This window comes from Clostridium sediminicola, from assembly GCF_050402865.1.
Taxonomy (GTDB): Bacteria; Bacillota; Clostridia; order Clostridiales; family Clostridiaceae; genus Clostridium_AF; species Clostridium_AF sediminicola.
The window spans coordinates 1-115,343 of sequence record NZ_BAABMF010000013.1 but is presented as its reverse complement, the minus strand read 5'-3'; the positions used below and the strand labels follow the sequence as shown (position 1 = coordinate 115,343).

102 protein-coding genes and 1 pseudogene (1 of these 103 running past the window's edge) are annotated in these 115,343 nt (G+C 30.3%); 32 read left to right on the top strand and 71 right to left on the bottom strand.

The genetic code is table 11. The annotated features are described in order from the left end of the window. The 3 genes from ACQ3F0_RS18780 to ACQ3F0_RS18770 all read left to right on the top strand — a co-directional run. A protein-coding gene (locus ACQ3F0_RS18780) for an EAL domain-containing protein (protein ID WP_428867061.1) crosses the window boundary here: on the top strand, positions 1–1,307 show its 3' portion. 778 nt of this gene lie to the left of the window's left edge; only the last 1,307 of its 2,085 coding nucleotides appear in the window; the start codon falls outside the window, past its left edge; it ends in the stop codon at positions 1,305–1,307. A 183-nt stretch (positions 1,308–1,490) separates the two neighbouring features. Beyond that, entirely contained in the window at positions 1,491–1,889 is a 399-nt protein-coding gene (locus tag ACQ3F0_RS18775; protein ID WP_428867060.1) for a hypothetical protein, read from the top strand. Between the two features lie 285 nt (positions 1,890–2,174). Further along, complete coding sequence (locus ACQ3F0_RS18770) at positions 2,175–2,744, top strand: hypothetical protein (RefSeq protein ID WP_428867059.1); 570 nt, start codon at positions 2,175–2,177, stop codon at positions 2,742–2,744. Here ACQ3F0_RS18770 and ACQ3F0_RS18765 read toward each other — a convergent pair. From ACQ3F0_RS18765 to ACQ3F0_RS18755, 3 genes are all read right to left on the bottom strand, one after another. Beyond that, on the bottom strand, positions 2,728–3,099 hold the full coding sequence (locus ACQ3F0_RS18765; RefSeq protein WP_428867116.1) for a beta-galactosidase: 372 nt from the start codon (positions 3,097–3,099) through the stop codon (positions 2,728–2,730). The two genes, ACQ3F0_RS18770 and ACQ3F0_RS18765, sit on opposite strands and share 17 nt — an antisense overlap. Before the next feature lie 228 nt (positions 3,100–3,327). Next, positions 3,328–4,656 (bottom strand): MATE family efflux transporter, encoded by a 1,329-nt coding sequence (locus ACQ3F0_RS18760; RefSeq protein ID WP_428867057.1) that lies wholly within the window; start codon positions 4,654–4,656, stop codon positions 3,328–3,330. An 81-nt stretch (positions 4,657–4,737) separates the two neighbouring features. Continuing rightward, a complete protein-coding gene (locus ACQ3F0_RS18755; RefSeq protein WP_428867055.1) occupies positions 4,738–5,580 on the bottom strand; it encodes an AraC family transcriptional regulator in 843 nt (280 codons plus the stop codon). A 298-nt stretch (positions 5,581–5,878) separates the two neighbouring features. Between ACQ3F0_RS18755 and ACQ3F0_RS18750 the strand changes: the two genes are divergently transcribed. The 3 genes from ACQ3F0_RS18750 (at position 5,879) to ACQ3F0_RS18740 (ending at position 10,238) form a co-directional block, all read left to right on the top strand. Further along, positions 5,879–6,436 (top strand): cupin domain-containing protein, encoded by a 558-nt coding sequence (locus ACQ3F0_RS18750; RefSeq protein WP_428867054.1) that lies wholly within the window; start codon positions 5,879–5,881, stop codon positions 6,434–6,436. Between the two features lie 368 nt (positions 6,437–6,804). After that, the gene (locus ACQ3F0_RS18745; protein WP_428867053.1) at positions 6,805–8,637 is read left to right on the top strand and encodes a sensor histidine kinase; all 1,833 of its coding nucleotides are present in this window, start codon (positions 6,805–6,807) and stop codon (positions 8,635–8,637) included. Further along, positions 8,637–10,238 (top strand): response regulator transcription factor, encoded by a 1,602-nt coding sequence (locus tag ACQ3F0_RS18740; RefSeq protein ID WP_428867052.1) that lies wholly within the window; start codon positions 8,637–8,639, stop codon positions 10,236–10,238. The genes ACQ3F0_RS18745 and ACQ3F0_RS18740 overlap by 1 nt, the downstream gene beginning before the upstream one ends. Before the next feature lie 13 nt (positions 10,239–10,251). Here the strand turns inward: ACQ3F0_RS18740 and ilvD are convergent, their stop codons facing one another. From ilvD to ACQ3F0_RS18705, 7 genes are all read right to left on the bottom strand, one after another. Then, entirely contained in the window at positions 10,252–11,976 is a 1,725-nt protein-coding gene (gene ilvD / locus ACQ3F0_RS18735) for a dihydroxy-acid dehydratase (protein WP_428867050.1), read from the bottom strand. A 36-nt stretch (positions 11,977–12,012) separates the two neighbouring features. Beyond that, positions 12,013–12,939 (bottom strand): phosphoglycerate dehydrogenase, encoded by a 927-nt coding sequence (locus tag ACQ3F0_RS18730; protein WP_428867047.1) that lies wholly within the window; start codon positions 12,937–12,939, stop codon positions 12,013–12,015. Between the two features lie 22 nt (positions 12,940–12,961). Next, positions 12,962–14,221: a TRAP transporter large permease gene (locus tag ACQ3F0_RS18725; RefSeq protein WP_428867045.1), complete on the bottom strand. Its 1,260-nt coding sequence runs from the start codon at positions 14,219–14,221 to the stop codon at positions 12,962–12,964. Next, complete coding sequence (locus tag ACQ3F0_RS18720) at positions 14,221–14,697, bottom strand: TRAP transporter small permease (protein WP_428867044.1); 477 nt, start codon at positions 14,695–14,697, stop codon at positions 14,221–14,223. Before ACQ3F0_RS18720 ends, ACQ3F0_RS18725 begins: the two co-directional genes overlap by 1 nt. Before the next feature lie 48 nt (positions 14,698–14,745). Continuing rightward, on the bottom strand, positions 14,746–15,792 hold the full coding sequence (locus tag ACQ3F0_RS18715) for a TRAP transporter substrate-binding protein (RefSeq protein WP_428867042.1): 1,047 nt from the start codon (positions 15,790–15,792) through the stop codon (positions 14,746–14,748). 496 nt (positions 15,793–16,288) lie between these two features. Further along, complete coding sequence (locus tag ACQ3F0_RS18710; RefSeq protein WP_428867040.1) at positions 16,289–17,275, bottom strand: hypothetical protein; 987 nt, start codon at positions 17,273–17,275, stop codon at positions 16,289–16,291. 14 nt (positions 17,276–17,289) lie between these two features. Further along, entirely contained in the window at positions 17,290–17,904 is a 615-nt protein-coding gene (locus ACQ3F0_RS18705) for a hypothetical protein (RefSeq protein ID WP_428867039.1), read from the bottom strand. Positions 17,905–18,202: 298 nt separating this feature from the next. On the opposite strand from ACQ3F0_RS18705, the gene ACQ3F0_RS18700 reads away from it, so the two are divergent. From ACQ3F0_RS18700 to ACQ3F0_RS18685, 4 genes are all read left to right on the top strand, one after another. Beyond that, positions 18,203–20,404, top strand: a complete 2,202-nt coding sequence (locus tag ACQ3F0_RS18700) for an ATP-binding protein (RefSeq protein ID WP_428867037.1) — start codon at positions 18,203–18,205, stop codon at positions 20,402–20,404. A 1,032-nt stretch (positions 20,405–21,436) separates the two neighbouring features. Continuing rightward, a complete protein-coding gene (locus ACQ3F0_RS18695) occupies positions 21,437–21,961 on the top strand; it encodes an ATP-binding protein (protein ID WP_428867115.1) in 525 nt (174 codons plus the stop codon). Between the two features lie 24 nt (positions 21,962–21,985). Then, positions 21,986–22,699: a LytR/AlgR family response regulator transcription factor gene (locus ACQ3F0_RS18690; protein WP_428867035.1), complete on the top strand. Its 714-nt coding sequence runs from the start codon at positions 21,986–21,988 to the stop codon at positions 22,697–22,699. 171 nt (positions 22,700–22,870) lie between these two features. Next, complete coding sequence (locus ACQ3F0_RS18685) at positions 22,871–23,311, top strand: sigma-70 family RNA polymerase sigma factor (RefSeq protein WP_428867033.1); 441 nt, start codon at positions 22,871–22,873, stop codon at positions 23,309–23,311. Between the two features lie 430 nt (positions 23,312–23,741). Here the strand turns inward: ACQ3F0_RS18685 and cysK are convergent, their stop codons facing one another. The 5 genes from cysK to ACQ3F0_RS18660 all read right to left on the bottom strand — a co-directional run bounded on the left by cysK (position 23,742) and on the right by ACQ3F0_RS18660 (position 28,015). Then, positions 23,742–24,644 carry a cysteine synthase A gene (gene cysK, locus ACQ3F0_RS18680; protein WP_428867032.1) on the bottom strand — a complete coding sequence of 301 codons (903 nt, stop codon included), beginning with the start codon at positions 24,642–24,644 and terminating at the stop codon, positions 23,742–23,744. A gap of 411 nt (positions 24,645–25,055) precedes the next feature. Next, positions 25,056–25,409: a carboxymuconolactone decarboxylase family protein gene (locus ACQ3F0_RS18675; RefSeq protein WP_428867030.1), complete on the bottom strand. Its 354-nt coding sequence runs from the start codon at positions 25,407–25,409 to the stop codon at positions 25,056–25,058. Between the two features lie 608 nt (positions 25,410–26,017). Then, the gene (locus ACQ3F0_RS18670) at positions 26,018–26,311 is read right to left on the bottom strand and encodes a hypothetical protein (RefSeq protein WP_428867028.1); all 294 of its coding nucleotides are present in this window, start codon (positions 26,309–26,311) and stop codon (positions 26,018–26,020) included. 322 nt (positions 26,312–26,633) lie between these two features. Then, on the bottom strand, positions 26,634–27,287 hold the full coding sequence (locus tag ACQ3F0_RS18665; RefSeq protein WP_428867027.1) for a 3-oxoacid CoA-transferase subunit B: 654 nt from the start codon (positions 27,285–27,287) through the stop codon (positions 26,634–26,636). Between the two features lie 11 nt (positions 27,288–27,298). Continuing rightward, positions 27,299–28,015 (bottom strand): CoA transferase subunit A, encoded by a 717-nt coding sequence (locus tag ACQ3F0_RS18660; protein ID WP_428867025.1) that lies wholly within the window; start codon positions 28,013–28,015, stop codon positions 27,299–27,301. A gap of 173 nt (positions 28,016–28,188) precedes the next feature. On the opposite strand from ACQ3F0_RS18660, the gene ACQ3F0_RS18655 reads away from it, so the two are divergent. After that, positions 28,189–28,302 carry a family 1 glycosylhydrolase gene (locus ACQ3F0_RS18655; RefSeq protein WP_428867114.1) on the top strand — a complete coding sequence of 38 codons (114 nt, stop codon included), beginning with the start codon at positions 28,189–28,191 and terminating at the stop codon, positions 28,300–28,302. A 99-nt stretch (positions 28,303–28,401) separates the two neighbouring features. On the opposite strand, the gene ACQ3F0_RS18650 is transcribed toward ACQ3F0_RS18655, so the two are convergent. From ACQ3F0_RS18650 to ACQ3F0_RS18640, 3 genes are all read right to left on the bottom strand, one after another. Then, the gene (locus ACQ3F0_RS18650; RefSeq protein ID WP_428867024.1) at positions 28,402–29,694 is read right to left on the bottom strand and encodes a CehA/McbA family metallohydrolase; all 1,293 of its coding nucleotides are present in this window, start codon (positions 29,692–29,694) and stop codon (positions 28,402–28,404) included. Between the two features lie 250 nt (positions 29,695–29,944). Further along, positions 29,945–30,289 (bottom strand): hypothetical protein, encoded by a 345-nt coding sequence (locus ACQ3F0_RS18645; RefSeq protein WP_428867022.1) that lies wholly within the window; start codon positions 30,287–30,289, stop codon positions 29,945–29,947. A gap of 3 nt (positions 30,290–30,292) precedes the next feature. Beyond that, on the bottom strand, positions 30,293–31,561 hold the full coding sequence (locus ACQ3F0_RS18640; protein WP_428867020.1) for a DUF1576 domain-containing protein: 1,269 nt from the start codon (positions 31,559–31,561) through the stop codon (positions 30,293–30,295). A gap of 421 nt (positions 31,562–31,982) precedes the next feature. On the opposite strand from ACQ3F0_RS18640, the gene ACQ3F0_RS18635 reads away from it, so the two are divergent. Next, positions 31,983–32,846, top strand: coding sequence for a MerR family transcriptional regulator (locus ACQ3F0_RS18635; RefSeq protein WP_428867018.1), 864 nt, complete (start codon positions 31,983–31,985; stop codon positions 32,844–32,846). A 163-nt stretch (positions 32,847–33,009) separates the two neighbouring features. Here the strand turns inward: ACQ3F0_RS18635 and ACQ3F0_RS18630 are convergent, their stop codons facing one another. The 18 genes from ACQ3F0_RS18630 to ACQ3F0_RS18545 all read right to left on the bottom strand — a co-directional run bounded on the left by ACQ3F0_RS18630 (position 33,010) and on the right by ACQ3F0_RS18545 (position 51,156). Then, positions 33,010–33,546: a nitroreductase family protein gene (locus ACQ3F0_RS18630; protein ID WP_428867016.1), complete on the bottom strand. Its 537-nt coding sequence runs from the start codon at positions 33,544–33,546 to the stop codon at positions 33,010–33,012. Positions 33,547–33,560: 14 nt separating this feature from the next. Next, on the bottom strand, positions 33,561–33,938 hold the full coding sequence (locus ACQ3F0_RS18625) for a hotdog fold domain-containing protein (protein ID WP_428867013.1): 378 nt from the start codon (positions 33,936–33,938) through the stop codon (positions 33,561–33,563). Positions 33,939–33,997: 59 nt separating this feature from the next. Further along, the gene (locus ACQ3F0_RS18620) at positions 33,998–34,456 is read right to left on the bottom strand and encodes a beta-alanyl-CoA:ammonia lyase (RefSeq protein WP_428867012.1); all 459 of its coding nucleotides are present in this window, start codon (positions 34,454–34,456) and stop codon (positions 33,998–34,000) included. Positions 34,457–34,654: 198 nt separating this feature from the next. After that, positions 34,655–35,836, bottom strand: coding sequence for a CaiB/BaiF CoA transferase family protein (locus ACQ3F0_RS18615; RefSeq protein WP_428867015.1), 1,182 nt, complete (start codon positions 35,834–35,836; stop codon positions 34,655–34,657). A gap of 29 nt (positions 35,837–35,865) precedes the next feature. After that, entirely contained in the window at positions 35,866–36,243 is a 378-nt protein-coding gene (locus ACQ3F0_RS18610) for a hotdog fold domain-containing protein (protein ID WP_428867013.1), read from the bottom strand. 58 nt (positions 36,244–36,301) lie between these two features. After that, a complete protein-coding gene (locus ACQ3F0_RS18605) occupies positions 36,302–36,760 on the bottom strand; it encodes a beta-alanyl-CoA:ammonia lyase (protein WP_428867012.1) in 459 nt (152 codons plus the stop codon). 40 nt (positions 36,761–36,800) lie between these two features. Then, on the bottom strand, positions 36,801–38,159 hold the full coding sequence (gene brnQ / locus ACQ3F0_RS18600; RefSeq protein WP_428867011.1) for a branched-chain amino acid transport system II carrier protein: 1,359 nt from the start codon (positions 38,157–38,159) through the stop codon (positions 36,801–36,803). Between the two features lie 196 nt (positions 38,160–38,355). Then, positions 38,356–39,462, bottom strand: coding sequence for an acryloyl-CoA reductase electron transfer subunit beta (gene acrA, locus ACQ3F0_RS18595; protein ID WP_428867009.1), 1,107 nt, complete (start codon positions 39,460–39,462; stop codon positions 38,356–38,358). A gap of 21 nt (positions 39,463–39,483) precedes the next feature. After that, positions 39,484–40,287, bottom strand: coding sequence for an acryloyl-CoA reductase electron transfer subunit gamma (gene acrB, locus ACQ3F0_RS18590; protein ID WP_428867008.1), 804 nt, complete (start codon positions 40,285–40,287; stop codon positions 39,484–39,486). Positions 40,288–40,306: 19 nt separating this feature from the next. Then, a complete protein-coding gene (acrC, locus tag ACQ3F0_RS18585; protein WP_428867007.1) occupies positions 40,307–41,452 on the bottom strand; it encodes an acryloyl-CoA reductase in 1,146 nt (381 codons plus the stop codon). Positions 41,453–41,825: 373 nt separating this feature from the next. Next, positions 41,826–42,797, bottom strand: coding sequence for an MBL fold metallo-hydrolase (locus ACQ3F0_RS18580; RefSeq protein WP_428867005.1), 972 nt, complete (start codon positions 42,795–42,797; stop codon positions 41,826–41,828). 152 nt (positions 42,798–42,949) lie between these two features. Further along, on the bottom strand, positions 42,950–44,128 hold the full coding sequence (locus ACQ3F0_RS18575; RefSeq protein WP_428867004.1) for an acetyl-CoA C-acetyltransferase: 1,179 nt from the start codon (positions 44,126–44,128) through the stop codon (positions 42,950–42,952). Between the two features lie 251 nt (positions 44,129–44,379). Further along, a complete protein-coding gene (locus tag ACQ3F0_RS18570; protein WP_428867112.1) occupies positions 44,380–45,228 on the bottom strand; it encodes a 3-hydroxybutyryl-CoA dehydrogenase in 849 nt (282 codons plus the stop codon). Positions 45,229–45,268: 40 nt separating this feature from the next. Next, positions 45,269–46,054, bottom strand: a complete 786-nt coding sequence (locus tag ACQ3F0_RS18565) for a short-chain-enoyl-CoA hydratase (RefSeq protein ID WP_428867003.1) — start codon at positions 46,052–46,054, stop codon at positions 45,269–45,271. Between the two features lie 115 nt (positions 46,055–46,169). Next, positions 46,170–47,468: an acetyl-CoA hydrolase/transferase family protein gene (locus tag ACQ3F0_RS18560; protein ID WP_428867001.1), complete on the bottom strand. Its 1,299-nt coding sequence runs from the start codon at positions 47,466–47,468 to the stop codon at positions 46,170–46,172. A gap of 111 nt (positions 47,469–47,579) precedes the next feature. Next, positions 47,580–48,719 (bottom strand): acyl-CoA dehydrogenase, encoded by a 1,140-nt coding sequence (locus tag ACQ3F0_RS18555; protein ID WP_428866999.1) that lies wholly within the window; start codon positions 48,717–48,719, stop codon positions 47,580–47,582. A 40-nt stretch (positions 48,720–48,759) separates the two neighbouring features. Continuing rightward, on the bottom strand, positions 48,760–50,118 hold the full coding sequence (gene brnQ / locus ACQ3F0_RS18550) for a branched-chain amino acid transport system II carrier protein (RefSeq protein WP_428866998.1): 1,359 nt from the start codon (positions 50,116–50,118) through the stop codon (positions 48,760–48,762). A 402-nt stretch (positions 50,119–50,520) separates the two neighbouring features. Then, on the bottom strand, positions 50,521–51,156 hold the full coding sequence (locus tag ACQ3F0_RS18545; RefSeq protein ID WP_428866997.1) for a hypothetical protein: 636 nt from the start codon (positions 51,154–51,156) through the stop codon (positions 50,521–50,523). Between the two features lie 235 nt (positions 51,157–51,391). Here ACQ3F0_RS18545 and ACQ3F0_RS18540 point away from each other — a divergent pair, with 235 nt between their 5' ends. Continuing rightward, positions 51,392–52,939 (top strand): leucine-rich repeat domain-containing protein, encoded by a 1,548-nt coding sequence (locus ACQ3F0_RS18540; RefSeq protein ID WP_428866996.1) that lies wholly within the window; start codon positions 51,392–51,394, stop codon positions 52,937–52,939. 121 nt (positions 52,940–53,060) lie between these two features. Here ACQ3F0_RS18540 and ACQ3F0_RS18535 read toward each other — a convergent pair whose 3' ends face one another. Next, on the bottom strand, positions 53,061–54,320 hold the full coding sequence (locus ACQ3F0_RS18535) for a 4Fe-4S binding protein (protein WP_428866994.1): 1,260 nt from the start codon (positions 54,318–54,320) through the stop codon (positions 53,061–53,063). Between the two features lie 413 nt (positions 54,321–54,733). Between ACQ3F0_RS18535 and ACQ3F0_RS18530 the strand changes: the two genes are divergently transcribed. After that, positions 54,734–55,591 carry an undecaprenyl-diphosphate phosphatase gene (locus ACQ3F0_RS18530; RefSeq protein ID WP_428866992.1) on the top strand — a complete coding sequence of 286 codons (858 nt, stop codon included), beginning with the start codon at positions 54,734–54,736 and terminating at the stop codon, positions 55,589–55,591. A 166-nt stretch (positions 55,592–55,757) separates the two neighbouring features. Here ACQ3F0_RS18530 and ACQ3F0_RS18525 read toward each other — a convergent pair whose 3' ends face one another. The 4 genes from ACQ3F0_RS18525 to ACQ3F0_RS18510 all read right to left on the bottom strand — a co-directional run bounded on the left by ACQ3F0_RS18525 (position 55,758) and on the right by ACQ3F0_RS18510 (position 59,767). Next, positions 55,758–57,077: a DUF4179 domain-containing protein gene (locus ACQ3F0_RS18525; RefSeq protein WP_428867110.1), complete on the bottom strand. Its 1,320-nt coding sequence runs from the start codon at positions 57,075–57,077 to the stop codon at positions 55,758–55,760. Between the two features lie 75 nt (positions 57,078–57,152). Continuing rightward, positions 57,153–57,623 (bottom strand): sigma-70 family RNA polymerase sigma factor, encoded by a 471-nt coding sequence (locus ACQ3F0_RS18520; protein ID WP_428866990.1) that lies wholly within the window; start codon positions 57,621–57,623, stop codon positions 57,153–57,155. A 148-nt stretch (positions 57,624–57,771) separates the two neighbouring features. Further along, positions 57,772–59,022, bottom strand: a complete 1,251-nt coding sequence (locus tag ACQ3F0_RS18515) for a sensor histidine kinase (RefSeq protein WP_428866988.1) — start codon at positions 59,020–59,022, stop codon at positions 57,772–57,774. A 34-nt stretch (positions 59,023–59,056) separates the two neighbouring features. Next, positions 59,057–59,767 (bottom strand): LytR/AlgR family response regulator transcription factor, encoded by a 711-nt coding sequence (locus tag ACQ3F0_RS18510; RefSeq protein WP_428866986.1) that lies wholly within the window; start codon positions 59,765–59,767, stop codon positions 59,057–59,059. A 165-nt stretch (positions 59,768–59,932) separates the two neighbouring features. Between ACQ3F0_RS18510 and ACQ3F0_RS18505 the strand changes: the two genes are divergently transcribed. From ACQ3F0_RS18505 to prfH, 4 genes are all read left to right on the top strand, one after another. Beyond that, positions 59,933–60,688: an ABC transporter ATP-binding protein gene (locus tag ACQ3F0_RS18505; protein ID WP_428866984.1), complete on the top strand. Its 756-nt coding sequence runs from the start codon at positions 59,933–59,935 to the stop codon at positions 60,686–60,688. Beyond that, positions 60,675–62,771: an FtsX-like permease family protein gene (locus tag ACQ3F0_RS18500; protein ID WP_428866983.1), complete on the top strand. Its 2,097-nt coding sequence runs from the start codon at positions 60,675–60,677 to the stop codon at positions 62,769–62,771. The genes ACQ3F0_RS18505 and ACQ3F0_RS18500 overlap by 14 nt, the downstream gene beginning before the upstream one ends. Before the next feature lie 282 nt (positions 62,772–63,053). After that, a complete protein-coding gene (locus ACQ3F0_RS18495; RefSeq protein WP_428866981.1) occupies positions 63,054–64,151 on the top strand; it encodes an RNA ligase RtcB family protein in 1,098 nt (365 codons plus the stop codon). Positions 64,152–64,154: 3 nt separating this feature from the next. Continuing rightward, positions 64,155–64,787, top strand: coding sequence for a peptide chain release factor H (gene prfH, locus ACQ3F0_RS18490; RefSeq protein ID WP_428866979.1), 633 nt, complete (start codon positions 64,155–64,157; stop codon positions 64,785–64,787). Positions 64,788–64,895: 108 nt separating this feature from the next. On the opposite strand, the gene ACQ3F0_RS18485 is transcribed toward prfH, so the two are convergent. The 4 genes from ACQ3F0_RS18485 to ACQ3F0_RS18470 form a co-directional block, all read right to left on the bottom strand. Continuing rightward, a complete protein-coding gene (locus ACQ3F0_RS18485; protein WP_428866977.1) occupies positions 64,896–65,579 on the bottom strand; it encodes a YczE/YyaS/YitT family protein in 684 nt (227 codons plus the stop codon). A gap of 182 nt (positions 65,580–65,761) precedes the next feature. Continuing rightward, positions 65,762–66,691: a DMT family transporter gene (locus tag ACQ3F0_RS18480; protein ID WP_428867108.1), complete on the bottom strand. Its 930-nt coding sequence runs from the start codon at positions 66,689–66,691 to the stop codon at positions 65,762–65,764. A 57-nt stretch (positions 66,692–66,748) separates the two neighbouring features. Beyond that, a complete protein-coding gene (locus ACQ3F0_RS18475) occupies positions 66,749–67,684 on the bottom strand; it encodes a DMT family transporter (protein ID WP_428866976.1) in 936 nt (311 codons plus the stop codon). 202 nt (positions 67,685–67,886) lie between these two features. Beyond that, entirely contained in the window at positions 67,887–68,705 is an 819-nt protein-coding gene (locus ACQ3F0_RS18470) for a YitT family protein (RefSeq protein WP_428866974.1), read from the bottom strand. A 511-nt stretch (positions 68,706–69,216) separates the two neighbouring features. On the opposite strand from ACQ3F0_RS18470, the gene ACQ3F0_RS18465 reads away from it, so the two are divergent. Then, complete coding sequence (locus tag ACQ3F0_RS18465; RefSeq protein ID WP_428866972.1) at positions 69,217–74,559, top strand: ATP-binding protein; 5,343 nt, start codon at positions 69,217–69,219, stop codon at positions 74,557–74,559. A 178-nt stretch (positions 74,560–74,737) separates the two neighbouring features. On the opposite strand, the gene ACQ3F0_RS18460 is transcribed toward ACQ3F0_RS18465, so the two are convergent. Together ACQ3F0_RS18460 and ACQ3F0_RS18455 are read right to left on the bottom strand one after the other, a co-directional pair. After that, positions 74,738–76,801, bottom strand: a complete 2,064-nt coding sequence (locus ACQ3F0_RS18460) for a methyl-accepting chemotaxis protein (protein ID WP_428866970.1) — start codon at positions 76,799–76,801, stop codon at positions 74,738–74,740. Positions 76,802–76,933: 132 nt separating this feature from the next. Beyond that, a complete protein-coding gene (locus tag ACQ3F0_RS18455; RefSeq protein ID WP_428866968.1) occupies positions 76,934–77,434 on the bottom strand; it encodes a chemotaxis protein CheW in 501 nt (166 codons plus the stop codon). 420 nt (positions 77,435–77,854) lie between these two features. Here ACQ3F0_RS18455 and ACQ3F0_RS18450 point away from each other — a divergent pair, with 420 nt between their 5' ends. Next, entirely contained in the window at positions 77,855–78,031 is a 177-nt protein-coding gene (locus ACQ3F0_RS18450) for an ATP-binding protein (protein ID WP_428867105.1), read from the top strand. Between the two features lie 296 nt (positions 78,032–78,327). Here the strand turns inward: ACQ3F0_RS18450 and ACQ3F0_RS18445 are convergent, their stop codons facing one another. From ACQ3F0_RS18445 to ACQ3F0_RS18415, 7 genes are all read right to left on the bottom strand, one after another. Continuing rightward, the gene (locus ACQ3F0_RS18445; RefSeq protein WP_428866967.1) at positions 78,328–79,221 is read right to left on the bottom strand and encodes a hydroxymethylglutaryl-CoA lyase; all 894 of its coding nucleotides are present in this window, start codon (positions 79,219–79,221) and stop codon (positions 78,328–78,330) included. A gap of 11 nt (positions 79,222–79,232) precedes the next feature. Continuing rightward, positions 79,233–80,429 carry a CaiB/BaiF CoA transferase family protein gene (locus tag ACQ3F0_RS18440; RefSeq protein ID WP_428866965.1) on the bottom strand — a complete coding sequence of 399 codons (1,197 nt, stop codon included), beginning with the start codon at positions 80,427–80,429 and terminating at the stop codon, positions 79,233–79,235. A 112-nt stretch (positions 80,430–80,541) separates the two neighbouring features. Further along, positions 80,542–81,819: a TRAP transporter large permease gene (locus ACQ3F0_RS18435; protein ID WP_428866963.1), complete on the bottom strand. Its 1,278-nt coding sequence runs from the start codon at positions 81,817–81,819 to the stop codon at positions 80,542–80,544. Then, positions 81,819–82,331 carry a TRAP transporter small permease gene (locus ACQ3F0_RS18430; RefSeq protein ID WP_428866961.1) on the bottom strand — a complete coding sequence of 171 codons (513 nt, stop codon included), beginning with the start codon at positions 82,329–82,331 and terminating at the stop codon, positions 81,819–81,821. The genes ACQ3F0_RS18435 and ACQ3F0_RS18430 overlap by 1 nt, the downstream gene beginning before the upstream one ends. A gap of 87 nt (positions 82,332–82,418) precedes the next feature. Continuing rightward, positions 82,419–83,438 carry a TRAP transporter substrate-binding protein gene (locus ACQ3F0_RS18425; protein WP_428866959.1) on the bottom strand — a complete coding sequence of 340 codons (1,020 nt, stop codon included), beginning with the start codon at positions 83,436–83,438 and terminating at the stop codon, positions 82,419–82,421. A 146-nt stretch (positions 83,439–83,584) separates the two neighbouring features. After that, positions 83,585–85,504, bottom strand: a complete 1,920-nt coding sequence (locus ACQ3F0_RS18420; RefSeq protein WP_428866957.1) for a sigma 54-interacting transcriptional regulator — start codon at positions 85,502–85,504, stop codon at positions 83,585–83,587. Positions 85,505–86,040: 536 nt separating this feature from the next. After that, a complete protein-coding gene (locus ACQ3F0_RS18415; protein ID WP_428866956.1) occupies positions 86,041–87,333 on the bottom strand; it encodes an MFS transporter in 1,293 nt (430 codons plus the stop codon). Positions 87,334–87,653: 320 nt separating this feature from the next. On the opposite strand from ACQ3F0_RS18415, the gene ACQ3F0_RS18410 reads away from it, so the two are divergent. From ACQ3F0_RS18410 to ACQ3F0_RS18375, 8 genes are all read left to right on the top strand, one after another. Next, a complete protein-coding gene (locus ACQ3F0_RS18410) occupies positions 87,654–88,340 on the top strand; it encodes a response regulator transcription factor (protein WP_428866955.1) in 687 nt (228 codons plus the stop codon). Next, positions 88,333–89,697: a sensor histidine kinase gene (locus ACQ3F0_RS18405; RefSeq protein WP_428866953.1), complete on the top strand. Its 1,365-nt coding sequence runs from the start codon at positions 88,333–88,335 to the stop codon at positions 89,695–89,697. The genes ACQ3F0_RS18410 and ACQ3F0_RS18405 overlap by 8 nt, the downstream gene beginning before the upstream one ends. 104 nt (positions 89,698–89,801) lie before the next feature. Beyond that, positions 89,802–90,965 carry a DUF5050 domain-containing protein gene (locus ACQ3F0_RS18400; RefSeq protein ID WP_428866952.1) on the top strand — a complete coding sequence of 388 codons (1,164 nt, stop codon included), beginning with the start codon at positions 89,802–89,804 and terminating at the stop codon, positions 90,963–90,965. Positions 90,966–91,111: 146 nt separating this feature from the next. Then, positions 91,112–91,690, top strand: a complete 579-nt coding sequence (locus ACQ3F0_RS18395; RefSeq protein WP_428866950.1) for a hypothetical protein — start codon at positions 91,112–91,114, stop codon at positions 91,688–91,690. 65 nt (positions 91,691–91,755) lie between these two features. Next, complete coding sequence (locus ACQ3F0_RS18390; RefSeq protein ID WP_428866949.1) at positions 91,756–92,448, top strand: response regulator transcription factor; 693 nt, start codon at positions 91,756–91,758, stop codon at positions 92,446–92,448. Continuing rightward, positions 92,426–94,414: a sensor histidine kinase gene (locus ACQ3F0_RS18385; RefSeq protein WP_428866947.1), complete on the top strand. Its 1,989-nt coding sequence runs from the start codon at positions 92,426–92,428 to the stop codon at positions 94,412–94,414. Before ACQ3F0_RS18390 ends, ACQ3F0_RS18385 begins: the two co-directional genes overlap by 23 nt. A gap of 134 nt (positions 94,415–94,548) precedes the next feature. Next, positions 94,549–95,013, top strand: a complete 465-nt coding sequence (locus tag ACQ3F0_RS18380) for a GreA/GreB family elongation factor (protein WP_428866946.1) — start codon at positions 94,549–94,551, stop codon at positions 95,011–95,013. Positions 95,014–95,097: 84 nt separating this feature from the next. Further along, the gene (locus ACQ3F0_RS18375; protein WP_428866945.1) at positions 95,098–95,490 is read left to right on the top strand and encodes a hypothetical protein; all 393 of its coding nucleotides are present in this window, start codon (positions 95,098–95,100) and stop codon (positions 95,488–95,490) included. A 63-nt stretch (positions 95,491–95,553) separates the two neighbouring features. On the opposite strand, the gene citG is transcribed toward ACQ3F0_RS18375, so the two are convergent. From citG to ACQ3F0_RS18340, 7 genes are all read right to left on the bottom strand, one after another. Beyond that, positions 95,554–96,438: a triphosphoribosyl-dephospho-CoA synthase CitG gene (gene citG, locus ACQ3F0_RS18370; protein ID WP_428866943.1), complete on the bottom strand. Its 885-nt coding sequence runs from the start codon at positions 96,436–96,438 to the stop codon at positions 95,554–95,556. Then, positions 96,422–96,949, bottom strand: a complete 528-nt coding sequence (gene citX / locus ACQ3F0_RS18365) for a citrate lyase holo-[acyl-carrier protein] synthase (RefSeq protein ID WP_428866941.1) — start codon at positions 96,947–96,949, stop codon at positions 96,422–96,424. The genes citG and citX overlap by 17 nt, the downstream gene beginning before the upstream one ends. Before the next feature lie 16 nt (positions 96,950–96,965). Continuing rightward, entirely contained in the window at positions 96,966–97,991 is a 1,026-nt protein-coding gene (gene citC / locus ACQ3F0_RS18360) for a [citrate (pro-3S)-lyase] ligase (RefSeq protein ID WP_428866939.1), read from the bottom strand. A 23-nt stretch (positions 97,992–98,014) separates the two neighbouring features. Then, positions 98,015–99,556, bottom strand: a complete 1,542-nt coding sequence (citF, locus tag ACQ3F0_RS18355; protein WP_428866937.1) for a citrate lyase subunit alpha — start codon at positions 99,554–99,556, stop codon at positions 98,015–98,017. A 15-nt stretch (positions 99,557–99,571) separates the two neighbouring features. Further along, on the bottom strand, positions 99,572–100,447 hold the full coding sequence (locus tag ACQ3F0_RS18350) for an HpcH/HpaI aldolase/citrate lyase family protein (protein WP_428866936.1): 876 nt from the start codon (positions 100,445–100,447) through the stop codon (positions 99,572–99,574). A 144-nt stretch (positions 100,448–100,591) separates the two neighbouring features. Beyond that, positions 100,592–100,855, bottom strand: a complete 264-nt coding sequence (gene citD / locus ACQ3F0_RS18345) for a citrate lyase acyl carrier protein (protein WP_428866935.1) — start codon at positions 100,853–100,855, stop codon at positions 100,592–100,594. Positions 100,856–100,953: 98 nt separating this feature from the next. Next, entirely contained in the window at positions 100,954–102,240 is a 1,287-nt protein-coding gene (locus ACQ3F0_RS18340) for a 2-hydroxycarboxylate transporter family protein (protein WP_428866933.1), read from the bottom strand. Between the two features lie 267 nt (positions 102,241–102,507). On the opposite strand from ACQ3F0_RS18340, the gene dcuS reads away from it, so the two are divergent. The 3 genes from dcuS to ACQ3F0_RS18325 all read left to right on the top strand — a co-directional run bounded on the left by dcuS (position 102,508) and on the right by ACQ3F0_RS18325 (position 105,156). Then, complete coding sequence (gene dcuS / locus ACQ3F0_RS18335) at positions 102,508–104,121, top strand: DcuS/MalK family sensor histidine kinase (RefSeq protein ID WP_428866931.1); 1,614 nt, start codon at positions 102,508–102,510, stop codon at positions 104,119–104,121. Beyond that, positions 104,114–104,794, top strand: a complete 681-nt coding sequence (locus ACQ3F0_RS18330; RefSeq protein ID WP_428866930.1) for a response regulator — start codon at positions 104,114–104,116, stop codon at positions 104,792–104,794. The genes dcuS and ACQ3F0_RS18330 overlap by 8 nt, the downstream gene beginning before the upstream one ends. Before the next feature lie 185 nt (positions 104,795–104,979). Next, on the top strand, positions 104,980–105,156 hold the full coding sequence (locus ACQ3F0_RS18325) for a glutaredoxin family protein (RefSeq protein ID WP_428866928.1): 177 nt from the start codon (positions 104,980–104,982) through the stop codon (positions 105,154–105,156). Between the two features lie 80 nt (positions 105,157–105,236). On the opposite strand, the gene ACQ3F0_RS18320 is transcribed toward ACQ3F0_RS18325, so the two are convergent. The 10 genes and pseudogenes from ACQ3F0_RS18320 to ACQ3F0_RS18275 form a co-directional block, all read right to left on the bottom strand. Next, positions 105,237–105,368: a hypothetical protein gene (locus ACQ3F0_RS18320; RefSeq protein ID WP_428866926.1), complete on the bottom strand. Its 132-nt coding sequence runs from the start codon at positions 105,366–105,368 to the stop codon at positions 105,237–105,239. A gap of 201 nt (positions 105,369–105,569) precedes the next feature. Further along, positions 105,570–106,316: an alpha/beta fold hydrolase gene (locus ACQ3F0_RS18315; RefSeq protein WP_428866924.1), complete on the bottom strand. Its 747-nt coding sequence runs from the start codon at positions 106,314–106,316 to the stop codon at positions 105,570–105,572. Positions 106,317–106,787: 471 nt separating this feature from the next. Next, positions 106,788–106,931, bottom strand: coding sequence for a hypothetical protein (locus ACQ3F0_RS18310; RefSeq protein ID WP_428866923.1), 144 nt, complete (start codon positions 106,929–106,931; stop codon positions 106,788–106,790). A gap of 306 nt (positions 106,932–107,237) precedes the next feature. Further along, the gene (locus tag ACQ3F0_RS18305) at positions 107,238–107,615 is read right to left on the bottom strand and encodes a hypothetical protein (protein WP_428866922.1); all 378 of its coding nucleotides are present in this window, start codon (positions 107,613–107,615) and stop codon (positions 107,238–107,240) included. A gap of 23 nt (positions 107,616–107,638) precedes the next feature. Continuing rightward, positions 107,639–107,842, bottom strand: coding sequence for a hypothetical protein (locus ACQ3F0_RS18300; RefSeq protein ID WP_428866920.1), 204 nt, complete (start codon positions 107,840–107,842; stop codon positions 107,639–107,641). 247 nt (positions 107,843–108,089) lie between these two features. Then, positions 108,090–108,263: pseudogene (locus ACQ3F0_RS18295) on the bottom strand (ATP-binding cassette domain-containing protein); the annotation flags it as partial. Between the two features lie 720 nt (positions 108,264–108,983). After that, positions 108,984–109,844: a carbohydrate ABC transporter permease gene (locus ACQ3F0_RS18290; protein ID WP_428866918.1), complete on the bottom strand. Its 861-nt coding sequence runs from the start codon at positions 109,842–109,844 to the stop codon at positions 108,984–108,986. 2 nt (positions 109,845–109,846) lie between these two features. Next, positions 109,847–110,770 (bottom strand): carbohydrate ABC transporter permease, encoded by a 924-nt coding sequence (locus ACQ3F0_RS18285; RefSeq protein WP_428866916.1) that lies wholly within the window; start codon positions 110,768–110,770, stop codon positions 109,847–109,849. A gap of 61 nt (positions 110,771–110,831) precedes the next feature. Continuing rightward, positions 110,832–112,211 (bottom strand): carbohydrate ABC transporter substrate-binding protein, encoded by a 1,380-nt coding sequence (locus ACQ3F0_RS18280; RefSeq protein WP_428866914.1) that lies wholly within the window; start codon positions 112,209–112,211, stop codon positions 110,832–110,834. Positions 112,212–112,224: 13 nt separating this feature from the next. Continuing rightward, positions 112,225–113,250 carry a LacI family DNA-binding transcriptional regulator gene (locus ACQ3F0_RS18275; RefSeq protein ID WP_428866912.1) on the bottom strand — a complete coding sequence of 342 codons (1,026 nt, stop codon included), beginning with the start codon at positions 113,248–113,250 and terminating at the stop codon, positions 112,225–112,227. Positions 113,251–113,549: 299 nt separating this feature from the next. On the opposite strand from ACQ3F0_RS18275, the gene ACQ3F0_RS18270 reads away from it, so the two are divergent. Further along, positions 113,550–115,343 (top strand): GH36-type glycosyl hydrolase domain-containing protein (locus ACQ3F0_RS18270; RefSeq protein WP_428866911.1); only part of this gene is annotated, 1,794 nt, incomplete at its 3' end.

Here is a 115,343-nt window from a genome sequence, read left to right as displayed (position 1 = left end):
GATACCAAGCATTTTATGATTCCTTGACTGATCTCCCTAACCGCCTTTTGTTAAAAGAACGTATGGAACTTGAAATTGCTCATGCTAAAAATACTGAACAAAAAATGGCCGTAATGTATCTAGATTTGGATAGATTTAAGCTTATTAATGATACTCTTGGACATGATATAGGCGATAAATTATTAAAAGAAATTGCAAATAGATTAAAAAATTGTGTACATTCAGATGATACAGTTACTCGACTAGGAGGTGATGAATTTGTAATTTTAATTTCAAGAATAATCCGTGAAGAAGATGTAGCTAAAATCGCTAATAAAATTCTTGAAGCTATTAGAGAAACGATAGTGATTAATAATCATGAACTTTATCTTACTAGTAGTATTGGTATTACAATTTATCCTGATGGTGGTAATGATTACGAATCATTAGTAACAAATGCTGACGTAGCTATGTATAGAGCTAAAGAAAAGGGTAAAAATAATTTTCAGTTTTATACACCTGCTTTGAATGACAAAGCACTTGAACGTTTAGCACTAGAAAACAGTTTGCGTCGTGCTGTAGAATATGAAGAATTTATAGTTTATTATCAACCGAAAGTAAATACTGAAAACGAAAATATTATTGGTATGGAAGCATTGATACGCTGGCAACATCCTAATTGGGGAATGGTCCCTCCACAAAAATTTATTCCTTTAGCAGAAGAATCTGGTTTAATTGTCCCGATTGGCGAATGGGTTTTGCGTACTGCTTGTGTTCAAAATAAAGCTTGGCAAAACGCTGGATTTCCACCTCTAACTGTAGCAGTTAATCTTTCAATACGACAATTTGAGTTGCAAGATTTAACAAAAATGATTTCTAATGTATTAGAAGAAACAGGCTTAGAGCCAAAATACTTAGAATTAGAAATTACAGAAAGTATAGCAATGAAAAATGTTGAATATACACTAAAGGTGATTAATGAATTAAGAGAATTAGGAGTTAAATTTGCAATAGATGATTTTGGTACTGGATATTCTTCTTTAAGTAGACTAAACAGTTTTTCCGTAAACACATTAAAAATTGATAGGTCTTTTGTATGTAAAATTGATGGAGAAAAAAATAATTCTATATTAGCTTCAACAGTCCTTGCTTTAGGTAAGAGCCTTGAATTAGGAATCGTTGCTGAAGGTGTAGAAACAGAAGAACAAGTTAAATTTTTTAAGAAGAATAAATGTGACGAAATGCAAGGTTATTATTTTGGAAAACCTATGTCGAGTCAAGATTTTGAAAAACTTTATTGTGAAAATTTACAACAAAAAGTCAATTGATTAATGACAAAATGTTTCTAAAATACCCTTTTGTTATTAAGAAAATCTTCAAATTTTTTAATCTTCTCAACATTATAAGTTTCTTTATTAATAAGCTCTATTTTAGAAAGTGTTAACCAAAGCAATTATTTTTGTATATTATATTTAAGTAAAGAAAAGTAATTCTAATACTTGGAGGAATTTATGTTCAATATGCCTAGTTTTGGTTGCTTGTATAACCAAGAACTTGAAGATGAAGAAGAAATATTAGAGGAAATGTATCCTAACATATATAGAAGGATCTATCCATGGATACATTATTATTGTTGTGATATGGAAGTTAAAATGGGAGAAGATTATATACCAAACAAAGAACAATGTGAAAAAATAGTAGAGAATATTTATGACAAAATAAAAGACAACATTGATGATATGTACGTTGGTAATTATGATGAAGAAAAAGATAATGAATATGAAAGAAAAAGTCATAAGGGGAGAAAACGTCCCTATAGTAATCTAATAAAAATATTACTTATACGTGATTTAATCGATAGAAGAAAGCGTAGGAGAAGACGCCGACGTAAAAGGAGAAGAAGATATTAAACTCTACAATAAATACCTGAATTCATGAGCTATTTCACGATTTCAGGTATTCTTAGTCAATTACTTCTGTATTCCCTAATTTACCTATCTAAATCATGTCTACCATGATAAACACTTTTTTCTTGGTCCATCCACTTCACAATGAAAAATCAGTTTTAAGTTAATTATGATTTTATTTGATAATATTTTCTAAAAAATATATAATATAGGAAGGTGCTTTAGATTTATAAATTCGTATTTATAAAAAGAAGTAGGGCAATTTTATTCTAGGAGAAGTGATTTAAAATGAAGACAAAATATTTATTTATTGTATTAATTTCCGTTTTACTTTGCATTACTGGCTGTAATAAGTCAAGTTCAAATATTAAAAATTATCTTCAAACTGGCACCAAAATCGATTCAAATGCAAAAGAGGTTATGCCCAATCTTGACGATTTACCTGAATTTCAAAATATATCTTACAAATATACTCATAAATCAATGTTTATATTTGAATCTGATTCAGTTGCTCTCATTGTGAACTATGATGATGAAACATTTAAGAGTGAAAAAGATAAATTAGCAGATAACTATATTTTTTTAGATGAAAAAGTCAATTTTGATCATAATGAGAATAATTATATTATCCCGGAATATGAATTTTCAATAAATAGTTATACTTTTAAGGTTGTGGCTGGAGATGAAAAATCTAACACACAGCTTCCTAAATCCTTTGGTATGGTTGGAACATCTGAAGATAAAAAAAGTATAGCATATTTGTATTTTTATGATGCGGATTTAGATTGTATCGGAGAAAAAGATGATAAAAACCCGATGGCTGATTTTGTTAATTATTATTTTAAATACGACTTTTAGCCTCTTTATCGGTTCTACTTCCTCCTTTCTGAAAAGCCAATTTTGGCTTTTCAGAAATATCTGCCGTTGCGATTCGCAACTTTTGAAGATCTTCGCTTATAGCTGATATTTCTTTGAACACACGTGTATTAAGATTGGCATAATGATAAACTACTGAACCATGTGAAATATCTGAAGCTATTCCTTTGAGTCCCTCAATTTCTTTTTTCATAAAATCTATTATTTGATAAGTAATAAACCTCTTCCAATGGGTATTAAGCCCGTGAACATATTTTTCACCTATTGGTGAAGGCGTTTCAATCTCATTCCAACTTGTGTAACAGCATCTTTCATTGTGTCTATGGCTTCGAAAAATTCTCAGTATAATTAACTCCAGGCATATCTAATGAAGCTTCATTAGATAGAGAATAAATTGCTTGCCCCCCAAAGAATTCAAGCCCTTCTGAAAATTCTGGTGAATCAAATGCTGATATATATGAAGGATATAAAATCGCATTTTCATAACTCTCCAGTTACCATTTGATCACCTTCTAAGCTAATAAAAAGCCAGTATCTATTCCATAAATACTGACTTTAATATTTATTAAATTTTTATACAATTGGGTAACAGTGTAGTTCTTAAAAAATATAATGCAATGAAAAATGTACCTATCTCTGTTACAGGTGCTATTAGCCATATACCTGTGTTTCCAAATAATGCTGGTAATAAAAATATATTTAACATAAGAAGCACCAAACCTTTTAAGCTTGATATAATGGCAGATTGCTTTGCATAACCAATAGAAGTAAAGTAACCTGATGTGATATCATTGTAGCCAGCAATAATAAAAGAAAAACTAAATATCTTTAAGCCATATGCTACCAAAGTAATTAATTTAGTATCGTTTGTAAATATACTCCCATAATGTGTGCTTCCAATATTCAGAACTACATAAAATGCTACTCCTAAAAATAGAACAATCCTGCTTGTATACTTACGCAATTTAACTCCAATATCATGTTTGTTTGCTCCAAAACTATAGCTTATAATTGGACTTATTCCTTGACAAAAACCTACAACAATCATGTTATAAATATAACGAGAATACCCTATAATTGTCATACCTGCAACACCAATAAGCCCCATTCTTTTCATAATAACTACATTTATAAAAAACAATGTTATTGAAGCTGATAGTTGCCCAATAAACTCTGAACTACCATTTGTTAATGTCTGTTTCAAATCTGCTTTAATGAACTCAAATTTTTTGAAAAGAAACAAAGTTTTAGAATTTATAAAGTATTTTACCATTATTAATGTTCCAACAATAACTGCAATCCCTGAAGCATATGCTGCACCCTTTATGCCTTGCTGCAAAACCATTATAAATACATAGTCTAACAAGATATTAAGTACAGTTGTTATAATAGTATTAATCATAAAAAGATTTGGTTTTCCTTCACAACGTATAAACATTCCAAAAATAATATTGAGCATCATAAAGGGATATACCCACAACATTATACTGTAATATGATTTCATTGTATCTATGGTATTACTATTTAAACCAACATGGTAAATAATTGGTTTTATAATTAGAGCAAAAAATATAGATAAAAATATAAAAGTAATTATTCCTGTTACTAATGTTTGATTAAAACCATTAATACTTTTATCAATACTCTTCTCTCCCAAGCGTCGTCCAGCTAGAGACACGCCACCCACTCCAATCATAATTCCCACTGCTAAAAAAACAAAAAGCATTGGCAACCCTAGATTAATAGCTGCTAAAGCATCTTTACCAATTACCTTTGATACAAAATATCCATCTATTATTGTCACGAAAGATGATAGTATCATAGCAATAATAGATGGTATAGAATACCTCAAAATATTTTGTAACGGTTGCTTTTCAATTAATTCTAAATTCATAAAAAAACTCCTCTACTCTAATAATTTCACTTCTCTATGAGTATATAGGAGTATTCAAATTTAAACTTCTGAATTTGTGCTCTATTTTATGGATATATATATATCTATTGAAAAATAGTTATTTTCAATATCTACAACGTTATACTTAATAAACATTTTTCGTGTTTCCAATTCTGTTTTATGAGGTGATTTAATCAACCATACTCCAAACAACCCCTGAAAAGCTTCAAATATTTTTGTATTAGGCCCCTCAAAGTTATAAACCATATAACGTCCTCCCTTAATTATCATGGTGGTACAATTTGGTTCAATATGCTTAGATGTAGTCATACAAATATCTGTAATACATCGATCTGGATCAGTTAGTATAGGGTCATCATAGGATATTTCTATAAGCCAACTCTTTTCATCAAAATACATAGAATAATTTTCACAAAATTCTTCCCAATAGTTTCTAAGATTATGGTAATTGCCTATAAATCTGTGATAAATTACTTCCATATCTTGTAGCTCTACTAATTTCATTTTATCGTTATAATAGTCATAGTCTTTATCCGTAAGGTCTGCAAAAAAACCTCTATTATTTTCTATTATCTTATTATCAGTAAAATACTTCTTTAAAACAGAAGGTGACTTTTTATAATGTTTTTTAAAAGCTGTACTATAATTAGATGAACTGTATCCATAGGTTGAACTGATTTCAGTTATAGATTTATCCCGCTCTCTTAGTATCTGAAAAGCACTTCTTTCAATCCTAAGTCTCTTAATAAATGCATAAACACTTTCTCCTACCTCTGATTTAAATAGTCTATTAAAGTAATATTTTGAAAAATGACAGTACTCAGCAATCTTTTCTACGGTCAATTCTTCTTCTAAATGTTCCTTTATATAATCAATAGCTTCAATAGTTATTTTTTTGTACAAAGCAATACACTCCCCTACAGTAAATAAAGCTATTACTAGCCACTTCATAATACATTATTAGAGAAATTTGTTCAATATATATTACTTTTTCTTTTTTTAGATAAATATAAAATCTTAATAATAATTTACATTAACAGTTAATCACAATATAGTTAAAGTCACTACATTCTGCGGTCTAGTCACTACTTTTAAATAAATAAAATGACTTCAGTCACTGAAAAGTAACTTACTGTCAAATCACACTCTCTTAACATAATGCATATTGTAATTTTATAAGACTATGAAAGGAATGAACAATATGCATAAATGCAGCAAGCCATATCCATGTCCTTATTTTTTTAACATACAAATGTATAACATGTACAATATGATGTGTTTCCAAAACTTTTTAAATCAAACTGCTCTTTTAACAGATGAAATAAATGATGATGATTTAATAGAATTAAAGGATTATGGACCTGAACCTTATGTAGTTAATATTGATGAGGCTACTAAGCAAAATAATAATTTTCGTACAGCTTTATGGACAGGTGACAATTTGCAAGTTACCTTGATGAGTATCCCTGTTGGAGAAGACATAGGTTTAGAGACTCATCCGAAAGTTGATCAATTCATACGTATTGAAGAAGGTAATGGACTTGTTAAAATAGGGGATCGTAAAAATAAGTTGGATTTCCAAGAAAAAATCTATGATGACTATGCAATCATGATACCTGCTGGTAAATGGCATAATATAATTAATACAGGTGATAAACCACTTAAATTGTACTCTATATATGCACCACCTGAGCATCCTCGTGGCACGGTTCATGAAACTAAAGAAATTGCAGAAGCAGCTGAAGAAAAATACAAATAGTAATATTGGAATCTAAATAAGCACTCTCAGCTACCCCTATATTGAAAAACGCCTTCGTATCTACCAAAGTTATGAAGGCATTTTTCGTGGAAAATTTACTGACAAGCTTGCTCATAACTTTATACTTTCTCCATAATTGTGGGATTTATATTTAGTAAATAGTGACCCATTAAATATTTTTCTAGAGATAATAATGATAAATTTAAAATATGTAACCTCCTGTAAGATATTTTACTTTTCTATAAATCTCTTTACTATTTTGAATAATTTTATTATTCAATAAACTTTATTTAAAAATCATAGTATAATTGTATTAAAGAGTCAACTAACAATTCAAACTTTATCCCTAAGAGAAATGAGGCTTTATAATGTTTAATAAAAATACTCTTCGCAATACTATAAAAAATATAAAATCTTTTTTAATTAATACCCGCTTGCTTATAAAAAATTCTTTTAGATATAAAATCATTCTCTTAGTCACATTAACTGTTATGCTGCCTTTATCACTTTTTGGCGGTTATCTCAATTATTTTGTTTATAATAATTTACTAACACAAAACTTAAGTAAAGAAATAGAGGCACCTCTTCAGCAAATTACAGATGGGGTAGTTTCAAAATATAGAATAATAGATAATTCATTTAATCTTTTTTTATCTAATCAAAAGATACGCTCAAACCTTTTAAAACTTAACAGAGAAGAGCAAATTGACTCCCTAAAATCAATAACTAGATTAGAAATTGAGTCTCAATTAAAGTATAATGTTATTCATGATTATGGTTGGAACAGTGGATTATTAAAATCTGTTTTTGTATTTGAAAAAGAAGATAACTTTTTTTATCTTCATCATGATTATCTTCCAGGTGAAGATTTTATAGCTGATCATATCAATTTCTATAATAATTTAGAAGATGAAATAACTAAAGAAACAATAATATTTCCTTCACAAAAATATAATACGATTTATTTTGTAAAAGACATTAAGCCCCTGCTCTCAAAAGAAACCATAGGTAAGCTTGTTCTTAGCATAAATGAAGATGAATTGAATAATAAATTTATAACTTCATTTAAAGAGAAAAAATATATAGCTTTGATAATAGATAAAAACAAAAATATCATTTATCATACAGATAGAAGTAAAATTGGATCACAATTCAAAGCGAATAACTCCTTTTATAAAGCAGTTAATTCAAACAGAGAATTTAAATACAATAATAAAACCTACTTTGTAGGCAGCCAAAATATTGACGATCTTGGATTAACTTCGGTTATAATGGTTCCAAAAAATAAAATTACCTCCATCGGTATTATAACTAAGTATACCTTTATAATATTTGCAACAATTCTCTTAGCTTTATCAATAAGTTTTTATGCTGCAGCCACCATAACCAAGCCCTTCAATGATTTAATTGAGCATATAAAAAAAGTTAAGAGTGAAAATTTCAAATCTAAAATGCCAAAGTATAAATACACAGAATTAAATCAAGTTAGTTTAACCTTTAATAACATGCTTGATGAGATAGAAAATTTATTCAATGAAGTCTATAAAAAACAACTCCTTTTAAAGGAATCAGAATTAAAGGCACTGCAAGCTCAAATTAATCCACATTTTATTTTTAACGTGTTAGAGACTATAAGTTGGGAAGCTAAAATGTCTGGAAATGAAAACATTACCATCATGGTGCACTCCTTAGGAGAATTATTAAGATCAAATTTTACTTTTAGTAATCGAGAAAAAATCAAAATAAAAGAAGAATTAAAATATGTGAATTTTTATCTGGATTTGCAGAATATTCGATTCGGAGATAAAATACATATCCATATTGATATTGAAAAAGATGATTTACTAGATTTATTTATACCAAAACTTTCTCTCCAAACTATAGTAGAGAATGCAGTAGTTCATGGACTAGAAAATAAGATTGGCAATGGTGATTTGAATATAAAAGTTTATTCAGAAAAGGATTTTATATACTTAATAGTTATTGATAACGGCATTGGTTTCGATGCTAAGGAATTAACCAAACATTTAATAAATAACTCTGATAATAATGAAAATGGTCGTAAACATATAGGACTTACAAATATAAATCAACGAATAAAATTGCTTTACGGAGAAGTTTATGGCATATCTGTAGAAAGTAAGATTAATGAAGGTACAACAGCAACCATAAAAATTCCAATTGATAAGGGGGATTATTAATGTATTCTATTATGATAGTTGATGATGAGCCAATAATTAGAAAAGGGATTGCAAATTTCATACAATGGGATTCAATAAATTGCAAAGTAACCTGTGAAGCTACAAATGGTTTAGAAGCAAAGGAACTAATAGAAACTAATAAACCTGATATTATAATTTCAGATATCAAGATGCCTGGAATGGATGGTATAGAATTATCAAAGTATATTCATGAAAATTTTCCTCATATTAAGGTTATTCTCCTAACAGGTTATTCAGATTTTGAATACGCCCAATCTGCCATAAGATACAATGTTGTAGACTTTGTTTTGAAACCATCTTCCAATAATAAGATTACTCAAGCTATTGAAACTGCTATAAAAATTATCTCTGAGGAGCGATTAAAATCCCAAAAATTAGAATCCATGAAAGACAAGCTTAATCAGAATTTTAGCCTTCTACAAGAGAAGTTTTTATATGATTTTATAAATGGAATTATTCAAAATCAAACTACTATCCAAAATACAATAATAGATTTAGACATAAGCTTAAAAACTTATCATGTTTTATACTTTAAATTCACAACAAATACATACAATGAACTTATTGATATTAAAGAAAATAAGAAGAATATACTTGGAGAAATCAAAAAATTTATATCCATTATATTTAAAGATTTTACTCATTATAATATTACAGTTGATTGCAACTCCATCTGTACCATAATTAATGTAGAAAAAAATATTGATGAAGATTCTACCACATTTGTTTTAAATAAAAGCAAGGAGTTACTTGATTTTTTCAGTAATTTTATGAACATATCTATTTCTCTAGGTATAAGCAATCTACACCAGAACTTAGAGCAAGTTCATTCAGCCTACAAGGAAGCAAAGGAATCTTTGTCTTTAAGATTTTATGAGGATGATAATATCTTTACCTATTCTGAGTATGCTCAAACTACATCTAATTTAGATAAAGCATTAGAGCATACTTATGTAGATAAAATTATTGATTCAATAAAATCTGGCAACTCGGATATCGCTCTCTCTACTATGTATAAATTTATTTATGAATTAAAATCATCTAAGCAACCAATAGAGTACATTAAAAATGTAGGTATTTTGATCTCCTCCCTTTCTTTTAAGCTTTTGATTAATCACTATATTAATCTATCTGAAATAGTAGAAAACTCTAGCAAAACTTATACAAACATACTAGATTGTGATTCAATAAGTGATTTAACTAATATTCTGGAGAAGGTAATCTTATCTTCTATAGATAGATTGTCTTATCTGAATTCACAGGATAATTATATAATAAAAAAAGTAACCCATTATATTGAATTGAATTATGAGCATCAAATAAAATTGAATGACCTAGCAGCATTGGCTCACGTAAACAGCAGCTATCTTAGTCGTTTAATAAAACAAGAGACTGGCTTTACCTTAACTGAAATAATTGCAAAAACACGAATAGAAAAAGCAAAAGATCTTCTATCCTTCAGTAATATGAAAACTTATGAAATCGCTATCAAAGTAGGCATTGAGGACCCAGCATATTTTTCGCAAGTGTTTAAAAAATACACTGGCTTGAGTCCTTCAGAATTCAAGAAAAATAGATAAACTACCCAGTAGTTTATTTAACAGATAAGTATCCACCTTTCATGGGTGATACTGCTAGACGAGAATAGATTTTTAGTATTCCGCTTTTTTCTTTTAGATGCGGTTTAACATAATTGTTTCTTCTAGTTTCTAAAATCTTATCCATTTCCTCGTCTGTTTTTCTTAGGCCTTTTATTCCAACAATATTCAAGGTTCTATTTGGGATATCTATTTGGATTAGATCATCATCTTCTACAAGTGCAATATTTCCACCTTCTGCAGCCTCAGGAGATACATGGCCTATGGCAGGCCCTCTTGTGGCTCCAGAGAATCTTCCATCTGTAATAAGAGCTACTGAATTTGCAATCTTCGGGTTAGATGCTATAGCTTCAGTAGTATAGAACATTTCAGGCATACCTGACCCTTTAGGTCCCTCATATCTTATAAATACAATATCACCTGGCTCAATTCTTTCTTCAATTATTGCATTATAAGCTTCCTCTTCACTATTAAAAGGTCTTGCTCTTCCTACAACTTGAAGCATATCTTTATCAATAGCAGAGTGTTTTACGACAGCTCCCTCTGTTGCCAGATTCCCTTTAAGAATAGCAACTGCTCCTTGTGGTTGAATAGGATCTTTGTAACTTTTTATTACCTGAATTCTCTCTACTCCTTTTTCTTTCAAGTAGTTATAACACTTTTCGTAATATCCACTTTCTTTTAGCTCTAGTAGGTTTTCTCCTAAAGTTTTACCTGTTACTGTTAGTACATCTAGGTGTAAGTGCTCTTTTATTTCCTCCATTACCGCTGGAGTTCCACCTGCATACCAATAGTATTCTGCAGGATAAAAACCACTTGGACGAATATTGCAAAGATATGGAATCTTTCTATGAATTTCATCAAATAATTCCGCTGGAAGCTCTAAACCTAATTCATGAGCAATAGCAGGCAAATGTAATAAGGAATTGGTAGAGCCAGCAATGGCTGCATGCACCTTAACAGCATTTTCAAAAGCCTTCATTGTCATTATCTTCTTTGGAGTTATATCTTTATGGATAAGGTCTAAAATTTGTATGCCTGCCTCAGTTGATATTTTCTGAATTCCACCTATTGCAGCTGGAATAATCGCAGACCCTGGCAAGGCCATTCCTAAAGCTTCAGCCATTATTTGCATAGTTGCAGCAGTGCCCATAAATTGACACGCTCCACAACCTGTGCAAGCATTTTGTTTATAATAAGTAAACTCTTCTTTATCTATTTCTTTTCTTAAAAATTTAGCTTGATAAGTACCAATTTGCTCTAGTGTAAGATTGTTTTTCCCTACCATCATAACTCCACCTGGCACAAAGATTGAAGGTAGATTATTTCTTGCCATTGCCATAAGATGAGCTGGAACAGACTTATCACAAGAAGATAGAAAAACTGCTCCGTCAAAAGGAGTTGACTGCATCTGCACCTCGATCATGCTGGCAATCATTTCTCTGGATAATAATGAATAATTCATTCCATCATGACCTTGTGCAATACCATCACACATATCCGTTACAGTATACTGAGCTGCTCTACCCCCCTTTTCATTAATCCCTTTTCTTACACACTCTACGTATTCTCCTAAATGAACACTACCTGGATGACTTTCACCTACAGAGCTTTGAATCATAACTTGAGGTCTGTCTAATTCTTCAATTGTCCAACCTGCCCCAATTTTTAAGGAGTCAATTTCTGCAGCGACACCTCTCATTTCTTGGCTTCTTAACATATATACCAACTCCTATCTCATTCTAAAACATATCCTTTATCTAAAGTGCTCAACTATATTTTTTGCTGCTAATATATCCATATTTATAAATACTTCTTCAGTAAATGTTCCTACATGAGGTGTAAGTATTACATTGTCATATTCTTTTAAAGGTGAACCAGTTTTCGGTTCTACATCATACACATCTATTGCTGCAAATGATACCATGCCTTCTTCTAAAGCTTTGCATAGATCAGCTTCATTTATAACAGGTCCTCTTGCTGTATTTATAAGAATAGGCTTCTTTTTCATGGCTTTCATTGCTTCATAGTTAATCATTCCTCTTGTTGATTCCAATAATGGTACATGTATGCTAATTGCATCCGACTCAGCCATCAATTCTTCAAAACTAACAAATTCTACGCCTAATTCTTCTTCAGCTTTTTCATTTCTTCTTGCATCAGTGTAAATTATTTTCATATCAAAAGATTTTGCTTTCCTTGCAACTTCTCTTCCAATATTGCCCATTCCCATTATTCCAAGTACTTTTCCTTCTAGGCTATTCCCTAAAAGTTTATTCCAATTACCCATTTTCATTTCTTTATTTAATTCACTTATTTTTCTATTTATATGCAATATGTATGAAATAACAAGCTCAGCTACAGGCTTTTCAACAACACCTAGTGTCCTTGCCACCACAATTTCTTTTTCCTTTGCATATTCTACATCCACAGAATCTGTACCCACACCTCTTCTAGCAATAATCTTCAGGTTTGGTGCACTATCAATCACTTTTTTAGTTATTCCTTCTAAATCACATATTATTCCATCAGCTTCGCCTATTATTGAAATAACTTCCTCTTCGTTCAAAAACTTTTTATATGGATTTCCTATCACTTCAAAACCAGCCTCTAAGAGGATTTTTTCTCCCTCATCTGAAAACTTTCCAAAAAACTCTGATGTAATTACTATTTTTTTTGTCATAACATAATCTCCTTTTTCATTCTTAAATAAGAACTATTTGTGGGAATAGAATTATTAAAACTAATACCACCAAAATTATACTTATATACGGTAGAACTGCTTTAAAGGATTTTTCTACTCCTAATTCTCCGATTGAAGCTGCTATCAATAGACATAAACCATATGGTGGTGTAACTAGTCCCACTGATAAAGTGATTACTATTATAATTCCTAAGTGAACGTTAGAAATTCCTAATAACATGGCTGCTGGTAAAATTATTGGTACGAATAATATCATTGCAGGTATTGCATCCATAAATGTTCCTACGAATAAGAAGAATAATACAACTATTGCTAAGAAGCTTATTGGAGATGAAACAGTATTCATAAAGAATCCTTGCACATAAGACCCAACTTTATAATATCCTAATAATTCTCCAAGAGCGCTAGCAGTTGCTAAAGCAAATAAAGACAAAGAGCTTAATTTTAATGTTTCTTCTAATATTTTAGGAATACTTTTCAACTTTATGGTTTTGTAATAGAACATTCCTACTAGAAATGCATATACTGATGAGAATGCAGCAGCTTCAGTAGCTGTATACCATCCAGTTACTACCCCACCTATTATAATTATTGGAGTTAATAAAGCAGGGATTGATTCTTTAATCAATTTGATTTTAGTTTTTGTATCTGTTTTCTCGTATCTCGGAAAGTCTTTTTTCTTAGCCATTACACCTACTACAAACATCATTCCTAGTCCGATTAAGATTCCTGGAATCATTCCACCTAAAAATAATTTACCTATTGATGCGTTTGTAAGTCCACCGTAAATAACCATAACTATACTTGGAGGAATTATTCCACCAATAGTTGATGATGCCGCAGTTACTCCAACGGCAGTTTCCTTATCATATCCACTTTCAATCATACTTGGTATCAAAATCTTACCTACACCTGCTGTATCAGCAGTTGATGAACCTGAAACTCCCGCAAATATCATTGAAACTAATATATTAGAATGAGCTAATCCACCTTTAACATGTCCTACTAAAGCATTAGATAAGTCAATTAATTTCTTTGTAATATTTCCTTCATTCATTAGATTTGCAGTTAGAATAAATAACGGAACTGCTAATAATACAAAGGAATTCAAACCATAAAACATCTTCATTGGCACCACAAGATTTGGTATATTTGCAATGTTACTAATACCAATTAAAGACACAATTCCTATAGAGAAAGCTATTGGTGTCCCTATTACAATGAGTACTATAAATAAGATTACTAAAAATAGTGCAAACATTATTTTTCACCTCTCATTTGAATAATATTGTTAACTATATGCTCAATTATGTAGATACTCATAAGAAATGCAGTAAGTGGAATTACTGCCCAAACATATCCCATTTTGAAATCAGGTAATGAATACCAGTTGTAATTCCAAAATGTAATCATAATCTCTTTTCCGTAAACTAACATGTACAATGTAAACCCAAGCATAAGAATATTAATAATAATATCGAGAACATGTTTTTTTATCCCCGTTAATTTCGTCTTTAAAAAATCAAAGCTAAAATGAGCTTCTTTTCTTACCATAATTGATGCTCCCATAAATACAGCCCATACAAATGAAAATACTGCTATTTCTTCAGTCCATAAAACAGATATCTCTAAATATCTAGCTATAATTTGAATAATTACTACTACAATAAATATTGATAAAAAAATCATTCCTACATACTTTTGAATTCTTTCTAATAAATCAATTGCTTTTTTCATGTTATCACCTCTAATTTTTAAAGGGGAGCATCGCTCCCCCTCATACAATTATTTTGCGTCTCTTATAGCTTGTAATAATTCTTCTAATCCTAACTCTTTTGCAATCTTATCTTGAAGTGGGATTGCAGCCTCGATAAATGGTGCTCTATCAATTTCATTAACTATTCCGCCATCAGCAATTAATTGCTCTTTGTAAGACTCTTCTTCGTTGTAGATAGCAGTTCTTTCTGCATCAACAGAAGCTTCAGCAGCTTTCATAAGCTCAGCTTTTTGATCATCAGTCATTTTATCAAATTTCTTAGCATTTACTAATAATAAACGAGTTGTATAATCATGACCAGTTTCAGTTAAGTATTTACCATTTGCAGTTTTATGATGCTCCATTGGAACTAAATATGGGTATGCATTTTCTGCTGCGTCTACAATACCTTGTTGTAAACCTTGGTATAATTCTCCCCATGCTACAGCTGTTGGAATAGCCCCTAAGCTTGTCCAGTACTCAGATACAGCACCAGAAGTTTGAGTACGAATTTTTAATCCTTTAACATCCTCGATTGAGTTCAAAGGAGTTTTACCATAGTAGTGACGAACAGCTGCTGTCCAGTATCCTAATACTTTAAACTCTCCATTTGATTTGTTATATATAATATCAGCCATTGCATTACCTACATCACCATCAACAACTTTTTCCCAATGATCATAGCTGTCAAATAAATAAAGTAATGAAAATAAATCTATTTCTTTAATACCAGTTTTAGTCATAAATCCAGGAGAAACTAGTACAACATCAGCTGCTCCTAATTTTAATTTTTCAACTAGTTCTGCTTCACTTGTTCCAATTGTTCCAGCATGTACTTCAACATCAAATACTCCATTAGCTTCTGCAACTTTTTCAAACTCTAACAAACCTGTTTGATATGGACTGTCTGTGTTTGTTTGGTTGTGTGCAGCTACTATTTTGATTGGATCTGCAGCTTCCTGTTGTGTGTTATCAGTATTGTTGGTATTATTTGTTGTAGCTTTGTTGCCACATCCTGTGAAAGCTACAGAAGTTGCTAATAATGCAACCATTGCAATAATTCTAATTTTCTTCATTTTGTTACCCCCTATAAATAGTTTAAATCAATCCAGTTTATACCTAAAAGGTGTAAACCTTTTACCTTCTATTTAATTATAAATTAATCGCCCATAAAAATTAATGAATTATATTTACTGAAACCTATAGTTTTTTTTACCATTTTTTAAGAGGTATACTAAAATTTCTAGTTAAAGCTTGAAAACGTTTTATTCCTATAAATCATTTTACCTTTCTTTTAGTTTGTTTACTTTGAAACCATATGTGTAGATAAAAAAGATTATTACAAAAGAGAAGTAAATCAATTTGTTAACACAAATTTATCCACTTCCCTTTTGTAAGTCTCTTAACTGCACTCTGTATTTAAAGGTTGCATAACAGGATATCAGTATTCGAATATCCATAATTCCATGTCTTTTTGTATAGTTACTACTTTATGGTGATTAATACTATATACAGCAATAATAACAGTTTATAGTTTAATTAATTCTACCTTTAATTAATGTCCCAAGTTGCTTACTCTTTATCTACTGCATAATAATATTTTTCACCATTAAAGTATATACATAGTTCTACTTCACCGGTGATTACTTCTTTTGGTACTTCAATAAGTGAATGTACTCTCATTGTTGATAGTGGTTCAATTGACAAATAACTTCCCAATGTTGATCCATCACTCTTTTCCCCTACCATAAATCCATTATAATTGTACTTGCCATTATATAATACCTTAGCACCAAAAAATTTTTCTACATCATAACTTGAAGACCTAAGATTCTTAATCTTAGAAACTATATCTATATATATATTGCTAGTATTTTCTACTTGGTAATGAGTATAAAAATCTCCAGGATTTGATGGCAAAACATCTTCTTTGTATTCTATTTCTTCAATAGTAAATTCAGCATATTCCTCTGCAACAAGCTTCTGGCCTATATCAATAGACTTCTTTTCTATTGTTGCATTTGTTGTATTATAGTTCAGATTGTACTTTTTATCATTTATTAAAAACGAAATAACTGATTCACCCAAACTATCTAGAGGAACTTTTGTTGCACAATAAACAATTCCTGAAGATAAAGGTTCTATTGATTCAAATTCACTTAAACTTGTATCATCTTCAGTTAATTGTAAATATAAGTTACACATATATTTTGAGTCTTCCTTATTTACTGATACATTAGCAATATTATCTATTGACTTTTCAGTTTCAGATAAATTTTTTACTTCAAGAATAACTGTTACATATGTTTTATCCACTTCATCACTTTTATATATTAATGAATAACCAGTTGATTTTGGCGGCTCAACTTTATTACTAATTTCAACATCCTTAACAGTAATTTCAGCATAATCTTCAATAATAAACTTTTCACCCACATTTACTATATTTGCATTAGCAGCTTGTTTTATTTTATCTGATGAATTCTCACTGTTGGCACATCCCACAATTGTAAATATTGAAATAATGAGTGTTATTAAAACTAAACTAATCTTCTTCATGGTAATCCCTCCACCTATTCTTCTGTCTCGGCATCCATTAAATCGTCCGGATATGTAATAGTTTTGAATATTTCATCTGTTTCAATGTTCTTAACATCAATTGTAACTTTTCTTTTTTCTTCTGATACGCCGTTATAAATATGGTACATAGAACTCATCATACCTATACCAATAGCTGAAAAACCATCAAGACTTCCCTGATATTTATCTTGAATTACTTCTAAAGTAAATTTAGTAAAATCCTCATTATACTTTACATCTTGTATAGATTTAAAATCTTCTGAAGCTTTAAGTTCTTCTAGATACTCAATCATTGACGCTCTCATCTCTTTCATCATTTCGTTGTGTTTACTTTTGGACATCTTAGCAGTTATAGAACCATCTTCGTTAACTATAGCCTCCTTATAACCCTCTTCTTTCATCTCTTCTGCACTTGCATTAACATCTTCTCCTTCAAACATTGAAGCTGGCAATGTGATTGTCACATCAAATAAATTCTTATCAACTTTTAAACTTTCACTATTTTGGGTAGTATCATTTTGATTCCCCGAATTATTTGTATCACTTTTACTTCCACATCCAGTTAACAATATTACTACTAAACTAAACATTAATATTAATCTTTTCATTAAGCAAATCCCCCCAAATTAATTTTGATCATTATTGCAAAAATTATGTTTATTATTCTACACTTAAACAATTTTACAATATTTTATTTATAATTACAACTTTATACTATAGTGCATATTCAATTTCCATATGTTTGCATCCACTTTTAAATCTTTAAAAGTATAAAATGTTAACCAGTAAAGGATTCTCTCTTTGGATTTACTAATTTGTATTCATATTTTATTATTTTGTAAAATTTGATATAATAAAGTTAATAAAAGAAATAAATACTATTATTTAGTCGAAAGAGGTAATTATATGAATATTTTATCTATATTCACTGCAATTGTTGCAGTTATTTACGTATTATTAGGAATATATTTCTATAATTTAAATAAAAATGAAATACTTAACAAGTTATTGCTAGCTCTATGTATATGTTTTTTCTCTTGGTCTTTTGCTTATATATTTTGGTATTCAAAGGATATGATACAAACCCAATATTATCCTATGATAAACATATTAGGAGCTACAGGCTGGAGTTTTTATTATGGAATAATACTTAATCTCTCATTTGAAATTACTGGATATGCAAAAAAAATTAAGTTTTTGGTATACATACCATGTACTATTATGTTTACAATTTATAGTGTTCTAAGAGTTTTAAGAATAGATTATTATTCACCTATCTTTTCAAAGTTTAATATTATAAATTTTACAGTAACAACCATTTATATTTTAGTAGCCTTAGTTTTAATATTTAAATGGGGCAAAACCTCTAAAATTTATCGTGAAAAGAGACAAGCTTATCTGATTGTGATATTTGGACTAATTTCTTTTATTCTCGGAATTTTATTTCAAAACATATTACCTCTTATGAATTTCCCCACATTATATATTGCACAGATTGTATCAATTTTTTGGGTCTTTGGAATATTTCTTGCAATATCAAAATATAGTTTCTTAGATATTACATCTGCCGTTACAATCGACAGAATTATGAAAAATGTTAATGATATAATAGTTTTAGTTGATAACAATAATATAATAACTTATTATAATGATAATTTGATAAAACTTTATGGAAATAATTCAGATAAAATAATAGGAAAGCATTTTTCTGACGTTATTATTTATAAACCTAATTCCAGTAAAAATAATTATTTAGTAAATAAAGACACTGAAAAAATTCCTGTTACGATAAATACTGAAGAAATCAATGATGATTATGGTGATGTGGTAGGAAAATTATTTGTGATAAATGATAATACGAACTTTATTAATATAGAAAAAGAGAAGAATAACCTTAGAGAAATACTATTGAAAAATGATATTAGCTATAATTTATTAATTAATCAATCCCACAATGCTATTTTAGTACACAGAGATGGAATTTTATTATTTGCAAATGATAATGCAGCTAAACTATTTGGAATTGCTACTCCTGGTGAATTTATCGGACAATCTCTTTTGTATATGGTTCCTAAAAATAATAGAGAAAGTTTAAAAGAAAAGTTTTCTATGATAATTAAAAAGAAATGTAGTTCAATTACTTTTAATGATAAAGTATTAAAAAGTAGCGGAGTTTTAATAGAAGTTGAAAATACATCTTCATATTTTGAATATGGAGGAAAACCGACTGTTCTAACAATTATGAGAGATATTTCAACTGAAAAAAAGGTGTTACAGCTAGAAAAAGATGTGCTCGAAAAAACCAAATTGCTAGATCAGTCCTTAGAAATGAATAAGACAATAACTGAATATTTTTCTAATGTATCACACGAGTTGAAAACACCTTTAAATGTAATTTTTTCAGCTGTACAGACTTTAAATATATATAATGATACAACTAGGGAGAGTATTATTAAAAGAGAAAAATATTATTATACAATGAAACAGAACTGCTATAGATTAACTAGATTAATAAACAATTTTTTGGATATTTCAAAAATTGATTCTGGATTTTCAAAATTAAACTTTAGAATTTACAATATCATAAGTTTAGTTGAAAACATCACTCTTTCAGTGGCACCATATGTTCAAAATCATGGAATAAATCTTATATTTGATACAGATATTGAAGAAAAACTCCTTGCTTGTGACCCAGATAAAATCGAAAAGATAATTTTAAATCTTATTTCAAACGCGATTAAATTCACAAACTCAGGTGGAGAAATTCTTGTAACCATTAAAGATGGTACTGATTATATAACTATTTCTATAAAAGATACAGGATTAGGTATGTCAGAAGATAGTATTGCAACAATATTTGATAGGTTTAGTCAAGTTGATAAAACTTTGAAAAGAAATAGAGAGGGCACTGGAATAGGTTTATATCTTGTTAAATCATTTATAGAAATGCATAATGGCAAGATACAAGTTATAAGTGAACCAAATAAAGGTAGTGAATTCATTATAAGTTTACCTATACGCTTAATTGACAGTGAATCTGAAGAAGAGTCTAAATATGATATTAATGTAGAAAGAATTCAAGTAGAATTTTCAGATATATATTCCTAATTACGATAAGTGAAAAAACAGATTTATCAATTTCATAAACTCCATTGAACAATCTTATTTTTTTCCCAAATAGTCTGCCCCTTAACGAAAAAAGGCTTGACTTAGTGAGTTTGCTTTAGTTAGCCACTAATAAAAAATGAAATGAAATAAAACAACGACAAATTACAACAAAATTTTCAATAAATAAATGTTATAGTATGATTAGCATTTAGATATGATGATTGAAGGATATCAAAAGATTTCAGGAGTGAGAATATGCACTTTTTAATATATTTCGAGGTTACATTATTTTTAAATATTGGATACAACCATTTGTTACTTACTAGAAAAAGGAGTATCAAAGACTCCTTAGTTATATTTATAATTAATCACTTAATAGTATTATTGGGACTGGTTTTTTATAATATTTTTTTTAAAGATAGTATTTTATATAATTTTGCACTATTTAGTTTAGGTTTTTCTTTTATTATTTATATTTTTTTTGTTTTTGAAGAATCCTTTTCAAAAAAAATATTTAATATGTTCACTATATGGGTTTTTTCTAATATCATATTAATTTTATGTAGTTATATAGTAGGTTTATTTTATATTCAAGATTATAGTACATATAGAACTTTATCAACGTTATTTAAACATTTTATTCAACTACTGATTATGCCTATAATATATTTATACTTTCAAGACCCCTATAAAGAAATGCTAAAATTAGTATCTAACAAAGTTATTAATATAATATCCTTCTATAGCATTATGGTTTTTTTGTTTTTAGTTAATTATTATGGATCTAACCCTAATAAGCCTATTTACCATTATAATTTTTTTAATAGTTTGATGTTTATAGTTATAATTATATTATCATATATAATTATTTTTATTGCTATTTACTCTGTAAACAGAAATGTGGAATTAGAATATAAATATAAATTTATAGATACACAACTAAAATTACAGAAACAAAATTACAAAACCTTAAATAAATCTATTGAAAATTATTATTCATTTAAACATGACATAAGGCATCATCTTTTGGCAATGAAGTCAATGATGGATGCTAAAAATTACATAGCAGTCTCTGAATACTTAGATAAGTTTAATGAAAATGAAATATGTCAAAATATAGGTGTATTGTGTGAAAATTTTACTATAGATTCAATACTAAAATATTATATGAATATTGCTTTGAATTATAGCATTGATTTTCAGGTTAATGTGAATATACCCCAGGATATCAATATCGAGGATCTTGATTTATCTATTGTTATAGGTAATTGTGTTGAAAATGCTATTGAAGCTTGTAACAATATTATGGATGAACGTAAAAAGTACATTAATATAAAAGCTGAACTTAAAGGTTCCCATTTAATACTTAAAATCAAAAATAGCTTTAATGGCCATGTTATAGAAGAAGACAATATTTTAAGAACATGTAAAACTGGCGAAGGACATGGAATAGGATTGTCTAATGTTAGAAAGGTAACGGAAAAATATAATGGTTATTTTAAAGTTAAATATAATGGTAATGAATTTGAAGTAGATAGTATACTGAACTATAACTAAGGAAATATGAAGTTGGTGATAAAAATGATAAACATAGCAATCTGTGATGATAATAAAGAAGAAAGTGAAATAATCTCTTCTCTAGTATCAAAAAATCTTAAAAACTTAGGGATGCATTTTAAAATAAACTGCTTTACTGAAGGAGAAGACCTTATCAACCATATAAATTCATCTAAAGAAGTATATGATATACTATTTCTAGATATTTACATGGAATTTTCTAATGGTATTGATGTTGCAAAAAAAATAAGAATCTTTGATAAAGAATGTAAGATTATATTTATTACTTCTTCAAAAGACCATGCTATAGATAGCTATGACGTGAAAGCTCTTCACTATATTTTGAAACCTATAAATGAAGAAAAGCTAGATGCTGCTATTAAAACAGCTGTAGACAGTTTAAAAAAAGAGAGTAAACAAATTGTCATTACAAATAAAAAAGGAAGCTACAGAATTCTTTATAGAGATATCTTATATGCAGAAAGTAAAGCCAGGATTGTAAATGTATACTTGAAATCCGATAAAGTAATTACTTTTTATTCAAAACTTCAGGATTTTTTTCAAAGACTTGAAGATGAAAGATTTCTTAAGTCGCATAAGAGTTTCATTGTGAATATGGATTATATATCCAAAATAGAAAACTCTTGTATATTTATAGCTGACGAAACAAATATACCCATAAGTAATTCTAATGTACAAGCCATTAGGGAAGTATACTTCAAATACTTATTAAAATAAACATAAAAAGACAAAACATACATAAATAAATTATTATGTGTGTTTTTTTTATGAGTTTTTACATTTTAGACTTCGATTTTTACATCAGTAATAAAAATACCTTAATTTGTGTAAAAATAAGATAAATATTTAAATGAGTTTATATTTTTTATTAAATAAGGCGGTGAATACATGGGAAATCTATTAATAAAAGCTAAAAACAACGATAGTCAGTCCATTCAGAAAATTATAAATAAGTATATGCCACTGTTGATAAGCGAATCATTAAAGTATGAAATTCCAGGATACGACTTTGAAGATATAGTGCAACATAATATATTGAGCATTATTAAATCAATAAAGCTTTATAAATTAGGTTCTAATTCCTTTGATTCTTTTCTGGAAGTAAATTTAAAACTAAATAATATGAATCTATTTAAAAGAAAAATGAAACACAACAGAGAAATTCAAAACGTAAATATTCTGGAAAGTGTAGAAGATAATTATCTATTTACCATAGAGGAGCAGGGTATTGCATATGAATTGACTAAAAGAATAAGAAAAAATATAAACTGTAACAAAATTATTAGTAAGACTGAAACTAAATGCCTTACAATTACCTCAAGGCTGTAAAATTTTCTGGTTCAAGGTAAATGAAAATATTAAAGGACACATGATAAGGAGGAGTAGGCAAGCCTAATTTTCCTCCCTAAAAAAGCATTTTGCAAAGTATCCTTGTATTTTTATTTGAATTTATGTATATTTCTTCTTATTCTTTTCCACATATATTGTAAAAATCTTTCGCAAAATTATTTTCTCAATTCCAAGTCTGTTATTTTTAATTTAAATCCCTTATATTTTTTTAAATAACTAAATCCATTAGGTTAACTAGTGGATTTAGTTATTGTTTTTTATAAATTCTAAATTGCATTTAATCCAAATGCTCTCGTTCCTAATTTTCTCTTAACTACTAATTCAAGTTGAATTACTTCTTCATACATTTAAAATTTTGGTAAAATTCCAACTATTTCTTTATCAATTTTTTTCTGATATTTGGGAGTAGCTATAAAAGTGATGTGCTAAAATATCTCTCTGCTCTATCTGGTAATACAGTTACTATATTTTTATCTTTACCATATTTTTCAGCCATTTTAATAGCTGCCCATATATTAGCACCAGATGATACTCCAACTAAGCATCCACAAACTCTAGCCAATTTTCTTGCATATGCTATGGCATCATCATCAGTAACCTCTATAATTTCATCTATTATTTTTGTATCTAAAATATCTGGTATAAATCCATCGCCAATTCCTTGAATTTTGTGAAGTCCTGGCTCATGTCCAAGTAAAGCTGACACATTTTTAGGTTCAACTGCAGCTACAACACATGATGGATGTTTTTCTTTTAAATATTTTCCAATTCCAGCTAAAGTTCCACCGCTTCCTAATCCTGAAACAAAAATATCAACCTTTTCATTTAGTTGATTACACATTTCAACTGCTGTAGTTTTATAATGAATAAGAGGATTATTGGGATTCTTAAATTGATTTAACACAAAAATATTCTTATTCTGACTCTTTAGTTTTTCAACTTCTTTAAGTGTACCTTCTATACTCTCTTCCTTAGGTGTGAGTACAAGTTCAGCCCCAAAAGCTTTGATTACCTTCTTACGTTCCTCACTCATATTTTCTGGCATTACAATAACTACCTTATATCCTTTTCTGACACCAACAAGTGAAATACCAATACCCGTGTTTCCAGAGGTTGGTTCTACAATAGTCATTCCAGGTTTTAATTTCCCTTCTTTCTCTGCTTCCTCTATCATAAATTTTGCTATTCTATCTTTTATACTTCCTCCTGGGTTGAGAAATTCACATTTAGCAAATATTGATCCATTAAAATATTTTTTTAGAGATAATAAGGGTGTATTTCCAATTGTATCAATTATATTTTCAAGCATCATAATTACACCTCCATGCTATATAGAATCCACATAGTTAAACTTAATTTGTACATGTCTCAAAATATCTACGATTCAATGATTTATGGACTTGTATAAATTTATAGTTTAACTTGAACTTCTATAGAGAATTCACATAGTTAAACTTTTTTTCTTCTATATTATAATATTCACAAATTGATTATAGGTAACATTAATTTGATTATTTTAACTACTTAACATTAAATCAAGCATTTGTGTAGTTCCACTAATGGATTCACATTCTAATGATTTTTTATAAACTATTAGTTTTATTTTTTATAAAAAAATATATCATAGTGATAGTTAGACTATCGGTATGATATATTCATCAAAATTTAAGTATATTTACTTTAAATATATGTAAATCAAAGTATAAAGAATGTTCATTTAATGTTAATTGTTATTCTTTTTTCTTGACTCAAGGATTTGTCTTAATATAAGCAACCCTTCCATCATCTTAGGAAATCCTGCTGTTGGTGCAACAAGGAGTATAGCGTGTTCAATCTCTTCCTGTGTACATCCACTTTTAAAAGCTTTAAGTATATGAGTTGCTAATGAATGTGTATATGGACTGCTTGTAGATAGAGCTATCTTAATAAGCCAGCGTGTTTTTTCATCAATTGGTCCACCTTTCTCGTGAACTAATTTTCCGAATTTTTCATAAGCATCATATATTTCTCCATGGTTCTCAATTAAGTATTTAAGATTCTTTTCAATTACATCTAAGTTATCAAAATGATTATCCATTGTCTCTCCACCTTATATTTCAATATAGTCAAATTGTAGTATACCCAAAACATTTAATTATTAAACTTATAACTACTGCTATTAATACGAGTGCTATACTTATCACAAATAACCTTGAAAGATGTGAAAAAATGTTATCAAAAAAAACTCTTAGCACTAGTATTAACAACAACTATTCTATTATCTTTCACAGCTTGCGACTCATCTAGTAATAAATTATCAACTAATAATACATTAGCTACAAATATAACTGCTGATACAGAGAAAAGTACTAATACAAATAAAATAGTTTTGAGTTATAATAGCCTTTCAACTTAAGAGGCATTTGAAATATCTGCGAAAACTGTTAAGGACTACTTTAATGTTGATGTGGATAAAAACAGTTTTAAATCTGAAGATATAATTGATATGGGACATTACTGGATTGTTCAGGTAAAGATCCCAAAAATCAACAAAACATAGTTCTTATCAAAGTTAATACTTACAATAAAGAAATCGTCGAAGTAAGTAAATAATTTCACTAAATTTAAAACTATAATCAAGAAGCCAGTATCTATTTTAAATACTGGCTTCTTGTGCACTTTTCTGTTGTTAATATCAAACTTCAACTATTTTAATAATTTTTGTTCACTACTTCCAAGGAAAATTGATTTTTGTGATGGTCTGAATACACCAAGATTTTCATTCCTTCCTTGTAATAAGCACTTAGCATTTTCTTTTCCAAAAGTATCAGCAGCTTCTTTACTTATTTCTCCTATATTGCCACCCTTACACCTTTTAATGATAAGTGCAAGCTTTGTATCTTCAAAATCCGTCAACATAGCAAAATCTCCACCACTGTCTCCAGCTACAAAGATAGGCCCTTCACCATATTTCGTTTTCTTCTGGTAAATTATAACCATATTTAGGGTTACCGGCAAGAGTTTTAACTACATCAACAAACGAAGCAGAGCATATATAAACCTCTATCCCATTATCTCTTAAAGTTTTAATTAAATTCTGTTGTTCGGGAAGAAGTCTTAAACCACTCTTATAATCGATGGAAACAACTCCGACTTTCTCTGGCAATTCATCGGGACTGACAAGAGTTTTTTTTAATTTATTAATAAATAAAAACCAGTATATTTTGTTTCAATACTGGCTTATATATAACGCTTAATTTAATATAAAGAACTTCATCACTTATAGTACCAAACTAAGTCTAGTTTTCATTTGATTAGACAATTAGAAAGTCATTTCACACAAATTTTCAGATACTGAAAAGTTTGCATCTGTACTATTTTTAACATTTTCCACACTTAATCCTGGAGCGATTTCAACTAATACTAATCCATCCTTATCAACATCAAAAACCGCCTTATCAGTTATTATCCTATTCACCACACCTTTCGCTGAAAGAGGTAATGTACATTTCTTCAAAACTTTCGAATTTCCTTTCTTATCACAGTGTGAAAGCGCTACAATCACTCTTTTAGCTCCCACTAATAAATCCATTCCTCCGCCCATTCCTGGAACAAATTTACCTGGTATTTTCCAATTAGCTATATTTCCTAGCTCATCTACTTCAAGCCCACCTAAAACAGTAGCATCTACATGTCCTCCTCTAATGATACAAAATGAAAATGCCAGATCAAAAACTGCCCCACCTGGTTTCATAGTTATAGGTTCTCCACCAGCATTTGCTAAATCAGGATTATGTTCGCCTTTTTTTGGAGCTGGTCCAAACATAAGCCCACCATTTTCTGTTTGTAAAACTACATTTATCCCTTCTCCAATATAATTAGCAGCCTGTGTAGGCATGCCAAATCCAAGATTTATAACTGCTCCATCCGTAAATTCTTGAGCAATCCTTCTTGCAATCATTTCTCTAGAATTCATTCTTTTCCCCCTTATTTAAATTTATTTCCTTTTTGCCAAAGCTCTCCATAAATATTTTTTCTTTCTTCTTTTGAATAACCTTTTACAATATAGTCAATAAATATTCCAGGAGTACCAACATTATTAGGTTCAATTTCACCAACTTCAACTATTTCATCTACTTCAGCAATTACTATACTTGCAGCAGTAGCCATAGTAGTGTTAGTATTTAAAGAGGTTCCTTCATACATAAGATTACCATTTCTATCAGCTTTTGAGGCTTTTATTAATGCAATATCAGCCTTCAAAGGAGGAAAAACCAAATACGGCTTTCCATATAATTCTATTTTAAGAGCATTTTCTTCAACTTCTGTTCCAAGTCCTACTGGAGTAACTACTGCTCCAAGACCTGCTCCTGCAGCCCTGATTCTTTCAATAAATGTTCCCATTGGATTAAATTCAACTTCAATATTACCTGTATTATATCCTTCTACTAACATAGGATCTGTTCCAATATGAGCACCAATAAATTTATTAACCTGCTTATTTGCAGTAAGTTTTCCTATATCAAAGCCTCCTCCTGGGTAACTTCCTACTACACTAATTAAACAAAGATTGTCAGTACCTTTCTCAACTAATGCATCAATAAGCTTTAAAGGAGCACCTACTCCTAAAAATCCACCTACCATGACTGATGCACCTTTAGAAATCATGTTTACGCTTTCTTCTATTGTTTTAACAATAGCCATTACATACACCTCCGAATTTTCATTATATTTATGGCGGTAATGATAAAAATAAGAATTCCTGCAATATATATATACATATGTATATCACTTTTTATTCGAAAATAAAAAGCAAATTTATTAATAGATGCCATTGATTTGATGATTCTAGAAATCGATTTGTATATTAAGGTAAAATTGCTAGAGGTGAAAGTTCCATTATTGCTGCGGACCATTACAACCGCTATGAAAAAGATATTGAATTAATGAAACAAATGAATTTGAAAATCTATGGTATGAGTATTGAGTAGAGTTATATAATTTCTCTATATTTCAAACTATAATCAATTGCCAGTATCTGTTTTAATACTGGCTTCTTGAAATAAATCTTATTAACTAGCTTAAATATACTATTTTCTCAAGAAAATTGGAGAAGAAATCCCTATCTTATCATCATTCATAATTGCTTTTACCAAATACCATGTATTATCCTCAGTCACAGTAATATTTGTATTCCATTCAAATACTCCCGTTGACTCTATAATATGTTCATTGATTACTACCCCGCCATTTGATATCAATTGAACTTTTTCAATATTAACCACCAAATCTTCTATGTGAACCTCTACATTCAATGATTCCCCTACCCTTACATTTATGATACTCCCCATAAAATATTCATCTAATTTAAATAATAATCTAAGAGTTCTAGATTCAGTTGAAAATACCCTCCTCATTCTCATAGCTTCTACTATATCTTTCTTTGTTAAATTCTCTGCAATAACTCCCGTAAGATTATCAGCATCACCCCAAGTGGCCTGATGATTATCCTGCCCGTTTATAGCTCCAAAAGTCCACCCATCATCCAACACTTTATAGTAAAGATCTTCACTTCTGATATATGGTCTTGGGGGAGAACCATTACCATATTCATATAATAAAATACACTTATTAAAAGGGCTCTCACACTTAAGCGTTCCAACTGTTTTAAAAGGGTGATTAACAACAAGCAATAGGTCTTGGTGGGTGTTAATCCACTGACTCATATCTTCAATCATAAATTTCTTCTTATTAACCAATTCATTACAATCAAAAAAATTCATATGCCCCCAAAATACAGTGCTAAGTTCAAATCCCACTATAGCAACAAAATCATCATATTTAGAATTTATCCGATCTGCCTCAAGTTTTGTCATCGCCCATTTAGGGTATTTACATCCATGAAGAGAGATGGAGTTGTCATAACTGGTATTATTCTTTAATAATTTCCCAACATGGTCACTTATCATTAGAAAATCTAATTCCTTATCCCTTGCATATTCAAATGCTTCTGTTGGAGTTTCTTTTCCATCGGAATATCCAGTATGTGAGTGCGGATTCCCATAATAAAAATTGTATTCTTTATCCTTATCATCAACATAAAAAGTCCATTTAATATGAAAATTCTTTTTCTTGCAATTTTTAATTACCAGCTTAACCCTATGCTCACCGTATTCTAGGTTCTTTTCAGGGAAATACACAATATTACGCTTCTCTAACTTTTCACACTTCACCATCTCATCATCTAAATATAACCGTAACGCTACCCCACCAAAATTCTGAAACTCATCTTTAAAAATTACAGATATTTTTGGTTTTCTATCATGAATACATGATAGATCAAATGGATGGATTTTATATTCATACTTACTTTCTTCACTCATAATAATAATTAATCACTCCTTACTAATATATTATTATTATATATAACTTATAATTCAATATAAGAGATTTCATCACCTATGGTTCCTACCAAAGTCTGGTCTTCAATATCAACCTATAGACAAATCTAGATTTCATTTTTTTAAATATATGCTTTTTTAGACTACTAAAGGATGGAATTTATAAATACAATAAAAAAATGGATTTAAAGTGTCATAATTAAAAAACACTTTAAATCCATTAGCTTCTTCATTACTCTTTATATCTAACTAATTCTATCCTAATAGAAGGAGGTTTAAAATCAATACTCACTTCATCTACCATCATTCCCACTAAGTTAAACTCTCCTCCTTTAATATCTTCGCCTGCTAACTGCCAATAGTATTCATCCATTTCACTCTGTCTTTGAACACTGAGTAGTTTCTTAATATGCTCAATTTTTTCAGCACTACATTCAACTTGACTTGACTCTGCAATAATAATATATGAATCATCTTTTTCTTCAATAACTATATTCATCTTTTTTGATGAATTTATAAAGTAAAAATTTATTATTTCATCCACAATCTTTGAAATCTTTTGCACTTCATGCTTCATTAATTAATCCCCTTTCTTAAAAGCATCTATAAGCGGAACAAGAATTGCAGCCACTAATCCACCTGCAAAACCATTATTATATAAATTCAAACCTCCATGCACAATACCTACATTCATAACTATTGATAAATGCAAGAATCCTGCAACAAGCCCCATAGCAAAACCATACTCTCCAGCAATAGGACAAAGTGTAGTACCAAACAAACCAGCAATTATTATGGCAGTAGAATTTACTTCCCATATTTTCAAATGTGCTGCTATAAAGACACCAAGCATAATAGGAATAGTATTTTTAGGATTTTTTCCAAACGCTCCAAACCCAGTAACAGTAAGTAATGCACCTACAATAGGACCATTCAAAACTCCACCTAAAGTTATAACATAAATCAATGATACCATACCCATAATACCCATGTTTATGTACGATACTCCATAACCTTGCAACTGAGAATAATCTGTAATTAACCTTCCTGAAAATCTGAATACTTTAGAATATCCTTGAAAACTCTTTCCATTAATAGCATACCCTACAGCAATCAAAAGAATAAAAATACTTAACAAGAAAATCTTTAAAAAAGAATCATACGCTGTTGAAAGAATCAATTGAGATTCTACAACAAGTCCATAACTTTTTAATAATGAATTTAATAAAATACCTAGTACTCCTGCTGTCAACCCAACATTATACAAATTATAACCATCATGAGTTCTTAACATATGAGACGATAAAGGAGTTATTACAAATCCAACAAACACTCCAAATACTATGCCTAAAGGCAAGGATAGTATCAACGGTAAATCGAATCCAAAGGCTATTTCACTTACTATAGGTCCAAGTGTAGTAGAAAACATAATTGCTACCAATACATTTTTAAAACTAACGCCCTGATATTTTACATATAAGAGTCCTCCTAAATACATGGGAAGTACATTAAAAATATTTTTACCGAAAAAAGAGAACCCTGTTATAGTAAATACCGCTGCTATTATAGCTCCATTCGGTTTTAATTTAAGTTTATAAATAATACAAATATTAAACGTAGCTAATAAAGATGCATTTATAAAAGTAGCGCCTATTCCACCTATTTCTAAATAATCCGTAAGCAAAATATCTGATGATATTATTATATCATATAGTCCCTTAATCATATTTGAGGGCTTATCTAAGAAAAATGCAGAAAAGAACAAAATTAAAGGTAGCATACTAAGAATCAGTAAATTCCCTTTTCTTCCTAATTGAAATTCTGAAGCGTTTCTTCTAATATTTTGCAATAAAAATCATCCTCCCTATTTTACAGACAAATCTACAAAAACCGTTTTCCTAAGACTTATTTCTAGACATTCGCCATTCCTCTCTGTTGGTAAGGTTTTCATTTCTTTTATTTAATCATGTATTTTAATATTATTCAATACTTTTCAATAAATCAATCATTTTTTTCTTACGAAAATCATTTTTGCAAAAACTTAAACAGTAAAATCCTATTTTGTACATTTTATTTTCCCTTATATTTTTTAACTTGGGTTTTTTCTAAATCTATGGTATTTCTTGTATATTCTTGTTATAATTATATATATATATTCTTGTTATAATTAAATAAAAGATATTTAGTTTTCAACTAGTATACTTCTTATTTCAACATTTATAGTAATCTATAGCTTAACAAAACATGACTTATATTTGGAGGGATCATATATGAAAAATAAAGAAAAATATTCAATAGGTGAAGTGGAAGAAATTTGTAATATTCCTGCAAAAACATTACGTTATTATGATTCGATAAAATTGGTTGTCCCTGAATTTAGAGATGAAGGAACTAAATATAGATATTATAGTAAGAACCAAATGGTAACAATATATATAATTCGTAAACTAAAAATGTTTGGCTTTAAATTAAAGAAAATTCAGCAAATTATAAACGATAATAGAGCTGAAACTCTTAAAAACAATTTAGATCGTAAGCTTTTGGAAATATCCGATGAAATAAATATCCTTCAAAAAAGATATTCCGATTGCTATTCTTTTTTGCAAAGACTAAAAGAAGGGGTAGATATCATTTCTGACTGCGACAAAGAGAATATTATTAACGAAAATATATATATTGAAGAAATTCCTGAAGTAGATCTAGTATTTACCAGAAAAGTTATGGAAAAATATTCAAATGCAGATGTATCTTTAGAAAGATGGGTTGAAATAAATAATTTATGCAATAAACTACAGCTAAAGAGCAAAGGATCAATTATAGTTACATACCATTCAAACCCTCTTGAGCAATTTTGCTTTAAGGATTCAGTTGTTGAATTCGGAATGTGCATAGAAGCACCCATAAAATGCGATAATTGTAGGAAGTTTGGAGGGTTTACTGCTGCTACTACTACTCACATCGGAAAATACTCCAATATTGTAAACACTCATATAAAAATGATACAGTGGATTAATAAAAATGGTTATAAAATTGCCGGTAATATATCCGAAGAATTTATTATATCCCCTATTGATGTAACCAATGTGGACGAGCATATTACCAAAATAATAATTCCGATAACAAAGATTGATTGAGAAAAGAAAAAATAGACTCAGTTTTAGGGTTAGTATATTTTTTATATAAATAACAAATTTAGGGAACTTTTTTTAAAAGTTCCCTAAATTTGTTATTTTATCAACACTATTTCTTAAATAAGTAAAAGGTAGTACATCCAACAATTGATGTGGCTGCATTTTTTCAATGATAACGCAGAATTTGTGAAACTTCTTTCCTTCTTGGAGCTTTTGGCTCTTCTGCTGGATATCCACATGCAACCAATGCAATAATCAGTTCATCTTCCGGCAAATCAATAAATTTTGTAACTCCTTCTTCGTCAAAAGATGCCATAATTACAGTTCCAAGACCCAACTCCTCTGCTGCAAGGCAAATATTTTGGCAGGCAACTCCAGTGTCAAACATTTCCCATGCTGCTCCCTTTGCAGTAGAAGTAGAACCATCTCTTTCGTAACCAGAACGTTTCTTTACAATAGAAAGAGCCAGAAGCATAGGTGCACTTTCAACAATATTTACATTTTCAGATGCTACCAATGTATGAGCAATTTTCTGAATCTCATAATCTTTTTCAATAACTGTATAACGAACAGCTTTACAATTATTCCAAGATGGAGCCCATCTTGCACAGTCAATAATTTGTTCTATTACCTCATGCTCTACCTTACATGTCTTATATTTACGGATGCTTCGCCTTTTTTTAATACATTCTATTACATTCATATTAATATCCTAAATTAATATGTCTCGTAAACAAACTGAACTACTGTTGATAATGGTGGTTCAGGTAGTACATCAATAGAGCTTGGGAATGGTGGATTTTCAGGAACTTCAATAATCTTGAAAGAACGAACCTCAATTAATGCACGGTTTCCATCAATTTTCTTAATTCTCGCAATATACTCCATGTAGTCACCTGCAAATGAAGGAACATAAAGACGAACCTTCTTTACCTCAACACAATGACCTGTGTTTCCAAATACCTTTGCCATAAGACGGTTTGCTGTATCATTCATAAGTGTGATGTTTCTTGCCCCGTTTACAACTCCTCCAGCATAAAATACATCACGGTCTGACATTCTATAACGATATGTTACTGTCTGTTGTTCATTCATAATACAATTCTCCTTTATTCTATATTTTCAATTTAGCTTCTTTTTTTTAAAGCTTGGATTTATTCTGGAAAATCTTCAAGTGGACGCCATGGATTAATTACTGCTCCGTCTGGCTGTTCTCCACGCTGTAAGTGCTTTTTAACTACAAGACGAACGTTTCCTTCTGTACAAAGTACAGGCTCATCAAACCAAACCATATCTCCTGGTTTACATTCTGTCTTACCCTCGCGGAAAGCAGGTGTAGCAAGCTTGAAAACTTCAATTTTACAATCACGAGATGAGTTTCCTACTTTAGTAAGAGTTGCTTTAAAGTCAACCATATCTCCTACATAAATGTCCTTGTAACATTTAACATCATGGTATCCAAGGCAAAGTGATTCGTCACCATCCACCAAAATCATTTCTTCTGTCTCAACATCTCCGATGAAATCAAACTGACGTCCAATTGGTATTAATCCATCTGGATTATTGGCATCTGCTGTTGTCATGTTATAGCTTAAAAAAGATACTTTTCTCATTATAATATCCTCCTATTTTTGACGTGACTGCCTGTTAAAACTGCCACGTTCTATATTGTGGTTAAATCACATAAAGTAATTTAGTTGAGCTTCGTCCACAATATATAGCGTCAGAGCGCATCAATCTGCGGTATATATTGTGGTCGATTATAGTTCAACTTGCTTTTTGTGGTTTAACATATTGTTTATATATTTAATTTATATTACACCCTCTGCTTTAAGATTTTTAAGTTCTTCTTCAGTAAGTCCAAAAACTTCTGCATTGTGTTGTCCCAACAATGGAGATGGATTATCTACACTACCTGGAGTTTCAGAAAGTTTTACAACACAACCTTGGAAATACTGATCCCCTGCTGTTGGATGCTCACAATGCACCATCATTTCACGAGCCTGAATATGTGGATGCTCGATTGCTTCCTTAACATTTAATACTGGACCGCATGGGACTCCTACCTCATCCATTATGACTTCAATTTCTTTCTTAGTGTAGTCCTTGCACCAGTCACGGATTAAATTTTGTAAGTCTGGTATATAGTTTTCGCAACGCAAGTTGTTTGTTTCATAGCGAGGGTCTTCTAAAAGTTCTACATGTCCGATAGCTTCACAGAATTTTTTGAACAATCTATCATTACCTACTCCAAGAGCAATGAAACCATCTTTACAATCATATATATCGAATGGAGCGATAGATGGGTCTACATTTCCGTTACGTTCTGGAATAAAACCACCCACTGTGTAGTTTACAAGTGCATTTTCAAGTAAACTGAAGATTGTATCTACCATTGATACGTCAACAAGCTGACCCTCACCTGTCTTCTCACGGTTGTAAAGAGCCATGAGTACTCCTACTGATAAGTAAATACCTGCAACGTGGTCTGCTACAGAAGGACCAACCTTTACTGGATTTGTCTCCTTGAAGCCTGTAAGGTTAATCATACCACCCATAGCCTGTGCTACAATATCATAGCAAGGACGGTGTGTCATTGGTCCATACTGACCAAAGCCTGAGCCTGAAGCATAGATAATATTCGGATTAATCTTCTTTACAGTTTCATAATCAATACCAAGCTTCTTTGTAACACCACCCTTATAGTTCTCAACTAAGATATCAGCATCCTTAACAAGCTCATAGAACATCTGTTTACCTTTTTCAGATTTAAGATTAAGAGTGGCACCCTTTTTGTTACGGTTAACGTAGTTGTAAAAACCACTTTCACCGCTCTTTTCATCAGTTGGTCCCCATGTACGACACTGTTCACCATTAACTGGTTCAATTTTTATAACATCTGCACCATAATCACCTAATATCATTGTACAAAATGGTCCATTTAACGCAGAAGTAAGATCAACTACTTTTAAGCCTTCAAGTGCTTTTCTCATGTATAAAACCTCCCTGTATTAGTAATTTATTAATATGTCTCGTAAACAAACTGAACTACTGTTGATAATGGTGGTTCAGGTAGTACATCGATAGAACTTGGGAATGGTGGATTTTCAGGAACTTCAATAATCTTGAAAGAACGAACCTCAATTAATGCACGGTTTCCATCTATTTTCTTAATTCTCGCAATATACTCCATGTAGTCACCTGCAAATGAAGGAACATAAAGACGAACCTTCTTTACCTCAACACAATGACCTGTGTTTCCAAATACCTTTGCCATAAGACGGTTTGCTGTATCATTCATAAGTGTGATGTTTCTTGCCCCGTTTACAACTCCTCCAGCATAAAATACATCACGGTCTGACATTCTATAACGATATGTTACTGTCTGTTGTTCATTCATATCACAATTCTCCTTTATTCTATATTTTAAGTTTTACTTCTTTTTTTTAAGCTTGGATTTATTCTGGAAAATCTTCAAGTGGACGCCATGGATTAATTACTGCTCCGTCTGGCTGCTCTCCACGCTGTAAGTGCTTTTTAACTACAAGACGAACATTTCCTTCTGTACAAAGTACTGGCTCATCAAACCAAACCATATCTCCTGGTTTACACTCTGTCTTGCCCTCACGGAAAGCAGGTGTAGCAAGCTTGAAAACTTCAATTTTACAATCACGAGATGAGTTTCCTACTTTAGTAAGAGTTGCTTTAAAATCAACCATATCCCCTACATAAATATCCTTGTAACATTTAACATCATGGTATCCAAGGCAAAGTGACTCATCACCATCAACTAAAATCATTTCTTCTGTCTCAACATCTCCGATGAAATCAAACTGACGTCCTATTGGTATTAATCCATCTGGATTGTTGGCATCTGCTGTTGTCATGTTATAGCTTAAAAAAGATACTTTTCTCATAATGAGATCCTCCTAATATTTTTTATTTTTTGATTATTAATTAGCTTCTCACTGCTACTTTATTTTTCTCAGATACCGGGAATACAAAGTAACCAATAATTGCGGCAACTACTGTCCATGGGAACCATGCAAGCATTTCAGCTGATAGCGGAAGATTCTCATAGAATGTATTGAAAAAGCCTAAATTTATGTTTAGTCTAATTCCATAAGCGTAAACGGTATCAAAGATACCAAAAACCAATGCTGTTGTCATTGCATAACGACATATGTTTAAGTGCCTTCTATTTTGGTTATTTGGCATTAATGCATAATATATAACAAGTACAATAGCTGCTGGGTATATACCATCAAGGATTGGTCCAAGGAATGTAAGGATTGAAGCAAGCCCCATACATCCGAAGATTGTACTTAAAACCAATACTGCGATAGATGCTTTCTTATAATCTATCTTTCCTTCTGTTGTATCCACGAAGAACTCTGCACATCCGGAAGTCATACCAATCGCTGTTGTAAGTGCAGCAAAGAATAGTGCGATTGAGAATAAAATTCCGCCTACTCGTCCAAGGAGTTTAGTAGAAACTGCTGTATAAAGAGCTGTATAATTTAAATCCATTGTACCCCCTGTAGAAGCACCTATTAACATATGACAAAGGTGTGTACAACTTAATAATGCTATACCAATAATGCCAACTCTGATAATATTCTTACTCATACGTTCGTCAGAAACACCTTTTTCTTTTAGACCATTTAAGATAACAACACCGAATATTAATGAACAAAGAATTTCAGCTGTTGCATATCCGTTTGTGAAACCATAGGCAAATGCCGAACCTTCATATGTCTTTGCAACTGGCTCTGCAATAGGACTTATAAGCCCTTTTCCTACAACGATAACGACAATGACAATAAGCAACGGGAAAAGAATTTTTGAAATACGATCCATTGTCTTTCCAGGGCTCATTAAGAACCAATAAGTTATTAGGTAGAAAATTATCGTAAATATAATCAGTGGTAACCTTGATGTTGGATTTAAACCAAAAGCCTGTACTACAGAGTCCCAAGATGCTGCACTCATACGTGGAATAGCATACAAAGGTCCTAGCACAACAATTGTTACGATTGTATATGATACGCCTAGTTTCTTTCCAAGTACACGTTTGGTAATTTTGTTATAGGTGCCATTGCCCCTTGATAATGCAACATATGCAAGCAATGTAAGCAATAAAGCTGTTATAAATGCTCCACCGAATGCACCCATTACAGATGTACCACTTTCTTTACCCCAGTTCATTGGCCACACCATACTCGATGCACCAAAGTGCATTGAGAAGAGTGCACCACCCATTAAAAATAATGCTGATAATTTCAAATCTCCATTCTGGTTCAAATTCTTGTTCATACATTCCCCCCTTAAAATTAGTATTTATCCTAGCACTTAAATCTTAGCTTCCAAAGCTTTGAAACTTGTTAACTAGTTAAGATACTTTTATTATATTTAATACAGTTGCTGGACAGTCAACCCTATATTTGATATTTTTTTAACATGTTTTTGCTAATAATTCCCTAAACTATACCCTTAGTGTAAGGTTTATAATTTATTTATTGCTTTTTAAGTTTGCGATTTCCTCAATCATCATTGGAACAACTTTAAATAAGTCTCCAGTGATACCATAGCCTGCACAGTCAAAGATTGGAGCTGCTGCATCCTTGTTTACTGCAATTATTAATTCTGAATCCTGCATACCTGCCTTATGCTGAATTGCACCAGAGATACCAAGGGCAACATAAACCTTTGGATGTACAGTCTTCCCTGTTTGTCCAACCTGATGATCTGCTGACAGCCAATCAGAGTCAATAACAGCACGGCTTCCACCTACAACTCCACCGCCTAAAGCCTCTGCAAGCTTATGTGCAAGTTCGATTCCGCCTTCAACATTCTTACTGATACCACGACCTACAGAAACAATAACGTCTGCACCAATTAAGTCAATCATCTGTTTTGCTTCCTTAACAACTTTAAGAACTTTTGTTTTTATGTCCTCTTCAGAAATACAAACTGTAAATTCCTCTATTTCACATGCATCAGCCTTTGCCTGGTTAAATTGTGCCTTCTTCATAACCCCTGGACGTACAGTTGACATGCATGGTCTGAAACGAGGACATATAATTGTTGCCATAAGATGTCCTCCAAATGCTGGACGTGTCATCTTTAAGTTCATATCTTCCATCTTGAAAGTTGTTTTAGATAAATCAAGTGTAGAAGACGTTGTAAGAAAATCAACATAATTCTCCATTTCAATGTCAAGGTGTGTGCAGTCAGCTGTTAGGCCAGTATGCAAACGAGCTGCACAACGTGGACCAAGATCTCGACCAATGTTAGATGCACCTATTAAGATAACCTCAGGCTTTTCTTCCATTGCAACGTCACAAAGCACCTTAGTATATGCATCTGTTGTATAAACATTTAACGCAGGATCATCACATACAATTATCTTGTCAGCACCGTATCCTCCAAGTTCCTTAGCTATATCTTTTACGTTGTGTCCAAGAAGTACCCCAATGAGCTTTGATCCACGCTCATCAGCCAATTTACGACCTTCAGAGATTACTTCAAAATCAGTATCAACTAATTTTCCATTACGCTGTTCACAAAATACCCAAATATCCTTAAATGCACCTATATCAGAACTATTAAAACCCATATTCTCATGTCTCCTTTCAAATTATATAACGTGTTTCTTGTGTAATCTGCTTACTAAGTCTGCTACTGTTTCTCTATCATCCCCTTCAAGCATTACACCGACACCCTTCTGTGGTGGTGTGAAGGACTTGAATATATTAGTAGGTGAACCTTTAAGCCCGATTGTATCAATCTCTATTAATGGCTCGTCCTTAAGCGCTTCAAAATCAAGAATTGTAAGTGGTTTGTTGTAACAATCCATAATACCGTTCATAGTCATATAGCGAGTAGGAACATTCTTCTCTTTTACACATGTGATAAGACAAGGTGTCTGAACCTCAATCATCATATATCCATCTTCGAGTATACGCTTTACAACTACTACATTATCTTTTTTATCAATTTCAGATGCATAAGTAACTTGAGGAATATCAAGCTTTTCTGCAATCTGAGGTCCAACCTGAGCTGTATCTCCGTCAATTGCCTGACGACCACAGAAAATGATGTCATCTTTACCGATTCCAAGATGTGTAATTGCTGCTGCAATAATCTGAGATGTTGCAAATGTATCAGAACCACCAAACTCACGCGAAGAAATTAAAACAGCATCATCTGCACCCATTGCAAGAAGCTCACGAAGCATTCCCTCTGCTGGAGGAGGTCCCATTGTCACTGCTGTCACCTGACAACCTGTTGCATCCTTAAGTATTAGTGCCTGCTCTATAGCGCTTATATCATCCGGATTAATGATAGTAGACATAGAAGCACGTTTTAGCGTTCCATCTGGATTTACTGCAACCTTGCCTGAAGTATCCGGAACCTGTTTAATACAAACGTAAATTCTCATTATTCTCTACACTCCTTTTCTATTTATTCATCACCGCTCTGGAGATAACTACTTTATGAATTTCCGAAGTACCTTCATAAATTTCTGTAATCTTAGCATCACGATACATACGCTCCAACGGGTAATCTTTCATATAGCCATAGCCTCCATGAATTTGAAGTGCCAAATTTGTAACAAAACATGCATTTTCAGAAGCATTAAGCTTACACATAGCAGCCTCTGTTGTAAAAGGTTTTCCAGCATCCTCAAGATATGCAGCATACTGTACAAGAGTTTTAGCAGCCATTGTCTTTGTAGCCATATCAGCGATATACCACTGTATACCCTGTAAATTTCCAATTGACTTGCCAAACTGTACACGCTCTTTTGAATACTTAATAGAAAGATCTATAGCACCTTCTGCAACTCCCACAGCTTGAGCACCTACTCCAACACGTGCTCCATCAAGAGCTTGCATTGCAATTTTAAATCCTTTCCCTTCCTTACCAAGAAGGTTTGCAGCTGGAACACGACAATCTTCAAATATAAGTTCAGCTGTTTCGGAACCAGCAAGACCCATTTTAGTTTCAACTTTTCCAATGCTAAAACCTAGTGTACCTTTTTCAACTATGATTGCAGACATTCCCTTTAATCCCTTTTTGGGCTGTGTAAGTGCAAATATTATAAGTACATCTGCACGGCTACCTCCAGAGATAAAGCACTTTGTACCATTTAATATATACTCGTTCGTTTCAGGATCAAAAATTGCTGTTGTCTTCGCGGAACCTGCATCAGAACCAGCATTTGGCTCAGTAAGGGCAAACGCTCCTAAAGATCCGCCTTTTGTAAGCATGGGAAGATATTTTTGTTTCTGTTCTTCATTCCCATATTTGCAGATAGCGTGAGGTGCAATCAAATGGATTGATAAAATTGCTGCAGAAGACATACATTTCTTTGCAAACTCTGAAACAGCTATAACCTTCTCTAATGCACCACCGTCAGAACCTCCGTACTGACTAGGAACACCAATTCCTGTAAAACCTAATGCTGCCATCTTTTTAAAATTTTCCTCTGGGAAAACATGCTCAAGGTCAACATCTGCTGCAACTGGGTCTAATTCATTTTCGGCAAACTGTTGTGCCAACTTTTTAATCATTTCCTGTTCTCTAGTTAATGAAAAATCCATATGTTCTTCCATCCTTTCTTTTAATATGAAGTAGAAACATTTCTTGAAAGCATATTTAACGCATGCATTTCTATGTTTCAAACTTATTTTGTAATGCTCTTTGTTTATGTGATATATAAAATGTTATCTTATACAGTCACTGGAAGGTCAATAGGTTTGTGAAAATTTAATCATACATATGTGTTATTTTTTTAACTAAAGCCTCCATCTACTGTAGAGTAAATGAGAACGGAACACAATGAAATAAAAAACTGAGGCTATCTCAGTTTTTTATTCTGAGACAGCCCCTTATTGTAAGTCCAGTCTTTGAATCTCTCCTAATCATTTCATGAATTACTGTAGCTTTTCATTTTCTATATCATTTCAAAATTTCTTATACTTTACAATAATAAAAAATCCCATTATCCTCTGTCTTTTCAGCTCTTCCAATCGCCACTAAGTGTTCCAAATGAGACATTGCTTCCCCTGAAGCAAACCATTTTTGTGGGTTAGGAAAATCGTCCCATGAATTACATCTTATACTCCAGTGCATATTAGCAGCTATATCTCTAACAGACATTTTGTTATCTTTTATGATTTCCATAATCTCATTAAGTCGTTCTTCATGATGATTAATAAGTTCACTAATTCTCTTCTTATGATCTCTTATGATATTTCTATGAGCTGAAAAAAGATAATCTATATCGTATTCATAAATTTTCTTTAAACTATCTATATAAACAGCTAAAATATCTTTTTCGAAACCCCAAAATGCAATATTAGGTGTTATTCTATCCAATATATGATCTCCACCAAAAAATATTTTATGTTTTCTTTCATATAATCCAATTTGACCTGGAGTATGTCCAGGAGTATCAATTATTTCAAAAGAATAATCCCCAACATTTATTACATCTCCTTCATTAAGAGGAGTAAAATCAACTTTTTCTTTTGAGCAGTATTTATAACCCGGATGCTCATCAATTGATATTTTATCTTTTTCAAGGTCAAAAATTTTTGCATATTCCTTATATTCGTCCCAATAATCTTTTGAAGGCATTTTATTTATCATATTACCATCTACTTCACCTGCATATACTTTCATACCTTCTTTGTTCAGAGTTGAAGCAAGTCCTGAATGATCTGAATGAAGATGTGTTATAAGTAAATCTGTTTTGTTAAGATCAATATCAAGCTCATTTATACCCTCCATAAATGCAGCTTTGCACTCCTTGCTATTAAAACCAGTATCAATAATTAGGTTTCTATCCTCTGATAATATAATATAGCTATTGAGAACCTTTAAAGGATTATTTGGTAAAGGAATTTCATTTTTATAAATATTAGGATAAACTTCTATAATCATTATGTATCGCACCTCCTCTCTTGTAATAAAACCACTGCCATTAAGGAATCGTTTAAGAATAACTTCTACCTATATTTCTTTAAAAAATGCTTGAATCGTGCATATTTTTGAAAGAAAGGTAGAAATATTTTTTAAGCCGACCCATAAGTAATCTATCTTTTTACTATCAATGCTGTTCCTTGTCCTCCCCCTATGCATAAGGTAGCAAGTCCAGTCTTTGAATCTCTCTTAATCATTTCATGAATTAATGTAACTAATATTCTACCACCAGAAGCTCCGATAGGATGTCCCAATGCGATAGCTCCACCATTAACATTTACTTTATCCATATCAAATCCTAAATCTTTTGCAACTGCTAAACTTTGAGCTGCAAAAGCTTCATTAGCTTCAATTAAATCTAAATCTTCAATAGCCATATCTGCTCTTTCTAATGCAACTTTAGTTGATGCAACTGGTCCATATCCCATGATAGATGGATCTAGTGCTTTTGATCCAAATGAAACAATTTTAACTAAAGGTTCAACTCCTAATTCTTCTGCTTTTTCAGCACTCATTATTACGAAAGCTGCTGCTCCATCGTTTATTCCTGAAGCATTACCAGCTGTTACTGTTCCATCTTTTTTGAAAGCTGGTCTTAATTTTGATAATTTTTCTATAGTAGCACCAAATTTAGGGAATTCATCTGTATCGAATACTACTGGCTCACCTTTTCTTTGAGGAATTTCTACTGGAACAATCTCATCTTTAAATCTTCCTTCTTTAATAGCTGCTTCAGCTTTGTTTTGAGATTTTACAGCAAATTCATCTTGCATTTCTCTTGTTAGGTTCCATTGTTCTGCAATATTTTCTGCTGTTATTCCCATGTGATAGTCATTAAAAGCATCCCATAATCCATCTGTTATCATCTCATCAACTAGAGCACCATTGCCCATTCTTTGTCCCCATCTTGCTTTATCTAACACAAAAGGAGCACGAGACATATTCTCCATACCACCAGCAACAACTATATCAGTATATCCTGACAAAATCATTTGAAAGGCTAAGCTAACTGATCTTAAACCAGAACCGCATACTTTATTAATTGTAAATGATGGAATATCAATAGGTAACCCCGCTTTCACAGAAGCTTGCCTACATGTATTCTGACCTAAACCAGCTTGTAAAACGTTTCCCATAATTACCTCGTCTACTAATTCTGGTTTTATATTTGCTCTTTTTACTGCTTCCTTAATTACTAAAGCACCTAAATCTACAGCTGAAACATTTTTTAAACTTCCACCGAATGATCCCATAGCTGTTCTAACCGCACTAGCTATCACTACTTCTCTCATCTTAATTCCCTCCTACAAAATTATACTGCTATCTCTGATACTTCCAAAGTCCACCGCCATTAAAAGGTCGCCAGCTTTGTCTTGTATCAAATTTTATATTTAAGGCATTATATGGTTAAACCACAAAAAGTAAGTTGAACTAAAATCAACCACAATATCTACTGCAGATTAATTCGTTCTGACACTATATATTGTGGTCGAAGTTCAACTAAATTACTTTTTGTTGAATAACCATTATATATGCCAAAAATTTACTTTGAATAATCAAAAAATCCTTTTCCTGTTTTTCTACCTAAAAGTCCACCTCTAACCATTTTTCTTAATAATGGATGTGGTCTATATTTAGGATCACCAAATTCTCTATATAAAGTTTCCATAATTGCTAAATTTACATCATTACCAACTAAATCAGCAGTAGCTAAAGGTCCCATACCGTGACCAGCCCCTAATTTCATAGCTGTATCAATATCTTCTGCTGTTGCAACACCATCTGCTAATATACCTATAGCTTCATTCATCATTGGGATAAGTATTCTATTAACTACAAATCCTGGTCCTTCTTCTACTTGAACTCCAGTTTTACCTAATTTACCAACTATATCAAATATTACTTCTTTAGTTTCTTCTGAAGTAGCAATCCCTTTGATAACTTCTACTAATTTCATAGCAGGCACTGGATTAAAGAAATGCATTCCAATAACTTTATCTGGTCTCATTGTTGCACTTGCAACCTCAGTTATGGAAAGTGATGAAGTATTTGTTGCAAGTATAGCTTCTTTTTTACAAACCTCATCTAATTCAGCAAATATTTTCTTCTTTATCTCCATATTTTCAATTGCCGCTTCTATAACTACATCAACATCTGCAGCCATTTCTATATCAGTTGTTCCTGTTACTCTTTCTAATACTGCTACCTTTTCTTCCTGAGACATTCTGCCCTTTTTAACACTTCTGTCCAAGTTTTTACTAATCATTGATAATCCTTTATCAACAAAATTTTGCTTAATATCTCTTAATACTACATCAAATCCTGCTTGTGCCATTACTTGTGCAATTCCAGAACCCATAGTCCCTGCACCTAAAACAAAAACCTTCATTATTATCTCCTCCTTAAGGCATATTCAAACAAATAACTAGTCATTATGCTAGTCTATTTTTAAACATTGCTGGTCTTTTTTCAATAAAAGCAGCCATAGCTTCCTTCTGATCCTCATTTGCAAAACATAAACCAAATAAATCCTTTTCAATTATCATACCTGTCTCAATATCAGTTTCTATACCTCTATTAATGGCAGATTTACTATATCTTACAGCTATTTGTCCTTTAGATGATATCTTTTGAGCAAGTTTCACTGCTTCATTTAAAACCTCATCCTGTGAAACAACTTGATTAACAAGTCCAATTTTTTCTGCTTCATTCGCATTAATTATTTTAGCTGAAAAAATCAATTCTTTTGCCTTTCCTATTCCAACTAAACGTGACAGTCTTTGAGTTCCTCCAAAACCAGGTGTAATTCCTAGTCCAACTTCAGGTTGTCCGAATTTTGCTTTTTCCCCAGCAATTCTAATATCACAACTCATTGAAAGCTCACAGCCTCCACCTAGAGCAAAGCCATTTACAGCTGCAATTACTGGTTTTTCCATAAGCTCAATCTTTCTGAAAATCTTTAAACCTAATTCCCCAAATAATCTACCTTTTTCCGGTGACAAATCTTTCATCTCAGCAATATCTGCTCCTGCCACAAAAGCTTTTCCCGCACCAGTAATAACTACAACATATATTTCTTCATTTTTATCCATTTCATCAATTGCATGATCTAATTCTTTCAAAGTTTCTGTATTTAAAGCATTTAAGGCTGAAGGCCTATTAATAGTTAATATTCCAACTCTTTCTTTTTGCTCTACTAGAAGATTTTTGTATCCCATTACTATTCCCCCCTTTATTCAGAACTTTTAGCAACTCCTAAAGTTCTTTACTCGTTATTTTACAATGTATATTTTGAATTTAATTATTTAAACTCATAGTGTAGTATCTTTAAAATTATTTATTAAATCTTACATCAAATTCTTCTCTAAGTTGATTTCTAAATTTAGGATGAGCAATATTGATTAGCGCTGCGGCTCTTTCCCTTAGAGATTTTCCTCTCAAATCAGCAATACCATACTCGGTAACTACATAATGTACATCACTACGGGATGTTGTTACCACTGTTCCAGGAGCAAAGAATGGAGTAATACGAGAAATTTTTCCTTTTGCAGCAGTTGAAGGTATAGCAATTATGGACTTACCATCTTTTGACATACTGGCCCCTCTTACAAAGTCAACTTGTCCACCAACACCACTATACTGCGTAAGACCCATTGATTCGGAATTAACCTGCCCCATTAGGTCTACTTGAATACAAGAATTAATAGAAATCATTTTTGTATTTTGACTAATAACCCATGGGTTGTTAATATAGTCAACTGGATATAACTCAATTGCAGGATTGTTGTCTACAAAATCATAAAGTTTTTTGGTTCCCATTAGAAAAGTAACAACCATTTTGCCTTTGTGTATTGTTTTTTCTTTACCTGTAATAACACCAGCATTGTATAGCTCTAATACTCCGTCGGAAATCATTTCAGAATGTATTCCCAAATCTTTTTTATCTTTTAAAAATAGTAGAACTGCGTCAGGGATAGACCCTATACCTAATTGAAGAGTAGAACCATCTTCAATCAGTGAAGCACAATTCTTGCCAATTGCCTTTTCTATATCTCCGATTTTTGAAAGGCCTGTCTCATCAATAGGATAAGAACCGTCTACCATATAGTCAATATCAGATACGTGAATGAAGTTATCCCCCATTACTCTTGGCATTTGGTCGTTAACTTCAGCAATAATAATTCTTGCATTTTCTGTTATAACTCTTCCAAAATCGCAAGAAACTCCAAAACTACAAAATCCATGTTCATCCGGTGGAGAAACTTGAAGCATGGCAACATCAGGGGTTAAAGCACCGCCTTTATCAAACAATCTTGGAAATTGGAAAAAGAAACTTGGTGTATAATCTGCTCTACCTTCATTTATAGCATCTCTTGAAGCTGGAAAAGCAAACAAAGAATTTAGATGAAAATGACCTTTATATTTCGGTTTAGCATACTCACTGCTTGTCAAATTAACAGACTGAACAATTTCTACATCTTTGTACTGCTGATAATTTTCAACCATGGCATCCACAGTAACTCTAGGATTTGTAGCTCCATGACTAAAGACAATTCTGTCCCCTGACTGAATATGTGAAACAGCTTCTTTTGCAGAAACAACTTTTGAACTATATACATCTTTCCATTCCATTAAGAACACTCCTCCTTAATTTGATGGTAAATATAATTAAAAAGACTTAGTTCTAAAATAAAAATTCCAGTAAAAACGAGATTTTATCTGGAATTTTTATACTAAATATATTTACCTAAATATATTACCAGCAATCAACATTTTTTGAACTTGATTTGTTCCTTCATAAATTTGTGTTATTTTTGCATCTCTCATCATTCTCTCTAGTGGGTAATCCTTCATGAATCCGTAGCCACCCATTAATTGCACAGCATCTGTTGTAACAGACATAGCTGTATCAGTTGCTGAAAGTTTTGCTCTAGCTGCAGAAATACTATATGGATTACCAAGTTCTTTGTCCATAGCTGCCTTGTACACTAAATGTCTTGATTGTTCGATTTTCAGATCCATATCTGCCATCATCCATTGAAGTCCTTGGAATTTAGAAAGTGTTTTTCCAAATTGTTTTCTTTCTTTCATATATTTTTTGATTACATTAAATGCTCCTTCAGCTATACCAAGACCTTGAGCTGCTACCCCGATTCTTCCGCCATCTAATACAGACATTGCTATCTTGAAACCTTGTCCCTCTTCACCTAATAAGTTTTCTGCAGGTACAATACAATCTTCAAAAATTATTTCACTAACCTGAGCTGCTCTGATACCCATTTTATTTTCAATTTTTCCTACTGATATACCAGGAAAGTCTTTCTCAACAATAAAAGCTGAAATACCTTTAGTACCCGCATCCTTATCAGTCTTTGCAGCTACTACGAAAGTATCAGAAAGTGGACCGTTTGTTATAAAACATTTTTGACCATTTAATACATAGTGGTCTCCCTTTTTCTCAGCTACTGTTTGCACTCCAGAAGCATCTGTACCTGCATTAGGTTCAGTTAAACAAAAAGAACCGATTTTCCTTCCAGTTGCTAAATCAGGCAAATACTTTTTCTTTTGCTCTTCATTACCAAATTTATAAATTCCACCTCCGCATAGTGAAGTCTGAACTGAGAAAGCAATTCCAGTTGATCCACATGCTTTTGATACTTCTTCTACAGCTAAAATATAGGATAAATAATCTCCACCACTGCCTCCGTATTCTTTTGGAAAGGGAAGACCGAACATTCCATATTCACCTAGTTTTTTAAATGCCTCTATTGGAAAAATTCCTGTTGCATCGCTTTCAGCTGCTATTGGTGCAAGTTCTTTTTCAGCAAATTCTCTAACCTTTTTTACTACTAATTGTTGTTTGTCGGTAAAATTAAAATCCATTTATATTTCCTCCTAATATTTTTTATTTTTTGATTATTAATTAGCTTCTCACTGCTACTTTATTTTTCTCAGATACCGGGAATACAAAGTAACCAATAATTGCCGCAACTACTGTCCATGGGAACCATGCAAGCATTTCAGCTGATAGCGGAAGATTCTCATAGAATGTATTGAAAAAGCCTAAATTTATATTTAGTCTAATTCCATAAGCGTAAACGGTATCAAAGATACCAAAAACCAATGCTGTTGTCATTGCATAACGACATATGTTTAAGTGTCTTCTATTCTGGTTGTTTGGCATTAATGCATAATATATTACAAGTACGATAGCTGCTGGGTAGATACCATCTAGGATTGGCCCAAGGAATGTAAGGATTGAAGCAAGACCCATACATCCGAATATTGTACTCAAAACCAAAACTGCAATAGATGCTTTCTTGTAATCTACCTTTCCTTCTGTTGTATCAACGAAGAACTCCGCACATCCTGAAGTCATACCAATTGCTGTTGTCAGTGCAGCAAAGAATAGTGCGATTGAGAATAAAATTCCGCCTACTCGTCCAAGGAGTTTAGTAGAAACTGCTGTATAAAGAGCTGTATAATTTAAATCCATTGTCCCCCCTGTAGAAGCACCTATTAACATATGACAAAGGTGTGTACAACTTAATAATGCTATACCAATAATGCCAACTCTGATAATATTCTTACTCATACGTTCGTCAGAAACACCTTTTTCTTTTAGACCATTTAAGATAACAACACCGAATATTAATGAGCAAAGAATTTCAGCTGTTGCGTATCCGTTTGTGAAACCGTAGGCAAATGCTGAACCTTCATATGTCTTTGCAACTGGCTCTGCAATAGGACTTATAAGCCCTTTTCCTACAACGATAACGACAATTACAATAAGCAACGGGAAAAGAATCTTTGAAATACGATCCATTGTCTTTCCAGGGCTCATTAAGAACCAATAAGTTATTAGGTAGAAAATTATCGTAAATACAATCAGTGGTAATCTTGATGTTGGATTTAAACCAAAAGCCTGTACTACAGAGTCCCAAGATGCTGCACTCATACGTGGAATAGCATACAAAGGTCCTAGCACAACAATGGTTACGATTGTATATGACACGCCTAGTTTCTTTCCAAGTACACGTTTGGTGATTTTGTTATAAGTGCCATTGCCCCTTGATAATGCAACATATGCAAGCAATGTAAGCAATAAAGCTGTTATAAATGCTCCACCGAATGCACCCATTACAGATGTACCACTTTCTTTACCCCAGTTCATTGGCCACACCATACTCGATGCACCAAAGTGCATTGAGAAGAGTGCACCACCCATTAAAAATAATGCTGATAATTTCAAATCTCCATTCTCGTTCAAATTCTTGTTCATACATACCCACCTTAAATTTAGTTTTATTCCAGCGCTGAAATCTTAGCTTACGGCTTCAAACTTTTCTTATAGACGTTTATGGATACCTACTTTTTATGACATACGGTTCACAAAATATTATCTGTATCTCTAAAGTCTTAAAGCTAGTTAACTAGTTAAGATATTCTTATTATATTTAATACAGCTGCTGGACAGTCAACCCTTTATTTGATATTTTTTAACGTATATTAGCAAATTAACGCCTTAACTGTACACCTAGGGTAAAGTTAGCTAGCTATTTATTGATATCATTCATAATAAAAAAACACCTATGAAATTCATAAATGCTTTGTGAATAAACTAGAATTTGTTGATTTACCTCTAATTAGAGATATACTAATATTTTCTTTCAAACTTAATCAGTTATATCATAGATGCATACACTAAATAGTATCCTGATAAAGTTCCAATTATAACCGTTATTATATAAATCAACTTACTATTCACTTTTTTATAGAAAATATAGCCTAGAATCATAAAACTTAAAAGGTCAAAAATAAGTTGAAAAAGATAAGTGTGCGTATTAGCTAAAAACATAGCAATCCCTATTGTTTCCGCGCCTAATCCACATATTGGAAGAGCGTATAGAACATTGCTTATCTTATTATCTTTATTCCAAAAATAAAGTACATAGCTGATTGCCGCACAAACCAAAGCAAAAATGTCATACTCTATGAGCAGTGTCCAATGAAATCCCCCAATATCATAAAATCTTGGGAAATAGAAACCAATTATATATTTCAAAAAGTAAAAGCTGAAGTTCATACTAGACAGATATAAAAATACATTGATTGCCGCATTTTTATTAGAACAACTGAAATAAATAACTAGAGTAGTTGTTAGCATCCAAAAACCAAATGCACTAGCTATTGAACTAAAACTCCACAAAGTATCATATGGAAATAAATCCGATAGTCTTGTTATTATACCTGCAAATAAACCTATCCCTATAACCCACAAATATGATTTAAAATTATGCTGAAATCTTTTCTGCTTCATTGTTATTTCCTCCAAATTATGTATTATTAATCAATTGCAACAATAACTCAATTTCTAAAAGGTTTAAAATCACAGCTTGATTCACCACTCAATTTTACAATATTGGATATAATTTATCAATATACAGAAAACTGTTAATATATTATGAACAAAGAGACTGAATCAATACACTTAATATATATATGGTATAATTAGTAATATTTGTTTTAATTGAGAACAGAAGGGAGAGTGAAAAATGAACAAAATAAGAAGAGTAACAATACTAACGATTATGGTAATATCTTTATTTGCAACAACAGTGTTTGCATTAACAAATGGTTGGACTAAGGAAGGACAAGCATGGACTTATTATACCAAAGGTCAAAAAGTTAAAAATTCATGGAAACAAGATTCAAAAAATGACTGGTATTATCTAGGTTCAAATAGAGTTATGGTTTCAAAAAAATGGATCAAAGATAAGGCTTCTTGGTATTATCTAGATTCAAATGGGGCAATGGTTTCAAACAGATGGATTAAAGATGGAGCTTCTTGGTACTATCTAGGTTCAAATGGGGCAATGGTCTCAAATAGATGGATTAATGATGGAGTTTCTTGGTACTATCTAGGTGCAGATGGAGTAATGTTCTCAAACAGATGGATCAAAGATGGAGTTTCTTGGTACTACCTTGGTGCAGATGGAGCAATGTACTCAAACAGATGGATTAGAGCTGGAGTTTCTTGGTACTATCTTGGTTCAAATGGGGTAATGGTATCAAACGCATGGAGCAAAGATAAATCTTCTTTGTACTATAAAGGGCCAGATGGAACTTTATTGCCTTGGCGCATTCAAGGTAAAGAAGCACCATCTCTATATTATTTAGGTGCAGATGGAGCAATGGTTTCAAATACATGGATCAAGGATGGAGCTTCTTGGTATTATGTTAGTGAAACAGGAGCAATGCTTGTAGGTACAGTAACACCAGATAGATATTATGTAGGAGATGGTGGAAATTGGGATGGAAACCCAGTAGTAGAAATTGATGATATAGTAACATTTAAAGATAAAAATTTAGAAAAAATAGTAAGAAATAAAATACAAAGACCAACAGGAACTTTACTTAAAAGTGATGTTGATAAAATAAATTACATCTGTGCTACAAATTGCAATATTACAGATTTATCGGGAATTGAAAAATTAACAGGATTAACCTGTTTTTCTTTATATGGTGATTCAGAAGTTATTCATCAAACTCTAGAGGACGGGGTTAGCGCGTTTAATAAAGTTAATGATATAACACCATTAAAGGAATTAACCAATTTAGAATATCTTTGTTTATATGGTAATGAATTTAGCGATATAGCAATATTAAAACAATTAACTAAATTGAAAATATTTGGGTTATATAATACTCAAGTTAGTGATATAACAGTATTAAAAGAATCGACTAATTTAATAGTCCTTAGTTTAAGTAGTAATAATAACATTAGTGATATAACCCCATTGAATGGATTAACTAATTTACAACGATTATCTTTAAATAATAATCAATTTAGTGATATAACCCCATTAACTGCATTGACTAATTTAGAATCTCTTAACTTAAGTAATAATCAAATTAGTGATATAACCCCTTTGAATGGATTAACTCAGTTAACATATCTTAACTTAAATAATAATCAAATTAGTGATGTAACACCATTAAATACATTAACTAATTTAAATTATCTTTATTTAAATGATAATCAAATTAATGATGCTGATATAGAAGACCTAGAAAATGTTCTTCATTGTTATATAAAATAATGCCTAATTAAAAGAAAAAGCTGTAGGTAAAATTGCATTTATTTAGAGAATCCAATTTTGGCTTTTCTAAATTATTCAACAAAAAATTCTGAGAACTCAATATTGAGTTCTCAGAATTTTATCAAACTTTAACAGATTGGATTAATTTCATTAAATATTTTGACTGAAACTTTTCACTTACTAATATTTGTTTCACCGGTGGTAACTTTAAAAATGCCCCTGTAAATGCAGCCATAAATTTGTGACTATACATTGCCTGATTGTCAAAAATCAAGTTATGTAAGGTATCTGTCTCAATTGCTTCAAGAACTAGTTTATGCACTGTATTAACCGGTGTAAAGATTCTTTTCTCTCTTTGAACCATCTCAATAGCATTTAATTTACAAACTCTTTCACATACGCCACATCCTAAACATAGTGTTGGATCAAATATCACCTTTTCTTTATTGTCTATTTTTTCTGTTTTAAAACACCCTACTGGGCAAACGTCTACACATTGTTTACAACTAACACATTTGTCATTCATAGTAGCGATAAAGTTTGATGAACTAATTGTTTGTGGTAAACCCATTTTCCTAGCACCTTTTAGAGCCATACAGCAACATGTGCAACAATTACAAATAAACCCCACATCATCTTTGACATTCTCAGCAAATTGAATAAGATTGTGGTCATATGACAATTGAAGTATCTCAAATGCCCTTTCCTTAGTAATAAGTTTTGCATACCCATGTTTAGATAGAGAGTGTGATAAATTGTTTATGGACAAACAAACCTCTTGCGGTGCATCACAGTTTTCACCCAAATGTTCTGCCTTATGTCTACAATAACATCTACTAACACCAATACTTTCAGCATTTTCTATTATCTTCGTTGCTCTTTCATAATCTAATACATAAACTTCATCAGCCTGTTTCACTGCTTTTTCATTTACTAAAACTCTACCTATTGGTGTTTTTAAAGACAACAGTTTCCTCATAAAATCTTCTTCCGTCTCTAAATATTGATGAAATAATTCACTTAATAATTTTTGGTCAAAATGTCCACCTGTTCTCATTAAAGCAAATTCAAAGAATCCTATCATCGGTGGCGGTACAACATACTTTTGTTCTTTTGTATCATTCATATCAAGAAGCAATGCCTTCTCTGCTAAGCCATTCAAAATTTCAAATGTTTCTTTTTCTGACTTTCCCCATATCTTGGCAGCACTTTTAACGCTAAATGGTTTTATAGGCAACAGAGATACAAGAGATGCTTCTTCGTTAGTAAACATGACCTTTAAAATTTCATACAAGGATTCTGCTTCCGGTGCGCCTTGAGGAAATTTATTATACCGTTCTATTAATTCTTTATAACCCGTTCTTCCTGTTAAGTGTGCCATACAACCTCTCCATTTCTATTACAATTATATTCTGTCACTAAAGACATACCTTACGTAAACTTAATCTATGCAAATCCAAAATCTCAGGCTTTATTGAGTTTTGGACCTGCATAGATTTATAGTTGAAGTGGTATGTCTATACATTATTATAATTTAGTTTATCACAAAATACTTAAAACTAGTATCTATTTTAAATACTGCCTTATCTTATACTTTTCAGTTTTAGTACAACTTCTGAAAATCTGCATATTTCCATAACTTATTTTTAAGCTTTATAAATAATGATATTTTTTCATTACAAATATGTAAGATAAAGATGTATTTTGTAAGTTATATGAAATGGAGTATAGGAGAAATGAAAAGTATAATAAGTTTAAAGAGTTAATAATTCAATAATACAAGGAGAGAATAGTATGGGTATAGATATAATATTTTTATTAAAAGCTATTATTATAGGTATTCTAGAAGGGCTTACAGAATTCATTCCTGTATCTTCTACTGGGCATATGATATTAGTCGGAAGCGCCATTAACTTTCACGGAGAATTTGCTAATATGTTTGAAGTTATAATTCAACTAGGTGCGATACTTGCAATAGTAGTTCTTTATTGGAAAAAGATTAAAGATAGCATAAAAGAATTTTTTAAGTATATATTTACCAAAGGGAAAGAAGGAAAATCAGGTTTTAAATTTGGAATTAATATTATCATATCATCTATTCCTATTGGTATTATAGGAGTATTATTTTATGATAGAATCAAAGATTTATTTAGACCCGAAGCTGTAATTGTAGGATTCATAATAGGAGGATTTTTATTACTTATTATAGAAACTTTCTTTAGAAAAAAAGAGCACCCTATAAAAGATATTGATAAAATAACAATATCTCAAGCTTTGAAGATTGGATTGTTACAGTGTTTATCTGTATGGCCTGGGATGTCAAGAAGTGCTTCTACAATAATGGGAGGATGGATTGCAGGATTATCAACACATATAGCAGCAGAATATTCATTTTTTCTGGCTATTCCAGCCATGATTGGATCTTCAGTAAAAGAATTATTTGAATTTGATTACTCAATAATGACATCCACATTATGGATTTCATTAATATTAGGCTTTGTTATAGCATTTATAGTGTCAATTGTAGTGGTAGATAGTTTTGTAAGCTATTTAAAAAAGAAACCTATGAGGGTATTTGCAATATACAGAATTTTAGCTGGTTTTTTGCTAGCAATATTAGTCTTTACTAAAGCTATAGAACTAACTGTGTAGATATGTAGACCACAATTGAAATAAAAGAATTTTTCAAACAGAAAAGACTATAAATAAATTTGATTTCAAATCTACTTATAGTCTTTATATAAAAGAATAATTAAAACAATCAAATAATACTTGGGTATGCTCAAAATTGAGCACCCCTAACCCTTATAGTAAAAATTTATTTTACATCAATATCAATGGAATCTGTAAATTCTACCTTACGTGAATAAGATGGTGACATATAAACCGTATCAAAACTGTAATTTTTCAAAGTAATCTCCACTTGAAATATACCTGGTTTCTCCACAAACTGTTGCTTATTCTTATCCCATGAACTACCGTTGTGAGTTGACCATCTGTTATAGTCGTATTTATTTCCCTGCTCATCATAGTACTCTTGATTCCAAATTTGATATGAAGAATTTTCTGCTTCTTCTTTTGCTTCAAATGTAAGTAACCAATCATTTCCCTTACGTTCTGCATTTGCAAAAGTCACCCCTTTAGGAAGTTTTTCTGCATTAAGCTTTGTAAGGTCTAGTTTTACTGTTTCCATATCCTTATCCAACCAAGTAGCGCCAGTAATGTGCAAGGTAAGGCTTTGGCTTTTGGAGAAAAAAGAACTTTCCAAATGGTGTGACCTCATCATAGGTGAATCCACAGAACCTGTTGCAGTTATACCATTAGCAATTTTGTCAAAGCGCTGTCCTTTCTCATTTTCAATATAAAATTCAAGACTTTTTAACCATGCAGAATTATCTTCGTTATCTAAAAAATTTAGTCGTATATGGGTTGGATATATTTCTGCTGTTTCCAAAGAGAGTATCTGCCCATCAATTTTAAACTTATGGTTTAAGGTTAACTCTTCACCCTGAGCGGTATAGTATGGGTCAAATTCAAGTGAAAAAGTAAATTCACTGATATAATCTGGTTGTTTATATTCATCCTCTTCCAGCATTTCATCCTCTACTATTGCCGTATCTTCCCAAGTACCATTATCATTTACTTGTAGTGTCAAAACCATATTATCTGGCATATCCTCCTCAACAAAAGTCACTGTAATGTGATTTAACTCTCCATTAGTTGTATCACAGTTACCCGATGAAATGCAATATCCCTCAAGTGCCGAACCATCTGCAGCTCTAATTTCTGGAGTTGCGTCCATTGCAGTATATTGGTCCGAGTCTAACGAATAGAATATGTCTAACTCCTTTTGATCTACAATTACATATTCTATTCTTGCTGTAATACCATTTTGGGTTAGTTCTATCTCAATAGGCTGCACATATTCATTTTCAACTGCAGCACTTAGTGATGGTGAAAACGCTACCAATTGTGCAAGTTCTTTTATTAGCGGTATTCTACCACAGGCATAGGCAAAAGTAGGAAAACAATTGACAAGCAAAATAAAAGCAATCAAAAAGGAAGCCACACTAGTTCCAGATAAAGTGAAAATACGGCGACGTTGTTCTGTTTTAAGTTTTGCTTCAACTCGCTGCATAGTATATTCTAGCTGTGGGGGTGTCTTATCGAGCTCCTTAATTAATGTAAAGTATTCTTCATTTCTACTCACTTTTCATTCCTCCTCCGATAATTCAAGTTTGAGCAGCTTTAATGCACGACGTTGCCTTGTTACCACCGTTCCCTGCGGAATATCAAGACTCCTAGCTGTTTGCGAAAGGGTGTAACCGGAAAAATAACGCAAAATCACAACACATCTGAGCTCCTCACTTAATTTTGCTATTGCTTCCTTTAGTGGCAAATCATCATAGCTTGCTTCCACATGTTTTTCAATGGGTAGATGTTCCTTTGTACTGATCCGTTTAAGATGCTTTAGCTCTTTTTTACATTCATTTATTAGAATACGAGTAATCCATGTATTAAAAAATTGGGGTTGTCTAAGGTTTTTTAATGCTTTAAAAGCTTTATAAATACTTTCATCTACAGCCTCCATGGCACTTGTCTCATTGCCCAGATATAAATATGCCGTTTTATATAATTGCTTTTTGATAGCCTCAATACGCTGGGCAAATTCTTTTTTGTCCATTATTTTACTCCTTTCGCTTTGGATAATCCTTCTAATTATTAGATAAACAAACTATGTATTTTGATTTAATTTTTTATATAAAAACTGCACATTTATTTAAATAAAATCAATGTGCAATATATATTTTACATTTTATTTTTCATTTCAATCATGTCTTTATTATCATTACTAATGAAAATTCTTCACTATTATAATTTATATCAATGGTACCATTGTACTTGTTCACAATATCTCTTACATTTTGTAGTCCATATCCATGAGTTTCTTTAGCTTGTTTGCTTGATATAATAGATCCTTTTTCAACTAAAACATCATTGATCTTTTGATTAGAAATTGAATAGCTAAAATATCCTTTAGATGTCCGAGCTTTTATAGTGATTTTTCGTTTTGAAATATCTTCTATTTTTAATGAAGCTTCTATTGCGTTATCAAGTGTATTAGCAAATATTGAGCATATATCCATATCATCAATACTAATATTATCGATTGATATGTTAATATTAGTATTGATTTTATTTTGAACCATTAAATCATATTTATTATTCAAAACTGCATTAACTATACCATTCTTACAAAAGGTTTTGCTTCCATGAGAAGTAGATTTTTTTATTAATTTTTCAAAAAATAATTTTGCTTCCTCAATATCTTTATTATTAATAAATGTTTTTACTAGTTGTAGATTGTTATTCATATCATGATATATTTTCCTTATTTTAACCTGCTTTTCTTCCAACGATTTATAATAATCATACTGTAATTTATAATTTTGATTAACTAGTCTGATTCTAACACTTTCAACTATATACTTTATAAGAAACATAACCCCAATATTAGAAATAATGCACACCACTGCTATTAAATAAGCTTTATATTGCTCATTATGTCTTGTCCAAACTATTGTTAATATTATAGAAATAAAGGGAGCAAAGCATATTATATCTATTAGCACCCAGGTTTTATCATTAATATATTGTTTGGCATATAGAATTTTCCTTTTCATAATTTTATAAACAAATAACCAGAAAATAGCTAATAGAAAAATCCATAAAATATAATTTTGCTTTGCCTCTATTAAATTAATTTTTTTAAACAAGAAATTGATTGAAACTACAATAGGATATAAAACCATAACAACAGATATTTTCTTAATAATACTACCCACATAGCACATAACCATAATAGTTATGAAACCAATAAGAGCATATGACACATTCACCATGTCATCTACATATATAATTACAGTTACCACTGAAGACAATCCTACAAAAGCAATTACCTTAAATATCTTCTTCTCTTTTACATCAACAAAACAGTTTATTACTTTATAAAAGCTTATTGTTGATAAAGCATATCCTATAATTGCAAAAGCATAAAAGTAAATAATCTTAAACAAATCCAAACTAGTATCCCCCCCTGTAGACAAAATTCTATCTTTACATAAGCATAGTTTTAGCAAAAGAAATCATTACATCTTGATATCTTCTTCTGCTAATAGGAAGTTTTTCATCCTTAATCTCTATAAAGTTATTCTCAATAGATAATACAAAATTTAAATTAACCAAATATCGTTGATGTATTCTCACAAAGAACTGAGGCAATTTTTTTTCAATATCATCAAGCTTTTCATAGAATTCATAAATATTTTCTCCACTTGTTATAACCTTTATCCTTCTTTTATCACTTACAAAATAAATGATATCATTATAATTGATTTTATATGCATTTCTGCTTGATTGAACCATAAAAAAATCATTTTGTTCCTTGTAAACTTGTTTTAAAGCCTTAAACAAAACATCAACAATCTTTTCTTGTCTATAAGGTTTCATTACGTAATTAAATGCTTTTACCTCATAACCATCAAATACATAATCAGAAAAACCAGTTATAAAAATAATAATTGCTGTATCATTTAAAAGCCTAACTTGTCTTGCTGTTTCAATTCCATTTATTTTATTCATTTCTATATCAAGAAAAATAATATCATAAGAATTTCTATCTTTCCGAATTACTGATAGCAAATCTTCCCCATTTTCATACTCAACAACTGAAAATTCTATACCTTTAAGCTGAAATTGCATACTAATAATAGATTTAAGGTCCTTCCTTTGCATTTTTTCATCATCACATATACAAATACTAATCAATTTAAGCACCTCCTTCCACATTATAACATATGGCTTGACATCATATTTTCATAAAGTTAAACCATATATTACAAAAACACTACCATAGATTACATTCTGAGTGATTATATTAATATAGGATTCAGGTTATTATTTTAATAGTAAAACTGAAAGGTGGTTATCATTTTGTTGAAAGTAAAAAATTTATATAAATCCTATAGTACGAATAATATTAAATATGATGTTCTAAAAGGATTATCTTTTCAAGTACATAAAGGTGAATTGGTTGCAATTATGGGCTCATCAGGCAGTGGTAAAACTACATTGTTAAATTGCATCTCCTGTTTTACTTCTTTTGATGAAGGGGAAATATTGCTAAATGAAAATAATATCTCAAATTTGAATGAAAGTTCCTTGGCTAGACTTAGAAATAAAAAACTAGGATTTGTATTTCAAGATTTTATGCTTCTTGATGGACTTACAATATTTGAAAATATATGTATCCCTCAAATTATTGCTGATAAAAAGGTGACTTCTATGGAAGCTGCTACAAATAAATTATGTGATATTTTTGGCATTTCTCATATAAAAAATAAATATCCTACTGAAGTTTCAGGAGGCGAAAAGCAAAGAACTTCCGTGGCAAGAGCATTGATAAACAATCCTTTTTTAATATTGGCTGATGAACCAACAGGTAATTTGGACAGTAAATCAAGCGAAACTGTAATAGATGCATTTATTCAAGCTAAAAATAAACTTTCAGCTACAATACTTATGGTGACACATGATAGTTTTTCTGCAAGTTTCTGCGATAGAGTGATTGTTATGAAAGATGGAAAAATATATAAGGAACTAAAAAAAGAAACCAATAGAAGTGAATTCCTCGATTTGTTACTAAAAACATTAAAAGAATTAGGTGGTGATATAAATGACCATGAATAATATATACTCAAAGCTTCGTTCAAAAAACATTAAAAATTATTATTTGCTAATTTTCTGTATAATACTATCCATTGTTCTTATTACTTCTTATGCTGTAATGTTTTTAAGTCCAACAGTTCAAGATATATTGCCCTCAAATGGCGATAGTAATAAACAAGCCTACTTAATATTTGCAATAGCAATAGTTGGGTGTGGATTTTTTACCACATATGCATCATCACTTTTTTTTAAATATAAAAATAGAGAAACTGGAATACTTCTTGCTTTAGGTGCAAAAAGATCTCAAATTAAAAATATCCTTTTTACTGAACTTTTACTTATTACATTTATTTGTTCTACTATTGGTTTAATATTAAGCATTCCAGTATCTTTTGGGATATGGAAATTATTCCAGATTTTTATAATAGATACAAAAGAAATGGTGTACCATATTGGCTGGACTGGTATTATTTTAGGAATTATTTTTTCTCTATTTGTTACCATGTGTACTTTCATTATGGGGTGGAAATTTATTAACCATAGTGATGTTATGAATACCTTAAATGAACATAGAAAATGTGAGATAGTAAAAGATATAAAACCTTGGTATGGTATAGTTGGTAGTTTTTTTATAATTATGGGATTACTTCTAGGTTATGGAGTACCTGAATTGGTAATAAAGATTTTTGATTATATAATGCCTCCAATTTGGAGTTTCACTTTTTTGCTTTCTGTAGTTGGTTTTTATATGGTTGTTACCTATGCCATTATTCATAATAAAAAAGGTAAAAATAAAAGAAAATATTACAAAAATATTATTCCAAAAAGTATGATGAAATTCATGGGAAAACAAACTGTAAGAACTATGTGTGTAATATGCTTATTAATCAGCGGAGCATTATTCGCCTCCTTTTATGCTCCTTCAATAATATCAGGTTTGTTTTATTCTATAGATAAAAATCCAATTGATTATTCTTTTCATTACAAAATGACAGAAAATCAAATAAAAAAAGATGAAATATACTCCTTGGCAAACAAATATAAAGTAAATATTATTTCTTATAATGAAGTTCCATCAATCTCACTAATAGTAAATGGAGTTAAAGTTCACTTTATGGATAACAGGAAAATATCTTACCAGTATATAGATAAGATTGGTTATAGCGAATTTTTTAGTGAAAGTGATTTCAATAAAGTTTCTGCACAAAATGTTAAATTAAACTCAGGTGAATATCTAACTATTTTGGGATTTGAAAGCGCAGAATCTATTTATGAGAAGTATGATGATTTAAATAAAATAACTCACCCTATTACAAATGCTTCAAAAGAAATGAAAAATAAAGGAACAATACTTTTTCAACCCTTTGTTAAGGAAGGTACAACAAAGTATGTTATATCAGATGAAGATTACAAAGAATATAATATCCATCTACCTAAAGAAAACTTTGAGAATTTTGTACTTTTTAATGTAAAAAACCCAGACAAAACTTATGCTTTTGCAAACAAATTAAAGGGTGAAATCATAAACAGAAGCTCCAACGATGTTGCTGTTTCACCTTATTATGATGAATATAAAAAAGAATTGGCCATTAAAAGTGATGAGGTCTATCATCAAGATAAAAATATTAAATTAAATTCAGATAATAATCAACTATTTATAGACTGGAAGTATTACCCTTCGTTTGGTGTTTTAAACCGTCAAGACATTATAAAAAATGCAGCTGTTTTTCTTATGTTATTTATTTATATTGCAATAGTTTGCTTTGCTGCTGTAGCTATAATTTTGTATACAAGAAGTATAACTATTGCCATTAACAATAAAGTCTTTTTCAATGATTTAAAAAAACTAGGTGCAAATAATAGTTACATCTCAAAATGTATAAAAACACAGCTAAAAAAAATATTTTTTATTCCAACTTTAGTAGGTAGCGTTTCAATTTTTCTATTCTACCTTATGATATTGTACGGTAATAGCAGTAATATAACTGAAAGTGAATGCATTGGTCTTGGTATTAATTTAGTTATTATTCTTTTAGTAAGTTTATTTATATATTTTATTTATAGATTATCTTTTAAGAAAGTTAAAAATATCATTGGAATTTAAGTATATTTTGCAAGAAGGATAATTTCTTTGTGTTGAAAAATATATTTTAAATGGTAAAATATATTTGTGTCAAAGAAATTGAGAGGACGTGATAGTTATGTTGAAAAATAATAAGGTGAGAAATAGAAGATAATTCACAATGCACAATTTTGAATTCACAGTTATTGTGAATTATTGATAAATTCTCTCGCTAACTCCGAAAACAAAAATTTTAAAATTAATAAAAGAGATCGTTTAAGAATAACTTCAACTAATTCTTAAGCCGACTCTTAAGGAGAGAATATGACAACAGAAATAAAAATAATCAGAAGTGAAAAATCATGGATTGAAAGTAGTGCTGTAGAGCAGCTAGAAAAAGTTGCGAAGTTAGAAGGTATGGTTCAGGCTGTAGGTATGCCTGATTTACATCCTGGAAAAACTCCTGTAGGAGCTAGTTTTGTTACTAAGGGTATAATTTATCCTCATTTAATTGGTAATGATATTGGATGTGGAATGACTCTATTTTCTACTGGGATAAAAGAAAGGAAATTCAAAAAATCAAAGGTAATTGAAAAACTAAAGAAGCTAGATAGCTTAGATGATATTGATATCAGTGATATTAGAAATGAAACAGAATATACTTTTAAAAATAAATTAGGAACTATTGGTGGCGGGAACCACTTTGCTGAATTCCAAAAGGTTAAAGAAATCTTTGATGAAGAAGCCGTGAAAAATATTAATCTAGAAAAAGACAAAATCATGTTACTTGTTCACAGTGGTTCAAGAAGTTTTGGAGAGCATATATTAAGGATGTTTATTGATAAATACTCTTGCCAAAATGGACTGAAGGTAGGAAGTGTAGCTTTTCAGGAATATATGAGTACTCATAATACAGCTATAGAATTTTCAAGATTAAATAGAGAGCTTGTAGCTTATAGATTAATGAGTTATCTAAATAAAGATAAATACTCTAAACTACTTAACAGTGAGCATAATAGCCTAACTGAAAAGGTTGTTAATGGCGAAAAAATCTATGTTCACAGAAAAGGAGCAGCACCTTCAGATGTTGGGTATGTTGTAGTTGCTGGTTCTAGAGGTTCAAAGTCTTATATTGTTCAGCCTATAGGTAATCCTCATGAGTTTGCATACTCTATTGCTCATGGCGCAGGTCGAAAGTGGAATAGAATTTCATGTAAAGAAAAACTTTTAAGGATATATTCTAAAAAAGATGTAAGATTAAATAATCTAAACTCTAGTGTTATTTGTAAAGATAAAAGCCTTTTATATCAAGAAGCCCCAGAAGCTTATAAAAATATTGAAAAAGTAATTGAGGATATGCTAAATGCTAAAATGATTAAGCTTATAGCTAGCTTAGAACCTCTAATTACTTACAAGGTTTAAGCTATGTGGTTACAAATAAGTGCAGGGCAAGCACCTGTAGAATGTTGTAGATTTGTTTTTTTATTTCTTCGAAAATTGAAAAAAGAATGCCAAAAAGAAAATATAAAAGTAGAACTTTTAGATTACACTCAAGGCGAGAAAAAGGATACAATAAAATCAGTGTTTCTTAGATTAAGTGGAAAATGTGCAGAAAGCTACGCAAGTTCTATTGAAGGAACTCTTCAATGGATCTGTCAAAGTCCCTATCGAAAGAATCATAAAAGGAAGAACTGGTTTATTGAAGTAGAAGTCTATGAAGAAAAGAAATCTTTGGATTTAGATTTGAAACAAATTAAAATTGAAACCATGAGATGTAGTGGTAACGGCGGACAAAACGTTAATAAGCTTGAAACTGGAGTTAAAATAACTCATTTACCTTCAGGTATTGTGGCAAAATCTCAAGAAGAAAGAAGTCAGCTTCAAAATAAAAAGATTGCTATGATTAGACTCCACAAAAAATTAGAAGAAATAAATGATAATAAAATTTTAGAAATGAATAAAAGCAGATGGGGAAAACATCAAGATATCAAAAGAGGTGACCCTATTAGGGTTTTTAAAGGGATAGAATTTAAAGAAACAAAACAAAAAACAAAGTAAGAGTTAAACAAATGCATATATAGTTAGAAAGCTGCTGTCACAAACGACGGCAGCTTTTTGCACTCTCCTATACAGAGTTCAACCTGAATTAGAATCTATTTGGCTTTATTAGACCTCTACTTCAACCTTTTTAAACAAATCAATATCAAACCAATCAATAATTTTCTTTCTGTAATTCTTTAAAAAGAAACCCACAACTTTTCCAACAAGAATAGCAGCTAAAATTGTACCTTCTCTTACTGTCGTAAGTTTTCCCAAAAATATAATAGATAGAATTGCTGAAATTATAACCATGCCGCTGTCAACGCAAACTTTTGCATTACCAAAGTTTAACTTATCTTTGCTTACCTGTACTATAGCACCACAAAGACCTTCTGCTGGAAGCATCATGATGTTTGAGCAAAGATATAATGAAACACCTATACCGATAACAACTATGCTTATTAATAAATATACTAATTGCAAAATATAAGTAGATGGTTCAGGCAACCAGAACAATAAATACTCATTTCCTGTATATGTTATAAAAGTGCCAAGAACAAAAGTAGATACAATCTGCAATAAATTTCTTATTTTATAATCTTTTCTTAATAAAATTATCTGTAATAATATTAATCCTATATATATTATATAAGTAGCTTTACCTAATTCAATACCAAAAATAAGCTCACAAGCATAAGGAATCGAGCTAACTGGAGAAATACCAAGTCCTGCTAGCTTTGAAATATTTATACCAACTGCCAATATAAAAAATCCCAAAACATAAATAAATACTTTTTTCGCCCATTTCATAATTAGTTCCTCCATATAAATATCTAATTTAATATCAAATATTAAACCACTATTTATCATTTTATCACTATCCTAGTTTTTTTTATACCCTTGACCTTTGAATGAACAGGAACTTTTTTTCCAAAGGGCTTAATTCTATTAGCGTTTTTATGTAAGTAGTAAGATTAGTATCTGAAACAGTTCTAAATTATATCAGACGATGAAAGGCTTATACTATCTTGTTTTTTTGCACGAGACAAAATAATAATTGTAATTATGATACATACTATTCCTAGCCATTGTGACATACCCAAAGGAACATGTAACCATAATACAGATAAAAAAGCTGCTGATAAGGGTTCAGCAGAAGCTAGTACACTTACTTCCGTTGGTTGTATATATTTTAAACTTTCCAAATAACAATAAAAAGCAATGAGAGTTCCAAATAATACTACAAACGTAACAGCAAATATTGAAGTAATAGACCATTGTCCTGTAATATCCCAAGGCTGATGGATAAAACTAAAAGCTATTCCACCAATAAGCATTCCCCATCCAACTACAAGTGAAGAACCCCATTTATTAAGAAGAGACCGAGGCTGTAATGTATAGAAAGCTGCTGCAAAAGCTGAGGAAATTCCCCAAAACAACGCTAACTTAGAAATAGATATGCTGTGAATATTACCTTTTGTAATGATAAAAAACGTACCTACCATCGCTAAGAAAATAGCTATAATTTCTTGTAAACTTGGGAATTTTTTAGTACGAATAGCTAAATAACAAGTAATTATCACAGGTGATAAATACTGAAGTATTGTGGCTGTTGCTGCATTTCCATATTTAATAGCAGCAAAATATGTATATTGAACACCTAGCATCCCTATAATGCTAAAGAGTATAAGACTAAAACCATTAGATTTAGATTTCCAGATTTTCCATATATCTTCGTTACCTTTCATAAGATTATATAATAATAAAATTAGCCCTGATACTAATAGCCGAATTACAACAAGCCATTCTGGACTAAATCCTTTGTTCTGAAAAAGGTACTGAGCAACAGTACCTGATATTCCCCATAACATGGCGCCTATAATTACTAGTATTATTCCTTTTAGCCTTGGTTGAAATTTCACTATATTTTTACTCATTTTATATCACTCCAGATGCTATTAACTTTGTTTTTGAGTTTATTAATTCAGTTTTTTAATGTGTACTTTTTGACTCTTTTTAAAAAATTCACTAAACTTAATATCTACTTGTAACATGATAACTGCAAATATTACAATTCCCATACCCACTAACTGAGAGCTTTCAAGTGTTTCATTGAATATAAAATATGCAAAGATACTTGCTACAATAATCTCTAAAGAAACTAATATACTTATTAAACTAGTATCTATATAATCAGTGGCTTTTACATAAGCAACATTTGATATAAAAGTACTTAGCAGTGCAATAGCTAATATATTTGATATCACAAATCCTAAGTTATTATAATTAGTTACACTAGTTATCAACCCTTTGAAATCAACAAAAAAGCTTAGGAAGATTGTTGCAGACATAAATCCGTATACTAACAATGTATCTTTTTTATATCCTGTATTATGAAATTTAGGCAAAACAATTTGAAGAGCAAAGGCTGCTCCTGCAAACATTCCCACCAATATTCCAACCATATCTAATTGGGTGGCTTTTAAATCAAACAACTTAACTATAAGCATACATCCAAAAATAGTTACCACTATTGCTACTAATTCTTTTATTTTAATTTTCTCCTTGAAACAAATCCTATTTATTATGATAACCCAAATTGGATTAGTAAAAAGTAATACCGTTGCAACAGCTATAGGAATTCTTGATACTGCTAAACTATATCCAATAAAACTAAATCCTAATGCAACTATTCCATATATGAAAAAAAATATTAAATCTTTTCTATTTGTTTTAAGTAAAGATTTATCCCTTTTTAAAACAAATAATAAATAAACTATTCCTGCAATTGCTGCTCTAAAAAAAGCTATTGTAAAAGAATCTAGCCCTACAATATCTAAATTTCTACTTGTAATTCCCATGGTTCCCCAAAAGAAACAAGCTATTACCACTAAAAATATTCCCTTCTTTTTCATTTCATATCCTCCTAAATAAATAACTATTATTAACTTACTTTCCTATATTTTAAGTCATTTTTATTCTATGGTAAACTTTACTTTTTCTACAATTTTCATGCTATGAATATTATATCATATAGCTTGTAGTTTTTTTAAAATAAAGTTGATATTATTTATAAAAAACCACTAGATTGCCTAGTGGATTCAGTGCAGATTTTTTCTATTTATAAGACTTGTCCATAGTAAATCCACGTCCTTTTACTTCATTAATACGGTTAATTATCATAAAAGCTTTAGGATCTATAGAATGAACAAGATTATTCAACTTAGGAAGTTCACGGTTTGAGATTACAGTGAGGACAACTAAATTTTTATTGTGACAATAGCCTGTTTCAGCGTGAATTAAAGTAGAACCTCGATCAAGACGATTAATAATCATCTTGTTTATCTCCAAATATTTCTCACTAATAATTTTCACCTGCGTGCTAGATTCACCAAGTAGCAATACTTTATCCAGAACAACTGTATAGATTAATACTAACAAAATTCCATAAAGAACCTGCTCTTTGTTTGCAAAAAACATTTGAGCTAACAGAATGCAAAAGTCTAAACCATACATTACTATAGAAATAGAAAAACCCATTTTTTTATTTAATACCAGCGGTGGAATATCCATTCCCCCAGTAGATGCTCCAGCTTTTATTACGATTCCAATGCCTAAGCCAATCATAATACCTGCATAAACTGTTGAAAGTAGATGGTCAGAAGTCATATTCTGTAATTGAGAAGTCTTCTGAAAAATACCAAGAATAACTGGATAATAAAAGGTACTAATTAGTGTTGTAAGGGCAAAAGCCCTTCCTAAAACTGCTCCTCCTAAGACAAACATGCTAATATTGAAAATAGAAACAAACGCTGTAATAGGAATACCCAGCTGATGATAAACTAGCAATGCTAATCCTGTAGTTCCTCCAGTAATCAAACCATTCGGAATAATGAACATGGTTACTGCCAAAGCATAAATTGTATTGCCTAGCAAAATTAATCCTATATTTTTTAAAATTGTTGAATATCTATTAAACATATAATTCTACTCCTTAGTTACATTAACTTTATCATAAGTTTTTTTGATATTTGGCGGCGTAATTTATATTATATACTAATGCTTAAAGCAATAAAACTACTTATTTTAGAAATACTGTACCAGTTCACTCTTATACCGTAACAGATATACCAAATAGCATATTTGAGACTGTAATACTTGTTCAAGTTGAGGAATTAAAAATAAAAAACATAGGAAATTCAACTATATATTTTCGTAATTTAACAACAGAACCTTTTATGCATATGTTAACCTAAAATTAAAAACATTAAAGCGTAATAACATTAAATCATGGTTGTTTCTTGTTTTTATATAGATAAAAACAAGAAACTATTGTAAAATGAAATTATTGTTAGAATTATATTAATATACACATTTTTAGAAAAATCAGTTTAAAAATGTATTAATTTTAGATATTTTGCTCATCTTGAAGGGAGAAGATAATGGTATGATTGATCTGATTAATTATAATGTATTGTCTACGTTCTATGATGGCGATGATATGAAGATTGTAAGGGTTTGTAACTTAAATAACGATGAAAAAGAGATAGTAAAAATCGTTAGAAAAAAAGGTAGCCCAATAAATGGGATATCATCTGTTGAAAAAGAATATGAATTACTTAAGGAATTAAATAATTTTAGATGTAGACATATTATTAATGCAAAAGAAGCTTTCGATTTTGAAAAGAACAGCTATCTTGTACTGCAAAATTTTGATGGTTTACCCCTATTGCAGCTTTCCAATGAAATTAGAGAGACAAGTGATGATTATATAGGAAATTTATTAGAAATTGCTATAGATTTAGCTGAAGCAGTAGAACATATCCATTTGAGTGGTACAATACACAATGACCTAAGAACGGATAGAATTCTTGTAAATCCTAATTCGTCAAATATTGTTATAATTGATTTTTCTTGTGCTTCACCAAGTAATATTTGTGGTATAGATCCGGACAAACTCACTACATTAATAGGGTTATTTCCATATATTTCTCCTGAACGTACAAAGCGTACACGCTATAAGATTGATCAGCGCAGTGATTTATACTCTTTAGGAATAGTTTTATATGAGATTTTTAGTGGAGAGCTTCCTTTTGTTACAGAAGATGTTTCTGAATTAGTCCACTGTCATATGGCAGTAAATCCTATAGCTCTTTCAGATTTAATCGAAAAATTTCCTATAATGATTTCTTCTATTATTCAAAAGCTAATAAATAAGGAACTAACCGACAGATACCAATCCGCTAAAAGTCTTAAGTCTGATTTAATTTATTGCAAGGAACAGTGGAATTTGAATAAGAATATTCCTTTAATAAAATTAGGAGAAAATGATTATTTTGGGACTATTAGATTGCCGCAAAAATTGTACGGAAGAGATAAAGAACTATTATATATGAAAGAATGGTTTGAAAAATCTACAATTGAAAGCACACAAATGCTTTTGGTTTCAGGTTATTCAGGTATAGGTAAAACTTCTTTAGTACAAGAAAGCTGCCAATATTATATACATGAAGAATCATTTTTTATAAAAGGAAAATTTGAACAATCCAAAAATCGGATACCTTATTTTGCTCTGAGCCAACTTTTTACAGCTCTTATAAGAAAGATAATAAGTGAAGAAGCAATATATAATCAACTTTATCACAAATGCATTGAAGCACTAGGTGAACAAGCAGGCGTATTAGTGCCTCTTATTCCAAACTTAGAGGATTTTTTAGGTAAACAGAAGGAAGTTACTAAGATAGATCCCAAACAAGTAGAAAGTAGAATGTATTATGCATTGAAGACCCTATTAAAAACTATAACTACACTACAAAGACCTTTTATATTCTTAATTGATGACATTCAATGGGCGGATGAGGCATCTATAAATATGATTAGTAACCTCCTAAACATGGGGTTAATGAACACTTTTTTGATTTGTGTCTATAGAGAGAATGAAATCGAAAATCAGATTAAGCTAAAAGAAACAATAACCCTGTGGCAAAAAGGATTTAATGCAAAAATGTTACATTTAAAATCTTTAGAAAAAGATTATATCGAGCAATTTGTGGCAGATTCTTTACATATGAAAAAATCAGAGATTAAAGAACTAGCTCATTTAATTCAAGAGAAAACTCAAGGGAATATTTTTTTTATCCGTCAATTTTTGATATTTTTGCATAACAAGGGTATGCTATATCTATATTTTGATGAGAATGAAGCCATTGATTATCGTTGGCATTGGGATATTGAAACAATAGACCGTCAATACCCTACAGATAATGTAATTGATATTATTTTAGAGAACTTAAAATTAAAATCTCAGAAAGAGCTGAAAGTTATAAAAATAGCAGCTTGCATAGGTAACTACTTCGATTTTGATATTTTAAACTCTGTTTATAATATGAATTCTAGTCGATTATATTCAGTTTTATTTAATTTTTCTAAATCAGGAATAATTACCAGTGATAAAAATAGATCATTTTTTACTCATGATCGTATTCATCAAGCAATATACTCCATGGTAAATAGCGCTAATTTACCAAAGATACATTTAAAAATTGGTAAAGTTATGATTGAAACGTTGTCTTCTGATATTATAGAAGAAAAAATTTTCGATGTAGTATTTCAATGGAATCAAGGAGAGTCAGAAATAAAAAACACAGAGGACATTATAACTGCCGCAAAAGTTAATTTGCAGGCAGCACGAAAAGCTGAAGAGAATTCGGCTTATATAGAAGCAAAAATTTATGGCAAAAAAGCTTTGGATTTTTTATCTATATCTAGCGTAGAACAGAATAACAAATTGATTCTGGAAATATATGACGAAATGTCACAAATTAATTTTTTATTAAATGATCACGAAGAGTCCTATATATTTACTGTAAAAGCTTTAGAAGTTGCAGAAACTGTAGAGGAGAAATTTAATGCATTTAGAACACGAGCTGAGATTGAAATGGCTAGCAGCCATCTTAGAGAAGCAATAGACATTGCATTAGAGTACGTTGAATTGCTCGGAGAAAAAGTTGATATAAATAACACTAGAAGAGAGACTCTTTTTGCTTTAGCAAATATTAAGTATGAACTTGGAATTAATCCAGCAGAAAAATTAGCTGCACTTCCTAAAATGGTAAATTGTAGTCCTTTGCTAGCTGTTAAGATGTTATCTTACGTTATATCCTCTGCATATATGATTTCTCCAACATTGCATGCACAAATACTAGTTAAAATGGTGCAACTATCCTTAAAGTATGGAACTGTCTCAGAGGCAAGCATTGCATGGGTAACTTATGCGGGTATATCTCAAAGAATATATGCAGATTGGGAAGGTTTGTACAAGCTTGGTGAGACTGCTATAAATATAAGAGGTAAATTTATGAATCAGGAGGTTAGATCAAAATTTGCTTTTATTATTTCTTTAGAACATCTTAAACAACCATTTAGATCCATTTTAAAATCATGTTTAGAATTATATGAAGAAGGATTAAAAATCGGAGATATAGAAGATAGCTGCCAGGGATTACTACAGTATGGTAATATGGCCTTTCATGCTGGATGTGAACTTACAGAATTAAAAAATGAATTATTTAAAATGTATGATATTGTAGACTCCTACAAGCAGAAAACTGTAAAAAATCGATTATCCATAACTTTGCAGGTAATATTGAATTTATGTGAATCTAACAAGCCTTATGTTTTATGTGGAAATGTATTTGATGAAAACAAAATGCTCAATACATTAAAAAAGCTTGAAGATAGTGCAGCGGTTTTTATTTGGGCTTCTCAAAAAGTAATGCTATGCTGTTTATTTCACAAATATAAGGAAATAAATAAGATAGTTAGATTGGTTGAAAAGCATAAAGCTTATACTGAAGGACAAATTTTTGTATTTGACTATCATTACTACGTTACTTTATGCAACCTTAGAATCATAGGCACTGTTGATAAAATAAATGAGAAAAAAATAAGAGAAATTGTTAAAGAACACTTCAAAAAGGTTGAATTGTGGGTACAGAGGTCAGAAAGGAATTATACTCATAAATATCTTATTCTGAAAGCTGAATTCAATCGTATCACAGGAAATAAATCAGCTGCATTAGAATTATACAATAGTGCAATTGAAAATGCCATAAAAAATGATTTTATACAAGATGCAGCTTTTGCTATGGAGCTTTTAGGACTTTATCATTTAGAAATGGATAATACTTTTAATGGAGAAATGTATCTAAATAAAGCTATTGAGTATTATGAAAAATGGGGCGCCTTTACTAAAGTAGAACAAATAAAAGAACAATATCTTTTAAAGAAAAAGGATGAATTAAAATTTCAAACTGTGGAAAAAACTAATGAATCAAGTATTGATCTACATTCTATTTTATTGGCAGCACAAGCTTTGTCTAAAGAAATAGAGATTAATTCACTAATTAAAAAGATGATGCAAATTGTTATGGTAAATTCAGGATCTACTAAGGCAGTTTTCTTGGAATATCAAAATGGAGAATTAGTAGTTGAAACAGGTTGTATTGCTGAAACCTCTAATGATATACAGAATAATAATGTTATACAATTTATTAACTGTATTGAAGAAATAATTTTGCCTTGGAGTGTTGTTGATTATACCATTGAACATCAAGAATTAATTTTGTTAGATTATCCATCAGGGCACTTAGCCTTTAGCGAAGACTCATACATTCAACAAAATAAACCCAAATCAGCACTTTGCCTTCCGCTAAATAGAAAAAATAATTTAGTAGGAATTATATATTTAGAAAACAGAATATTTTCTGGCGCCTTTACATCAAAACAAATAGAAATAATAAAAATGATTTCAACCCAAATTGCTATATCACTGGAAAATGCAAGATTATACTCAAATTTAGAAGAAAAGGTAAAAGAAAGAACTATAGAATTAAATGACACTGGAGAAGAATTAAAAAGTCAAATTGATGAAAGGAAAAATGCGGAAAGAGCTTTATCTGAGAAAGAGGAAAAGCTGCGGATTGTAAAAGAGTATGATAAATTAAAAACAGAATTCTTTGCTAACATATCCCATGAGCTAAAAACACCTTTAAATGTAATATATAGTGCTCTTCAAATGTGTGAAATTATAACGAATGATAACCATTCTAAGAAAAATGATATTAATAAATATTTGCAGATGATTAAGCAAAATTGTTTTAGGTCAACTAGACTTATTAATAATATTATTGATATAACAAAAATAGATTCTGGGTACCTTAAGATTAGTTTTAAAAATGAAGAAATAGTTAGCGTTGTTGAAAATATAGTTATGTCTGTAGTGAATTATGCTCAATCTAAAGGAATCATTATTCTATTTGATACAGATGTGGAAGAAAGAACTATTGCTTGTGATGTCTATAAAATTGAGAGAGTGATATTAAATCTTTTATCCAATGCAATAAAGTTTACTGATAAAGGTGGACATATTTATGTAAACATATATAATAAAGAAAAATCAATTATGATTTCTGTTAAAGACACAGGTATAGGCATTCCTAAAGAAAAGCTAGATATAATTTTCGAAAGATTTATACAAGTAGATAAGTCTATTTCAAGAAATAATGAGGGTAGTGGTATAGGTTTGTCCTTAGTAAAAGAATTAGTAACTATGCACAGCGGTACTATCAGTGTGAATAGTACCATAGGAAAAGGTACCGAATTTATATTGGAATTACCTGTACTAACTACCAATGAAAATATACTACATGAAGAGATATATGAAAAACTGGAAAGTGATAATGATAAAATTGAGAAAATCAAAATTGAATTTTCAGATATATACTTTTAAATTTTAGTAATTTAAAAATTCTATTGTATCTTTTCTGGTACTAAAAAACAGCTAAAATATCTATTAGCTGTTTTTTAAATCCTATTCTCAAACTCTATCAATGAAGAAGATAGTAAATCTACTCCCTTTTACTTCATTAATCCAATTAATTATCATAAAATATATTATATATATCCTCTTAATATTTATCAAATTCTTTATCACTTAATTCAATTTTTACAGGTTGTGTTAAAGCTTCATTTTTGTTATCAAATTCCTTAGAAATACTATTATTCTTTTGCCTCATACTTTCAATCATTTTCAAAACATCAGGATTCAAATCCTCCAATTCTTGATTTTTTTCAAAATCCGATGATTGATTATTTTTTTTAAGTTTAAACGCGCTAATTTGTTCTTTAAGCATTTCAGCTTGACTTGAAAGTTCTTCACTTGCAGAAGCCGTTTCTTCAGATGTTGCCGAAGTAGTTTGTACCACACTTGCTATTTGATTAACCCCTTGATTTACTTGATCAACCCCAATAGCTTGTTCATTTGAAGCCACTGCAATATCCCCTACTAAATTTGTAGCTTTTGAAACACCTTCAACTATTTTATAAAGAGCTTCTGCTGTATTGTTAGCAATTTTAGTACCATCTTGAACTTTATCAATAGAGCCTTCTATTAATGCTGTTGTTTCTTTTGCTGCATTTGCTGAACGTGCTGCAAGATTTCTTACTTCCTCTGCTACTACGGCAAAACCTTTACCATGTTCTCCAGCTCTTGCAGCTTCAACAGCTGCATTTAAAGCTAATATATTAGTTTGGAAAGCAATCTCATCAATAACCTTAATGATTTTAGAAATATTTTTTGAAGAATCATTTATTTCTCCCATTGCTTCTAACATTTTCTGCATTTCTAGATTACCTTCTGCAGCATTCACTTTAGCTTCCTCAGTAATTCCTTTTGCTTCATTAGCATTTTCCGCGTTATGTCTTGTTTGTGAAGCAATTTGTTCAATAGCCGCTGTTAATTGTTCTATTGAGCTTGCTTGTTCAGTAGCTCCTTGTGATAAAGCTATACTTGAATCAGATACTTGTCTAGAACCTGAAGCAACTTGTTCCGAAGCTTCATTAATATTCGAGAGTACTTCATTCATATTATTTGCCAAAGATTCAAATGAGTTTGCTAAATCACCAACTTCATCTTGTCTATTTAGAAATACTTTTGGAATGCTTATTGTAAAATCCCCACTAGCCATAGTCTTACTATATTCTGTTGCTAACTCTATTTCTTTCATATTCTTAGAAATAATAAAATAATTCAAAGCAATTAATACTAAACAAGCAATTATAAATAAAATTATTAATTTAAGTATTGTGCGATTTAAAGGAATCATCATTTCATCTTCATTTACAAGGGATAAAACTGCCCATCCATTAATATTTATCGGTTCATATGCTAAATAATACTTTACTCCATCATAAGTTATTTTTTTTATATCACGCTCTCCATTAAGAGCCGCAGTGACATATTCTTTTAAAACATTATCATCAGTAGCTTTTTCATTCATTACTTTTGAAGAATCTTCTGTGTAAATATATGTTCCCGTAGCTGATACCAAAATATTTTTTCCCTTTTCTCCTATTTTATATTTTTCCATAATAGGTGGTATGCTATCTAACGCCATAGAAGAGCTCACTACACCAACTATTTCATCATTATCACGTATAGCTCGTACCCCTGTAACCGTAACTTTTCCTGTTGATAGTCCCATATAAGGTTCAGTAAATCCCACCCCATTAGTAGAGTTTGCTACATTATACCAAGGTCTTACCTTTACATCCACATCTTTGCCGGATACTTTTGCATTGTCACCAACAAAAAAGCTTGCTTTGTAGTTTCCAACCCATGAAAGCGATAATAATTCATTTGATGCCTTTATAGCAGAAAGAGTTTTTATTACAGATTCAAATAAAGGATTTGTTGTTATTTCCTCTCTATTACTAACCTCTTTTATATAACTTGTTAATTCGTTATTTGCTGCCATTTGATTTGTTATAACTTTATTTTCTTCAAATATATCCGATATACTTTTAACCACCATTTCTGATGTCAAAGATATTTCACGTTCCACCGTTTCCAATAACTGTGATCGTACGCTACTATATGTTAAGAACCCAGATATAATAAATATCGTTAATATAGCTATCGCAATCATCGCACTTAATTTTCTAGCAATCTTCTTTTGAAAAAATTTAAACATTTTTGTCCCCCCAATTGATTTCAATATGCTCTACGTTTTAATTTTATTTTTATCTTTTTATATTGTGGTTAAAGTACAACTAAATTACTTTTAGTAGAATAACCATATAATAAATAATGAAATTTGTAGCTTCTATAATTTTTCTAAATTCGATAGACTATCTACTTCCTCTTCATCTATAAGTTTTTCACAATCTAAAATTAATGTAATATTTTTCCCTGTTTTTGCAATACTTTTAATATACTTTTTGCCAGATTTATTGATATTTAGTGGAGGAATAATATCCTTTTCCGGAATAGAAAGGACTTCTGATACTTTATCAACTATTAGCCCTATAGATAGTTCCCCAGTATCTATAACAATAACACAAGTTCTTTCATTATATTCTAATAAAGTTTTTTTAAATTTAACTCTTACATCCATAATCGGGATTATTTTACCCCTTAAGTTTATAATTCCTTTTATATACTCTGGTAGTTCTGGTACCTCTGTAACTGGTTGAATTCCAACTATTTCAGTAACATGCATAATTTCAATACCATAAAATTCTTTCCCCAATGTAAAAGTAAGAAATTTACCCTTTTGTGTATCTTGGTTTTCTGCTAACTGTTTTTCGATGTTTTCTACTCCCATATTTTTGCCCCTTTCGTCATATCTACACGATATTTATTAAATAGTATTTTTAATGTAATTAAAATACGCCTTTATATTATACAATGTTTTTCAAACATTTCCAAGTAAATAGTTGTTCTATTATATATTTTTAACATTATTTTGTATATTTTTACAATATTATCGTAAAAAAATACTCCCACAACGGTGAGAGTATTTTAACATTTTTCGATTTCACCGTTACTTACTCTGATTATTTTTTAGTTTCTTTATTTCTTGCTTATCTTCTAAAATTATTTTTTCAATCGTTAATGAATAATCCCAAAAATCTCTTAATAATTCCTGGAAAATCTTACATTGTTTTTATTCATTAAACAGCTCTTGTTTATTTAATTTTGATAATATAAATATTATCTTTATCCTCTATCGCTTGAGAAAGTTATAGTTTTAAATACCCTATTTAAAACTATAACTACTCTAGATATAATTTTCGAAAGATTTATACAAGTAGATAAGTCTATTTCAAGGAATAATGAAGGTAGTGGTATAGGATTATCCTTAGTAAAAGAATTAGTAACTATGCACGGCAGTACTATCCGTGTAAATAGTACCATATGAAAAGGTACCGAATTTATATTGGAATTACCTGTACTAACTACCAATGAAAATATAATACATGAAGAAATATATGAAAAACTGGAAAGTGATAATGATAAAATTGAGAAAATCAAAATTCAATTTTCAGATATATACTTTTAAATTTTAGTAACTTATTTTAAAAGTACACTAGCCATTAATGTAAGAATACAGTTTTATTCTTACATTAATGGCTAGTTTATACAATATTCACATAAATCCCCTTAGATTTTGGTGATTTTGTAATTCTTATTAGCTGAAGAACTTTTCTTGATTAACTATTTTATGCAAATATTGCCCATGTGACTTGTTAAATCTGGTTTAATATATTTTTTTATTAAATTTATTGCATCATATAATTTATTTAATTCTACTCCTGTCTCTATTCCCATTTGTCCTAAAATATTAACAAGGTCTTCTGAAGCTATATTACCTGCTGCTCCTGGTGCAAATGGACATCCGCCTAGTCCTCCAGTAGAAGATTCAAAAATTGTAAATCCCTTTTGTAATGCAACAAGTATATTAGCTAATCCCATACCACGTGTATCATGCATATGAAGCCCAAATTTTTCATTAGGAAATTTTTCAATCAAATGTTCTAATATTTCTTCCACTTGTTTTGGATTTGCTACACCTATTGTATCTGCTAAAAAAATATCGTCAACTCCAATTTCATGAGCTTCTTTTATCATTTCAACTATTTTAGCAACAGGTACAGTGCCTTCAAATGGACAACCGAAAGCTGTAGCTATATCAATTTTAACCCTCAAATCTTTATATTTAAGCCTAATTTTATTCAATTCTTCAAATGATTCCTTTATGCTTCTTCTTACATTTTCTTTATTATGAGACTCACTAGCTGATATAACATAGCTTATCTCTCTTATCCCGCACTCATATGCCGCCTTAGCCCCAAAAAGATTAGGTACAAGCGCAGTAAAAATTATATCATTATATTTTTTAGTAACAGTTTCTACAACTTCTCTAGCATCTTTCATTTGTGGTATTGCCTTTGGATGAACAAAAGATGTAACTTGAATTTTTTTAAATCCAGCATTTACTATAGCATCAATTACTTCAAGCTTAATATTCGTTGGTATAAACTTTGAAATATTCTGAAACCCATCTCTTGGTCCTACTTCAATAATATTGACATTACTAGGTAATTTCATTAGATCCCCTCCTAAATGATTTTATTCTTTTCTAAGTCCAAAATTGCTTCATCATTTAAACCTAATACCTCTTTCAACACTTCATAATTATGCTGACCTAGTAATGGTGAGGGTTTTTTAATTTCAGGTTTTGTATCACTCAATTTAATATGTTGACCAGTTATTTTCATCTTACCAACTATTGGGTGAACAATATCAACAAACATTTCTCTATCTACTGATATATGAGGATCTTTAACAACTCTTTCAATATTATTAATTGGTGCTGCTGGTATTCCATTCTCAAGAAGTAACTCAACATTTTCATCTATACTACGACACTTTGTCCATTTTTCAACTATATACTTAACATCTTCGTTGTTTTTCACTCTCTTAGGGTTTTTATCATATCTTTCATCTTCTATTAGTTCAGGAAGTTCCATAACACGACAAAGTTTACCCCACAATTTATCATTACCACATCCTATAACTAAACTACCATCTTTAGCTTCAAAAGAGTCATACGGATATACAGATTCATATCTATTCCCAATTCTTTCAGGATTTCTTCCTTCAACTAAATATATTTGGTTTATGATTTCTAAACTTGAAACCACTGAATCCACAAGAGAAATATCAACTTTTTGCCCCTTACCAGTGTTTCTTTTGCTATTAATTGCTGCCAATACTCCAATAGTTAATGATAATCCAGCTAAAACATCTCCCATTGCAGTACCTGTTCTTGTAGGTTCTCCGCCTGGCCATCCTGTTGTACTCATAAGACCACCCATAGCCTGTGCAATTATATCGTAACCTGCTCTCTCCTTATATCTACCATAATGTCCAAACCCAGATATACATCCGTATACTATGCCCGAATTTACTTCTTTTAGTTTTTCATATCCTATTCCTAGTTTTTCCATTGTTCCAGGTCTGAAGTTTTCTATTACAACATCAGATTTTTTAACCATCTCAAGAAAAATCTTTTTACCTGTTTCAGACTTCAGGTTTAAAGTCAACCCTTTTTTATTACGATTTAAATTCATAAAATAAGAGCTTTCCTTCCCAATAAAAGGGCCAAATTGTCTAGTATCATCACCTTTTCCCGGTATCTCTATCTTAATCACTTCTGCCCCAAGATCAGCCATAATCATAGTTGAGTAAGGGCCTGCCAATACTCTAGTTAAATCTAATATTCTAATTCCTCTAAGTGCTCCAGTATCATTCATAAAATTACCCTCCTTTAATTAAAACAATTAATTTTTTAGCGCTAATTAATATGCAATAAATACTTTAAACAAGTATTTAAAAGAAGGTTTTTTACATAAATAATTTTATTTTCTAAAATACTGCATGCCTAGGTATAAATAAAATTGCGTCTGGTATCAAATTCAATACTATCAACAACGCAATCAAAGCAATTAAAAATGGTACAATGGCTTTAGATAATTTTTCAATAGATAATTTTGATATATTACAGGAAACAAACAAACATAATCCAACTGGTGGAGTTATTTGTCCTACAGCTAACGCAAATACCATTAGTACACCGAAAAATACCGGATCAATCCCTACCTGAGCTATGATTGGATAAAAAATAGGTGTTAGTAAAACAATTGCAACAGCATTATCCAAGAAAGTTCCTGCAATTAAGAGTGCTATCATTATCATGAATTGAATAATTAACGGATTATCTGATACACTTAAAAGAAATGTTGCTAATTGTTGTGGAATTTCCTCACTAGCTAAGATATAACTAAAAATATGAGCAGTAGCAACTAAATATAATATTACAGAAGTGCTTTTTCCTGAGTCTTGAAGTATTTTAAAAATTTTCTTAATATTTAATTCTTTATATACAAAAAGTCCAATTATCAAGCCATAAACTACAGCAACAACAGCAGCTTCTGTAGGCGTAAATATTCCTCCATAGATTCCACCTAATATAATTAAAGGCATCAATAAAGCAAGAATACTCTTTTTAAAAGATGATATAATATCATTAAAACTTGCTGGTTCCTCTCCTCTATACCCTCTTTTTTTAGATATAACATATTCCACTAACATCAAAGTACAACACATTAACAGTCCAGGAATAATTCCAGCTAAAAATAATTTTCCTATAGAAACACCTGAAATAACTCCATACAAAACCATGGTAATACTTGGTGGTATTAATAATCCAATAGTTCCTGATGCTGCAACAGTTGCAGCAGCAAATTCTTTGCTGTATCCTTTTTTTTCCATAGGATCTACCATTACTGCTCCAATCGCAGCAGTTGTAGCAGGTGCCGATCCAGATATTGCACCAAAGAAAGTACATGCAATAGTTGATACTAATGCCAATCCACCTGTTACTCTACCAATTAATGAACTCGCGAAATTTACCAATCTGTTAGAAACTCCTCCAGCAGCCATAATATTACCTGCAAGTATAAAAAAAGGAATTGCCATTAAAGTAAAAGAATTAACTCCACCAAATATTTTTTGAACAACAACCATTAACGATAAATCTGTATGTAATAATACCGCTATCATAGATGATAATCCAAGAGCTATTGAGATTGGAACACTAAGCATTATCAATACTACAAACGCTATAAATAAAGTAATTCCCATTACTCATGACCTCCTTCAACTTTTTCATCTCCATTTATAATCGAGATATTTATTTCCAATAAGTTTAAGAACATAATCAAACTACCTATAGGTACTGCAAAATAAACTATTCCAACATATAAAAATGGCATTGATGCAGAAACTTGTTTCAGCGATAATATCTGATTAGCAATATGAAATCCAAACCAAGTTAATACTCCTAAAAAGAACATACTTAGAACATTTGCAATAATCATAAAAGTTTTTTTTATTTTTACTGATTTAATACTACTAATTAGCATTTCTACATTTATATGAGTTCTTTCCCTTGTGGCTATACTTGCTCCTATGAATGTAAGCCAAATAAATAAATATGTTGCTAACTCTTCAGACCATGAAAGGGATTCCTTAAAGACATATCTAAAAATAACCTGTAAAAAGATAAGTAAAGTCATCATTCCAAAAGATAATGAAACTATAAATTTAGCTATTTTATCTGTAACTTTTGTAATTTTCTTTAGCAATATATACATTTAATGCCTCCTAACTATTTTTTATATGTAAAGTGTGGCTTCGACACCACCTTTACACATAAAATAAATTTAAATTACAATTGTTAATTATTTCCCTGAATTTTTTAATAAATCTATGAAATCTTTTCCAAATTCCTTTTCATATTTTTCATAAACTACTTTAGTTGCTTCTTTAAATTTCTCTATATTTGGCTCTGTTACAGTCATTCCCTTAGCCTTTATTTCTTCTATCTCAGATGCTTCTGATTCTTTAGTAGTTTGGTATGACCATTCTGAAACATCTTTACCAGCCTCTAATAAAATTTCTTGATATTCAGCTGGTAATTTATCATAAACTGCTTTACTCATTATTAAAGGCTCAGACACATGTATATGATATGTAAGAGATAAGTAATCCTGAACCTCATAGAACTTTTGTGTTAAAACATGAGTAGTTGGATTTTCTTGTCCATCAACAGTGTTTAATTGAAGGGCTGAGTAAAGTTCCCCAAATGACATAGGTGTTGCACTTGCACCAAGCATATTAAATGTATCAACAAATACTGTTCCACTAGGTGTTCTAATTTTTAATCCTTCTAAATCTGATGGATTTTCAATAATAGTTTTTGAATTAGTAATGTGTCTAAACCCATTTTCCCACCATCCAATAACTTTTAAATTTTTTGTCAATAATGCTTCTGATAATTCTTGACCAGCTTCTCCATTAAGAGCATTTACAACGTTTTCATAATCACTAAATAAAAATGGCAAATTCAAAGCTCCCATTTTAGGTTCAAATCCTGAAAGTAAAACATCTGATGTTAATACCATATCAACTGTTCCTAATTGAGCACCTTCAACTAATTCTTTTTGCTTCCCTAACTGATTAGAAGGAAAAATTTTAATCTCAACCATTCCATCAGTTTTTTCTGCAACTTTTTCAGCAAACATTTCCGCTGCTTTTTGGTATGGGTGATCTGGTGCCCCAGTATGTCCAAGTTTTAAAACAATCTTTTCTTTTGGAGTTTCACCACTCGCTGTTTCTTCAGTTTTTGAAGAACATCCTATAAATAATAAACTAACCATTACAAAACTCAAAATTAAACTACCTATTTTTCTTTTTTTCATAACATCCTCCTAAAATTAACTTTTTTATTAAATACAAATCCTCCTTTGCATAATCTTTAGCGCTTACCATTGTAAAAAGCAATTTATGTGCCAATATAAACCATTGAATTCAACACTTTCTTTAATTTGAACATGTTGCATTTATATTATTTTTTGTCTTTTTGCAACGTTTTCATCTTTCTCCAAAGTGTTGTTCTATTAATACCTAAAATATTAGCCACTTTATTTTTTTGATTTGAAAAAATATATAATAACTCATCAACTAAATTTTCATCATATTTTTCAATCTTTATTTTATCATCATAATTAATACCTCTTTTATTAAATACATCATAGATAATTCTTTTCTCTCCAATTGCCTTTATCAGTATTTCATGATATGCACTCAGATCATTTCTATTTACTTTTGATAAAAAAAGAGAAAATCTTTCAGATACATTTTGTAACTCTCTAATATTGCCCGGCCATGAATAGTGTTTTAGTACCTTATAAATGTCTTTTGGTATTTCTATTTTATATCTACTTAAATCTTTGTTATTAGATATAAAATGTTCAAATATCTCAATGACATCATCTTCACGTTTAATGAGTGAAGGGATGTCCAATTCTAAAACATTAATTCTATAATATAAATCCATTCTAAATTCATCTGGTATTTTCTTTAGTAAATTTTTATTAGTTGCAGCTATAATTCTAACATCTACTGGTATTACTCTGTCCCCTCCTACCCTAATAACTTCTTTTTCCTGAATAACTCTAAGTAATCTAGACTGAAGACTTAAAGGAAGTTCTCCAATTTCATCTAAAAAAATTGTTCCATTATGAGCAATTTCAAAAAAACCAGCTTTTCCACCTGCTTTAGTTCCTGTAAAAGCACCCTCATCATATCCAAAAAGTTCGCTTTCTAATAAATTATCTGGTATTGCTGCACAATTTACTGCTACAAAGGGACCATTATATTTGTAACTATAGTTATGTATACTTTGAGCGAAAATTTCTTTTCCTGTCCCTGTTTCTCCTGTTATTAGTACATTATAATTTGTCCTTGCATAGAGTTTGGCTTCTTCTATTTTTTCCATCATTATATTCGAACTTCCTATTATGTTTGAAAAATGGTTTTTAGCATAAAATCCCTTTCTATTATTGTTAATTCGAATTTTTTGTTCAGTTTTTTGTATTTCTGATACTTTATCAATAATTGCAATTGAGCCCATAACATTATTATCTATTTCCAATGGTATTCTATTAACGACAACATCGTTATTTCTTACTCTATTAATAACACTTAATTGAGGTTCTCCTGATTCAATAACACTATCCAACTCACATTCAGGCAATATTTGTTCTATTGATTCTCCAACAGCATTTAATGAATTTATTCCAAATATTTTTTCTACAGCAGGATTAAAAAAGATAATCTCCGAATTTTCATCTGTAAGTATGATACCACTTGGACTAAATTCCAATACAGTTTGAAAAATTTTAGACTTCTCTTTTTCATTTCTTATTGCTATAGAGATTTCTTTTGCTTCTAAAATTGTATTTATTATAGCCTCTATACCTGGATAAATAAGCACACTTGGCATTCCTAGCTCACTAGCTACTTCATTTGCCAAACTGGCTCCTATCACAACTTCACATTCAGATTCGTTAATAGATTTATATAGCTCATCTTTATCTTTATATTTAATAGAAGTAATTTCAACACCAAGACCTTCTTCAATTTTAGAAAAATCCATTATAGCCGTTTCTATATAATTAACAATCCCAATTTTATTACTTACTTTCTTGGCTTCTAATACAGCATAAAAGTAATCATAAAATGTTAATTTAATGTTTACAACATTTACACTAGTATATTTTGATACAATTTTTGCATTTGCACCACCACCAATAAATACATCCACTCCATTTCTCATTTCTTGATTAACCTTATCTATTAGTTGCTCCATTAATCCTTCTACTAGTATTATCTCTATAGTTGGATCATTAATTTGTTTTACTGCTTGTTGTGCTAATATGTCTAATTTCTTATATGTCAAACATCCTATCTTAAACTTATTCATAATCAAGCTCCTTTCATCAAAATGTTGAAAATATCATATACTATTGAAATTGCAATATTATCACCCTAATTACAAAAATATAGTATCTTTGTAATTTTTTTATTTATTTCATTATACTACTTTTTTTTACATTATTGGTGTATTAAATTAATTACTACAATGTTATAACCTAATCGAAAAATTAGTTTTCTACTTGTTTATAAGATATTTCTTTATTACGATTCCTATTTATAATATTTTGCTTATCTACATCATTAAACATATTTGTTTTAAGATAAATAACTGCTTTCATAGCTTCTATCCATAGTGAACAAATAGCATTTGATTTGCGAATATCTCAATCTTCCTTTAACATTTCAAAACACTACTCTACGTATACATAATTCATAAAAAATATAGATTTATTACCTAATGAAAAAAGGACTCAAACCTTTTTTTTAATAATAAACCATACTAAAAAAACAGCTAAAATATCTTTTAGCTGTTTTTAAAATCCTATTCTCAAACTCAATCAATGATTTATTGTTTCTATCAATCTACTCTAGTGTTTTATCTATAGTGGAAGCTGATACTAATGTTTTACCTTTCACTTCAGGATGTAGCCTTTCATCAACCTTTCCTGTATAAATCAATCCAAATGCCGCCACAAGAGCTAGTACACCTATAAATAACCATGCTAGAGTATAGTTAAAATTCATTGTCAATTTACTCATGATTTTAGGACTTACAATATGGCCTGCCCCCATAATAAAAGCAATAATTCCATTAAATCTTCCTCGGTAATTAACCGGTGTATGAGACATTATAAACACAGAATGATTTGTCACAGCAACTATTTCACCTAATGTCCATATCAGAACACTTACAAAGAATAATGGATAGATGTTACCAATAAGTCCAGTCATTCCAAATCCTACAGCATATAGAAATGATGCTAGAGACACATTATACACTGGTCTATTCCTTTTAAGTAATTCGGTTATGGGAATAGTGCAAATAAGTACGATAACAGCATTAAATGACATAAGTGCTCCAAACTTCATCGGACCAGCTTCCCCAAAAACCTTTGATAAATAAAGTGGTAATCCAAAATTTCCTTGTGCATATGCAATAGAATTAAATAAAGAGAAAAAGATGAACATAATAATTACTGGTTTTTTAAGAAGTACAGAAAGTGTTGAACCCTCTTCCATCTTCTCTCCGCCATTAGCTTCTTCCATCTGTTTTTTTGTTAATTGAGTTTCTTTAACAAAAAATGCGACTAGTAAAACTGATATTAATGTTGTAATAGCATCTCCAATGAAAAACCACTTAATATAATTTTTAAATAAAAAACCACCTATCATGGGTCCTATAGCAACCCCTACATTAATACCAAGATACAAAAGAGCAAAGGCTCTTTTACGTTGTTCCATGGAATCAGTCAAATCAGCAACCATTGCACTATTAATTGGCCTAATGATACTTGATAAGATTGCAGATGCAATCAATAGTGTTGGAATGACTTCTGGATGACTGTCCGCAAATATCCCACAAGGTATCAATAAAATTGCAGCCATACTTTGAGCAACAAGATATATAGTTTTTCTTCCGCGAATATCAGCAATTCTCCCACCGATAAATGGAGATAATGATGTCATAATTCCCATAATCATAATATAGTTTGCTATAGCATTATCATTCATCCCCATTCTTTGTTGTAGAAACATTGCAAGGAATGCATGTACAAAACCACCCATGCGATTTATTACCCGAGCAATAAAAAGAATATAGATACTAAATGGTAATCCTCCGTAGGATTTTTTAACTTTTAAAATTAGATTATTCATATGTTTACTCCTTATTTTTATAAAAAATTTAATGGTGTACTCAATTTTGAGCACACCATTAAATTTTAATAATTTTCTATTATTAACCACTTAATTATAACATATTTCTGCAAAAGTACCTATCCCAAAAGAAATGGAACATTGAAATACACTTTGATAGACTATATATTTTTTTATACTCAATTATTATTACCTTAAAATTCTATAGACTCCTTTTTCTTCATATTTTCTTTACATTTCTTAAAACTTTCTTTAAATTAGTAATATAGAATAAAGTTGACATATAATTGCCAATTGATAAAAAGTGGAGGAAATATCTTATGAATATTTTAATAATAGATGATGAAAAACTTCTAGTAAAAGGTTTGAAAAAAAGTTTAGAAAAAGAGGGATACACTGTATTTACTGCTTATGATGGAAATGCGGCTTTGGAACAATTAAAAATCAGAGAAATTGATTTTATTCTTTTAGACCTTATGCTTCCTGAAATAGATGGTATGACTTTATGTAAAAAAATAAGGGAAAATAGAGATACTCCCATAATTATGCTAACTGCAAAAGATGATTATATAGATAAAATACTAGGACTAGAATTAGGTGCTGACGATTATGTCACTAAACCTTTTCATACCCGTGAATTAATAACAAGGATAAAGGTTATTTGTAGAAGACTTGAAAAATCAAATATGGACAAGAATATTATCGAGGCAGGAACTTTAAGTATAAATGAGAATGAAAGAACAGTTTATAAAAATGGAGATAGTTTAGCTTTAACAGCTAAAGAATTCGATATTTTACTTTATCTTATCAAAAACAAAGGGAGAGTATTTTCAAGAGAACAATTATTTGAACTTGCATGGAATGAACATAGTTTTGATACTAGGACAGTGGATGTTCATGTGAAAAATCTTAGACGCAAAATTGAGGATAATCCCTCTGAACCAACATATATAAAAACTAAATGGGGAGTTGGATATTACTTTAGAAAGGATTCAATTAATGTTTAAAAAAATGTCCCTAAGATTAGCCTTTACTTATGGTTTAATATTCTTAATATCAATAGCTTCTCTAGATGGACTATTAATATGGAACTATAGCAAATCACAATATGAAAAGAATGAAGAAAAATACTTAAATAAAGCCCAAATGATTTCTTTTATGAAAGACTATGCAGAGTTAGATGATGAAAGTTTAAGATATCTCTTAACAAAACAATCAGATGACTTTGATGAGAGAATATTATTCCTAGATAATTCAGGCAAAGTATTAGTGGATAGTTATGGTATTTATAATAAGGACACTCTTAATAATAATGAAATTCGAAATACAATAAAAAATAAAAACAGTACTATAGGCTACTATAATTATAACAAAAAGAAAATGATGATGATTACATTTCCTATTATTGTTGAAAAAGATATTGAATATATCATTTTATTTTCCACTTATGTTGAAGACATAAAAGATAATGTTCTGAATTTTAGTAAGCTTGTTATAATGATATCTTTAATTATTTCACTATTTTTTACTATCCTATCCTTCTTTACTAGTAAAAAAATTGTTGCCCCCATTCGAACCCTCACTTTAGCTTCTGAAAGAATTCAAAAAGGAGATTTAGATACAAAAGTCTCTATAGCTAGAGAAGATGAAATTGGGTTATTAGCTGCAACTTTTAATAATATGAGTGATGAATTATACAAAATCGATAGCAATAGAAAAAATTTCGTAAGTTCAGTATCACATGAATTCAAAACTCCTCTTGCAGCCATTAGAGTTTTAATAGAATCTTTGGATGAAGAAGATAATAAAGAAACCTATATAGAATATATGAATGATATATATGAAGAAACTAATAGACTTTCAACTATGGTTAATTCTCTTTTATCCCTCACTAGAGTAGATGAAATAAAATTAGAAAAACAATCAATAAATTTGAAAGCTGAAATTAATGATATATATAAATTCCTAAGACCTATAGCAGCTAGCAAGAATATTGAATTCCAAAACTTATGTGAGGACAATTTTATTATTGAAGGAGATAAAAATTGCATAAAAGAAATCTTTATAAATTTAGTTGATAATGCCATAAAATACGGTAATAAAAATGGATTTGTAAAAGTAGAAACCATTACAGATAAAAACAGAAAAATTCTAAGAGTCATTGATAATGGAAAAGGGATAAATAAAAAAGATCTTCCTTGTATATTTGATAATTTCTACACTGCTGATAAATCACGAAGCTTTGAAAATGAAGGAAGTGGAATAGGACTTCATATAGTAAAGAAATTGGTAAAACTTCATGGTTGGGAAATATCAGTGAAAAGCACATTAGGAGAAGGAACAATATTTGAAATAAAGATTTAATCTTTCTTCATACTTTCTTTACAAAGCTTAAAAGTATCTTCAAAAGTTCATTGTATTATGTGAATATAGAAATTACTCTAATTAAGGAAGGAGATTTGAATATCATGTTATTTGGGAAATATGTAAAAAAAGTTCTTATTATTGCTACAATATTTATGATACTAACTTCAATATTAGGAGGATGTTCAAATGTAGCAAATAGGGATAATATAGTTCCTCCTGAAAGAAACAATAAAGAAAACACTAATACTACTAATTCAAATCAAATTGAAAAAGAAGTAATTCGTAAAATTGGAAATACTAGTGGAAATCTTTATAATGATGGATTAGTAGCTGAAGACCAAGAATGGATATACTATCAAAATCAAGAGAATGCTTCAAAGTTATATAGAAAAAGTAAAATTGATTCAAAGGAAGAGTTATTAAGTGATAAATTTGTCTACGATATTAACGTTGTAGATGATTGGTGCTACTTTATCTTTCGCTACGGGAATTACGGAGCTACAATTTATAGAATAAAAAAAGATGGGTCTAAAGAAGAAAAGATAAAAGAGTCTGAGCTCTTAAATGTTATAAGTGATTTGATAGTTGTTGATGATTGGATTTATTACTCTGTAGCTGAATTTAATGAAAAAGAGGGCTACTATACAGGGTATAGCTTATATAAAATAAAAATAGATGGAACCTTAAATCAGAAGATTGTCGATAAAAATATAATTCACTTTACTTTGGATAGCAATTATTTGTATTATCTAACTTATGATAATAATTATAAGAAAACAATATACAAAACATCTCTCTCTGGTGGAGAAGAAATTGTAATTTCTGCAAATCTAGATAATAATTTTATAATAGATAATGATAAGATCTATTTTTTAAACCAAATAGGTGGTTATTTATTTAATATGAATACTGATGGAAGTAATATAGTTAAACTAGCTGAAAATGTAGATAACTTCAATGTATATGATGGAACTGTTTATTTCACTAAGAAGAAAGAAGTTCCTATAAATTCAGATAAAGAAGGAAATGCTGAAAAGTCTGATTATATATCAAGTTTATTCAAAATGAGTCTTGATGGTTCTAAAGTTCAAGAGATAAAAATAGATTCTAAGGAACTTTTGGAGAATTATCATATAAATATTCTTTTAACTAATGATTACATACATTTCTTAGATGGAGCACCAAAGAAAGAAGGGGTTTCAAAAACAAGAATGTATACTATTGAAAAGGATGAAATAGCAAACGGAAAATTATCACAAGAATAAAACTTATATATTAATCAATATCTTAAGAAATTTGTAAGAATTATATTAAGAAATTTGTAAAACTCATAGGTTATAATGTTCATAAATAGGAAATTTCCAATCTTAATTAAATATAAGTTTATTCTAGTATTATGGGAGTGATATTTATGAAAAGAAAAAAATTCTTTAGAAAACCTATAGTTTTAATTATCTGTTTTTTGCTAATAAAAACATTTGTTATTCCTAATTTATATTCATTTAAAAATCGATCCAATTTACATAAAAACGTGTATAATTTTTTACAGAATAAAAACAATAGATCTTTAGCCTATTCATCAGCTGTAAAACTACATGATGGTAACCCTTCAAACACTTGTGTTTATTTTGTATCAGAAGTACTGAGAAGAAATAATTGCGAAATTCCCAATCACATGAGCAATGTAGGAAATTTCATCCCTTTTCTAAAGGAAAAGGGTTGGATAAAAAAAACTGATTATAAGGATTTAAAACCTGGAGATATATGTTTTTCAACAGATAAATACGGAAGTAAAACAGGAGTTCCATCTCACACATACGTATTTATGAGTTGGGTAGAAGAAGGTAACTATGATTATGCTTATATCTGTGATAATCAAGCACGAGATTACAATGATAAAATCTATCACATTCGTAATATTGCCATTACTGATAAGGTTAATGGATTTACAAAAGATCCTTTTAATTTTTTCATGATATCTCCAAAATAATAAACATTCAAAGGAAAAAAATAGTGATATAATGTATCTAAAGCTTTTGAGTGGGAGTGATAAAATTGACAGAATATAATGTTTTAATTGTTGATGATGAAGATGATATAAGTGAATACATAGAAATATATTTAAGAAATGAAGGTATAAAAGTTTTTAAAGCTAAAGATGGTATAGAAGCATTAGATGTTTTAGAGGAAAAAACTATACATCTTATATTAATGGATATAATGATGCCTAGAATGGACGGTATTAAGGCTACTTTTAAAATAAGAGAAGATAAAAATATCCCCATCATTATGCTTTCTGCAAAATCAGAAGACACTGATAAAATATTAGGCCTTAATGTAGGAGCTGATGATTATATTACAAAACCTTTTAATCCACTAGAGTTGGTAGCTAGAGTTAAGTCTCAACTAAGAAGATATTTTAGTTTTGGAAATTATAAAATGAACGAAGATGAAATTGTAGTGAGTGGACTTACTTTAAATAAGAATACAAAAACTGTATTTGTGGATTGTGAAGAAGTAAGTCTCACATCTACTGAGTATAAAATATTAAAACTCTTAATGGAGAATAAAGGTAGAGTTTTTTCTATAGAAGAAATTTATGAAAAAGTTTGGAAAGAAAATTTTTATAATGGTGAAAATACGGTTGCCGTTCATATAAGAAGGATAAGAGAAAAGATTGAAATTAATCCTAAGGACCCAAAATATTTAAAGGTGGTGTGGGGTATTGGTTATAAAATTGAAAAGTAAGTATATAGATATTCTACTTCTGATTATAAGTATATATATTTTGGCACTTTCTTTTATATCAATATCTGATTTTAATGAAAATAAAAGCTATTTAGATAACAATGCATATTTTCATAGCTCTAAATTTGAAAATACATTTTTAGATTATCTTCAGAATGTGAAGTCTTTAGTTAATTATTCACAAGATTATAAAGAAATATTGAGCAGTGATGAATTTGATAATCCTAATAAAAACTCTATGAAGGCTTTCTATGAATCTGAAATTGAAAAAATTAAATTCGAACTGAATAGTAAAAATTTATATTGGAGTAAATCTATCAGATATTACATAGAAGATAAAAACGATAATCAAATTTATAGTAATTTGGAAAAAGGCGCTGATTTGAAGAATTTGGTCCAAAATGACTCTTTATACAGTATAAATTTCCCTAATTCTGATATAAGTTTAGGAAGTTTTACATATGCTAATAGCTGGTTTGAAGATAACGAATTCCAAGGTACCTTTGTAATATTAAAGAATACTAATAGTCAATTACAGAATGACTATAATTACTATAATTCCATTAAAGATAGAGTTATTAAAGAAGTGTTTATTGGCTTTTTTTCGTTAATAATTGGTTTTTATTTATTACTTTATATGTTAAAAAAGAGAAATTTTCATCTTGCAAATTTAATAAATATTTTTAATAAAGTTCCTTTAGATTTAAAAATAATTATTTTAATAATTTGTAGCTTTTTAATAAATGGATATGTATTAGACATTAACTTTTTTTCTTTTCCACTTGGTGTAATGCATATTTTAAAATTATCTATCGTCGCAGTTTATACCTTTTGCTTTATATTTTCCATTATAGGTGTGGTGAATATAATAAAAAACAAAAAAACATTAATAAATCACTGTAAGCAAACTTATTTATATAAATTTGGAGTAAATTTAAAAGATAGTTTTATGATAAAAGGTGTATTTGGCAAAAGTATTATGCTATTTTTATTCACAATGTTATTAGGCATATTTATTATTGCTTTTTTCTGGGGAATTTCCATTTATTCCTCTACATTAACATTTGTATCAGCATTTTATATCTTTGCTTATTTTATTTTAGTTCCTCACTATGCTATGAAAAAAATAGCTATGTTAAATAAAATAATTAAGGGCAGCGAAGAAATAATGTCCGGTAATTTAAATTATTCAATAAACGAAAAAGGAAAAGGGAGTCTAGTAAATCTAGCTCATAATATAAATAATATGAAGGATGGATATAAAAAATCTCTTGAAAATCAGGTGAAAAATGAGAAGTTAAAATCAGAACTTATAACTAATGTGTCTCATGATTTAAAAACACCACTGACATCTATAATTAATTATGTAGATTTATTGCATCATACTGATTTGTCTAAAGAGGAAAGTTTGAAGTATATCAAAAAACTCCATAAAAACTCTCAAAAACTTAAGATACTTATAGATGACCTTTTTGAAGCATCAAAAATTGCCAGTGGTGCAATAGAACTTAATATAGAGAGAGTAAATGTGGTTGCCATATTGAGACAGTCTTTAGGTGAACTTGTAGAGCAAATTGAAAACTCTTCATTAAATTTTATAGTTAATCTTCCAAATCACGAAATATTTTTAAACCTAGACGGGAAAAAAATCTGGCGAGTATTTGATAATCTAATAGGAAATATTTTAAAGTATTCAATGCCTCATTCAAGAGTTTATATTGATTTAAAAGAAGATGATCACAAGGTGAAGATTATCATGAAAAATATTTCTTCCTACCAAATGAATTTTGAAGTATATGATATGTTTGAGAGATTTAAAAGAGGAGATAAATCTAGGAATACAGAAGGTTCTGGCTTAGGCCTTGCAATTGCAAAAGATATTGTTGAACTTCAAGAGGGTAAAATGGATATTTCTGTTGATGGTGATTTATTTAAAGTGGTTATTATTCTAAATAAACAAAAATAATCTTAAAATCTTTCATTTTTATATATTAATATTATATAATATATAATATTAATATATAAAATATCTAGACATACTACTCCAATTATAAATTTAGTTTATGTTTAGTATGTCTCTCATTGGAGGTTTACTTTTTTATGAATAATACGTTGACAGAGGATAACATTAAAAAGTTAAAAGAAGAATTAGACTATCGTATGACTGTTAAAAGAGCTGAAATAGCAAGGGAAAAATTAGAAGCTGCTGCTCACGGCGATAGGTCAGAAAACGCAGAATATAAAGAGGCTTGTAGAAACTATAGAGAAAATGATAATAAAATTCAATACCTATATAACATGATTTCAACTGCAACTATAATAGATGATAAAACTGTAGATAAATCGATTTTAGGAGTTAATTCTAAAGCTAGAATTAACTTCATAGAGGATGACGAAGAAGAAATTATAACATTAGTAACTGTTATGGATGCATCCCCTGAAAATATGATTATTAACATGGAATCAGATTTAGGAAAAGCGTTATGCGGCAAAAAAGTTGGTGACATAGTCGAAGTTACTGCTCCCGCAGGAAATTATACCGTAGAAGTACTAGAAATACTATAATAAATTTTCTAAAAGGTTGTCTTGACAGTGAACTAGAAAATATAGTACTCTATGATTACATTATTAACAAGAAGGAGTATACTAATGATTAAAACAAAAAGAAAGCCACCTAGGAATATATATTCTGCAATAAAGCTATTTTGCATTGCTCTTGTGTTAGCTACTCTAAGAACGATAGCAGGAATTGAAATGGTAAAAGAACCCACTGTAGCACAAACAATAATTGTTATATCCGTGCCACTCATCTTATTTGGAGCTTTTTTAATTTATATGATTTACAAAGGTAAAGATTGGGCAAGAATTACTGAATTAGTTCTGTTTATTGTTGGGATAGTATTAAACATAGGAAACATAATCCTTTGGTTTCATACAGCCCCTCTTTTATTTAAAATATACATCATGGAAATTATATTTACTATAATTGCTCTTATAATAATATTTCAAAATAAATCATCTAAATGGTTTAAAGATAACTAATTTTGATAATGTAAGTATTAATTAACAACAACTTTGAGAGTAGGTTCTAATGCCTGCTCTCTTTTAATTTATGAATAACTGTGATTTAATATTATACAAAAACATTGTAACCGAGAGTAAATCTGCACTTCCACCTGGACTAATTTTTCTCTGGATAAATTCTTCATTCATTTGCATTATAGCTTTTTTTCCTGCCTCTGTTTCCATACTTCCAATGCTTATTATATATTTTGCTTTATCTTGAACTTCTTTTAAAACATCAATGGAATGTCTGTATAAAATATTACTATCTTCACAAAACTGCATTATACCAATTAATGTATGAACCAATCTATCGTTATTATTTAATTTATATGCGTTCTTATAAAAATCCAATGAATACTCAAAGATTACTGGAAGTCCTTTTTCAACATTTCCTCTTATCCCCTCAATTCCATACTTTAAAAATAATTTTTCCCCATGGGATAATTCCCTATTTTTATCATGAACTTTTTTGTTCTTAATATTACATAGTTCTTCTCTAACTATACCTTCAGTCATATTTTGAATTGCTTTTCTTATATGGTCAAAACTTTTGTGTTCATATAAAGTTTTGCCTACTGCTGAACAACAGATTCCTAATAAAAATAATAATCCTTTATGGGTATTCACTCCGTTTGTAGCTTCAAACATACTATTTTCAGCTTGTACACCTATTTCTCTAATTTCCTTAAAAATTTCTTTGTTACTCTTTTCAGAAAAACCGCTTTGCGCACAAAGAATTAAATATTGGTTTATTGCTACACTACTATCTATAAATGTATAATAATCCATATCCTTATGTGCTCCATTTGAGATTGGAGAAACTAATCCTGGTGATGGAAAACAAGCAACTTCGTAAAGAGTTGCTTGCATTGCAATTTTCCCAATTTTAAATGCTTCATCTGAAATATTATATATTTTTGTCATATTCACTCTCCCAAAATTTATATGCCTTGTACTTTTTATCTATATATTCTATAATATCATTTTGTTTATGCTTCATAGCTCTTACACACTCTTGTGCTGGAGCATCACATAAATAACATTTTCTCATTGAATATCCAAACTTTGTTCTACTTAAAGATTTGCCCTTTGAATTATATACATCTATATCAATAAATCGGCCTAAGCTATGATTATCCTCAATTATCATAGTATTTCTCTTTACGTCCTCTGGTGACCTATCAACAACTATAGTTGCGATAGGCCCCTCAGCTGTTTCCCTCAAAACTTTATAGAGTACCTCATTAGTAAATGTATTTAAAACTTCCTTATTAATAATATTAATTATGCCCTGAGTAACATAATTATTTTTATTTACACCTGGATAATTCACTCTAATCATTACTAATGTATTATTATATTTTTTTATCAATTTGTCTTGGAATTCTGCTCTCTGCTCTCTTGCATTCAAAATATCTTCAGCATTATATATCATGTCTTTTTTAAAAACCTCACTTTAATTTTTGTATTATTTCCCTTCCATCCTTTGAATTCAAAAAATCCCATGTAACCTTTGGGAGAATATCTTTAGTCAGATATAACTTTTTCTCTTTCAGTAATTTTCTAACCAAAGATGCACTTATATATTTATCATCATGTTTTTTTCTCTCAATTTCACAAAATTCTACTTTAAACTCCTTTAATACTTTTTCCAAGGTTTTATTATACTGACTTGTAACCTTACAATAGGGTTCTTCACCAACACATCTTTTAGTGATATTGAATTTACTGCAAAAGTACTTTGCAAAAACCCCTGCATCTAATTCAGTATATATTTTTTCAATTTTAGAATCTTCCTTTAAAAAGTATGAAGGAAATGTAGATGAAGATATTAAATATTCCCCTGAAGGTACAACTTTTACATTTTTCAAGTGTTTTACTCCTCTTTTAACTAGTTCATATCTAGTCTTAAAAGGAAATAAAAATTTATCCTCTTCCACAATAAATATCAAAACATTTTGGTTTTCACTTGCTGTTTTTTCTATTAAATATTTATGTCCTAAAGTGAAAGGATTACAGGTCATTACTAATGCAGCTTTCTCTTCATTATTGATACTATTTTTTGACTTTATCTCTTCTAAATACTTGTTAATATCATATTTTCCATGCTCTAATAAGGCTACTTCCCCTGTTTCGTAGATAAGTTTATAGTTTAAAGATTCAAATTTTGATTTTTCTTTAGGTTTTGTAAAAATAAAGCTGTGATAAATTTTTTCTTCAAAAAGCTTATCTAACATTCTAGAGACTAAAATTGAAGTTAGCCCTTCTCCTCTCATTTTCTCAGAAACAGCAAAACATTTTAAAACATTTTTAGCTTTTGAACAAGTTGCTATTATTTTTTGCTCTATTCTTATTGCCAATGAGTAATCAATGTCTTTGTCAAAACTCAAATCATAATGTTTCAAGAATTCTTCTAATTCTTTTCTTTCATATTCATCATTCAAGTCTACTTTTTCAGGATAATATATTCCATTCATAAATACTCTCCTAATTTAGTGTTTTAGTCATTTACTTTTTTTACTATATCTATTACTGTGCCATCTCTATATTCAATTACCGCTACTATATCTTTTTCAGTTTCTATCTTTTGTGGCTTTCCAGTCATTTTTTCTGCTATATTCTTAAGTTCTTCAATTGATTTAATTGGAAGGTTTGTTTTACTTAATTTTTCTAACAAATCTTGTCTTTTAGGATTAACTGCAATACCCATTTCTGTAACTACAACATCTATAGTTTCTCCTGGAGTTGTTATTGTTGTAATTTCATCTTTGATTATTGGAAGTCTAGATTTTACTAGTTTTGTAACGATAATTGCTAGTTTTGAACCTGCTGCTGTATCGCTATGTCCTCCAGATCCTCCCATAATTACTCCATCTGAACTTGTTGTTACATTTGTATTAAACTGAGTATCCATTTCTGTTGCGCCTAATATCATAACATCTAAATTATTTACTACGGCACCTTTATTATGAGGATTTCCGTACATAGAAGCATCCATACCTTGATGATTCGCGTTATCTCTATAAGATTCTACTGCTTTTAAATCAAAACATTGAACATCAAAGATACTCTTAAATAATCCTTCCTTTAACATTTCTACTATATATCCTGTAACCCCACCTGCCGCAAAGCTACCAATTATATTTTTTTCTTTCATCTTATCCTTAAGTTCTGCAGCAACAGCTAGAGAAACTCCCCCTGCTCCAGTTTGAAAAGAAATTCCATCTTTCAAAAGACCAGAAGCTTCAATAACTTTAGCTGTATTTTGGGCAATCTTTAAACCAACGGGGTCCTTTGTTATCTTTGTTGTTCCTGATACAATTCCTGCAGGATCACCAATACCATCTACATTTACAACATAATCTACATAAACTTGACTTATTTCAATGGGAACAGCAGGGTATTGCACTAAATTATCAGTTATAGCCACTACTTTATCTGAATATTGAGCATCTGGCATTGCATATCCTAGAGCTCCGCAAGCAGCCTTTCCCGAAACTCCATTAATATTCCCATAGATATCAGCAGTTGGTGCAGCTATAAAAGCTATATCTATATGCAAATCTCCACTTTCAATAGCTCTAGCCCTGCCACCATGAGTATGCATAACTACTACTTTTTCTAGCTCTCCTCTAGAGATAACATCTGCTACTGGTCCTGACACATAGTTAGCATAAATTCCTGTTACTACTCCATTCTTTATATACTGAACCATTGGCTCATGAACAGGGAAAATAGCACTAGCCGCAACTGTTATATCTTTTATACCTTTTTTTGCAACAGCTTCTAGTACCATATTGAGTACATAATCACCATTTCTCAAATGATGATGAAAAGATATACACATTCCATCTTGTATTCCTATTTTTTCAAGGACTTCATCTATACTTTCTATTATCTTACTTTCTCCAGGTATTGCACTCATAATTTTAACAGACTTCTTTTCTTTAACATCAAGATTTGCATATGCTCCATTAAAAGGGTTTACTTTACCGTACCCTTCAATATAATCTGGTAATTCTCTACCTAAAATGTTCTTCATAAAAGCACCTCCCTATTAATGACATAATCCTAGTAAATTTGCTATTTCCATAACTGTTTTAGCTCTATTAATAACAGGTGCATCTACCATTTTTCCATCGATAGCAAATACGCCTTTCCCCTCTTTTTCTGCCTCTTCAACACCTTTTAAAACTCGCTTAGCGTACCTAATTTCTTCAATACTCGGAGCAAATACTTCATTGATATCATTAACTTGTCTTGGGTTTATTGCTGCTTTCCCAGTAACTCCCAAACTTTTTGCTAATATTGTATCCTTAATCAAGCCTTCCTTATCATTTACATCAGTAAAAGGTGTATCTACACAATCAACTCTTGAAGCTTTACAAGCAACAGCTACTTTGTTCCTAGCATAAAATATTTCATTACCTTCCTTAGTTCTTTTGATTCCCATATCTGCTGTTAAGTCTTCTCCACCTAAAAGTACTGCAACTGTCCTTTTAGAAGATTTAATAATTTTATATACATTCTCTAACCCGTATGCAGACTCAACAATAGGAATAAGTTTTATACAGTTTTTGGGGAAACATTTTTTTTCTTCTATACTTGTTAAAATTGCATCTACCATTTCCATATCTTTTTCAGTAGCTTTTGGAATCATTAATCCATCAGGTTTAACTTTCCCAATAACATCAATATCTTCAAGAGCAAATTCTGTAGTAATGGCATTAATCCTAACAATAACTTCTACACTAGAATAATCTAAATTCTTTATGGCATCTCTAACTAAAATTCTAGCACTATCTTTTTCGGAAATACTAACCGCATCTTCTAAATCTAAAATAATTGAATCAGCACCGAACACAGTGGCACTTTGTAGCATACCCGGATTATTACCTGGCATAAACAACATAGTTCTCCTAAATTTTTTCATTATTTCATCCCCACTTTATAGATTAATATAATTTTAAGCATTATTATAAAGACAAACATTACGCAAACTTAATCTATGCAGGTCCAAAATCTCAGGTACCAATGAGTTTTGGACCTGCATAGATTCATAGTTGAAGTTGTTTGTCTATAAACTTCTTTTGATAGCAGTTTCCACTCTAGCCGCTATAGTAAAATCTAATGCCCCTTTATCCTGTACTTTAATAAGTATGTCTTCTATTTCCATTTCTTTAATTTTGTTTAAAATAACTTTTCTAATCTGCTCTCCAAATTGCTTTATAACTATACTTTCAAGTTCCAATTCTATGCCTTTATCATCATTTGGAAATACCATAACCAGTATGTCATTTGACTCTAAAGTCCCAGCTTTACTCGTTTTTTTTATTTTCATTATAACTATCCCCTTATCTATATAGAGATTTCAATGTGAAATTTAATTTATACATGTATCAAACTCTAAAAATCAAGGGCCCATGAAGAGCCCTATTATTAACCTGCTAATAATGGAACTAAAATTCCACCTATAATAAGCATTAAAGCTCCTCCAAGCCTTGATGAAATTTGACCAAAAGGCATAAGTTCCATTCTGTCACTTGCTGAAAGCACCGCAACATCTCCTGTACCTCCCATATTTGCCATACAAAGACCAGCAGTTATTGCTGACTCTATTGGATAGAAGCCCACTAATTTTCCACCTACACCTGCACCTAATATAGCACCAATAATTACTACAGCATCGATTATAACGTATTGAACAGTAATAGCTCCAATAACAGTATTTAAGTCTGTATAAACCACTCCAACTCCTATAAGTAACGCAAGAGTAAAGTTTTTAGCTACAAATTTATACCACTGATGGCATCCTTCTTGAACAAATTCAGGTACTACATTAAATATTTTACAAATAGCAACAGCAATAATCATTAAAGCATAATAATGTAATGGTATAAATATAGCTAATAGCTTTCCTACAATTAAAAATGTAGTTGATATAAATAATCCTGCTCCCATTTTAACAATATCAAATTCCTTATCCTCTTTATTTTTATAATCAAAATCAGACATTATTTGTCCATTTCCTGACCATTCTGGCTTAGCTTTTCCTAATTTGTTAAGCAAACCAGCAGCTATAATTGCGAAAACGTTTCCTAATGCAAGTGCAGGAACTAATATAGATATATAATATTCAGCATTATTTCCTAGATAGTTTGAGTATATCTGAGACATTGGAACAGCACCTGCTCCCATACCACCACCCATGATAGGCATGGCTATATTAGTTATAGCCTCTTTCCAGCCGTAACCTATTATACCTCCTGCAACAGCTGCCAATCCCAAGCTCCCAAATACTCCAATAATTATAGGAACAGCATATCGTGCTCCTGCTTTTACAAGAAGCTTTGAATCCATACCTAGAATACTTCCACAAATTAGTGCTGCAATATAGAAGCTTAAAAAGCCTCCACCCTTCATAAAATCTGTAACTACATTAATTGTTGCTTCAGGCATTATTCCAAGATAAACCATAAATGCACTTCCAAAGATTGCTACTATTGGTCCTCCACCAAGGTAGTCTTTTATAATAGGAGTATTATTTCCTAATATTCCTGCTATGGTTCCTAATGCTATCATATAAGCAAAGGCTCCAATCATTCCTCCAGGTAATTTGCCCATATAAGATGAAATTAATATTATTACACAAGCTACAGCAAAAAACCATGCAGGCATTCCTAAAATTTTAAATTTCTCTTCTTGATGAATTGATTTTGTTTCCATTCCATCTCCTCCTTTTATTTCCTAATTTCATAATATTACTTATTTTTAATTGTTACAATATTATGAACATATTTTAAATTTTGTTCATATTGTTCATGAATCCTAGAAAATAAATTTCGATTTTCTATTGAAATTTATTGCTATAAACTGTAAACTATATACAGTTATTTAGTATTTAATCGCTTACAAAATATTATATTTTAGTCGCCCTCCCTATTTTGAGTTGGATTTTTCTCCAAATATGCTATGAAGCAAAGGATGATAACTATGCCAAATAAAAAGAAATTTTCCTTTTCCCTACAAACCAAAATTCAAATTTTAATAATAGCTGTTATTTTATTTTCACTAATCACTGGAAATTATTTAATAACCAAAAACATATCAACCGAAGTTGAAACGTTAATTGCAAATAAGGCATTATCAATTGCCAGGACAGTTTCTGAAATTCCAGAAATAAAAGAAAATCTCATAATTCCTAATGGTTATGAGAAAATAGATACCCTAGCAGAAAATATTAAAAATTCAACAGACTCAGAATTTATTGTCATATTCAATATGGAAGGTATTCGTTTTTCTCACCCCAATAAATCCCTGATAGGAAACAGAATAACAGGCGGAGATGAAGGTCCAGTATTGCAAGGAAATGAATATACTTCAAAAGCTGTCGGTACCCTAGGTCCATCACTAAGAGCCTTTGTCCCGATTTACTATAATAATGAACAGGTTGGCGCAGTAGTTGTTGGAATTTTAATTACAGATCTTGAAAATTTAATTAATCAATCAAAGAAAAAAGTAAACACAGCCATTTTTATAACTTTATCTCTAGGCTTTTTAGGGTCCATCATTTTATCCAATAATATAAAAAGCGAACTTTTAGGACTTGAACCAAAAGAAATTACCGCTCTTTATAAAACAAGGGAAGCTATATTAAGTTCTATAAAGGAAGGTATCATTGCCGTTAATGAGGAAAATAAAATTATTTTAGTAAATGACCAAGCTGTTTCATTACTAAATCTGGACAAAAACATAATTGGTCTCTCTTGCAAGGAAGTAATTCCAAATACTCGTCTTCCACAGGTTATTGAAAGTGGTTTAGCAGCAATTGATCAGGAGCAACTCTTAAACAATAAAAAAATCATTACAAATAGAATACCTATTGTTGTTGATAATAAAGTTATTGGTGCTGTTGCAAGTTTTAGAGATATGACAGAAATCAAAAGATTAGCAGATGAGTTATCCGGAGTTAGAGAATATGCTGATGCACTTAGAGCTCAAAGTCATCAATTCAAAAATAAACTCCATACAATTTCGGGATTAATTCAATTAGAAAAATATGATAAAGTCGTAGATTTTATCATAAATACACAAACAAAACATAAAAATAATGTTGATTTATTAATCAACAAAATTAAAGATGCCTATGTAGGCGGCTTACTATTTGGGAAAATGTCACTTGCTTCTGAAAGAGGAATAAAATTAACTATTTGCAAAGACAGTATGTTACCAAGACTTCCTGAATCATTATCTGGATCATTAGTATTAATATTAGGAAACTTAATTCAAAACTCAATTGAAGCAATTGAGGAACACTGCTGTCAAAACAAATCAATATTTGTATCTATCATATATGATGGTACATTTATAAATATAGAAGTACTTGATCATGGGTCTGGTATTAATGATGATAGTATCAAAAAAATATTCAATAGAGGCTTCACAACAAAAGGTAATGATAATAAAGGCATTGGTCTTTCAATCATTAAAGAAGATCTTCAAGTATTAAATGGTAAAATCGAAGTGGACTCAAAAGAAAACGGAGGAACAAAATTTTTAGTCAAAATACCTTATAAAAGATTCCAAAAGGAGGGTATTAATGAATAAAATTAATGTTATTATAGTCGAAGATGATCCCATGGTAGCTGAAATTAATAAAGAATTTGTTGAATCTGTTCCAGGTTTTAAAATAATAGGTATGGCAAAAAACGGAAGAGAAGGCTTAGAACTTATAGATGTATTAAATCCTAATCTTATTATAGTAGATATATTTATGCCTGAGATGAATGGCTTAGAATTTATTAAAACTATTCGTCAAAGAGGAATATCTGTTGATGCAATTGTAATTTCTGCATCAGATCAACCATTACATATACAGGAGTGTATGAGACTTGGGATTGTTGACTATCTAATTAAACCATTTAAAAAAGAACGTCTGTTTTATTCATTAACAAATTATATTAAAGTAAGGTACAACCTAGATAAGCAAAAAAAGATAACACAGAACGATATTGATAATATAATATCCAAGGGTTCGGTAACGTACTCAAATAATTTACCAAAAGGGTTAACTGAAGTAACACTAAATAAAATAGAAGACTTTTTAATGAATAATAAACAACTCTATTCCGCAGAAGAAATAGGAAGTAAAGTAGGAATATCTCGAGTTACTACGCACAGATATCTGGAGTATTTACACAAATTAGGAAAGGTTAGTATTGACGTTAACTACGGTAGCGTGGGCAGACCTCTTAAAATGTACAAATTATCTAATTCGTGAGAAAAATCATAGTAAATGGATGGCTCAATTTTTTAGTATCCCAATTGCCATATTCGAACTTGATATTGACATGCACAATAGTTTTGCTTAGAATGGATATATTATAAAATTCATTATGAAAAGGAGTTTTTAAAATGGCAGAAATAAAAGTATTTACGAGTAAAACATGAGCTCATTGCCCAGCAGTGAAAGAGTATCTTTCACAAAAAAATATTGAATTTGATGAGGTGGATGTTGGTAGTGATGCATCTGGCAGAAAAGAATTAATGAAAAATAGAATTATGGGAGTTCCCGTTGTAAAAGTTAATGGAGAATATATAGTAGGTTTTGATAAAGAAAAATTAGATAAAATTTTCCCTTAAGATTATAATAAAAATACCCTATAGAATGGACTTTGATATTATCTACTCTATAGGGTACAATATTCACTTAATATATATACTTATAAGTTAATGCTTCGTTTTTCCTTCTTAAGGATTCTCTGAATAGAATACTTACCTTGAATCGCCGCACCTGGAAGACCACCTGGAGGTGAAAGCCATTGCTCGTGAACCGCCTCTTGGTACTCCTCCATCTCCACTAATAAAATTTCCATATGCCATAGGAAATGAGTGTCCTAGAGATTCTTTTGTGCAAAAATCGGAGATCATGCATCTGATAAGAGGATGTTTAAAACGATTCATCAAATCAATTGTATCTGTTCCTTCAAATCTCTTTGTCTTCATGCAGAGCTACTCTGTGTACGCGATTCTATATTTTGTATTATTACTATAAATTAGGCTAAAAATTTCAGCACTAAATTTCTAAACTCTTTTTTATTACTAAACATAGCCGGATGATTTCCATTCTCAAAAATAACTAATTTAGAATTTTTCATTTTTGAATTAATACCCTTTAATGTACTTTCGATATTAGGTAGTAGATCATCTTTGGCGCTTCCTGTAATTAAAACATTATTTTCTATGTTCCTAAGTTCATAATTAAAAAAATCACCTATGTCACTTGAAAAATCTATAATTAAATTTGTATTTTGGTCAATAACATTTTCCCAATCAAAACCATGCATTATAAACCAAAAAAATTTAGTACTCAATTTACTTTTTGCAATTTTTCTATTATCCACTATTTTATTGGCAAACTCATAGGGTAGATTTTCTCCCATAAAGCTATCTGCAATAATTTTGTTAAATAAATCAGGTTGCTTCAATACTGCATTTAAAGCAATAATAGCTCCCCCACTTGTACCTAACAGATTAACGTCACTAATCCCAATATGATTACATAATTCAATAATCATATTAGCATTAAACTCCCAATAATTTAATGGTAATTTATCTACTCTTTGAGATTTTCCTTGACCTACCAAATCTAATAATATTACTTTAAAATTTTTAGAATAAAATTTTAACTCAGGCATAAACATTTTTGATGATGCTGTATCTCCATGAATAATAATTAAAGGCTTTCCTTCACCTAACACTCTATAATATATATTTGAATTTTTAAACTTAAAATAAGACATTTTTAACCTCCCAATAATATAAACTATAAATTAATTTATTTAAAGTTGTTTTAAATAATCTACATGGGAGAGTTAGTAGTTACTCCTACATATAGACTATTTTAGTTTATTAAAAGTACTCATTATGGCTACCTCCTATCATTTTGTTAATTATAAATGTACTACAATATGAATTTTATTTCAATATAAAAATATAAAAGATATAAGCACACCAAATCCTTTGTAAGCCTCTAAAACCTCGATTATCTATATCACATCCACTACCTTATTAGATTTCTTAAGTAAAACTGAAGGATGGAATTTATAAATTACGAAAAAAGCACTCATAAATATATATGAGCACTTAAATAAAATTTTGGAAGATTTTCTTAAATAAAATATAAATTAAAATCAAGCAGAGAAAGTATCATAATTCTGCTATCTGTACTAGCATAAAAACATGTTAATAAACTTTATGTACTGTGGCAAAAATCAAACGATTTGAGTACCTGCATTTGGTGCCATAATGCTACCTACAACGATTGAGTGTGGTACTCCATCACTGTCAACTGTTGTTAATACTTTTGAAGCTTCTTGGTCATTTAATAAGTTTAAAACCTTTTCTGTTATAGTCACAATAATAATCCTTTATAAATTTATTTTTTTATAATTATTTATGTTTACTTCTGAATAATTAAATTATAAACTTACAATATTAAATACAAAAGTACAAACATTTTTAATACTTAGTATTTAAAACTATACTTAAATAACAAAAAAATTTCTGAAAACTCAATTTTGAGCTTTCAGAAATATCTAAAAATCAAATATATTTTCCGCCTCTTTCATAGCATCTGCCATACCATGCATGGTTTCTTTTTGCTCAGCAGTAATAGCAGTAAGTTAGTAGTAACAAGAATAATCTTTTTATTCTTATCTAATTCATAAAAGTTTGAAATTAATAAAAAAAATAGTTGATATCATTCCCATTATCCTGTTTATATTACTTTCTATTACCATTAATCTTTCTTTACTCTTTTTATCTTTTGTTTTAGTTATTTTCTCATCATCTAAGCTTTTTAAGTACTCATTATATCCACCTTGAAATATTCTTAACTCTAAATTATCAAATATAAGAAGGCTTGTTGCTACTTTGCTTAAAAATCGTCTTTCATGAGTCACTAAAATTAATGTACCTTCATATTCATAAAGAACCTCTTCTAAAACTTTTAAAGAACTCATATCCAAATAATTAGTAGGCTCATCTAAAATCAATAAATTATACTTACTCATAATCAATTTTGCTAGAGAAGCTTTCACTTTCTATCCACCACTCAAATCTTTTATTTTTTTATAAACATCATTATTTTTGAATATATTTTCTCCCTATTATCTATATCAAATTTAACAGACTGGCTTGAAATAGGTTTGTCTTTTATCTTTAATTTCTCCAGTCTACTTTTTAAAGCCTCACATTTTCCATCCAATTTTCTTTTTGCCTTTTGATTCCCCATTTTTCTATGAAGTCTAGCTTCAGAATTACCCATTCTTTTTGGGTTTTTCCTCATACTACTTGATTTATGAGATAACTCAGAAATAGCATTCTCAATACTTCTTTTCTCTTTTATATATTTATCATACTCTTTCTTTTCAGTATCTATTTCAATTTTCTTTTGTACTCTTCTTTGAAAAAGCTTTGTTTATAAGGATTCTTCCTTTTTCTCCACCACTTGAATTAGTTTCTGTATTAATTAATTGAGGCATATAAGAATACTCTCCAAATATATGAGTTTTACCACTATGTTGCTCTTCTGTACCTATTAAAATTTTTATCAATGTGGTTTTACCCACACCATTAACACCAACTATTCCAATTCTATCATTACTATATATTTTCAAATCTTTTATATCTAATATCAATCTATCTCCAAAATATTTTTTTATATTACTTCCTTTAATTATTAGCAGAACAAATGCATATATAGCTAGAAAGTCACTCCACTTCACTAAGAAATTCTAATTTATTTTCTTAAAGGTGCAGGTTTTTGTTCAACTAAAAATTTATACAATTCCATAACTCACTAATACCTGAGATTTTGGACTTGTATAAATTAAGTTTCACAGAAAACCTATAATATGCTAAAAAATTATAACTCGCATGCTCAAACAATAATTTTTCTTAACAAAAATAAATAAGAATTTCTAAAGTTTGTTACGACGACTTTTACGCTATATATGCTTCTTCTCACCACTGATAGATGGAATTTATAAATCAGTGTAAATATTTTACACAATGCTACAATGTATTGATATAACTGCATTTTACAAGTATGAAATTCCCGAAAAAATTTATAAATTCCTATACAATAAAAAAACCTCCCTTTTTTAAGAGAGGATAATAGACGCACTTTCCCTAGGTAATTTTAAAAACCTGTAATAGATTTCAAAACGCACACTATATCCTCAGTAATCATTTGTACAACAAAAAAACTACTTACATAAGATTTTCTTCATGTTGTAAAATGCTAAAAAAACTAAGAATATTATTTACGCATGGCTTAAATTACCTTTTCCTTTCGAGAATTTATTAATTCTTTAATTTGTGTTTCCAATACATATTGTATCTAATTTTCTATAATCTGTAAAACAGATTAAGTGATTTCCTCAAGGGTAATTAAAAATTTATACTTATCCTTTAAGACTACCTACAGCTATACCACGAACAATGAATTTAGACAGAAAGAAATATACAATCATAACTGGAATGATAGCAATTGCAATCATAATGTACACCTGCCCCATATCAAACTTCAAGAAATCTGCACTTCTCAACTGCGCTATGAGAATTGGTAAGGTTTTCTTTTCATTTGTCTTAATAACCAGTGATGGAATAAAGTAATTATTCCATGAACTTACGAATGAAAATATCGCCTGCACTGCTATGGCAGGTTTTATAATAGGAAGCACTATGCGATTAAATGTATTAAATTCTCCTGAACCATCAATACGTGCCGCCTCTATAATTTCAATTGGGAGATTACTTTCCATATATTGCTTCATAAAGAAGAATACAATTGGCGCCGCTATCGAAGGCACAATCAATGGAACATAGTTATCCATTAATTTCATTTTAGTAATCAGTCCAATAAATCCAAGCGCTGATACTTGAGTAGGAACCATCATAACTAGCATAATGAATAAGAACGCCGCCTTTTTAAAACGAAATTCATATGAATGTATAGCATAAGCAGTCATTGCTGAAAAATAAGTGGTAAGTACTGCACAACAGGTTGATATAAACAGACTGTTTATAATTCCATGTAATACCGGCAAATTTTGATTCTTTAAAATATTTTTTAAATTAACCATAAATGATTTACCTGGTAGAAAAGAGAATCCTTTCTGGATATCCGAATGTGCTCTAGTTGCATTTACAATCAGTATGTAAAAAGAAAATAAACACATAATGGTTAAAAAAATTAAAGTAAGATAACATATGATTCTTTTCACGTACAAAAGTCCTTTTCCGTCACTTTTCTTTTTTTCCATATCTATCTCCTTCCTTTATTCTCTTTCAGACTTCTTGTCATAATATAGAAAACAATTATACTTAATATACTAGTAATTATAAAGAGAATTACTGATAAAGCCCCTGCAAGTCCATAGTTCTTGCTGTACAGAAGTTTATTAAGGTACATGATTAATGTCATACTCATCCTATCAGGTGTACCATTTCCATTTGTTAAAATCTGTGGTACATCAAACATTTGAATACCACCAATCATTGATGTAATAGTAACATATAATAATATGGGTTTAATTAATGGAATAGTTACCTGCGTAAATATCTGCCTAGACTTTGCTCCATCAATTTGAGCTGCTTCAAACAGTGCTGTATCAATTCCCATAATAGCTGCCATTAATAAAATGGTAGTATTCCCAAACCACATAAGAAAATTCATTAATCCAATCAATCCTCTAGTTGACCATACCCTACTCATGAACCGAATAGGTTCATGAATAATCCCTGCACTGATCATAATATTATTTACAGGACCAGCATTTGAAAATAATGCGAAAAACAACATAGAGAATGCTGCTGCCATAATGAGATTTGGCATATAAATTACAGTTTTAAAAAAACTAGTACACTTCAATTTCAATCGTAAATCTGTAAACCATACAGCTAAAAGTAAAGACAAAATAATCTGAGGAATAAATCCTAATAGCCATATAATAACGGTATTACCTGCATATTTTAATAAATCACTTCCTAAAATTGTTTTAAAATTCTCAAATCCTACAAATATAGGACCAATATGATTTAACCCAGACATGTAATTTTCAAACACACTATTATAAAAAGTACTAAAAAGAGGAACTAAGAAGAATACAATATATACTATAAAGAAAGGTGCTAAGAAGATATAGCCCCACTTAGAATAGTTTAATGAATTTTTCTTATAATTAGCCATGATACTTTACCTCCAGTAGTAGTAGGATAGAAATTACAATCTATCCTACTATTTTTGTCCACTATTTTGTTAATTCTGGATATTTTTCAATTGCCGCTGTGTAGAAGTTATCTAAAGCTTTATCTTTATCAACTGTTCCTTCAAAGTAATCTTTGAATGCACTTTGGAATGCTTCATTTAACCCTTGATCATATGAAGAAATATTACTCATATCAATATTTTTAGCTGATTCAGCAAATAATTTAATATGATTTTGTCCACCTAAGAAATCTGATTTGAAATCACTATTTGCTATCTCATTCATAGCTTCTTTATTATTTGTATAATCCTGTGTATCTTCTGTGATTTTCTTCATAGTATCTTTGTCACATGTTAAAGTATACATAATGTCTTTTACTAAAGAAACATTATCTGTTCCTGCTGCTGCACAAATCCATGTTCCACCCCAATAATAGTTTTCTGGACCTTCACACACTGCATAATCACCATAGATACCATTACCAACTTCTGCTTTTCCACCTTCTGCTTCTGAAACTTCAAGAGAGTTACCTAGTAATGTGAAGTTAATTCCCCATGTTGAGTAAAAGAAGCCGAATACGTTTCCATCTGGACCTTGATCTGCTGACCATTCCGGCGCCCACAAAGAAGTTCTATTATTATATCCTTTATCTGTAAAAGTTTTTGTCTGATCTACCCATTTCATCAAGTTATCATCGATTACAATTTTTGTACCATCAACCCATGGTGCAGATACATTATTAGAGAATGTTCTATAAGCATCATCATAACCTGAAAGCATCTTATAATTTTTTGCTGACATTTTTTCTGCTGTTTCATTAAATTTGTCCCAGTCACTAAGTGCTTCTTGTACTTTTTCAGGATTATCTGTTCCAAGTACATCTTTTGCAATTGAACGTCTGTAAGCAAAAAGTCCTGGCGTAGCCTGCCATGTAGTACCTTTTAATCCTCCCTTAGCGTCTGTTACAATATCCTTTGTATATTGATATTGAGAAGAAAGGTTATCTTCTGTTAATCCGATATCGTTAATTACATCTAAAGTATAATCAGTATCAACATATTTTAATGCATAGTCTGCTTCTACAAGAAAAATATCAATTTTATCATCTAATGCTGCATTTTCCTGATCTAGTAAAGCTGCATCTAATGCATTTTGATATGCATTATTTTGATTTGGAGTAATTACAAAATTAACTTTTACACCCTCTGGAAGTAATCCTGGTTTTTCAAAATACTCTTCATAACGGCTTTTAAACTCTTCATTCCAACAGTGAATATTTAATACTTTACCTTCTTCAGATGGAGTTTCGTCTACCACTTTGCTATCAGCATTAACAGTTCCTGTATTTTTAGAACCGCAACCAGCAAGTGTTGACACTGTCATTACCATTGTCAGTAAACCTATTATTAATTTTTTCTTCATGAATTCTTCCCCCTTAATTTTTATTCTTTTTTACATTTTTTATCGATTCACCTTTTATAACTTTTCCTGAGACAACTGTGATACCTCTCAAAGCCGTTTTGGGTTTCTCTATAATTTCTATAATCCGTTTTGCTGCCTCTTTTCCAATCCCATTCATATCCTGTCCATAAGTTGTTAATTTTGGATTCAATACCTGAGAAATAGGAATTCCATCAAAACCCACAATAGAAATGTCTTCTGGTATAGATAACCCAGCCTCGTTAATAGCATTAATGCCACCAATACTAGCATAGTCATCCGGAAAAACAATGCATGTCGGTCTTTCTTTTAAAGCAAGTAGTTGTTTTGTTAAAGTTTCTGTCAGTTTAGTATCCAGATAACTTCCCTCTAAAACATATTCGTCTGGAATTTTTATCCCGTGTTCTTCTAATGTTCTGTAAAAACTAGCAAGACGAGATTGAGTTACGGAAGAATCTTTTCCACTAATATAAGCTATCTTTTTATGCCCATTTTCTATAACATGTTCCAATAGATCATGCATACCTTTTACATTGTCAGATACAACAGCAGTTATTCCATTAAAAATATGGTCAATAGTGACAACTGGTATGTTTCCATTAATTAACTTCATAACTTCTGGATCTGAAAATTCTACACATGCAACTACTAATCCGTCTACATTTCTATATTGACAATGTTCATAATAGGTCATCTTATGTTTTCCTAATTTTTTATTAATAAAGGTGATATCATAACCGTAACTTTCCGCCTCAACTTTCAAGCTCTCTAAAACTCTTGCAAAATACGGGTGAGTTAGTCCACTATTATTTCCATCAACAAATAAAACACCAATGTTATATGTAGTATTTGTCTTTAAAGCTCTAGCTACCATATTAGGAAAATATCCCATTTCTTTTGCTTTTTTTCTTATTATATTTTTTCTTTCTTCGCTAATATCACTGGAATCGTTAAGTGCCTTACTTACTGTAGAAACAGATACTCCACATTTTGCTGCAATGTCTTTTAAAGATACCATCATTTTCACCTCCATTCTCTATAACATCTTTAGTATTTAAAAATCTTTAGCATCTCATAATTTTAAGTATTTTCTTTACTCAATCGTTTTCGTAACTATAATATACAATATTTTCAAGAATAATACAAGCATTTTTATCCATTTTTTAAATATTATTGGTTTTATGCAATTTTAGCTTATTAAAATATTATTATTGCATTTATCCCAATAATATTCTATACTTAATTTGTGTATAATAGAAATTAATAACAATAACTACTCAAACGTTTTCGTAAATTCAACAAAGGAGTGCTATGACAATTATGAAGTATGGATATTTTGATGATCTTAGAAAAGAATATGTAATTACTACACCTAAGACACCTCTTCCATGGATTAATTATCTTGGATGTGATAATTTCTTTTCTCTTGTTTCTAATACTAATGGAGGTTACAGTTTTTACAAAGATGCAAAACTTCTTCGTTTGACAAGATACCGTTATAATAATGTGCCATTAGATAATAATGGTCATTACTTCTATATAAAAGACCAGAACACCATTTGGAATCCTGGATGGCAACCTACAAAAACTCCTCTTGACCAATACAATTGTCGCCATGGTTTAGGATACAGCGTTTTTACAGGAATAAAAAATGGGATAAAAGCAGAATCTACTGTTTTTGTTCCATTAAAAGATAGATGCGAAGTCACACGCCTTCGTATCACCAATGCTAGTTCAGAAAAAAAGAATATTTCACTTTTTTCTTATGTAGAATTCTGTCTGTGGAATGCCTTAGATGATATGACAAATTTCCAGCGTAACTATAACATAGGTGAAGTAGAAATAATCGGTTCTACTATTTACCATAAAACAGAATATCGAGAGCGAAGAAATCATTATGCTTTATTCCATGTTAATAAACCAATTGAGGGTTTTGATACAGACCGTGAATCTTTCATTGGTATGTATAACGGCCCAGATAATCCAGAAGTTGTTTCATGTGGTGAATCTAAAGATTCTATTGCAAGTGGATGGTCCCCTATAGGTTCTCATCATTTAAAAATATCTCTTGAACCCGGAGAAACAAAAAGCTTCATTTTCATATTAGGCTACGTTGAAAATCCTAAAGATGAGAAATGGGAATCCTTAAATATTATTAATAAAAAGCCCGCTATTTCTATGATTTCTCGATATAAAACAGAAGAACAGATTGAACAAGCACTTTCTGAACTTTCTAGTTACTGGAATAGCCTTCTTTCTAAATATGCTGTTTCTACACCAGAAAATAAATTCAACCGTATGGTAAATATCTGGCATCAGTATCAGTGTATGGTTACTTTCAATATGTCGCGTTCTGCTTCTTATTATGAATCTGGAATCGGAAGAGGTATGGGATTTAGAGATTCTTGTCAGGATCTTCTTGGTTTTGTACATCTAATTCCAAATAAAGCAAGAGAAAGAATCTTTGATATCGCTGCAACCCAGTTCGAAGACGGAAGTGCATATCACCAATACCAAACTTTAACTAAAAAGGGTAATATGGATATTGGAAGTGGATTCAACGATGATCCATTATGGCTTATTGCAGCCGCTTCTGCATACATAAGAGAAACAGGAGATTTTTCCATTTTAGATGAAATTACTCCTTTTGATAATGATGTCACAAAAGCAAAACCTTTCATGGTACATTTACAGCGTTCTTTTGACTATACATTAAATCATTTAGGACCTCACAATCTACCCTTAATTGGTCGAGCTGATTGGAATGACTGCCTTAACTTAAATTGTTTCTCTCAGACTCCTGGAGAATCTTTTCAGACCTGTGCCAATTTTGAAAGCAATAATTCAGAATCTGTATTTATCGCTAGTATGTTTGTAAAATATGGTAGAGAGTATGCCCAAATATGTCATCAAATAGGTGATTTTTCAGAGGAAGAGCGTGCCATAAATGCTGTAGAATCTATGTATCAGGCAATTATAAAAAATGAGTGGGATGGAGAATGGTTCTTACGTGCATATGATGCTTTTGGAGAAAAAATTGGCTCCAAAGAATGTAATGAAGGAAAAATTTTCATCGAACCTCAGGGCTTTTGTGTTATGGCAGGCGTAGGAATC

Bases quoted from the DNA above. Each gene is read 5' to 3' on its own strand.
- ACQ3F0_RS18775 (WP_428867060.1), top strand. From the start codon at position 1,491: ATGTTCAATATGCCTAGTTTTGGTTGCTTGTATAACCAAGAACTTGAA.
- ACQ3F0_RS18770 (WP_428867059.1), top strand. From the start codon at position 2,175: ATGAAGACAAAATATTTATTTATTGTATTAATTTCCGTTTTACTTTGC.
- ACQ3F0_RS18760 (WP_428867057.1), bottom strand. From the start codon at position 4,656: ATGAATTTAGAATTAATTGAAAAGCAACCGTTACAAAATATTTTGAGG.
- ACQ3F0_RS18750 (WP_428867054.1), top strand. From the start codon at position 5,879: ATGCATAAATGCAGCAAGCCATATCCATGTCCTTATTTTTTTAACATA.
- ACQ3F0_RS18745 (WP_428867053.1), top strand. From the start codon at position 6,805: ATGTTTAATAAAAATACTCTTCGCAATACTATAAAAAATATAAAATCT.
- ACQ3F0_RS18740 (WP_428867052.1), top strand. From the start codon at position 8,637: ATGTATTCTATTATGATAGTTGATGATGAGCCAATAATTAGAAAAGGG.
- ilvD (WP_428867050.1), bottom strand. From the start codon at position 11,976: ATGTTAAGAAGCCAAGAAATGAGAGGTGTCGCTGCAGAAATTGACTCC.
- ACQ3F0_RS18730 (WP_428867047.1), bottom strand. From the start codon at position 12,939: ATGACAAAAAAAATAGTAATTACATCAGAGTTTTTTGGAAAGTTTTCA.
- ACQ3F0_RS18725 (WP_428867045.1), bottom strand. From the start codon at position 14,221: ATGTTTGCACTATTTTTAGTAATCTTATTTATAGTACTCATTGTAATA.
- ACQ3F0_RS18720 (WP_428867044.1), bottom strand. From the start codon at position 14,697: ATGAAAAAAGCAATTGATTTATTAGAAAGAATTCAAAAGTATGTAGGA.
- ACQ3F0_RS18715 (WP_428867042.1), bottom strand. From the start codon at position 15,792: ATGAAGAAAATTAGAATTATTGCAATGGTTGCATTATTAGCAACTTCT.
- ACQ3F0_RS18710 (WP_428867040.1), bottom strand. From the start codon at position 17,275: ATGAAGAAGATTAGTTTAGTTTTAATAACACTCATTATTTCAATATTT.
- ACQ3F0_RS18705 (WP_428867039.1), bottom strand. From the start codon at position 17,904: ATGAAAAGATTAATATTAATGTTTAGTTTAGTAGTAATATTGTTAACT.
- ACQ3F0_RS18700 (WP_428867037.1), top strand. From the start codon at position 18,203: ATGAATATTTTATCTATATTCACTGCAATTGTTGCAGTTATTTACGTA.
- ACQ3F0_RS18695 (WP_428867115.1), top strand. From the start codon at position 21,437: ATGAAGTCAATGATGGATGCTAAAAATTACATAGCAGTCTCTGAATAC.
- ACQ3F0_RS18690 (WP_428867035.1), top strand. From the start codon at position 21,986: ATGATAAACATAGCAATCTGTGATGATAATAAAGAAGAAAGTGAAATA.
- ACQ3F0_RS18685 (WP_428867033.1), top strand. From the start codon at position 22,871: ATGGGAAATCTATTAATAAAAGCTAAAAACAACGATAGTCAGTCCATT.
- cysK (WP_428867032.1), bottom strand. From the start codon at position 24,644: ATGATGCTTGAAAATATAATTGATACAATTGGAAATACACCCTTATTA.
- ACQ3F0_RS18675 (WP_428867030.1), bottom strand. From the start codon at position 25,409: ATGGATAATCATTTTGATAACTTAGATGTAATTGAAAAGAATCTTAAA.
- ACQ3F0_RS18670 (WP_428867028.1), bottom strand. From the start codon at position 26,311: ATGGTTATAATTTACCAGAAGAAAACGAAATATGGTGAAGGGCCTATC.
- ACQ3F0_RS18665 (WP_428867027.1), bottom strand. From the start codon at position 27,287: ATGAATTCTAGAGAAATGATTGCAAGAAGGATTGCTCAAGAATTTACG.
- ACQ3F0_RS18660 (WP_428867025.1), bottom strand. From the start codon at position 28,015: ATGGCTATTGTTAAAACAATAGAAGAAAGCGTAAACATGATTTCTAAA.
- ACQ3F0_RS18650 (WP_428867024.1), bottom strand. From the start codon at position 29,694: ATGAGTGAAGAAAGTAAGTATGAATATAAAATCCATCCATTTGATCTA.
- ACQ3F0_RS18645 (WP_428867022.1), bottom strand. From the start codon at position 30,289: ATGAAGCATGAAGTGCAAAAGATTTCAAAGATTGTGGATGAAATAATA.
- ACQ3F0_RS18635 (WP_428867018.1), top strand. From the start codon at position 31,983: ATGAAAAATAAAGAAAAATATTCAATAGGTGAAGTGGAAGAAATTTGT.
- ACQ3F0_RS18630 (WP_428867016.1), bottom strand. From the start codon at position 33,546: ATGAATGTAATAGAATGTATTAAAAAAAGGCGAAGCATCCGTAAATAT.
- ACQ3F0_RS18625 (WP_428867013.1), bottom strand. From the start codon at position 33,938: ATGAATGAACAACAGACAGTAACATATCGTTATAGAATGTCAGACCGT.
- ACQ3F0_RS18620 (WP_428867012.1), bottom strand. From the start codon at position 34,456: ATGAGAAAAGTATCTTTTTTAAGCTATAACATGACAACAGCAGATGCC.
- ACQ3F0_RS18615 (WP_428867015.1), bottom strand. From the start codon at position 35,836: ATGAGAAAAGCACTTGAAGGCTTAAAAGTAGTTGATCTTACTTCTGCG.
- ACQ3F0_RS18610 (WP_428867013.1), bottom strand. From the start codon at position 36,243: ATGAATGAACAACAGACAGTAACATATCGTTATAGAATGTCAGACCGT.
- ACQ3F0_RS18605 (WP_428867012.1), bottom strand. From the start codon at position 36,760: ATGAGAAAAGTATCTTTTTTAAGCTATAACATGACAACAGCAGATGCC.
- brnQ (WP_428867011.1), bottom strand. From the start codon at position 38,159: ATGAACAAGAATTTGAACCAGAATGGAGATTTGAAATTATCAGCATTA.
- acrA (WP_428867009.1), bottom strand. From the start codon at position 39,462: ATGGGTTTTAATAGTTCTGATATAGGTGCATTTAAGGATATTTGGGTA.
- acrB (WP_428867008.1), bottom strand. From the start codon at position 40,287: ATGAGAATTTACGTTTGTATTAAACAGGTTCCGGATACTTCAGGCAAG.
- acrC (WP_428867007.1), bottom strand. From the start codon at position 41,452: ATGGATTTTTCATTAACTAGAGAACAGGAAATGATTAAAAAGTTGGCA.
- ACQ3F0_RS18580 (WP_428867005.1), bottom strand. From the start codon at position 42,797: ATGATTATAGAAGTTTATCCTAATATTTATAAAAATGAAATTCCTTTA.
- ACQ3F0_RS18575 (WP_428867004.1), bottom strand. From the start codon at position 44,128: ATGAGAGAAGTAGTGATAGCTAGTGCGGTTAGAACAGCTATGGGATCA.
- ACQ3F0_RS18565 (WP_428867003.1), bottom strand. From the start codon at position 46,054: ATGGGATACAAAAATCTTCTAGTAGAGCAAAAAGAAAGAGTTGGAATA.
- ACQ3F0_RS18560 (WP_428867001.1), bottom strand. From the start codon at position 47,468: ATGGAATGGAAAGATGTATATAGTTCAAAAGTTGTTTCTGCAAAAGAA.
- ACQ3F0_RS18555 (WP_428866999.1), bottom strand. From the start codon at position 48,719: ATGGATTTTAATTTTACCGACAAACAACAATTAGTAGTAAAAAAGGTT.
- brnQ (WP_428866998.1), bottom strand. From the start codon at position 50,118: ATGAACAAGAATTTGAACGAGAATGGAGATTTGAAATTATCAGCATTA.
- ACQ3F0_RS18545 (WP_428866997.1), bottom strand. From the start codon at position 51,156: ATGAAGCAGAAAAGATTTCAGCATAATTTTAAATCATATTTGTGGGTT.
- ACQ3F0_RS18540 (WP_428866996.1), top strand. From the start codon at position 51,392: ATGAACAAAATAAGAAGAGTAACAATACTAACGATTATGGTAATATCT.
- ACQ3F0_RS18535 (WP_428866994.1), bottom strand. From the start codon at position 54,320: ATGGCACACTTAACAGGAAGAACGGGTTATAAAGAATTAATAGAACGG.
- ACQ3F0_RS18530 (WP_428866992.1), top strand. From the start codon at position 54,734: ATGGGTATAGATATAATATTTTTATTAAAAGCTATTATTATAGGTATT.
- ACQ3F0_RS18525 (WP_428867110.1), bottom strand. From the start codon at position 57,077: ATGCAGCGAGTTGAAGCAAAACTTAAAACAGAACAACGTCGCCGTATT.
- ACQ3F0_RS18520 (WP_428866990.1), bottom strand. From the start codon at position 57,623: ATGGACAAAAAAGAATTTGCCCAGCGTATTGAGGCTATCAAAAAGCAA.
- ACQ3F0_RS18500 (WP_428866983.1), top strand. From the start codon at position 60,675: ATGACCATGAATAATATATACTCAAAGCTTCGTTCAAAAAACATTAAA.
- ACQ3F0_RS18495 (WP_428866981.1), top strand. From the start codon at position 63,054: ATGACAACAGAAATAAAAATAATCAGAAGTGAAAAATCATGGATTGAA.
- prfH (WP_428866979.1), top strand. From the start codon at position 64,155: ATGTGGTTACAAATAAGTGCAGGGCAAGCACCTGTAGAATGTTGTAGA.
- ACQ3F0_RS18485 (WP_428866977.1), bottom strand. From the start codon at position 65,579: ATGAAATGGGCGAAAAAAGTATTTATTTATGTTTTGGGATTTTTTATA.
- ACQ3F0_RS18475 (WP_428866976.1), bottom strand. From the start codon at position 67,684: ATGAAAAAGAAGGGAATATTTTTAGTGGTAATAGCTTGTTTCTTTTGG.
- ACQ3F0_RS18465 (WP_428866972.1), top strand. From the start codon at position 69,217: ATGATTGATCTGATTAATTATAATGTATTGTCTACGTTCTATGATGGC.
- ACQ3F0_RS18460 (WP_428866970.1), bottom strand. From the start codon at position 76,801: ATGTTTAAATTTTTTCAAAAGAAGATTGCTAGAAAATTAAGTGCGATG.
- ACQ3F0_RS18455 (WP_428866968.1), bottom strand. From the start codon at position 77,434: ATGGGAGTAGAAAACATCGAAAAACAGTTAGCAGAAAACCAAGATACA.
- ACQ3F0_RS18445 (WP_428866967.1), bottom strand. From the start codon at position 79,221: ATGAAATTACCTAGTAATGTCAATATTATTGAAGTAGGACCAAGAGAT.
- ACQ3F0_RS18440 (WP_428866965.1), bottom strand. From the start codon at position 80,429: ATGAATGATACTGGAGCACTTAGAGGAATTAGAATATTAGATTTAACT.
- ACQ3F0_RS18435 (WP_428866963.1), bottom strand. From the start codon at position 81,819: ATGGGAATTACTTTATTTATAGCGTTTGTAGTATTGATAATGCTTAGT.
- ACQ3F0_RS18430 (WP_428866961.1), bottom strand. From the start codon at position 82,331: ATGTATATATTGCTAAAGAAAATTACAAAAGTTACAGATAAAATAGCT.
- ACQ3F0_RS18425 (WP_428866959.1), bottom strand. From the start codon at position 83,438: ATGAAAAAAAGAAAAATAGGTAGTTTAATTTTGAGTTTTGTAATGGTT.
- ACQ3F0_RS18420 (WP_428866957.1), bottom strand. From the start codon at position 85,504: ATGAATAAGTTTAAGATAGGATGTTTGACATATAAGAAATTAGACATA.
- ACQ3F0_RS18415 (WP_428866956.1), bottom strand. From the start codon at position 87,333: ATGAATAATCTAATTTTAAAAGTTAAAAAATCCTACGGAGGATTACCA.
- ACQ3F0_RS18410 (WP_428866955.1), top strand. From the start codon at position 87,654: ATGAATATTTTAATAATAGATGATGAAAAACTTCTAGTAAAAGGTTTG.
- ACQ3F0_RS18405 (WP_428866953.1), top strand. From the start codon at position 88,333: ATGTTTAAAAAAATGTCCCTAAGATTAGCCTTTACTTATGGTTTAATA.
- ACQ3F0_RS18400 (WP_428866952.1), top strand. From the start codon at position 89,802: ATGTTATTTGGGAAATATGTAAAAAAAGTTCTTATTATTGCTACAATA.
- ACQ3F0_RS18395 (WP_428866950.1), top strand. From the start codon at position 91,112: ATGAAAAGAAAAAAATTCTTTAGAAAACCTATAGTTTTAATTATCTGT.
- ACQ3F0_RS18380 (WP_428866946.1), top strand. From the start codon at position 94,549: ATGAATAATACGTTGACAGAGGATAACATTAAAAAGTTAAAAGAAGAA.
- ACQ3F0_RS18375 (WP_428866945.1), top strand. From the start codon at position 95,098: ATGATTAAAACAAAAAGAAAGCCACCTAGGAATATATATTCTGCAATA.
- citG (WP_428866943.1), bottom strand. From the start codon at position 96,438: ATGACAAAAATATATAATATTTCAGATGAAGCATTTAAAATTGGGAAA.
- citX (WP_428866941.1), bottom strand. From the start codon at position 96,949: ATGATATATAATGCTGAAGATATTTTGAATGCAAGAGAGCAGAGAGCA.
- citC (WP_428866939.1), bottom strand. From the start codon at position 97,991: ATGAATGGAATATATTATCCTGAAAAAGTAGACTTGAATGATGAATAT.
- citF (WP_428866937.1), bottom strand. From the start codon at position 99,556: ATGAAGAACATTTTAGGTAGAGAATTACCAGATTATATTGAAGGGTAC.
- ACQ3F0_RS18350 (WP_428866936.1), bottom strand. From the start codon at position 100,447: ATGAAAAAATTTAGGAGAACTATGTTGTTTATGCCAGGTAATAATCCG.
- citD (WP_428866935.1), bottom strand. From the start codon at position 100,855: ATGAAAATAAAAAAAACGAGTAAAGCTGGGACTTTAGAGTCAAATGAC.
- ACQ3F0_RS18340 (WP_428866933.1), bottom strand. From the start codon at position 102,240: ATGGAAACAAAATCAATTCATCAAGAAGAGAAATTTAAAATTTTAGGA.
- dcuS (WP_428866931.1), top strand. From the start codon at position 102,508: ATGCCAAATAAAAAGAAATTTTCCTTTTCCCTACAAACCAAAATTCAA.
- ACQ3F0_RS18330 (WP_428866930.1), top strand. From the start codon at position 104,114: ATGAATAAAATTAATGTTATTATAGTCGAAGATGATCCCATGGTAGCT.
- ACQ3F0_RS18320 (WP_428866926.1), bottom strand. From the start codon at position 105,368: ATGGAGGAGTACCAAGAGGCGGTTCACGAGCAATGGCTTTCACCTCCA.
- ACQ3F0_RS18315 (WP_428866924.1), bottom strand. From the start codon at position 106,316: ATGTCTTATTTTAAGTTTAAAAATTCAAATATATATTATAGAGTGTTA.
- ACQ3F0_RS18300 (WP_428866920.1), bottom strand. From the start codon at position 107,842: ATGGGTAATTCTGAAGCTAGACTTCATAGAAAAATGGGGAATCAAAAG.
- ACQ3F0_RS18290 (WP_428866918.1), bottom strand. From the start codon at position 109,844: ATGGAAAAAAAGAAAAGTGACGGAAAAGGACTTTTGTACGTGAAAAGA.
- ACQ3F0_RS18285 (WP_428866916.1), bottom strand. From the start codon at position 110,770: ATGGCTAATTATAAGAAAAATTCATTAAACTATTCTAAGTGGGGCTAT.
- ACQ3F0_RS18280 (WP_428866914.1), bottom strand. From the start codon at position 112,211: ATGAAGAAAAAATTAATAATAGGTTTACTGACAATGGTAATGACAGTG.
- ACQ3F0_RS18275 (WP_428866912.1), bottom strand. From the start codon at position 113,250: ATGATGGTATCTTTAAAAGACATTGCAGCAAAATGTGGAGTATCTGTT.